The sequence below is a fragment of the Actinocrinis puniceicyclus genome, assembly GCF_018283645.1.
GTDB lineage: Bacteria > Actinomycetota > Actinomycetes > Streptomycetales > Catenulisporaceae > Actinocrinis > Actinocrinis puniceicyclus.
Genome location: NZ_JAGSXH010000012.1, coordinates 1 through 88,684, shown reverse-complemented (window position 1 = coordinate 88,684; position 88,684 = coordinate 1). Strand labels below are relative to the sequence as shown.

The following is an 88,684-nucleotide window of genomic DNA, read 5'->3' as shown; positions in this document are numbered from 1 at the left end:
GGGCTGGGGCTTCGCCAACATCAACCTGCGGCCCTATTACGCCGAGGGATCCAAGACGCTGGCTTACGAGATCGCCGAGCAGCTCGGCTGGCGGCTGCCGGAGCAGATCGTGGTCCCGATCGCGTCGGGCTCCCAGCTCACCAAGATCGACAAGGGTTTCAAGGAACTTATCGAGCTCGGCCTCGTCGAGGAGCGGCCGTACCGGATCTTCGGCGCGCAGGCGCAGGGCTGCTCTCCGATCTCGGCCGCGTTCAAGGCCGGCCAGGATGTGGTGCGGCCGGTGCGGCCCGACACCATCGCCAAGTCGCTGGCGATCGGCAACCCGGCGGACGGTCCGTACGTACTGGATGCGGTGCGGCGTACCGGAGGCGCGGTCGATGACGTCGATGACGTGCAGATCCTGGACGCCATCAAGTTGCTCGCCCGCACCGAGGGTGTCTTCACCGAGACCGCGGGCGGCGTCACCGTCGGCGTGCTGCGTAAGCTCGTCGAGAACGGCGTGCTCGACCCCGGCGCACAGACCGTGGTCATCAATTCCGGCGACGGGCTCAAGACCCTCGACGCGGTCGCCGGCGCCGGTGTCGGCGTCACGGCCACGATCAAGCCCTCGCTGGCCGCCTTCCGCGCCGCGGGCCTGTGATGCCGACCGGCCCCGCCGACCAGTCCGAGCAGTCCGAGCAGTCCGAGATCCGCACCGGCCCGACTCAGAAGGAGCCCGCCGCCATGGCCGTCACCGTCCGCATCCCGACCATTCTGCGCACCTACACCGGAGGCGCGGCCGAGGTGGCCGTCGAGGGCGCGAACCTCGCAGCGGTCATCGACGCGCTGGAGGCCGCCTATCCCGGTATCCGGGCGCGTGTTCTCGACGAGTCCGGCAGACTGCGCCGCTTCGTGAACGTATACGTGAACGACGACGATGTCCGTTTCACCGAGGGATTGGCCACGGAGACCAAGGACGGCGCGACGCTCTCGATCATTCCGGCCGTGGCCGGCGGCTGAACCCGATCGGCTCGCCGGCCGCGTGGGACGCCGCCCGGGAAACGGTGCCGTTGCGCAACCACCCCCGGTTCCGGAACGGCGCCGCGCGGCTGTTACGCTGACATCGTTGTCGCCCGCGTCCGGATCCATCCGGCGCGCTGTCGCAGGGTCCGAGTGCCCGTTGCCGCTGATCCCCACTCAGCCCCGGCGCTCCTTACGGGAGCGTCCGTGAACTGAGATGATCAGTAACCGTCCGATTACGGTTTCTTGATCGCGCGCCCACTTCGCCGGGATTCGACATGGTTTGTCATGGCGCGAATTTGCATCAGTGCTGCGAGTTGCAGTTCCGATGACCTGTTGCGCCCGGGGTGGTTGAGGATACTCTCAGCGCCGGTCGCACAGTTCAGCGAGGCCGTGCCGAAAGTGGTCGAAGGCTGCTATCGGCGCGGTGCGAGTAGAACACAGCAGTCATCACCGGCCCTGGCTCGATTCGCGAGACGGAGGGGACGGGGGGACGAACGACCCGAATCCCGCGCCCGCGGGATAGATGGAAAGGGCCGGCAGCAAGGAGTAGGGAATGGCTCAAGGCACCGTCAAGTGGTTCAACGCGGAGAAGGGCTACGGCTTCATCGCGGTCGACGGTGGCGCGGACGTGTTCGTCCACTACAGCGCGATCCAGATGGACGGGTACCGCACCCTGGAAGAAGGACAGCGGGTCGAGTTCGAGATCTCGCAGGGCCAGAAGGGTCCGCAGGCCGACATGGTCCGCGCGCTGTAGTAAACCAGACCTGTCGTCACAGGCAAAGCGCTACGCAACGAAGGAATCCGGCAGGCGCCGGCCCTTGAGGGCTGCCGCCTGCCGGATTCATGTGCGTACGGCGACTTGTGAGCGGGGTGGCGGGGTCGAGTCCGTGTCGCGACACCGGCGTACCGGCCTGCCGTCGCACCGGCGTACCGGCTGGTGAGGCCGTTCGGCTTGCACTCAACTGCGCCGAGTGCTAATCATGGGAGCTGGCACTCCCTGTGGGAGAGTGCTACCGAAGAGCTTCCACTGGTGAGGTGCGCCTACCGCACCGGCCGTCGCGGGCGCCCGTGGGGCACGTGATACGTCCCTTCTGTGGGAGGACAGTACCTATGGCTAAGATCATCGCGTTCGATGAGGAGGCCCGTCGGGGTCTTGAGCGCGGGATGAACCAGCTCGCGGACGCCGTGAAGGTGACGCTCGGCCCGCGCGGTCGCAATGTCGTGCTGGAGAAGAAGTGGGGCGCGCCCACGATCACCAATGACGGTGTGTCCATCGCCAAGGAGATCGAGCTCGACGACCCGTACGAGAAGATCGGCGCGGAGCTGGTCAAGGAAGTCGCCAAGAAGACCGACGACGTAGCGGGCGACGGCACCACCACCGCCACCGTGCTGGCCCAGGCGCTGGTGCGCGAGGGCCTTCGCAACGTGGCCGCCGGCGCCAACCCGATCGCGCTCAAGCGCGGCATCGAGGCGGCCGTCGAGCGGGTCAGCGAGGAGCTTTCCGCGCTGGCCAAGGACGTCGAGACCCGCGAGCAGATCGCCTCGACCGCCTCCATCTCGGCCGCCGACCCCGCCATCGGCGAGCTGATCGCCGAGGCGATGGACAAGGCCGGCAAGGAAGGCGTCATCACCGTCGAGGAGAGCAACACCTTCGGCCTCGAGCTCGAGCTCACCGAGGGCATGCGCTTCGACAAGGGCTACATCAACTTCTACTTCGCCACCGACCCGGAGCGGCAGGAGGCGGTGCTCGAAGAGCCCTACATCCTGATCGCCAACCAGAAGATCGGCAACGTCAAGGACCTGCTGCCGATCCTGGAGAAGGTCATGCAGTCCGGCAAGCCGCTGCTGATCATCGCCGAGGACGTCGAGGGCGAGGCGCTGGCGACCCTGGTGGTCAACAAGATCCGCGGCACCTTCAAGTCCGTCGCGGTCAAGGCCCCGGGCTTCGGCGACCGGCGCAAGGCCATGCTGGGCGACATCGCGATCCTCACCGGCGGCCAGGTCGTCACCGAGGAGGTCGGCCTCAAGCTCGACTCGATCGGCCTGGACCTGCTCGGCCGCGCCCGCAAGATCGTCGTCACCAAGGACGAGACCACCATCGTGGACGGCGCCGGCGACGCGGACGCGATCGAGGGCCGCAAGGCGCAGATCCGCGCCGAGATCGACAAGTCGGACTCGGACTACGACCGCGAGAAGCTGCAGGAGCGGCTCGCGAAGCTGGCCGGCGGCGTGGCCGTCATCAAGGCCGGCGCGGCCACCGAGGTGGAGCTCAAGGAGCGCAAGCACCGCATCGAGGACGCGGTGCGCAACGCCAAGGCCGCGGTGGAGGAGGGCATCGTCGCCGGCGGCGGCGTGGCCCTGCTGCAGGCCGCGACGAAGGCCTTCGAGAAGCTGGACCTGGCCGGCGACGAGGCGGTCGGCGCGAACATCGTGCGCATCGCCGTCGAGGCGCCGCTCAAGCAGATCGCGGTCAACGCCGGCCTCGAAGGCGGCGTCGTGGTGGAGAAGGTGCGCAACCTGGAGCCGGGCTTCGGCCTGGACGCCTCCACCGGCGAGTACGTCGACCTGGTCAAGGCCGGCATCATCGACCCGGCGAAGGTCACCCGCTCCGCGCTGCAGAACGCGGCGTCGATCGCGGGCCTGTTCCTGACCACCGAGGTGGTCATCGCCGACAAGCCGGAGAAGGCCGCGGCCCCGGCCGGCGGCGGCATGCCCGGCGGGGACATGGACTTCTAAGTCCCCTGCGACGAAACGCCCCCGGGCCCCGCGCGGAGCCCGGGGGCGTTTTCATGCATTGATACGCCGGCCGCGCCCGCTCGGTGCGCGCAACCTCGTCTCAGAGGTCGTTTGAACCGGGTCAGCGCAGCGCGGCGCGGGCCAGCTCCCGGCACTGCCGCAGGGTGTGCTCGGCCAGCGCCGCACGCACCTCGGGGATCGCGGACGGGGCCATCGACAGCGAGGTGACGCCGAGCCCGACCAGGACCGGGGCCAGCCGCGGATCGGCCGCCGCCTCGCCGCACACGCCCACGGGTTTGCCGCAGGACCGGCCCGCGGTGCCGGTGAGTTCGATCAACCGCAGCACCGCCGGATGCCACGGGCTCTGCAACGCGCCGAGCGAGCCCATCATGCGGTCCGCCGCCAGCGTGTACTGCGTCAGATCATTCGTGCCCAGCGACACGAAGTCCACCTGCGACAGCAGCGGGCCGGCGCGCAGCGCGGCGGAAGGCACCTCGATCATCGCGCCGACCATCCGCAGGCCGTGCGCCCGCGCCTGCTCGGCGAACCAGGCCGCGTCGTTCTCGTCGGCGATCATCGGCGCCATCACCCACAGCTCGGCCGCGGCGCCCTCCGCGGCTTTCGCGAGCGCCGCCAGCTGCGTGTCGAGCAGTTCCCGGTACTCGCCCCGGAACGCGCGCAGCCCGCGTACGCCGAGCGCCGGGTTCGGCTCCGAGCCGAGCGGTAGGAACGGCAGCGGCTTGTCCGCGCCGGCATCGAGCGTGCGTGCCACGACGCGGCGGCCGGGGAAGCCGTCGAGCACCGCGCGGTAGGCGTCGACCTGGGTCTCAAGCGTAGGCGGAGTCGTGCAGCCCAGGTAGAGGAACTCGGTGCGGAACAGCCCCACGCCCTCGGCGCCCGCCGCGACCGCGGCCGCGACGTCCCCGGGGCCGCCGATGTTCGCCAGCAGGCTGATCGGCACGCCGTCGGCGGTGCGGCCGGGACCTGTCGCGGTGGCGGCGCGTTCCCGTGCGCGATTGCGCTCGGCCGCGGCGGCCAGCAGCCGCGGCGTCGGGTTCGCCGTCACGGTCCCCGCGGCCGCGTCCACGAGGACCGGGGTTCCGTCGGCCAGGTCCAGCGCCCCGGCGACGCCGACCACCGCCGGGATGCCGCGCGCCCGGGCCAGGATTGCGGTGTGGCTTGTCGGGCCGCCCTCCTGGGTGACCAGCGCGAGCACCTTGGCCAAGTCGAGCAGCGCGGTGTCGGCGGGGGCCAGGTCGAGAGCCACCAGCACGAAGGGCTCGGGCGGGTCCGGCACCCCGGGCATCGGGACGCCGGTGGCCGCGGCGACGGCTCGCGCAGCCAGGTCGTCCAGGTCGCCGACCCGGTCGGCGAGGTAGCCGCCGGACGCGGCGAGCATGTCGCGATAATGCCCGAAGGTCTCGAAGACGGCGCGCTCGGCGGTCAGGCCGGCGGCCGTGCGCTCGCCGATCCCGGCGAGCAGCGAAGGGTCCTCGGCCATCAGCGCCTGGGCGTCGAGGATGTCCGCGGCTTCCGGCCGGTCCAGTTCGTCGCGCGCGACGCCGGCGCGGCGGGACAGTTCCCGGGCGACCGCGCGCAGCGCCGCCTCGGCGCGAGCGGCCTCCTGCGCCGGGTCCGCGCCGGGCCGCGCGGTCGCGGACGGCTCGGGCGGGCGGGCGGCCATCCGAGCCACCGGCCCGGCGGCCGTCGCGCCGCCGACGCCGAGCCCGCGCAGCCGGCCCGCGTCCTGCGTGAGCGGCGCGGCGGGCGCGCCCTCTGCCTCGCCCTGCGGGCGACCGCCTGGGTTCATCCTCGGCCCTTGACCTTCTAACCTTCGAGATCGGCGCTCAGCAGCGCCGCGAGTTCGTCCAGTGTGTGCTCCGCGCCGGCGCCGTCGGCGGCGATGACGACCTGGTCGCCCTGGCGCACGTCCAGGCCGAGCACGGCCAGGATCGAGCGCGCGCTGACCGGGTCCTTGCCCTGCTTCGCGATGGTCACCGGGACCGCTGCCGCGCTCGCGGCCTTGACGAACACGGCCGCCGGGCGGGCGTGCAGTCCCACCCGGGACGCCACGGTGACGATTCGCTCTGGCATGTCGGCTCCTCGGCTGCTCATTCGACTGGGAACAGGGGCGATGCTACGCGTACTGAACCAACGTGCAGGAACCACGCGTTGAACGCGCCCGCCCCAGGCTGCGCAGCACCCGAGCTCATGCTCGTGCCACCCACTGGAAGAGCGTGCGCCCGGGTTCTATCGCCCCGGCCGCCACCGAACACACGGCCACGGCCGTGGCGTCCAGCGCGATCACGGGGCACACCGGGGAGAGCCCGCGTGCCTCGATCTCGGCGGGGTTCCACCGCACCACGGGGGTTCCGGCGCTCAGCCGCGCACCCTCGGCGGCCAGCAAGTCGAAGCCCGCGCCGTCCAGGTTCACGGTGTCGATCCCCAGGTGCACCAGCACCCCGCGGCCGTCCGTTCCGGCGACCACGAAGGCGTGCGGTTTGAGCTTGACCAGGGTGCCCGCGATCGGTGAGACCACGGTCAGGGGGCCGCGCTCGGGGTCGACCGCCGCTCCGGGGCCGACCATCGCCTGCGCGAAGACCGGGTCCGGCACGTCGGCCAGCGCGATCGCGATCCCGGCCAGCGGCGCGCCGACGAAGAGGACTGTGGTGGTGTCCATTCCGGTGTGTCTGCGGTCCGAGCCTCAGAGCAGGTCCTCGATGTCCATACAGAGCGTGTCCGCTTCCGGACCGACCACCACCTGTACCACCGTGCCCGCCTTCATCACCCCGTGCGCCCCGGCAGCTTTGAGCGCCGCGTCGCTGACTTTGGAGCCGTCGCGGACCACGGTGCGCAGCCGGGTGATGCACGGCTCGATCTCCACGATGTTGTCGGCTCCGCCGAGCCCGGCGATGATCGCCTCTGCCTTGTCCATCATTCGCTCCACTACGGGTCGGTTACGCTCGCCGCGCCGGGACGGCTGTTCGGCATCCGGGACCTTGACAGCTACTGGTCCTCGGTGGTCTAGTCCGGTCCAGACACTAGCGTGACCGACTTCACAGGAACAGGGCTGTCTCACCACAGCCATCGCGACAAAACGCGCAAAGCAGCACCAGCGGAACGCGAAACCATCGCAGCGACCATACTCACCGAGCCCGTCCAAGGGTCTCCCGAACGCACCACCGCCCGAACGCACCACCGCCCGAACCCAGCACCCACCGAAAGAACGGCCCCCGATGCAGATCAGTCCCCGCAGCCCGGTGCCCAAGCACCAGCAGTTGCGCGAGATCCTGATCAATCTCATCGACGCCGAGCTCGAACCGGACAGTCCCATCCCCTCCGAGCGCGACCTCGGCGAGCGGTACGAGCTGTCCAGGATGACCGTCCGTCAGGCGATCAACCAGCTGGTGGCGGACGGCCGGCTGTACCGGGTCCGCGGCCGCGGCACATTCGTGGCGAAGCCGAAGATGGACCTGCAGATCCGGCTGGCCTCCTTCACCGAGGACATGACCCGCCGCGGGATGGTCCCGGCCTCGCGCACGCTCGGCTTCGAGCGGATCGAGGCCACCCCGGTGCTGGCGCGCCAGCTCGAACTCAACCCGGGGGAGCCGGTGGTGCGGCTCGCCCGGCTCCGTTATGCCGATTCGATCCCTATGGCGGTGGAACGCACCCACCTGCCGGAGAAGCGTGTGCCCGGCCTGCTCAGCCGCGGGACTCCGCACTCTCTGTACCAGACCCTCGCCGACGAGTACGGCCTCAAGCTCACCTGGGGCGAACAAGTCATCGAGGCAGGCAATCCCGAACCGGAGGACGCCACGCTGCTGGAGATCCCGCCCGGCGGGGTCGTGCTCCGGATGTCCCGGCGCAGCTACGCCGGCGACGTGCTCATCGAGTACGCCGTCTCGGCGTACCGCGCCGACCGGTATCAGCTATGGGTACCGCTCGAAAGGCCCGCACAGCCGATCACCAATCCCCGCGCGGCGCGTCCGGCAGGCGACGTCGGCACTACGCGCGGATAACCCTCTCGGAGGACCGTCCATGACCGCGGCCACAGCCGACGGGCTGCCACCCCAAGCGCCCACGAGTAATCCCGTACTAGCCACCCTTCAGCGCATCGGCCGCTCACTGATGCTGCCGATCGCCGTCATGCCCGCCGCCGGTCTGCTCATCCGGCTCGGCTCCGACGACATCCTCGGCGAGCGCGCGGTGCCCGCCGATCCGACGCAGCACGGCCTGTACCTCGCCACCGCTACCGGCTGGCACTGGCTGGTCTACGTCGAGCAGGTCTTCGCTGCGGCAGGCAACGGCATCTTCAACTTCCTGCCGCTGCTGTTCGCCATCGGCGTCGCGATCGGTTTCGCGCGCCGCGCCGACGGCTCGACGGCCCTGGCCGCCGCGGTCGGGTACCTGGTCTACAACGAGGTCACCGCCGCCGTGTTCGCGATGCCGGCCGGCAGCGCGTGGCGCAAGGACTGGGCGGCGCCCTTCTACGGCAAGGACCCGAAAACCGGCGTGGTGGCGTATTCGGACGTCATCTCGCACAATCCGACCTACGTGCTCGGCGGCATCTTCGTCGGGCTCATGGCGGCGATGCTGTACCAGCGCTACTACCGGATCAAGCTGCCTGCGTACCTGGCGTTCTTCGGCGGCCGCCGCTTCGTGCCGATCGTGACGGCGTTCGCCGCCGTCGGGCTGGGCGTGGTGATGGGCCTGATCTGGGAGTTCGCCGCGGTGCCGATCAACAACCTGGGCGGGGTCGCGGCGCGTAACGGCACCGCGGGCGCCGGCCTGTTCGGGTTGATCAACCGGCTGCTGCTGCCCTTCGGGTTGCACCACATCCCGAACAACCTGGTGTGGACCTCGGCTGTCGGCGGCACCTGTCACGCGAACGGCGTCCCCTACAACGGCGACCTGACCTGCTTCTTCCACGGTGACAAGAGCGCGGGCATGTTCATGACCGGATTCTTCCCGATCATGATGTTCGCGCTGCCGGCCGCGGCGTACGCGATGACCCGCGCGGCGCGTCCGGACAAGCGCAAGCTGGTCGGCGGCATCATGCTCTCGGCGGCGCTGTGCTCCTTCCTGACCGGGGTGACCGAGCCGATCGAGTTCGCGTTCCTGTTCGCCGCGCCGCTGCTGTTCGGTGTGCACGCGGTGCTCACCGGCGTGTCGCTGGCGGTGTGTCAGGCGCTCGGCGTCCACGACGGCTTCTCGTTCTCGGCCGGTCTCTTCGACTACGTGTTCAACTACGACATCGCGACGAAGCCGCTGCTGCTGATCCCGATCGGCCTGGTCTTCGCGGCGCTGTACTACGTCCTGTTCACCTTCGCCATCAAACGGTTCAACATCCAGACCCCGGGACGAGAACCCGACGCCGACGAGGAGGCCGGTACTGCGGTGCTCGCCGAAGCGCCGGTCGCCTGACCACGGGTTGACCGCCGCGCCGTCGGCGAACGCAAGCACGTAGAGTACGTAACGGCGGCCGGCAAGAGCGCCGCTTGTCGAACGTAGCGCCAACCCACATCACGACCCCCGTCTTCGGCCCTCGCGACCAGGGCCGGAGACGGGTTGTTCTTGGCGGCCGTTCCGGAGCGAACAGCGGGGACAGCGGACCGAACGCACACGCCGCGCCGCGAGCGGGCGCCACCCGTGTCACAACAGCAGGCCCCTGGCACCTCCGCGACGGAGGAACCAGGGGCCTGAGCCGCACTGCGACCCTCTGGCGACCGGTTACTGGGCGGTCACTCCATGCAGCACCACCGGGCCGAGCGTCGGATCCAGCTCGGTGGCTTGGGAGACTCCGCTCGGTGTGATCGTGTCCATCACCTTGGGGACCGCACCCGGGTCCACCGAGCAGATCGATGCCGTGCCGCCGGGGGCGCACACGCCGAACGTGTACGGCTGCGGCGCCGCCGCGAAGGCTCGGGCCTGGTCCGCGCTGTAGCCGTCCTGACCGGTCAGCGCCAGGGCGAAGGTCCAGCCCGCGGTCGGCGTGCCGAACTGCGCCTCGGGCAGCGCGATCGTGATCGTGTTGGAGAGCGTGGAGGCGACCACCGCGGTCGGCGTGCCGACCTGGTCGGCACTCGGGTCCACCCACACCGGCGAAGCGAAGCCCTGGACCTCGATGCGCTGGCTCCACGCGTCCGCCGGCGCGATCGTGTAGTTGCGCTGCGGGTAGGCCGCGGCCGTGGACGTACTGGCCGCGCCGGGCGCGTGGACGTACACGTCGAGCAACTGCGCTCCCATGACGTTGCCGAACGTCGGGGTCAGCTTGTCCAAGGTCGTGCGCAGGTAGACGGTGCCGTTCGCGGTGATCACCTGGAAGCGGGTCAGGTCGAACGAGCCCGGGCTGAACGAGGATGAGGTCGGGTACTGATACGTGCCCGGTCCGTCGTCGTCGCCGGCCGGGTCGGTGACGTCGAGCACGCTCGTGCCGCCGACCACGTCGCCGACCACCGCCGTCTGCGCGTAGCCGGTCGCGCCGGACGTCGTCGTCGCCGCGACGGTGATCACGTTCGTGCCGAAGCCGACGGCCACCGGCGCCGAGAACGCCCCGGACGAATCAGCGGTCGTCGTCGCCGTGGTCGCCGCCGCGCCGGTGTCCGTGTCATCGGAGGCGATGACGACCGAGGCGCCGGGTGCCGTCGTGCCGGTGACCGTCGTGCCGCCGCCCTCGATCGTCGCGCCGGACGCCGGCGCGGTGATCGTCACGTTCGCCGCACCTGGCGCGCCGTGCGTGACGTAGCGCGCGGCCGTCAGACCGGGGCGGTCGACGATCCGGTTGGTCCCCAGGTCCACGATCAGCCGCAGCTCCTGCGCCTGAGCCCAGGTCAGCGGCGAAGCGGAGCCGGCCGGGCGGCCGTTGTCGAAGCCGATCGAGGCGGTGGCCGGGTCGCTGCCGAACGGCGCGGCCGGCAGGCTCGGGTCCTCCCACACCTGCTCGGGAACCAGCCCGATCCCGGAGGCCGACTTGATCATGAAGGAGAGCAGCGCCGAGGCGCCGGAGGGGTTGTTCTCGGCGAGGTCTGATTCGGCGCGTTCCCCGGAGAGCACCGGCCACAGGTGCCCGGTGCCGACGTCCGTGGTCGGCCACGGCTCTCCGCCGACCGTGCACGAGGTCTGGCTCTCGACCGTCGAGCAGTCTCCGTAGCCGTCCGCGCTGCCCGCGCTCGCCGCGTTGCCGTAGCGGTAGTAGCCGGTGCCGGTCGCCGTGGTGACCGAGATCTGCTTGTCCAGCACGGAAAGCGAGTTGCGGAACATCGGGTCGGTCGGCGCGAGCTCGCCGAGCCGCACCAGTTCCTGGAACCCGCCGTCGATCACCGAACGCTGATCCAGCGTCGGGCCGCCGTTGCCCAGGTTGTAGGTGGTCGCGGCGTTCGGGTCGCCGGACTTGGACAGCCGGATGAAGTACGGGTTCGAACTGTCCGGGCCGGTCGTGGTGACCGTCCAGTTCTCGATGCCGCGCTGGAAGTCGTCCGCGGCGGCCTGGTAAAGGGCCGCGTCGGCGGCGTCGCCGTGCCGCTTCGCGATCGCCGCGGCGGCGGTCAGGCCGGCGATCTCGGCCGCGATCGTCGAAACCGAGTACCCGGACTGCTCCTCCCAGCGCTCGACGCCGAACGAGGGGCCGTGCGAGACCAGGAAGTCCGCGGCCGGCTTGATGTGCCGGGACCACAGGGCCGCGTCGCCGCCGAGCCCGGAAAGGTACGCCATCAGGATCGGGTACGCGGTCTCGTCCAGTTGGTCGCCGCCGGTGTCCGGTGCGGCCCGGCCGTTGACCAGCGAGTTGCGCGGCAGCTCCCCGTCGGGCCGCTGCTGCTCGGTCAGCAGGAAGCGGGTCGCGGCGCGAGCGGTGGCCAGGTCGCCGTCCGCGAGCAGGCCGGTGAACGCCTCGTACAGGTCGCGCGCGAACACCTCGCGGTAGGAGCCGAAGTACACCGGCCTGCCGTTGACCGAGGCGCCCGCGTCGACCGCCTGGCCCCACGGCGAGGCGAGGGAGGCGACGAGCGCGCCCGGGAAGGTCTTGTCCTCGCTGGCCTTGAGCACGTTGGCGTCCAGCAGGTACGTCCGGCGGATCGTGCTTTCATCGAACCCTGTCACGGACTCGGGTGCGGGCTTGAGCGACCGGTCGTAGTCGCGCCAGGTGTCCGTGTACGCGGCGCGCACCGCCGCGAACGGCTCGCGCAGCGAATCCGAGGCCGTACTCACCGCGCCGGCCCGGGTGCGGCCGAAACCGAGGGAGAGGGTGAAGGCGCGCTCGCGGCCGGCTCGGGCGTGGCGCGGCGTCACCTCTTCGGTGGCCACGATGTGGCCGTTCGGAGCGGACGAGGCCGGGGTGAGGGCGTGGCGCGTGTCGAGTTGCGTCAGCCCGTCGCCGGCCGTGCCCGCGTAGCCCACGGACGCCGGGCCTGCTGAGCCGGCGGTCAGCGCCATGTACGTAGGCACCGCGTACGTGCGGTTCGCGGCCTCGCTGACCGTCGAAGCGTCGTAGACCACGGGCACACCGCTCGCCGCGTCCACGACACCGGTATCCGCGCCCGCGTTGGCGGTACCGCCGCCGCCGTTGCCGTTCACGTGCGCATCGAGGCGCGCGAAGATGCGCAGCTTCGTCACGTCGGTGCTGCTGCCCGGCGTCGGTGTGATCACAGTGTTCATCAGGACACTGTCGCGCCGGGGATCGGCGATGTAGGTGGTGGCCAGCCGGTAGCCGTGCTTGGCGTCGGTCGAGGTGATCGTGCAGACCATGCCGGTCTCGTCGGACCGCGCCGTGTACGTCGTGTCGCGGGTCTGCAGGTCTGTGAAGGAAGACCCGTCTGTCACGATGTATTGCAGGGTACTGACGTTGGTGTTGTCGATCGTCGGCTCGTAGACGTCGGACAGCACACCGTCCGCGACGGTGTACCAGACCTTGGACGTCGTGTCGCGCGCAGTACCGAGGCAGTCCTTGCGCGCTAGGTCGAAGTGGGAGGGCGCGCCCGGCGCCCCGGTGGCCGTGACCGCCGGATCCGGATCGCCCGGCGCCGTGCCCGCGTGGGCGGCGCCACCGGCCGCGAGAACGGCGAAGGCGGTGGCTGACGCGAGCGCGGCCGACCGCCTTCTGGAGGGTCTTGTCATCGTTGACCTCATGGTGACAGACGGAATGTTGCGCACTGTCGTCGACAGTGCGGTGAGCGCCCGGGTCAGGGCTCGCCGATCCGCCGCTGGACCGGTCCGCCGACCTGCGCGGGACCCGACACCGCCGGGGTCACGGCACCGCTGCGCCGTGACTCCAGCCCGCCTGTCGTGTCGCCGCCGCCGCGCAGTCCTCGCGCCGAGCGCATTCGCACCCTGCCCGCACCACGTCGCCCGTGTCAAGGCTCGCGGTTACTGACCAGCGCCGATGCGCAGAGGGGGTAACGGCGCCCGGGATCAGCGGGCGAAGACGCCCTCAGCCGACGCATAGTCGTACACGTAGATCTCACGGCCGTCGACGAACGCACGTTCCACCCGCTGCATCACGTCCAGCGGATCACCCGACCAGACGCACAGGTCCGCGTCCTTGCCCACGGTCAGCGAACCGAGCCGGTGGTCGATGCCGAGGATGCGCGCCGGGTTCACGGTCAGCGCCCGCAGCGCCGTCTCCCGGTCCAGCCCCTCCTTCACCGCGAGGGTGGCCTGGTGTACCAGGAAGTTGATCGGCACGACCGGATGGTCCGTGGTGATCGCGATGGTCACCCCGGCGCGGGCCAGCCGGCCCGGATTGGCCAGCGAGCGGTTGCGCAGTTCGACCTTGGAGCGCGAGGTGAACAACGGACCGATGATCACCGGCACGCCGCGCGCCGCCAGTTTGTCCGCGACCAGATGCGCCTCGGTGCCGTGGTCGATGACCAGTTCGTACCCGAACTCGTCGGCGATTCGCAGCGCGGTCGCGATGTCGTCGGCGCGGTGCACGTGCTGGCGCCACGGGATCTCCCGGCGCAGCACCCGGCCGAGCGCTTCCAGCTTCAGGTCGCGCTCCACGGGCTTGCGCTCCTCGGCCGGCTTGGCCGCCTCCGCCTCGATCCGCGCCAGATAGTTGTGCGCCTCGACGAACGCGCCGCGGATCACCGCCGCCGTGCCCAGCCGGGTCGACGGGGATTTCTTCTGGTCCCCGTAGACCCGTTTCGGATTCTCTCCGAGCGCTGATTTGATCCCGGCCGGCTCGCGCAGCACCCGGTCGTCGACCGTGCCGCCCCAGCACTTGAGAGCCACGCTCTGGCCGCCGATCGGGTTGCCGGAACCGGGGTTGACATTGACCGCCAGCACCCCGCCGATGATCGCGTCGCGCCACCCCTGCTCGTCCGGGTTGATCGCGTCCAGCGCCCTTACATGCGCGGTCACCGGGTCGGTCAGCTCGTTGGTGTCGTTGCCCGCCCAGCCCTCGCCCTCCTCGTACACGCCGAGGTGGCCGTGCGCCTCGATGAAACCTGGCAGTACCCATTTGCCGGCCGCGTCGACCACCTCGGCGTCCTCGGGCAGCGGCAGGTCCCGGTCGCCCAGCGCGCTGATCCGCCCGTCCTCGATCAGCACAGTTCCGCCTTCGATCGGCTCCCCGTCGACCGGCACGATCCGGCCGCCGACGATCGCGGTCACCGTCATGTGTTCCTCCCGTGGTCCGTCCGTCCGCGCGCTTGTGATGTGCGCCCACCGGCCACCCGGCGCGCGCCGTCCAGAGTAATGAGTCCCACTCGGCTGTGCCTGTGACGAAAACTCGGTTGCCCGTGACCGGGACGCTGGTGTAGTTTCCTCCCTTCCCAGCTCATGTACGGCGCGCGCCATCGCCGAGCCGAGACCTCTGCGCTCCGGTGAATGCACATTTTCCTCCCTTCTTGACCTGTGTGATTCTTGGAGCCGTCGTGCCTTCTCCCATGCCGCAGTCCGGCGATGACCCCGTGATCCGCGCCGAACGCGCACACCTGGCCGCCTCCCGCGCCGCGCTTCGCGCCATGCGCGACGAGACGCTGGCACTCAGGGCGCAGGGCGGCAACGCCGTGTCCACCGAGGTGCTGCACCAGGCGATCCAGGCCCGCGCCGCGGCACTGCTGGATCACCCGGACGTGCCACTCTTCTTCGGCCGGCTGGACTACTCACGCGAACTGCCGAGCCGGTATCAGGGCGAGCGCTACTACGTCGGCCGCCGGCACGTGCACGACGCGGCCGGCGACCCGATGGTCATCGACTGGCGCGCGCCGGTGTCCGTCGCTTTCTACCGGGCCAGCGGGAAGGACCCGCACGGCCTCGCGCTGCGCCGCCGCTTCGGTTTCTCCGGCGGTGAGTTGACCGCCTTCGAGGACGAGCCACTGGACGGCGCCGTGGCCGCCGGGCCGCCCGGAAGCAGGATCCTGACCGCGGAGATCGAGCGCCCGCGCGTCGGGCCGATGCGGGACATCGTCGCCACCATCCAGCCCGAGCAGGACGAGATCGTCCGCGCGGACCTGGCCGCTTCGGTGTGCGTACAGGGCGCCCCGGGCACCGGAAAGACCGCGGTCGGCCTGCACCGCGTCGCCTACCTCCTCTACACCCACCGCGAACGGCTCAGGCGCGGTGGTGCGCTTGTCGTCGGCCCCAACCGGCAGTTCCTCAAGTACATCGAGCAGGTGCTTCCCGCGCTCGGAGAGCTCGAAGTCGCGCAGGCGACCGTGCAAGAACTGGTGTCCAAGGACTTCACGCAGCGATTCACCGTGCGCGCCACCGACTCCGCCGAAGCCGCCCGGATCAAGGGCGACGCGCGGATGGCGCAGGTCCTGCACCGCGCGCTGTGGTCGAGCCTTTCCGCGCCGGACGAGGCCCTTATCGTGACTCGCGGCGTGCGCAAGTGGCGAATGCCCGCCTACGAGGTCCAGGAGCACATCGACGCCATCCGCGCGCGTGGCGTGCGGTACGCGGCCGGCCGGGCGATGCTCGCGCAGCGGATCGCGCACGCCGTGCTGACGAGGATGGAGGCGGCCGGGGAATCCCCGGACGACCGGGTGCAGGATGCGGTGGCGCGCTCCCGTCCGGTCAAGGCACTGGTCGACCGGCTGTGGCCGGCGGTCGACCCGGTCAAGCTGCTGTTCGGGCTGCTCTCGTCCGCGCAGCGGCTGGCCGCGGCGGCGGACGGCCTGCTTGACACTGAGGAACAGGCGCTGATCTGCTGGGAACGCTCCGGTGCGAAGGCGCCGCGCAGCCTTGCCGCGGCGCGCTGGAGCGCGGCCGACGCCGTGCTGCTCGATGAACTGGCCGACCAGCTCGACCGCGCCCACTCACTCGCTCACGTGGTGTTGGACGAGGCGCAGGACCTCTCCCCGATGCAGTGCCGCGCGGTGGGCCGGCGCTGCGCGACGGGCTCGGCGACCGTGCTCGGCGACGTGGCCCAGGCGACCACCGCGTGGGCGGCCGGGTCGTGGGAGGAGACGTTGCGGCACCTCGGCAAGCCCGAAGCCGTGCGCGAGGAACTGACCCAGGGCTTCCGCGTCCCGCGGCAGGTGATCGAGTACGCGGCAAGGCTGCTGCCCTTCGCCGCGCCGCAACTCGCCCCGCCGACGTCGGTGCGGCAAGCGGACGGCGCGCTCGACGTGCGCGAAGTGGCCGACGTCGGGTACGCGATCGGCGAAGCGGCCGCGAGTGTTCTGGGCGCCGAGGGCTCGATCGGGATCATCGCGGCGGACGCATCGATCGGCGTGCTGACGCGCGCCCTGACCGAGCGCGGTTTCGAGCACGCCGTGCTCGGCGCGGACCCGTCGGACCCGTCGGACCCGGCAGGCTCGTCGGAACCGTCGCAAGCGGACTCAGAGCCAGAGCCAGAGCCAGAGTCAGAACAGCAGCCGGAGCCGGCCGCGCCGCGCATCTCGCTCGTCCCGGCCAGCCTCGCGAAAGGGCTCGAGTACGACTTCGTGATCGTGGCCGAACCGGCCGACATCGTCGAGGGTGAATACGCCGAGGTGTTGGGCCTGCGCCGCCTGTACGTCGTGTTGACCCGGGCTGTCAGCGCACTGATCGTACTGCACTCGCGGCCGCTGCCCTCGCAACTCGGGGCGCGGTAGCCCGCGCGGGCCGGCGAGGGCCGCGCGCGCGGGCCGGGACGCGGCCGCGGGAGTGCTACGCCGCGGCCTCCCCGAGCGGCTCGTCGAGGGCGGCGCGCCAGGAAGCGACCAACTCCGCGTCGACCGGCCCGTTCCAGTCGCCGCCGAAGCGCGCGGCGGTTCCGATGTGGAACGCGGACAGGCCCGCGGTCCGCAGCGCGGGCACGTCCTCCAGCCGCAGTCCGCCGCCCACCAGCAGGGTCACGCCGTCCGGCCTGGCCGCCTCGCGGGCGGCCTCCTGCGCCAGTGTTCCGATGCCCTGCGCGGCCGGGAACGGACCTCCGGAGGTGAGCACCGTGTCCAGCCCGGGCAGCGTCCGGATCGCCGCGTAGACCGCCTCCCGGTCAGCCGCCTGGTCGATCGCTTTGTGGAAGGTCCACGGCGCGCCGCCGGCCGCCCCGAGCACCGTCTCCAGCGCGGCCATGTCCACCGCGCCCTCCGGATCCAGCCAGCCCATCACGAACTGGTCCGCGCCGGCCTCGCGCAGCTGCCGCGCCGAGGCCGCCAGCGTACTCGCCGCCCCGGGACCGCCGGCCAGGAATCCGTCGCGTGAACGGATCATGACCCTCAGTGGAACATTCACCGCCGCGCGAATGGAGGCGAACGCTTCGAGGGAAGGATTGAATCCGGAGCTCCGCATCGAGCTGACGAGTTCGAGCCGGTCCGCGCCGCCTTCGACGGCGAGCCGCGCGTCCGTGGCGTCCAGGGCGATGACTTCGAGCAGCGCTTTCGTCACCGGGTCAGCCTCCCATGGGGGCGTTCGCGGCGGCGAACGGGGGGCGCGGAACTTCCGGCGGAAGCGGTGGAGCGCCCCGGGGCGCGCTACACGCGCCGGTGCGCTGCCCGTCTAGGGTGGGAATACCAGGACTGAGAGCGTGAGGGGAGGCCGAATTGCGTGGGGAAGTGATGAAGAGCACGAAGATCCAGCCCGAACAGCGGTTGTTCGGGTATCTGAGCGAGGTTGCGGACGAGGCTTCCGGCAAGCTCTCCCCGGCCGCGCGCATCAGGCTCGTCGATTCCCTGCGCGACACCATCGAACGGGAGCGGGCCCGGCGCGGCCTCGACCTGGCGACCCTCGACGGCATTCTGCGCCGCCTCGGCGACCCGGTCACCGTGGTGGACAGCGAGGTGCAGCGCGATCCCGACTACCAGGCCCGGCTGACCGCACGCCTGGCGCGGGCCAGCGACGGTCCGCAGGTGCCGATCACCGACGACCTGGCCGCGCTGCTGGTCGGCGGCTCCCCGTCGGGCGGCCCGAACGTGCCGCTGAACCAGGCGGCCGTAGCCCCGCGCATTGCGGCGGACGGTCCCGAGCTGTGCCTCGACCCGGATCCCTTCGCTCCCGAGCACTCGGTCGAGACGGTCGGCGCGCTCGCCGCGCCGGCTCCGCCCGCGGCCGCCACCGAGACGACCATGACGATGATCCTGCCGGATCTGGGCGGGCTGGAGGAGCCGCAGCCGCTCGCCCCGGCGGTGGCGCGGATTCGCACCGCCTGGCTGTACGGTCCCAAGGCGCGCCCTTGGGAGGCGCTGGCGATCGCGGTGTTCCTGGTCGGCGCGGTGCTCGGGCAGTGGGTGGTCTTGCTGCTGGCCGCGCTGATCGCCTGCACCTCGCGCTACTTCACCCCGGTGGAGAAATGGGCGCTGGTGGTGGGCGTGCCGGTGGCCACCGGTCTGGTCTACGCCCTCGGGTTCTGGCTGCATCAGCGCGGTTTCTGGGGCGGGACCGCGGTGAACACCTCCGACCTGCTCTCCGGAGCGGCTTCGTTCTTCGGTACCCTCCCGCGGATCGCCGCGCTGCTGGCCGCGCTCTTCCTGAGCTGGCGGCTGGCCCGCGGCATCACCCGTCAGCTGTAATCCTCGGCCGCGCCGTGCGGCTCGGTGAACGCAGCCGTGAAGGACACTGAGCGACCGCCTCATGATGGATTGTTATGCAGGGGCGTCTTAGTGGAACTCGCTCCGTCTACAGTTGAGAGACGGGCCGCCTTGTTTCGAACCTGCGACTTCCGGGGCGGTAACGTGCCCGGGTAACACTGGTGACCGTCGGTAGATCGCCAGCTAGCCTTAACTCATCAGGGTGACGCGACGAGCGCGCTCTACCGCGCCCTCGGGCTCTGCAAGCACTCCAGCGACGACAAGACGGATGAGGTAGTCCCGTGCCAACCGGCAAGGTGAAGTGGTACAACGCCGAAAAGGGTTACGGATTCATCACGCGCGATGACGGCGGCGATGTCCACGTCCACTCCTCGGCCCTGCCCGCCGGGACGACGGCGCTCAAGCCCGGTCAGCGGGTGGAGTTCGGGGTGGCCGAGGGCCGCCGGGGCGAGAGCGCGCTGAACCTGCACCTGCTCGATACCCGGCCGTCCGTCGCCGCAGCGGCCCGCAAGCCCGCGGACGAGTTGGTGGTCATCGTCGAGGACGTCATCAAGGTGCTCGACCACGCATCGAACACGCTGCGCCGCGGCAAGTACCCGGATCGGGACACGGCCCAGAAGGTGGCCAAGCTGCTGCGAGCCGTCGCCGACCAGCTCGACGCCTGACAGCTCGCCCGGTCGGACCGCGCCTGATCGGCCGCTTGACCGGACCCGCGGCACCTGACCGGCCGCATGACCGGTCCGGCCGTGGGGTCACCTCGCCCGACGAGGCGCACCGTCAGGGGTGCGCCTCGTCCGGTTCGAGCCTCGCGCCCTCGGGCAGGGCGGGGCCGAGCAGCCTGCGCACGGCCGCGTAGCCCTCCGGCCCGAGGTCGCGGGTGAAGTCGTTCACATAGAGCGCGATATGCGCCTTCGCGACCTCAGGGTCGAGTTCCTGCGCCTGCTGCATGACGTAGTCGTGGGAGTCCTCGGGGTGCGCGAAGGCGTGATCCACCGACGCGCGCACGACCCGGGCGAGTTCGGCGATCCGCTCGCGGCCCAGCGAGCGGCGCGCGACGATCGCGCCGAGCGGGATCGGCGCCCCGGTCACCGCCTCCCACCAGTCGCCCAGATCGGCGAGGCAGCGCAGGCCGAACGCGGGGTAGGTGAATCGCGCCTCGTGGATCACCAGTCCCGCGTCCACCGCGCCGTCGCGCACCGCCGGCATGATCTCGTGGAACGGCAGCACCACCACCTCGCCGAGTCCGGCGACGCCGCCGGGCACCTGCTCCCGAACCCAGTGGCGGAAGAGCAGATACGCCGTGGACTTGAGGCTCGGCACCGCGACCGTCCGGCCTTCGAGCGTCCGGCCTTCGAGCGTCCGGCCTTCGAGCGTCCGGCCTTCGAGCGTCCGGCCTTCGAGCGTCCGGCCTTCGAGCGTCCGGCCGCCGGAAGCGGGTGGCGCGTCGCCCGGTCCGGTCAGCACCAGCGGTCCGCAGCCGCGCCCGAGCGCGCCACCGCACGGCAGCAGCGCATAATCCGGCAGCGCCTCCGGTAGCGCGGCATATGAGATCTTCATCACATCCAGGCCACCCTCGCGCACGAGGTTGTTGGTCACGTCGATGTCCGCGTGGGTGACCTCGATCCGTGGCGCGCCTTCGATCAGACCGTGCGACCACGCGTGGAACACGAACGTGTCGTTCGGACAGGGGGAGTAGGCGATGCTCAGCACGCCTTCCGTGTGCGCCGCGTCCCGGGGCGCAGTCGAGTCCGCACTCAACCCAGCAGTCCTTCCATGATCGGCACCGCGGCCCGCGCCAGCGTGTCCAGCGCCTCTCCGATCCGCCAGGCCGCGCGGTCACGCGGACCGACCAGGTTGGAGGCCGCGCGGATCTCGGCGACCGGCAGGCCGAACCGCGCGGCGGCCACAGCCACACCGTAACCCTCCATCGCCTCGCCGACCGCCGCCGGGTGGCGGGCACGCAGCCAGGCCGCGCGGTCAGCGGTGCCGGTGCCGGTGTTCACCGTCAGCAGGTCCCCGCGCACCACCTCACATCCGTTCACGGGCGTGAGCGGATGCGGCGCCAGCGCCTCGACCACCGTCACGCCGAATCCGAGTTCGGTCACGGACCGGAAGCCCTCCGGCCCGTCCGCGCCCAGATCGGCGGCGATGATCCGTTCGGCGACCAGCAGGTCCGCGAGCCCTCCGCGCTCCGGGAACACTCCGCCGATTCCCGCGCTGACGACCACGTCGTAGGGCTCACGGGCCAGAGTCGCCGCGGTCGCCGCCGCAGCCATCGCCGCGCCGACTCCGCCGGCCAGCAGCGTCACCGCGGCGCGCAGGTCGCGCGCCGATCCGGCGAGCCCGCGCTCGAACGCAGCACGCTCCGCCTCGACCGCCGTGACGACCAGGCAGCGCCTAGGGTTGGGATTCACGCTCAGGACGCTACCTGAGCCCCCGCCGACTGCCAGCGCAGGTCATACAGCGCCTTCATGGTCAGCAGAGCCATGATGCTCAGTCCGGCCGCTCCGAGGCTCAGCCCGAGAACACCGTTGGACGGCAGCGCCAGCCCCACCGCGCCGCCAAGCACCCAGCAGAGCTGGAGCAGCGTCTCAGAGCGCGCAAATGCCGATGTCCGCACCCGCTCCAGCGTGTCGCGCTGCAACAGCGCGTCGAGGGAGAGTTTGGACAGGGAGGGCGCCATGCCCGCCGCGGCGGCGAGCACCAGAACCATCGCCAGCCCGTAGAAGAACGCGGCGACGATCGCGATCACCGCGGCCAGCGCGACCGAAGCGGTGATGATGGCCTCCGGGTCGCGATCGCGCAACAACTTGCCGAGCAGCGAGCCCAGTGCGCTGCCGGCGAAGACCGCCGCCGCGAACACGCCGACCGCGGTCAGGCTCTTGAGCCCGCCGAGCGGGTGGCTGCGCACCAGGAAGGCGATGAACAGGCTCAGGAAGCCGGAGAACGCCCGCAGCGCGGCGTTGGCGCGCAGCGCCAGCAGCACCGAAGGGCCGACCGAGCGCAGCCTGCGATCCGGCATCGACTCGGCCAGCGTGGCGTCCGGACCGCGGTCCCGCTTGCGCAACTGCGCCTTCAGCTCACCCTCGTTCGAGTCGACGATCTTGGGCAGCCTGATCGCCAGCCAGGTGCCCACGAGGAAGACCAGCGCCGCGAAGCCGAGCGTCCACGCCGGCCCGATCGCGCCGAGGCCCAGGCCGATCGGCGTGGCCACCATCGTGGCCGCGAGCGCCGTCAACGAGATCCGTGAGTTCGCCCGGACCAGCGTCGTGCCCGGCGGCAGGACCCGCGGGATCACCGCGGCGCGGCTGACCCCGTACGCCTTGGCGGCGGCAAGGCAGCCGAAGGCGGCCGGGTACAGGGCCAGCCCGCCGCCGCTGATCGTCCTGGCCAGCACCAGGCACAGCAGCGCCCGCGCCAGTGCCGTGACCGCCATCGCGAAGCGCCGGCCGCCGCGCAGCCGGTCCAGCAGCGGGCCGATCAGCGGCGCCAGCAAGGTGAACGGGACCATGGTGATCAGCAGGTAGAGCGCGACCTTCGCGCGCGCCTCGTTCGGCTGCACCGAGAAGAACAGCGAATTGGCCAGCGCCAGCGTCACCAGGATGTCTCCGGCGCCGATCACCGCGCCCATCTCCAGCACGTTCGCCAGCCCTGACTCGCCCGCACCCTCGGCGTGGGTGACGCGCTGGATGCGTCCGTAGACGGCGTCCGCTGCGTCGATCCCGCGTCCCGCGGAGCGTTTGACCGCACGCATGCCGCGCTGTACCGCGTCGTCGGGATCGGGTGGCCCGACGCGCGTCGCGTCCAGGCCCGGGGCGGTGGCGATCGTCGGGTCTTCGGGCGCGGGCGAGCCGACCGGAGTGGCATCTGGCGATGCCTGTCCTTCCCGCGGTGTTGCCTGTCCGTCCCGGCCGCGTGTGGAAGATTCGTGCGTGGGACGTTGCCGCGTCCAGTGCTCATCCGGTCGGCGCGTTATCAGAGGCTTGGTGATTCTTAGGCCCACGGTCTCTGATGCAGTCGTCTGCATATTCGGGTCTGATCCGCCGGCACCCTGTTCCGGCAGCCTCATGCGCTCAGTCGGCGCATCAGCGTCGGACTGACCCTCCCCGTACCCGCGAGGGTTCCGCCTACCAGTAGTCACATGCCTATCCTCGCGCGGGAGCGCCTTAGTTGTCTCGTGTCCACCAGACGCAGCCGGGACCGACTAACATCGTCCCCGTGAGTGCGACGACCAAGACGAGGCCGAGCCGTACCCCTGCGCTGGACCAGGCATGCGCCGACGCGGTCGATCTCGCCTTTGCCGGGGCGGAGGATGTTGCCGGCATCGGGCGAGTCGGCGAGCATCTGGGCGTCGTCGCGGACGGCGAACGCACCGTCACCCACCATTTCGCGGCCCGGGAGCGCGGCTACGTCGGCTGGCGCTGGGCGGTCACGGTCACCAGGGCCTCGCGCTCCAAGCAGGTCACCGTCGACGAGACCGTCCTGCTTCCGGGCGAGGGCGCGATCCTGGCGCCGCGCTGGCTGCCGTGGAGCGAGCGCATCCAGCCCGGTGACATCGGCGTCGGAGATCTGCTGCCGACCGCGGCGGACGACCCGCGGCTGGAACCGGGCTACACCGGCGCCGACGAGACGGAACCGAAGCCCCTGCGGGACCGGGCCCCGATGCCGGCCGGCGACGCGGCACCGGACGAGCCGCAGCGCGACAGCCTTCCGCTGATCGCCTTCGAACTCGGTCTCGGCCGCGTTCGGGTGTTGTCGCTGACCGGTCGGGAAAGCGCCGCGCAGCGCTGGAGCGAATCCTTCGGCGGGGCCGCCCCGATCGCGCAGGCCGCTCCGGCCAGCTGCGCGAGCTGCGGCTTCCTCACCCCGCTGCGCGGGACGCTGAGCCAGGCGTTCGGCGTGTGCGCGAACGAGTACTCCCCGGCCGACGGCCACGTCGTCGGGCTCGACTTCGGGTGCGGTGGCCATTCCGAGGCGGCGGTCGTGCCCGACGCGGCCGAACTGGGCGAGCCGATCGTCGACGAGTACGCGGTCGATCAGGTCCAGCTGCACCCCTCCGGGTCGGTCCAGTTCAAGACCACGGCCGTCGGGCAGGACAAGGACGCCGCGCAGTTCGCGGCGGATGAAGAGGCCGTGCTCGGCCACTCCTGAGGCGGTGGGCCCGTGCGGCTTCGCCGGGTCTGATCCGCCTCGGGTCATCTACCGTGCGCCGGGTTGTACCACCCGGCGCCGTTGCAGACCGCGCACTCACGCAGAGCCACCGTCTCCAGTACGTGCGTCGACCGTGAGCCGACGCCGCGCAGCAACCCGAAGGTCACGATGGTGCGGCCCTGCCCGTCGCAGTCTGGGCACAGTGCCATCATGGCGCCCGTCCTAGGACTGCTCGCTGCGGAGCGTGGTGTTTCCACATCGCACAGTATATGGAGACAAGTGCGATGGAGCGACTACTGTGCGTTTACTTTGGGCAGTCTTTGCTGGCGACGGCGGCAGTACACCAAGCCGAAGAGTCCGAGAAGTACGCCTGAAAGCGCGATCCAAGGCCACCGCCCGTGCCCGGAACGCTCCAACGAGGTGTGTAGGGCGATCAGGACGACGAAAGCCACTGCGAACAGCGCGGTACCGATCGCGACGATGAGGACATCGTTCGTCTCCATCGGCTCGACCTCGATGCGTTCCGGCGTGGAGGGCTGCCCTACCGGTCCATCGGCGCCTGGGGGCTCGGAATGCCCGTTCCGAGGCGGATCCGATGCCATTTCTTGATCACGGGGAACAGTCACGGTAATCAGCCTATGGAACCCTGGCCCCTGCCGTACATCAACCCGTACGGGCGCATGCCGATCGCCCACACGGCTCATCGACTCAGCCAGCTGGGTGACACCCGAATCCGGACGATACAAAAGGGATTGCCGCCTGATGTCCAGCACGCCAACCGAGCTCGACGCTCCGCCTGGTTCTTCCCCGTCCCCCGCCAATCCGCTGGACCGCTTCTTCCGCCTGACCGAGCGCGGCACCACGGCGGGCCGCGAGGTGCGCGGCGGCGTCGCCACCTTCTTCGCCCTGGCCTACATCGTGGTGCTCAACCCGATCATCCTCGGCAGCGGCAAGGACCTCTACGGTCACACGCTGAACCTGGGCCAGCTCACCGCCGCCACGGCGATCGTCGCCGGCGTGATGACGCTGGTCATGGGCCTGGGCGGGAATCTGCCGCTGGCCATCGCCGCCGGCCTCGGGCTCAACGGCGTCGTGGCGTTCACCATCGCTCCGACGATGTCCTGGCAGGACGCGATGGGGCTGGTGGTGCTGGAGGGCCTGGGCATCTGCCTGCTCGTGGTCACCGGTCTGCGCCGGCTGATCATGGACGCCATCCCGGTGCCGATGAAAAAGGCCATCGGTGTCGGCATCGGCTTGTTCATCGCGCTGATCGGCCTGGTGGACGCCGGGTTCGTCACGCGGATCCCGGATGCGGCCCAGTCCACCGTGCCGGTGCAGCTGGGCAACAACGGCGAGCTGACCGGTTGGCCGATCCTGGTCTTCTGCGTCGGTGTGCTGGTCACCTTCGTCCTGTTGGTGCGCCGCGTGCCGGGGGCGATCCTGATCTCGATCGTGGGCACCACGATTCTGGCGATCGTCATCAACTACGCGGCGCACCTCAAGGCCGCCGACTGGGGCCTGATCCAGCCGAAGTGGCCGCACTCGGTGGTCTCCACCCCGGACTTCGGGCTGCTGGGCAAGGTCTCGCTGTTCGGCGGCTTCGTACACGCCGGCGTGGTCACCGCGATCGTGTTCATCTTCACGCTGATCCTTTCCGACTTCTTCGACGCGATGGGGACGATCGTCGGCGTCAGCTCCGAGGCCGGTCTGCTCGACGCGGACGGCAACGTGCCGAACATCGGCCGCGTGTTGTTCATCGACGGCTTGGCCGCGGCGGCCGGCGGCTTCGGTTCGGCGAGCTCGAACACGACCTTCGTGGAGTCGGCGGCCGGTGTCGGCGAGGGCGCCCGCACCGGTCTGGCCTCGGTGGTCACCGGCTTGCTGCTGGGCCTGACCTCGCTGCTGACCCCGCTGGCCACGGTCGTGCCGCAGCAGGCCGCCGCCCCGGCTCTGGTGGTGGTCGGTTTCTTGATGATGACGCAGATAAAGGACGTGCCCTGGGACGACTGGACCATCGCGGTCCCGGCGTTCCTGGCGATGACGCTGATGGCGTTCACCTACTCGATCACGGTCGGCATCGGCGCCAGCGTCATCGCCTTCGTGCTGGTCAAGGCCGCGGCGGGCAGGGTCCGCGAGGTAAGCCCGCTGCTGTGGATCGTGGCCGCGCTGTTCGCGGCCTACTTCGCGCTCAACCCGATCCAGCAGGTCCTCAACGTGAAGTGACGAAGCGGTAGCGGGGCCGGCCACTTTCGCTTGAACGACACGTGAGTGCTCCGGCTCCGCGAGCTGCGCCATCCGCCACTGAACTGGCCTGCCGACGGCGCGCCAGCGACTGCCGCGCAGTAATTTCAGCCGCGGTGGCCGGTGCCGCTTCCGAGATGCCAAGTTCCCCTACCATATATGGCATGAGTATGACGCGCACCACCGTTTACCTGTCACGGGACGCCAAGCAGCGCCTATCCCTGGCCGCACGGCGCCGCCACCGCAGCGAGGCCGAGCTGATCCGCGACGCGATCGATCGGTTGCTGGCCGAGGAACCTGAGCGGCCCAAACCCAATCCGCCGGCGCTTGATATGGCCCCTTCGGTCGCTGACGACGTTGACGCGCACTTGTCCGCCGGGTTCGGCGAGCACGGGCTGGAGGGCGACTGGTGGCGCGCCTGATCGTCGACACCTCCGGGTATCTGATCGGCACGATCCCTAAGCACCCGTTGTACGGCGATGTGCGCGAGGTGCTGACCGGCGCCGACCAGCCACCCGTCGTCTCCCCGCTGGTTGTGGCGGAGATTGACTACATGGTGCTGGACAAGGCCGGAGTCGAGCAGGAACTTGCGGTAATCGACGATCTGACCGGTGGCGCGTACGAGCTCCCGGACCTCGACTCGGACGACCTGCGCGCCGCACGCCACCTTGTCGCCAAGCACCGGGACTTGAGGATCGGGCTTACGGATGCGGTCAACGCAGTGCTCGCCGAGCGTTACGAGACGAACGAGATCTTGACCGCGGACCAGCGGCACTTTCGCACCGTCACTCCGCTGACCAGACGCTTCGACGCTTTCCGATTGCTTCCCTTCGACCGGTAGCCGCAGATCCCGCAGTAGGGCGCGAACAAGCATTGACCCAGATCAAGGCCGTGCCCTGGGACGACTGGACGATCGCGGTCCCGGCGTTCCTGGCGATGACGCTGATGGCGTTCACCTACTCGATCACGGTCGGCATCGGCGCCAGCGTCATCGCCTTCGTGCTGGTCAAGGCCGCGGCGGGCAAGATCCGCGAGGTAAGCCCGCTACTGTGGATCGTGGCCGCGCTGTTCGCGGCCTACTTCGCGCTCAACCCGATCCAGCAGGTCCTCAACGTGAAGTGACGAAGCGGTAGCGGGGCCGGCCACTTTCGCTTGAACGACACGTGAGTGCTCCGGCTCCGCGAGCTGCGCCATCCGCCAATACCGCCGATTCGCTGCGGGGCCACCTGCCGCTGGAATGGACCTTACGTCGCTCGTCGACGGTCGGACGCGGCGTACCGCTCGGTCAGCCAGGCCGGCGGATGGCGTAGATCGGCATCCAGCGCATCAACGCGTAGCTGACGGCCTTTCCGCGATGCGGGGCGACGATCACCTTGCCGTGGCCTGCGTAGATCCCCACGTGCGAGGCGTTGGCGTAGAAGATCACCAGATCGCCGGGCTGGATCCGGCTGAGCGGTACGGGAGTGCCGAAGCGCGCCTGCGCCTGCGTCGTGCGCGGAATCGACACCCCGGCGGCACGCCAGGCCCGCTGGGTGAGGCCGGAGCAGTCGTACGAGCCGGGGCCGGTGGCGCCCCAGCGATACGGTTTGCCCAGTTGCGCGACCGCGAAGCGCAGCGCCACCGCGCCGCGTGAGCCGTGTATGGCGGTCGCGTGCGGCGCGCTGGTGGTCTTTCGGTGAGCGGGGCGCTTGGACGCGTGGTGGCCTGAGGTGTGTGCCGCCGCGCGATGGTGCGTATGTCGGACCGTCGCGTCGGCGGTGGCGGGAGAAATCAGGAGGCTGGTCGTGGCGGCGAGCAGCGGGGCGAGCGCCGTGGCGACCGCGCGACGACGGGCGCGAGAGGCGAAGTGCTCCGTGGGTTCGCTGTGGTGCCGGGTCAATTTGTGCATGACACGTTCATAACTCGGTGCTGCGCACTCCACCTGTCGAGTGCGCTCAGGTGTAGGCCGTATTAGTGAGAGATGTCTGAACGGGTGACAGGGCGACAGACCCGTTTGTCTCAACCGGCACCGAGCTCGCGAAGCCTCCGCAGCAGAAACTCGCGCTCGGCGGTCCCTTCGGTGAGCTCGAGCGCCTGACGGTACGTCAACACCGCTTCCTCCGTGCGGCCCAGCCGGCGCAGGAGGTCGGCCTTCGCGGCCGCTAGATAACGGTATCCGGCCAGCGAGTCGGCCTTCGCGCGCGCGGCGTGCTGTTCGAGCTCGGCGATCTCGGCGAGAGCGGCCTGCGGGCCATAGACCATGGACCGGGCCGCCGCGCGGTTGAGCGCGACGACAGGGGACGGCCATACGCGCATGAGCACGTCGTAGAGCTCGACGATCTGCGGCCAGTCGGTGTCCTGATACGACACGGCCTCGTCGTGCAGAGCCGCGATCGCGGCCTGGAGCGCGTAGCGTCCGGGACGGCCGCCGCGCAGCGCTCGCGCGACGAGGCCCGTGCCCTCCTCGATGAAGCCGCGGTTCCAGCGATCGCGGTCCTGGTCTTCCAGCAGCACCAAGCGGCCCTGTGCGTCGATCCTCGCCGCGGCGCGCGCGTCGGTGAGCAGAAGCAGCGCGAGCAGGCCGCGCACCTCGCGTTCGTCGGGCATGAGAGCGAGCAGCATGCGCGCGAGATCGATCGCCCGGGCCGCCAGGTCCCGGTGCATCAGCTCGGCGCCGGTGGGATCGGTGTGAGCTGTCGTGTAGGCCAGATGAATCACTGACAGCACCCTGCCGAGCCGGTCGGGCAGTTCGTCGGCGTCCGGCGCACGGTAGGGGATGCGCGCCGCGGCGATCTTCTTCTTGGCCCGGGTCACGCGCGCGGCCATCGTCGCCTCCGAGACCAGGAACGCGTGCGCGATCTGGCGGGTCGTCAGGCCGCACACCAGACGGAGGGTGAGCGCGATCTGCGCCTCCCCGGCGAGCGCGGGATGGCAGCAGGTGAAGATCAGGCGCAGCCGGTCGTCGGGCACCGCGGCGCAGTCCGGCCCGTCACCGGCGTCGACACCTTCGAGCGCGGGCTCCGGCTCGACGAGCAGAGGCAGTTTGTCCCGCAGCGTCCGCCGGCGGCGGCAGACATCCAGGGCGCGCCGGCGGGCCGTCGTGGTCAACCACGCCCCGGGGCTGCTCGGCACGCCCTGTCTGGTCCACGCGTCGAGCGCCGCGAGATACGCGTCCTGCACGCACTCCTCGGCCAGGTCGAGATCACCGGCGACGCGCGCCGTGGCGGCGAGCACGAAGGCCCACTCGCGACGGTGCGCGTCCTCGATCGCGGACCGGACGTACGCGGCGTCGCCCACACCCCCGTGGAAGGCGTCGCCGCGGTCCGGCCGTGATCGCGGGTCCGGCGTCATCTGTCAGAAGACCATGATCGGCCGCACCTCGACGCCGCCCCTGAGCACCGGGACGAGCTTCGCGATGGCCAGTGCCTGGTCCAGGTCCTGAGCGTCGATCAGGTAGTAGCCGCCGAGAGCCTCCTTGGTCTCCGCGAACGGGCCGTCGGTGACCACGTCGCCGCGCACGCTGGTGGCGGTGCTCGTCGGCTGGAGCGCGCCGCTGCTGACGATACGGCCGCCCAGTTCGGCGCACTGCTCCTGGAAACGGCCGTGTGCCTTGAAGATCCGGTCGTACTCGTCCGGCGACGCCTCGGCCCACGCGGTCTCGTCGTCGAACAGCAGGATCATGTATTCCGCCATGACGGTGTCCTATCACTTCGGTTCGGTTCCGACACCAGTACGACGAACAGCAGCCCGCCGAATCGACAACCGGCCGCAGTGAATCTCTTCGTGCCACGGATCACGGATCACGGATCACGGATCCCTGAGCACGGATCACTGAGCACGGATCACGGGCCACGGGCCACGGTCGGCGGTCACAGCTTGCGGTAGATCGCCCGCGACCCTGCCCGGACGGTAAGGAGCGCTGCGCGGAATAACTCCTTGCTGCTTAGCGTAACTAATGATGTAGTCTCACCATCGGTGTGGGCCGTCCGCACGTCCCGATACCGCATGACCGCTCGATCCAGGGGGGCCGCCCTTGAGCGCGCGTAGCGCCGTCAACACCACCTTCCGATCTCTGCGTATCCGCAACTACCGGCTCTTTGCGGCCGGGCAACTCTTCTCGAACACCGGTACCTGGATGCAGCGCATCGCCCAGGACTGGCTGGTGTTGGCGCTGACCCACAGCGGCATCGCGCTCGGCGTGGTCGCGGCGCTCCAGTTCCTGCCGATCCTCTTGCTGTCGGTCTGGGGCGGGGCACTGGCCGACCGTTACCCGAAGCGCGCGATGCTCATGATCACGCAGACGACGATGGGTCTGCTGGCGGCCGCGCTCGGCGGGCTGACGCTCGGCGGCGCGGTCACCGTCTGGCAGATCTACCTCTTCGCGCTCGCGCTCGGAACCGTCACCGCGCTGGACACTCCGGCGCGCCAGTCCTTCGTGGTCGAGATGGTCGGACCGCGGCAACTGCAGAACGCGGTCTCGCTGAACTCCGCGAACTTCAACCTGGCCCGGATCGTCGGCCCGGCGGTCGCCGGTGTGATGATCGGCATGTTCAGCTCCGAGATCACCGGCAGCGGCTGGGTGTTCCTCATCAACGCCATCTCCTACACCGCCGTCGTCGCCAGCCTCGCCGCGATCCGCGGCCGCGACCTGCTGCCCGCGAGGACCCTCGAACGGCGCCGCGGTCAGCAGATCGAGGGCTTCCGCTATCTGCGCACCCGGCCCGACCTGATCGCGGTCCTGGCCACGGTGCTGATCTTCGGCACCTTCGGCCTGAACTTCCCGGTCCTGCTGCCGCTGTTCACCACGGGCATCTTCTACGCCGGGGCCTCGGCGTACGGGCTGCTGTCCGCGATCATGGCGGTCGGCTCGCTGATCGGGGCGCTGCTGGCGGCCCAGCGCGGCACCGCGCGGATCCGGATCGTGCTCGGCGGCGCGGTGGCCTTCGGGGTGCTGGAGGCGCTCTCCTCGACCATGCCCGATTTCGCGGCTTTCGCGCTGTTGCTGCTGCTTACCGGAACGGCCGGGCTGACCGTGGCGACGACCGCCAACGCGGTGATGCAGACCACCGTCGCGCCGCAGCTTCGCGGCCGGGTCATGGGCGTCTACCTGCTCGTCTTCATGGGCGGCACGCCGATCGGCGCGCCGGTGGTCGGCTGGCTGGCCACCGTGGTCGGCGTGCGGTGGACGCTCGCCTTCTGCGGCGTGACCACCGCGCTGTGCGCAGTGGCCGCGGCTTACCTGCTCGCCTGGCACACCGACCGGAGGATTCTGGCCCGCGTCACCAGACGTCCGCACCTCGCGGTGGTACCGCGCACCGCGTGAGACGGCAGGCTCCGCCGCCGCTCGATCCGCGCCGCCGCCACGAGCACGTTCGAAGGGGCATGATGGGTCGAGCGGCACTGTCGACGGTGGCGGAGCCATGGACCGGAGGTCTCGATGCGGCTGTTCGTCGCGGTGATCCCCCCGCGCCCCGTCGTGCTCGAACTGCGTGCCGCGTTGATGACCCTGCCGCACGACAACCCGCGCGTGCGCTGGTGCCGGCCCGAGACCTGGCACGTGACGCTCGCGTTCCTCGGCGACGTGCCGCAGGATGCGCTGGCGGACCTCACCGAGCGCCTGGGGCGTGCGGCGGCCCGAAACACCCCGATGGAACTGGCGCTGGCCGGCGGCGGCCACTTCAACGGCCGCACGCTGTGGACCGGGGTGCAGGGTGACCGCGACCGGCTCGGCCGGCTCGCCGAATCGGTCAACAGCGTCGCCCGCCGCTGCCACATCAAGGTGGACGAACGGCCGTTCCGCCCGCACCTGACCCTCGCCCGGGTGCGCGACCCGGGCTCGAGCGCCGGCTCGGGCCCGGACCAGGCCGACGGGGTGCGCGCGGCGCGCGAACTCGCCGGCGGCGCCGCGATCTGCCAGGAACGGCCCGCGGACCTTCAGCCCTACGTGGACCGGATGGCGGCGTTTCGCACACCGCGCTGGCTGGTCGGCGAGATAGACCTGTTCAACGTGATCGACGACCCGTCCAAGCGCTACGAGCGGATCGGGCGCTGGGCGCTGACCGGGCGCTGACCGGCGCCTTGAGCCCCGCACCGGGACACTAGACTGGCAGGGTGGATCCGCGCATCAGAACCCGAATCGTCACGGCGGCATTCCTCGTGCTGATCGCGCTGGTCGTCCTCGGAACGCTGCTGCGCCGCTGACCCTCCGGCCCGGCGGCGCGGCAGCACTTCCGCGCGCGGCCGGCTACAGCCGCTCGACCACGTAGTCGACGCAGGCGGTCAGCGCCTCGACGTCGGACGGTTCGATCGCGGCGAACATCGCGATGCGCAGCTGGTTGCGGCCCAGCTTGCGGTACGAATCGGTGTCCACGATCCCGTTCGCGCGCAGCGCCTTGGACACGGCCACCGCGTCGATCGAGTCGGCCAGGTCGATCGTGCCGACCACCTGGGAGCGCTGCGCCGGGTCCGCGACATACGGCGTGGCGTACTCGGACTTCTCCGCCCAGGAGTACAGCCGCGCGGCCGAGTCCGCGGTGCGCGCCGCCGCCCAGTCCAGACCGCCGTTGCCGTTGAGCCAGTCGAGCTGCTCGGCCAGCAGGAACAGCGTGGCGATCGCCGGGGTGTTGTAGGTCTGGTCCTTCGACGAGTTGTCGATCGCGGTCGGCAGATCGAAGAACGCGGGCACGTAGCGGTCGGAGCCGGAGATCTCCTCGACCCGGGCCAGCGCGGCCGGGGAGAACAGGCCGACCCACAGGCCGCCGTCCGAACCGAGGTTCTTCTGCGGGGCGAAGTAGTACACGTCGGTCTCGGTCACCTCGACCGGCAGGCCGCCGGCCGCCGAAGTGGCGTCGACCAGCACCAGCGCGTCATCGTTCGCCCCGGCCACGCGCTTGATCGGCATGGCCACGCCGGTGGAGGTCTCGTTGTGGGTGAACGCGTACACGTCCACGTCGGCCGCGGCGACCGGCAGCGGATGCGTGCCCGGCTCGGACTTGATGATCTGCGGTTCGGCGAGCCACGGCGCGGCCTTGGCGGCCGCGGCGAACTTCGAGGAGAACTCACCGAAGCTGAGGTGCTGGGACTTGTTCCGGATCAGCCCGAACGCGGCGATGTCCCAGAAGGCGGTCGAGCCGCCGTTGCCGAGGACCACCTGGTAGCCCTCCGGCCGGCCGAACAACTCGGCGACGCCCTCGCGCACCCGGCGCACCAGGTTCTTGACCGGGGCCTGGCGATGCGAGGTGCCCAGCAGCGCGGTGCCCTGGGCGGCCAGCGCGGCCACGGCCTCGGGGCGGATCTTGGACGGGCCGCAGCCGAAGCGGCCGTCGGCGGGCTTGAGTTCGGCGGGGATCTGGATTTCCGACACGGTGCGTGCCTCCGGCGATCTGGTTCGTTTCCGCCGACACGGCCGCGCCGGCGGGGACTGCTGGGTACAAAGTGAACCGCAGTATCCCGACCCGGGCGTCGTCGTCCGAGAACGTGAAGCAGAGGTTACCGGAAATGTACGGTGCCCGGTTAGACCCCGAGCGGGTCAACCGGGCACCGGTGTGGCGTGTCGCCGTGCGAATCAGTGCAGGATCATGGAGTCGAAACCCTCGATGTCCTGGACCTTGCGCTGCACCGGGCCGATGTAGCGGGCCGCCGGGCGCACGAGGCGGCTGGTGCGCTTCTGCTCCAGGATGTGCGCGGACCAACCGGCGGTGCGCGCGCAGGTGAACATCGAGGTGAACATGTTGGCCGGCACCTCGGCGAAGTCGAGCACGATCGCGGCCCAGAACTCGACGTTCGTCTCCAGGACGCGGTCCGGACGGCGGCTGCGCAGCTCTTCGAGCGCCGCCTCCTCCAGCGCGAGCGCGATCTCGTAGCGCGGAGCGCCGAGTTCCCGCGCGGTGCGCCGCAGCACCCGGGCCCGCGGATCCTCGGCCCGGTAGACCCGGTGGCCGAAGCCCATCAGCCGCTCCCCGCGGTCGAGCACGCCCTTGACGTACGCCTTGGCGTCGCCCTCGCGCTCGATCGCCTCGATCATGTGAAGCACCCGGGAGGGCGCGCCGCCGTGCAGCGGGCCGGACATCGCGCCGACCGCGCCGGACAGCGCGGCGGCCACGTCCGCCCCGGTGGACGCGACGACCCGGGCGGTGAACGTCGAGGCGTTCATGCCGTGCTCCGCCGCGGAGGTCCAGTAGGCGTCGATCGCCTGGATGTGCCGTGGATCCGGCTCGCCGCGCCAGCGGATCATGAAGCGCTCGACGATGGTCTGCGCCTTGTCGATCTCCCGCTGCGGCACCATCGGCTTGTCTATCCCGCGGGCCGACTGCGCCACGAAGGACAGGGCCATCACCGCGGCGCGGGCCAGGTCCTCGCGGGCCTGCGCGTCGGTGATGTCGTGCAGCGGCTTGAGGCCCCACACCGGGGCGAGCATCGCCAGCGCGGACTGCACGTCCACCCGGATGTCGCCGGAGTGGATCGGGATCGGGAACGGCTCGGCCGGCGGCAGGCCCGGGTTGAACTTCCCGTCGACCAGCAGACCCCAGACGTTGCCGAAGGTCACGTGCCCGACCAGGTCCTCGATGTCGACGCCGCGGTATCGGAGTGCGCCGCCGTCCTTGTCGGGTTCGGCGATCTCCGTCTCGAAGGCGACGACGCCCTCAAGACCGGGTACGAAGTCGGGCATCCTGCTGCTCCCTTGCTGTGGCAAATCGTCCTTCGTGGAGTGTCCGCCGCGCCGGTCGGCGTGGCGGGCCGCGCAAGGGCTCGGCGGTGAGCGCTCCCTTGCACTCTGTGACTATCACGCGCTGAACGGGTGGTTCTACCTTGGAGGTTCCCGCCAAGCGAGGCCGCCTACCTATATTGGACCGCTACAACTTCGGAACGGAAATCCGCGCGAGCGCGGCTTTCGTCGGCAAGGTCTAGACCATAGGCCCTATGAATGGGAGCGCTCGCACGCCCCGCCCCTTACCGCTGCCGGTATCGGGTCCTGATGCCCGCCATGACCGGGGACAATGGTGTTCGTGAACCTAGCCAATCTTCGCCGCGAGTACTCCGACCGCGGCATCGGGGTGACCGACCTCACAGCAGACCCGATCGAGCAGTTCGCCCGCTGGTTCGCTGAGCTCGACAAGGCCGTCCCAAAATCGGACACGTCGTGGTTCGAGCCGAACGCGATGGTGCTCTCGACCGCCGACGCCGAGGGCCGTCCCTGCGCGCGCACGGTGCTGTTGAAGCGATTCGGGCCGGACGGATTCGCGTTCTACACCAACTACCGGTCCCGCAAGGGGCGGCAGCTGGCGGCCAACCCGGCCGCCTGCCTTCTGTTCCCCTGGTATCCGCTGGAGCGTCAGGTGATCGTCACCGGGGAGATCAGGAAGCTGCCGGACGCCGAAAGCGACGCCTACTTCGCCACCAGGCCGCGCGGCGCGCAGCTCGGCGCCTGGGCGAGCGAGCAGTCCGAGGTGATCGCGGACCGGGCTCTGCTCGACGAGCGGTACACCCGGTTCGAGCGCGAGTTCCCCGAGACGGTGCCGAGGCCGCCGCACTGGGGCGGGCTGCTGCTGGAGCCGCAGGCCGTGGAGTTCTGGCAAGGCCGCAGCAGCCGACTGCACGACCGGCTGCGGTACGTGCGCGAGGCGCAGGCATGGCGCCTGGAGCGCCTCAGCCCGTGAACCGCCGCCGGCGAAGTGCTCGTGTTCCGGCGGCTGTCCGGGCGCGGTTCGTACGGCGCGGAGTTACCGTCCGATCCCTTCGGCGGTGCGTCACAATTGAAGGTGCTACCACCATTCTCAAACGCCGGAGCCGACGAGCGTGAGCGACCTGATCGACACCACGGAGATGTATCTGCGGACCATCTTCGAATTGGAGGAGGAGGGAATCGTGCCGCTGCGCGCGCGCATCGCGGAGCGGCTGGGGCAAAGCGGCCCGACGGTGAGCCAGACCGTGGCGCGGATGGCCCGCGACGGACTGCTGACCGTGGAGGGGGATCGGCACCTGCAACTGTCGGACGCGGGCCACGCGCTCGCCACCAGGGTCATGCGCAAGCACCGGCTCGCCGAGCGTCTGCTGGTGGACGTGATCGGCCTGGAGTGGGACGAGGTGCATGAGGAGGCGTGCCGCTGGGAGCACGTGATGAGCGAGGCGGTGGAGCGGCGGGTGCTCGCGCTGCTCAACAACCCGACCGTCTCGCCCTACGGCAACCCGATCCCCGGCCTGGCGGAGTTGGACGCCTCGCTCAGCGCCCCGGAGTTCCGGGCCGCGGGCCTGGTCTCGCTGCGCGAGGTGGTCGAGAAGCTGGCCGACGGGGAGCACGCTGTCGTCGTGGTGCGCCGCATCGGCGAGCCGGTGCAGACCGACAACGAGGTGATGCACCGGCTTCGCCGGGTCGGACTGCGACCGGGCGCCGCGCTCCAGGCTTGCGCGGTGGCCGGCGGCGTCCAACTCTCCTCGGGCGGAGAGGCCACGGAGGTGGAGCTCGATCTGGCCGCGCACGTCTTCGTTGAGGGGCGCACGCGGGACGAGACGTCGCCGTGAGGCGCGTGCTGACCGGCCGTCAGATCGTCACGTGGCGCGCTGCCGGACGCGGTCCAGCCGGCGGGCCGGTGCCGGCGTTCGATGTGTCGCCCCACTCCTGGCGAGGTATACCGGTTATGGGCGTTTAGGTGGCACTCGGCGTGGCCGGCGGCATCCTGGAATCGACGTGACGTCGCGAATCAGGACTGCCCAGTTACCCAGGGCTACCGCTGGCCTCGATTCGACGCTACTCTTCGCGACATATGCGCAGTTGGCTGCGATAAGAGACTGCCTGTGTGGTCGAGGGAAGGGGAGACCCCGATGGCTGTTCGCACCGCCGCCGCGCGGCAACCGAATCAGCGGCTCGCCGCATTGATCCACGAGGCAGCCTGCTCCAATGCCGGGCTTGCCCGCCGGGTCAACATGGTAGGCGCGGAACACGGTCTGGATCTGCGATACGACAAAACCTCCGTGGCCCGGTGGCTGCGCGGTCAGCAGCCGCGAGGCATGGCCCCGACGCTGATCGCCGAGGCACTCGGCCGCAAGCTGGGCCGCCCGGTCACCGTCGAGGAGATCGGCATGGCGGACGGCCGCAACGGCTCCTCCAGCGTCGGCCTGCACTTCGCGCCCACGGTCGCCGCGGCGATCGAGGAGGCCACCGAGCTGTGGCGGGCCGATGTGAGCCATCGTGAGTTTCTGCTCGGCTCCTCCTTCGCGGTGGCCGCGCTGATCGCGCCGAGCCGCGACTGGCTGATCACCCCGCCGGACGCGGAGGTCGCCAGGCCCCTGACGCTGGTGGGCCGCGGGCCGCGCGTCGGGCCCGGCGACGTGTACGCGGTGCGCGCCGCCACGAAGGCGTTCCGCGAGCTGGACCACCAGTTCGGGTCCGGATACGTGCGCTCGATCGTCGTGCACTACCTCGACGAGGTGGTCGGCGAGATGCTCAACGGGGCCTACCCGGAGCGCACCGGGCGCGCGCTCTTCGCGGCCGCGGCCCAGCTGACCGAGCTGGCCGGGTACATGGCCGTGGACACCGGCAGGCACGGGCTGGCGCAGCGGTACTACATCCAGGCTCTGCGACTTTCGCAGGCGGCCGGGGACCGGGCCTACGGCGGCTACGTGCTGGCCGCCGGGATGAGCCACCTGGCCGGGCAGCTCGGTTCGCCGCGGGAGATCACCCAGCTGGCGCGCGCGGCCCAGGAGGGCGCGCGGGAGCAGGCCACGGCCACCGCTCGGGCGATGTTCTACGCGGCCGAGGCGCGCGGGCACGCGGTGCTCGGCGACGTGCGGTCCTGCGAGGCGGCGCTGCACCAGGCCGCGGCGCAGATGGAGAAGTCGGAGCCGGAGAAGGACCCGGAGTGGATCGCGCACTTCACCCCGGCGTACCTGGCCGACGAGTTCGCCCACTGCTACCGGGACCTGGACCGGCCGCGACAGGCCAAGGAACACGCGGAGCGGGCGCTGGCCGCGCACGCCGAGCGGCACGTGCGCAGGCGCGCCGTGGACACGGTGATCATCGCCACCGCCTACGCGCAGGAGCGCGAGGTCGAGGCGGCCTGCGCGGCGGGGACCGCGGCCATCGACATGTTCGCTCAGCTGCGCTCGCACCGCGGTGTGGAGTACCTGCACGATCTCGACCGTCGGCTCGATCCGTACCAGGAGAGCAACGCGGTGCGCGGCTTCCGGGAGCGGCTCGGCCGCCTGGCGGTGCGGCAGACCGCGGCCGCGGCGGCCTGAGCTCAGCGGCCGGACGGACGGCGGGCGTATTCTGGGGCGTCCCGGTATCGGTTCCGTGTCAAAAGGGGCGTGCCGGGCGACTTGAGCTTGCCCGCGTGCGGCCGGTTTGGTTGGCTGAGGCGGTGTCGGCTCACTCCCGGCACGAGCCGGGGCGGTCCCGCGCCGTCGCGATCAGCGAGCCAGAGCCGTTGCCTTGTGAGGAAAGTGCGCTGTGTCCCAGTTGCCGGAGATGTCCGCCGGTTGGCCCGAGCAGGGTTACGACCCCTCGGCTTACGCCCGGCCGGAGGAAGCGCCGCCCGCGGCGGGTGGTGCGCCGCCGCACCACGCTGCGCAGCAGCAGTACGGGTCGCCGCAGGGCGATCACGCCGCGCAGGCGGGATACGCCGGCGCGCTGCCCGATCCGGACATGATGCTCCAGGACGGCGGTTCCGGTCTGCCGACAGAGTTCGACCACCTGTTCCGGGACTCGACTCCGGACAGCCGCCGCGCGATAGACCGTCAGAAACCGGTGGTCGGCGGCGCCGCTCCCGGCTACCTCAACGGCGTGCAGCCCGAGGCCGCGGTGCCGGAGCAGGCAGCGCCGCAGGGTTCGTCCTTCCCGCAGTTCCCGCAGCAGCAGCCCTTCTCGCAGGCGGCCGACCAGTACCAGAACGGCCAGTATCCGGGCCCTTATCAGAATGCGCAGTACCAGGACGCCCAGTACCAAGATCCCCAGTATCAGGACGTGCAGTACCAGGAACCGCAGTATCAGGGTTCCCAGTATCAGGGTTCCCAGTATCAGGGCGGGGCTCAGTATCAGGGCGGGGCTCAGTATCAGGGCGCTCAGTACGGCCGGCCGGGCTACCCGCAGGACGGCATGGGCTACGGCGCGCCCGGCGGCTACGACGGCGGCGGACCGGGCGGCGGCGCACCTCATAATCGCAAGGCGCTGATCATCGGTGCGGCGGTGGCCGTGGTCGCGGTGATCGGTGTCGCGTTCGCCCTTTCCTCCAACGGCTCGCCGGCCAGATCGCAGGGCGCCGTGGCCTCTCCCAGCACCACCGCTTCGAAGGCCGACCCGAAGGCGCAGGCAGACCAGATCTACCAGCTGATCCAGCAGTCCGGCCAGTTGCGCGCGGACGCCAACACCGGAGTCATCGACGTCAACGAGTGCAAGAACCTCGCCGACGCGCAGACGATCCTGTCCACGACGGCGCAGAAACGGCAGGCTCAGGCCGACAGCGTCGCGAAGCTCGAGGTGACCGGCATCCAGAACGGCGCCGATCTGGTCGACCAGCTCAAGGCCGCGTGGACCGCATCAGCCCTCTACGACTCGGCGTACGCGCAGATAGCCGGCGACCTGCAGACCGGCTGCAAGCCGAACGCGGCGCGTAAGGACCCGAACTACCAGACCGTCAACAAGCAGGCCGGCGCCGCGGACGACGCGAAGGCCCAGGCGGCGCAGCTGTGGAACGACAACGTGGCCACGCCGCTGGGCGAGTCGCAGGTGAGCGCGGGCAGGCTGTAGCCGCCCGGCGGTGTCAGACCCCCGCCAGCCGGCGGGGGCCGGGCCGCAGGTACACCGCCCAGGTCACCGCGAAACAGAGGCCGTAGAAGGCGATGAAGCCGATGTACGCGGCGTTACCGCTCTTGTAGGTCAGGAAGGACTCGCGGAAGGCGAAGTTCACCAGCGCCCCGCCGAACGCTCCGGTCGCGGCGGCGATGCCGATCAGCGCGCCGGCCAGCCGCCGCGCCTCGCGCTGAGCCTCGGCCGGGTCCGCGCCGGCCGCCACCGCTCGCTGCGACTTGGCCCGGAAGATCGCCGGGATCATCTTGTACGTCGAGCCGTTCCCGATGCCGCTGAACGCGAACAGCAGGACGAAGCCGGTGACGAACAGCGGCAGCGACTTGCCCTGCGACGCGGCGAGCACGAGCCCTGCGCAGGCGGCCATCGCGACGAAGTTCCAGAAGGTGACCTTCGCCCCGCCGACGCGGTCTGCCAGCGCCCCGCCGACCGGGCGGATCAGCGAGCCGAGCAGCGGGCCGAGCCACACCAGGTCGGCCGCGTGCCGCGGCGTCTGCGCGAACTGGACCTGAAGCACCTGGCCGAACGCGAAGCTGTACCCGATGAAGCTCCCGAACGTGCCGATGTAGAGCAATGACATGACCCAGGTGTGCGCGTCCTTCGTCGCGTCGCGCATGCCGCGCTTGTCGTTGCGCAACTGTGTCAGGTTATTCATGAACAGCGCCGCCAGCAGCGCGGCTACCACGACCAGCGGGATGTAGACGGCCAGCAGCAGGCGCGGGTGCGCGACCCCGGCGGTGGCCAGCACCAGCAGGCCGAGCAGTTGCACCACGGCCACCCCGACGTTGCCGCCCCCGGCGTTCAGGCCGAGCGCGGCGCCCTTGAGCCGCTCCGGGTAGAACGCGTTGATGTTGGCCATGGACGAGGCGAAGTTCCCGCCGCCGACCCCCGCCACCGCGGCGATGATCATCAGGGTGCTGTAGGACACGCCCGGTTTGAGCACGACCGCGGCGAGGATGGACGGCACCAGCAGCAGGCTCGCGCTGAACACCGTCCAGTTGCGGCCGCCGAACCTGGCCACCGCGAACGTGTACGGCAGCCGCAGCACCGAACCGACGATGGTCGGCACCATCGTGAGGAAGAACTTCCCGGCCGCGTCGATGTGGTAGGCCGGCCCGAGGAAGAGCACGAACACGGACCACAGGCTCCACACCGAGAATCCGAGGTGCTCGGCGAAGATGGAGAGCGTCAGGTTGCGCCGGGCGGTGCGCGCGCCCTCCCGCTCCCAGAACGCGGCGTCCTCGGGGCGCCAGTCGGTGATCGCGGCTCTGGACCCGGCCGGGGTGATGACCGCGGTGTTGCCCGCGCCTGTCGTTGTCTCGGCGCTCATCGTCGCCTCCTGCGGCGTATGGGGATGCGGTCGGTGAAACCGCCTTATGGGCCTGGACGGTACGGACGCGGCGTTTCGGCCGGCTGCAGGGCAGCGGCGCGTGCGGTCAACTCACCCGCACGCGCCGCTTTCGTGCTTGTGACATCCCGGCGCGACCCCGGTTCGCCGCGGCGTGGCGCCGACGGTCCGGCGCCCGCTCAGCGCTGAACCCACACCAGTCCGCGATAGCGACGCACCGGGTAGACCGGCAGCGCCACGGTCGGATCGTCAAGGCAGGTACCACTGCGCAGATCGAACACGTGCTTGTACATCGGGGAGGCGACGGTCGGGACGCCGTCTCGCGAGCCGGTGACGCCCCGCGAGATGACGAACGCGCCCGAGTAGGGGTCCCGGTTACCGATCGCGTACAGCTCTCCCGCGGTGGTTCGGAAGAGCGCGATCTGCACGCCGTCCACCAGGGCCGCGACGCCGCGTCCGGGCGTCAGCTCGCAGTACCGGCACACGGCGGTCCACACCCGCTGCTTGCTCGCGGTCACGCTCATGCTCCCACCTCGGCCGGAACCAGGCGCTCGTCCTCGCTGCCGGCGGGTCGATCCCCGCCGCGCGCGTGCGCGCCGCCCCGGTCCGCGCCGGATTCGCCCGCGCCGTCGCCCGCCTGCGGCGGCGGGCCGATGGTCAGCAGGGGTTTGATCTGTCCGCGTTCGACCTCGAACTTGATCTCCGGGTCCGGCGTGCCCGGGGCGTTGACGAAGGAGACGAAGCGCCGCAGCGTCTCCGGATCCTCGATCGCCGACCTCCACTCGTCGGCGTAGTTCGCCACGTGCTCCGCCATCACCCGGTCCAGCCCGGCGCACAGGCCCAGCGAGTCCTCCAGGATGACCGCCTTGAGGTGATCCAGGCCGCCTTCCATCCGCTCGATCCAGGCCGCGGTGCGTTCGAGCCGGTCCGCGGTGCGGATGTAGAACATCAGGAAGCGGTCGATGGTGCGGATCAGCTCCTCGCTGGAGAGGTCCTTGGCGAACAGGTCGGCGTGCCGCGGCCGGAAGCCGCCGTTGCCGCCGACGTACAGGTTCCAGCCCGCCTCGGTGGCGATGACCCCGAAGTCCTTGCTCTGCGCCTCCGCGCACTCGCGGGCACACCCGGAGACCGCGGCCTTGAGCTTGTGCGGCGATCGCAGGCCCCGATAACGCAGTTCGAGCTCGATGGCCATCTTCACCGACTCCTGCACGCCGTAACGGCACCATTCCGAGCCGACGCAGCTCTTCACCGTCCGCAGTGCCTTGCCGTAGGCGTGCCCTGATTCGAAGCCGGCGTCCACGAGCCGGCGCCAGATCAGCGGCAGCTGCTCGACCCGCGCGCCGAACAGATCGATGCGCTGTCCGCCGGTGATCTTCGTGTACAGCCCGAAGTCCCGGGCCACCTCGCCGATGACGATCAGCTTCTCCGGGGTGATCTCGCCGCCGGGGATGCGCGGCACCACCGAATAGCTGCCGTTGCGCTGGAGGTTGGCCAGGAAGTGGTCGTTGGTGTCCTGCAGCGCGGCCTGTTCCCCGGCCAGGATGTGCCGGCCGGAGCCCCGCTTTCCCGACCCGAGCGTCCCGCCGAGCGAGGCCAGGATCGAGGCGACCGCGGGCTTGCACACCTCGCAGCCGTCCGGCTCTCCGGTGCCGTGCTGCGCGAGCAGCCGGGCGAAGGTGTCGATGCCGGTCACCAGCACGACCTCGTACAGCTCGGCCCGGCTCTGCTCGAAGTGCCGGCACAGCGCCTTCGAGGTCTGCACCCCGGCCGCGGACAGCAACTGCCCGAGCAGCGGCACGCAGGAGCCGCAACCGGTGCCCGCCTTGGTGCACGTCTTGAGCGCGGCCACGTCGGCGCAGCCCTGCTCGTGGATCGCCGCGTTGATCGAGCCCTTGGTGACGTTGTGGCAGCTGCACACGGTCGCCGAGTCGGGCAGCGCGTCCGGGCCGAGCGACGGAGCGGACCCGAGGCTCGCGGGCAGCAGCAACTGCTCCGGGGTGGCCGGCAACGGTGAGTCGGTGCCGGCGAGCGGGCGCAGGGTCGCGTACGCGGAGGCGTCGCCGACCAGGATCCCGCCGAGCAGCCTTCCGTCCTCGCCGATCACCAGCTTCTTGTAGAGCCCCGCGGTCGAGTCGCTGTAGAGCGCCGTGAGCGCCCCGGGCGTGGCGCCGAAGGCGTCGCCGAAGGACGCCACCTCGACGCCGAGCAGCTTGAGCGTGGTGGAGAGGTCCGCGCCGTGGAACGGGGCCGGGTCCGAGCCGAGCAGGTGGTCCGCGACCGTCTCAGCCATCGCATACCCGGGCGCGACGAGACCGTACACGCGGCCGTCCACAGTCTGTGCGCACTCGCCGATCGCGTAGACCGCGGGATCGTCGGTCCGGCACAGCTCGTCCACGCGGATCCCGCCGCGCTCGCCGCAGGCCAGACCCGCGTCCCGGCCCAGCTGGTCGCGCGCCCGCACCCCGGCCGCGAACACCACCAGGTCCACCGGCAGAGCGCTCAGGTCCTCGCCCTTGGCGAGCACCAGGGCGTACACCGCGCCGTCCTCGCCGATCTCGACCGCCTCGGTGCGGGTCGAGGTGTGCACGCTCACCCCGAGGGCGTCGATCCGCGACAGCAGCGCCTGTCCGCCGCCCTCGTCGACCTGCACGCCCATCAGCCGCGGGCCGAATTCGATCACGTGCGTCTCCAGCCCCATGGCCTTGAGCGCCCCGGCCGCCTCCAGCCCGAGCAGCCCGCCGCCGACCACCGCGCCGACCTTCCGCCCGGCCGCGAACCGCTTGATCGCCTCGACGTCGTCGATCGTGCGGTACACGAACGCGCCCGTCGCGTTGTGGCCCGGAACCGGCGGAACGAACGGATACGAGCCGGTGGCCAGGACCAGCTCGTCGTACCCGAACTCGGCCCCCGACGCGGTGGTCACCGTCTTGCGCTGCCGGTCGATCGCGGTCGCCGGGTCGCCGAGTCGCAGCTCGACCCCCGGCGGCGCGGCGTAAGTCAGGTCCTCAGCGCTCTTACCGTCGAACAGGGCGCCGAGATGTACTCGGTCGTAGGCCTCGTGCGGCTCCTCGCCGAGCACCGTGATCCGCACCGGGGCGGTGGCCGGCGACGCGGCGGCGGCACGCTCGGCCAGCAGTTCGGCGCACCGGTGCCCGATCATGCCGTAGCCGACGACGACGATCCGCCGCGCGCCGTCCTGCGCGGCTGGGCCGGGCCGGGTCGCGTCGTGTTCCGGGTTCACACCGTTCGCGTTCATCGTGGATCAGTTCCTTTCCGCGGTGTCGAACAGCAGGTCGATCGGGTTCTCGGGAAGCGGACCCGGTCGGTCGACCAGCCTGGTGAGGCGGGCGGCGGCCGACACGTCGCCGATCAGCACGGAGCTGACCACGCGGCCGCCGTGCACGGTGACCGCGCGGTGCGTGCCGGCGATCGGGTCGGTCAGCCGCACGGTGCGTGCCACATGGTCGGGCCTCGATTCGGCGACCAGCGAGGGCGCGGCCGCGAGGATGGCGACGTCGACGCCGGTCGCGGTCAGCCGCGCGACCGTCGAGGACCCCTGATAGAGCGCGGGCCGCCCGAGCAGCCGCTCGGCCAGCACCTCGGCCTGTTCCAGTGCCGGGGCGGCCAGGCCCTGCGCCCCGCGCGCGCCGCCGCGCACCCGGGCGCAGTCGCCGATCGCGTGGATGCACGGGTCGGTCACGCTGGCCAGCCGCTCGTCCACCAGGACGCCCTGGTCCACGGCCAGGCCGGCGCGCGCCGCCAGCGCGGTCGCCGGGGCGCTGCCGCAGGCCAGCAGGACCAGGTCGGCGTCAAGCTGGAAGCCGTCCGCGAGCTGCACGCCGCCGAGCCGGCCGTCGCGCTCGTGCAGTACCGCACGCGCCCGGCACCCGACGTGCACCTCGATGCCGAGACCGCGCGCGGTACGGGACAGGATGGCCGCAGCCTCCGCGTCGAGCCGGTGGTCGAGCAGATGCGAGCCCTGATGGATCAGCACGACGTCGGCTCCGCGCAGCGTCAGACCCCTGGCGCACTGCACGCCGAGCAGCCCACCGCCGACGACCACCGCGCGCGGCTTGCGCTTCTCGGAACCGAGGCCGCGCGGCGCGGCGGCGAGCTGGTCCTGGATGCGCTCCAGGTCGGCGAGCGTGCGCAGCGTGTGCACGCCCGGCTTGAGCCCGTGCTCGTCGAGGATGCCGCCGAGCGGCGGAAGCACCGGGTTCGCCCCGGTGGCCAGTACCAGCGCGTCGTAGCGCAGTACCGAGCCGTCGTCGCCGGTCACCAGCCGCCGTTCCCGGTCGATGCCGGTGGCGCGCACCCCGGCGCGCACGGTGACCCTCGGATCGTCGGCCTCCGGCAGGTCGATGCGGTGCTGGTCGATCCGTCCGGCCAGCACCTCGGGCAGCAGCACCCTGTTGTACGGAGCGCCTGCCTCGGCGCCGAGCACGGTCAGCTCGAAGTCCCCGGCCGGTGTGGCACGCCCGGCGCGTATCAGTCCCGCCACCAGATGGTGTCCGGCCATGCCGTATCCGGCTACGACTATCCTTCGCACGGCGCCTCCCCGGACGTCTTCTCCAGCCGCACCGCGCAGGTCTTGAACTCGGGCATCTTCGACGTCGGATCAAGGGCCGGGTTGGTCAACGAGTTCGCCCGCCCCGCGCCCGGCCAGTGGAAGGGCATGAACACCGTGTCCGGCCGGATCGCCCGGCTCAGCCGCGCGGGGGCGCTCGCGGTGCCTCGTCTGCTGATCACGCTGAGCGTGGCTCCCTCCTCGACGCCGAGATCGCGGGCGAGGTCGGGGTGCAGCTCGACGAAGGCTTCGGGCGCCGCCTGGTTGAGCGAGTCCACCCGCCGGGTCTGCGCGCCGGACTGGTACTGGGAAAGCACCCGCCCGGTGGTGAGCCGGTAAGGGTACTGATCATCCGGCTCCTCGGCGGAGACCCGGAAGTCGACCGGCACGAAGCGGGCCCGGCCGTCCGGGGTCGGGAAGCAGTCCTCGAACAGCCTCGGCGTGCCGCCGGGGCTGTCCTCGCCGCACGGCCAGTACAGTTCCTCGCCGCGCGCCAGACGCTCGTGGCTGATCGCGCTGTAGTCGGCGACGCCGCCCGCGCTGGCCCGGCCCAGCTCCGCGAACACCTCGGCCGGGTCTGCGGACAGCTTCCCGCCGAGCCGCCCGGCCAACTGCGCCATGATCTCCAGATCGGTGCGCACCCCCGGGTGCGGCGCGATCGCGGCGGGGCGCAGCAGCACCCTGCCCTCCAGGTTCGTCATCGTCCCGGTCTCCTCGGCCCACTGCGCGGCGGGCAGGACGACGTCGGCGATCTCGGCTGTCTCCGAGAGCACCAGGTCGCAGACCACGAGGAAGCCCAGCGAGCGCAGCCTCTCCTCGGTCTGCACCGCGCCCGGCGCGCTCACCAGCAGGTTCGAGCCCATGACCAGCAGCGCGTCGATCGCGTCCGGACCTGCCTGCGCGCCGCCGCCACAGCGGGCCAGGAGTTCGGCGGCGCTCGGGCCCGGGCCGGGCAGTTCGTCCGGGTCCACCCCCCAGATCGCCGCGACGTGCTCGCGCGCCGCCGGGTCGTCCAGCCTGCGGTACCCGGGCAGCTGATCGGACTTCTGCCCGTGCTCCCGGCCGCCCTGGCCGTTGCCCTGGCCGGTCAGCGCGCCGTAGCCGCAGCCGGGCCGGCCGGGCAGGCCGAGCGCGAGAGCGAGATTGATCCACGCGTTGACCGTGTCGGTGCCCTTGCTGTGCTGCTCGGTGCCGCGCGCGCTCAGGATCATCGCCCCGCCGGGCGCGCCTGATCGCACAGCCCGGGCGGCATCGGCCAGCGTGTGGACCGTCTGGTGCATCGCGGCGACCGGCACCCCGGTCAGCCGCTCGACCCGCTCCGGCCAGTACCCCGTGGCGATCCGCCGCGCGTCGTCGAAGCCGCTGGTGCGCCGCGCCACATACTGCTCGTCCACCAAGCCCTCGGCGACCGCGAGGTGCAGCAGCCCCAGCGCCAGCGCCAGGTCCGTGCCCGGCACCGGCTGAAGGTGCCGGTCCGCCTGGTCCGCGGTCCTGGTGCGCCGCGGGTCGACGGTGATCAGTACGGCGCCGGCCTCGCGCGCGGCGGCGAAGTGCCGCATGATCGGCGGCATCGTCTCGGCCGGGTTCGCGCCGACCAGCAGGATCGCCCGCGCCGCGCGGATGTCGCGCACGGGGAAGGGCAGCCCCCGATCCATCCCGAAGGCCCGGTTCTGCGCGGCCGCCGCCGAGGACATGCAGAAGCGCCCGTTGTAGTCGATGTTCGGCGTCTTGAGGATCGTGCGGGCGAAGCGGCCGAGCTGGTAGGCCTTCTCGTTGGTCAGCGAGCCGCCGCCGAAGACCGCGACCGCCCGCGGATCCCGGGCGCTCAGCTCGCGCGCGACCCGGTCGAGTGCCTCGTCCCAGGTGGCGGGCCGCAGCGCGGCTGTGCGCCGGTCGCGCACGAGCGGCGAGGTCAACCGCAGCCGCGCGCTGAGCAGTTGCGCGGCGCTCGCGCCCTTCCCGCACAGCGCGCCCTCGTTGACCGGGAAATCCTCACGCCCGGCGACACGTACGGCCGGGGCGTCTTCCGGCGCCGCCGCGCCGCGGTCGTCCACCGGCGGAACCGCAATCAGGTCGATCCCGCACTGAAGCGCACAGTACGGGCAGTGGCTGTGGCCGCCGTCCGAGGTACCGCGCTTTCCCGTCATGTCTACGACGGTGCGGGGCGGCGATGACGCATCGGGGTCGGGCCTATTTCGTCGCGCGCACGAGTTCTTCACGCCCCTGACGGCCGGGTGTGCGCACCGCGGCCGTCGCCGCGCGCCCTTCGTGCCCTCTCCGACCCGGGCCGCCGGGTCGTGCGCACCGGCTCACGTCGGCTTGACCGGGCCATTCGGGCGCGTCCGGGCTCCCTTCGCCGCCAGCCGGTCGAGCGCGCGGCGGGCGCGTACGTAACCTGATCCGAGCCTCCCTTACCGGTGCGTAGCGGCTTGGCAACATATCCGTAACGGCATGCGGCCACTGTTTCGGACATGGCACTGGCAGAGGCGATCGAACCCACCCCCTCGGCCGCGGCCGGCCCACCCGCCGAACCCGGGACCGCGGCCGTCGCGAGCCTCGACGCGGCGGACCCGAGCGGCACCGTCTTCGAGGAGTACCCGCTCACCGGCTGCGTCGTGGCGGTCACCGCCGACCGGCGGCGCGACGACCTGGCCTCGCTGCTGCGGCGGCGCGGCGCGAAGGTCATCGAGACCCCTACGCTGCGGCTGGTCCCGCTCGACGACGACGCCGCGCTGCGCAAGGCCACCAACGACTGCCTCGTCTCCCAGCTGGACTACGCGGTGGCGACCACGGGCAGCGGCTGGCGCGGCTGGATGTCGGCGGCCGAGAGCTGGGGTCTGGGCGAGGAGCTGAACCGGGTGCTCGCGGACGCGATCGTGGTCTCGCGCGGGCCCAAGGCCACCGGGGCGGTCCGCGCCTCGGGGCTGCGCGAAAGTTACAGCGCGCCCTCCGAGTCCTCCGACGAGGTGCTCGCCTATCTGCTGCAACAGGGCGTGGTCGGCAAGCGTGTGGCGGTCCAGCAGTACGGTGTCGAGAACCCCGCGGAGGACACCCGCTTCGTGACCGCGTTGCGGGAGGCCGGCGCGATCGTCGTGGACATTCCGGTGTACCGGTGGGGTCCGCCGTCGGACCGGGCCGCTGTGCGCCGGCTCGTCGACTCGATCGTGCGCAGGGAAGTGCACGCGGTCACCTTCACCTCGGCGCCTGGCGTCACCGCGCTGCTGGAGGCCGCGGCGGTGACCGGTGCGCTCGATCAGCTTCTCGTGGCGCTGCGCACGGATGTCACCGCGGTGTGCGTCGGGCCGGTGTGCGCGAGGCCGCTGGACGCCCTCGACGTGCGCGCGGTTTGGCCGGATCGGGCGCGGTTGGGCGCGATGGTCGCCACGCTGTGTGCGGTGTTGCCGCCCAAGATCCGGCACGAGGTCCCGATCGACGAGCACCGCACGCTCACGCTTCAGGGCCTGGCCGCGGTGGTGACCGGTGGTGAGCCGGTGCTGTTGGCCCCGCTGCCCGCCGCCGTGCTCGCCGAACTCGGGCGCCGCCCCGGCTGGGTGGTTTCCCGCGCCGACCTGCTGCGCCGCGTCTGGGGGCCGCGCGGCACCGGATCGGGCGGCCGCGATGAGCACGCGGTCGAGGCGACCGTCGCCCGGCTGCGCTCCGCGCTCGGGCGCGACGCATCGCTCATCAAGACCGTGACCAAGCGCGGATACCGCCTCGCGATCGATCCGGTCGCCTGAAGCACCCGTCCGACCATCCGCTCGTCCGGCCGTCCAACGGCCTGACCGACCCGCAGACCAGCCGGCAGCCGACTGCCGTGCCGTCCGGCGGTCGGGTCGCCGGGTCGCCGGGTCGTTCCACTGTCTTTTCGTGCCGGCAATGCAAGGAGGAACCCTGAGATGTCCGCGCCGGTGCTCGGCCCGACGGCCTTCCGGGAGCAGCGACCCGGATGGCTGCTCGCGCCTCCCGGCGTGCTGCCGCCGCCGCGCTCGGACGTGCCGCTGCTCGCCGTCGCCCACGGTACCGCGGACCCGGCGGGCCTGGCCGCCCTCGACGCACTGCTCGAACGGGTCAGGTTCCTGCGACCCGGGGTGTTGACCGCGCTGTCCTTCGTCTCGGTGGCCCGGCCGCGCGTGGACGAGGAACTGGCCCGTCTGCTGGCGCAGGGGGTCACCGAACTGGTGGTGGTGCCGTTGCTGCTCGGCTCCGGCTACCACGTCCGGCACGACCTTCCAAGGGCGCTGCGACAGGCGTCCGGCCTGCCCGGGGGCCGCGCGGCGCGGATCTACCAGGCGCCCGCACTGGGACCGGACCCGATGCTGGCCGCGGTGATGCAGGAACGGCTTTCCGCGGCGCACGGCACCGTTTTCGGCACGCAGGTCGTGCTGGCCGCGGCCGGCTCCGCGGATCGCCGCGCGAACGCCGACGCGGTCGCGATGGCGGGGCTGCTCGCGGAGCGGCTGGGCATGCCGGTGCGCACGGGATACGTGACGACGGCCGAGCCGAGCGTCAGCGCCCTGTTGACCCGCCTGGCCCGGCGTGGCAGGCCGGTGGCGGTCGCCACCTACCTGTTGTCCCCGGGCGAGTTCAGCCGCCGCATCGACGACAGCGCCACGCTCGCTGCTCTCGCGGCGCTCGATGTGGACCGCGAGCGCCGGCGCCGCATCTGTGTGAGCGAGCCTCTGGGCGCGCACGACCAGGTCGCCCGCCTGGTGCTGCGCCGCTACGACGCCGCGCTCGCGGGGCCGCCGGCACGAATCGGCGGCCCCGCGTCCGAGGGCTGATCCGCGCCGGCGGTCGGGCTGTCACAGCGCGGTGTCACGCTCGCGGCGGCCTGCCCGGCGGCGTGCTGGGGGGCCTGCGCTCCAGCTCCCGCAGAGCCAGCCGGATCGCCGTCTCCAGTTGCGGATCGCGTCCGGCCGCCGCGTCGTGCGGCGGGATGGGCACCTCGACGTCCGGATCGACGCCGTAGTTCTCCACCCCCCAGCCGCTGCCCTCGAACCAGAACGCGTACTTCGGCTGGGTGACCCCGGTGCCGTCCACCAGCGTGTACTTGCCGTCGATGCCGATCACGCCGCCCCAGGTGCGCGTGCCGACCACCGGCGCGATGCCGTACAGCTTGAGCGCCTGCGTCGCGATGTCACCGTCGGAGCCCGCGAACTCGTCGGCCAGGGCGACGATCGGCCCGCGCGGCGCCTCGCCCGGATAGGCGACGGGTTCGGCGTACCGGGAGACCTGCCAGCCGATGATTTTGCGGGCCAGCTTCTCCACCACCAGCTGCGAGGTGTGTCCGCCGCCGTTCTCACGCAGGTCCAGCACCAGCCCGTCGGCCTCGAACGCGCCGCGCAGATCGCGGTGGAACTCGGCCCAGCCCCACGACGCCATGTCGGGCACGTGAAGGTAGCCGAGTCGTCCGCCCGACGCTTCGCGGACGGCCGCGCGGCGCTGCTGCACCAGGTCCTGATAGCGCAGCGCGCTTTCGCTGCCGAGCGGGACCACGGCCACGCGCCGTTCGACCCCGTCTCGGCGCAGCGTCAATTCGACCGGTTTTCCGGCCTTGCCGGCCAGCAGCGCGTTCGGCCCGCGCACCGGATCGACCGGCGATCCGTCCACCGCCGCGATCACGTCGCCCGCCCTGGCCGCCACTCCGGGCGAGGTCAGCGGCGAGCGCGCCGCGATCACCGAGGACTCGCCGCGCAGCAGCCGGACGATCCGCCAGGCCCCGCTCGCGTCCGGGGCGAGGTCCGCGCCGAGCAGGCCCTGTGCCAGCGCCTTGCGGCTTTCCGCCGACGGAGCCCGCACATAAGCGTGCGAGGCGCCGAGTTCACCCTGCAGCTCCCACAGCACATCGTGCAGGTCGTCCTGGGTGCCGATCCGGTCCAGCAGCGGCCGGTAGCGCTCGGCCATCGCCGGCCAGTCGACCCCGGCCATGTCCGCGCGCCAGAAGTTCTCGCGCATCAGCCGCCAGGCTTCGTCGTACATCTGCGCCCATTCGGCCGCGGGGACGACGGTCACCCGCACCCGATCAAGGTCCACGGTGACGGCGTCGTCATCGTCCCGCGCGTCCGAGGGCTTGATCTTGAGTTCGCCGTCGTCGAAGTACGCCAGTCGCGCTCCGTCGCCGGAGACCGCGAAACAGTCGAGTTGCTCCACCACGGTGGTGCGTTTGCGTTTGTCCAGGTCATACCTGACGAGACTGGCCTTGGGGTGCTCGTCGGAGGCGCCGATCACCGCCTCGTGCAGCTGTCCGGTACGCGGCGGGTCGAGCCACACCACGCCGCCCTTGACCGCCCGCAGCGAGCGGTAGCCGCCCGCCTCGACAGGGAACGGCACCACGCGTTCCGCGATGTTCTCCAGGTCCACCGCGACTTTCGGGGAACCGGAGACGGAACCGTCCTCGGAGCCGGTTCCGCGCGTGTCCGAGCCCCGGCGATCGACCCCGGCGGTCTCGCGGTCCTCGGGTGAGACCGGGCGCCCGTTCAGCTCGGGGGCGAACGGCGACGGGGTGGTCTCGGCCAGTGGCACCAGGTACGGCCGCACACCCGGGAGGAAGCTGAGGTCGAAGAAATGCTCGTCGTATACCGGGTCGAAGGCGCGGTTGGACAGGAACGCCAAGTGTTTGCCGTCGTGCGTGAACACCGGGCAGGTGTCGTCGAACCGCGGCGGCGTCAGGTCCGCGACCGTGCCGTCCGCGAGCCTTGCCAGACGAATGTGCGAGTGCTCCCATGGATTCCACGGCTGTGCCCAGGCCAGGTAGGCCGAGTCCGGTGAGAATGCCAGGCCACTGACCTCAGCGTTGCTGCTGCGCACCAGTTCGGTGACCGCCGCGCCCTCGCCGTCCTGCTCAGTGTCCGCGTTCAGCTCAGCGTTCGTGTTCTGTTCCGCGTCCGTCGCGTCCGTCGCGTCCGTCGCGTCCGTCGCGTCCGTCGCGTCCGTCGCGTCCGCGCCGGCCGGGTCACCCAGGGCCACGAGAAGCAGTCGCCCGTCGTGCGCCGCGACCGCCACCTGCTGCCCGTTCGGCGCGACCGCGATCTCGAGCACGTGCCCCAGCCGTCCGTGCGCCAGCCGGCGCGTGACCGAGCCGTCCGCCGCGACGACGTCGAGCCCGTCCGCGCCCCCGGAATCCGAGACGCACACGACGATCGAGGTGCCCGGAATCACTCGCGGAAGCCTGCCGCGCACGCCCGGGGTCGCGATCAGCGCGCGCGCCGGCCCGTCCTTCGACGGCAACCAGTGCACCGTCCCGCGTACCTCTGCCGCGACGATCCGGCCGGTCTTGCACAGCGAGAAGTCGCCGAGCCCCCGCCGCGTCGAGACCGGGAACCGGTCGCGCCCGCCGCGCACCCCAGCCAGCCGGATGTCGAGCCGCACCGGTTCCTCGTCGAGCGCACCGAGCAGCCAAAGGTCGCCGGCGCACTGATAGACCACGCGTGTGCCGTCCGTCGTGGCGTTGCGCGCGTAGTACGGCCCGTGGTCGCCGTGGCGGCGCAACCCGGAGCCGTCGGGCGCGGCCGAGTACAGCGCGCCGACGCCCTCGTGATCGGAAAGGAAGACCACCCGGCCGGCCACGAACATCGGGTTCACCAGGTGGTTGCCGACCTCGCCGAGGATCCGGCGGTACTCGGTCCCGTCCGGCGAGTACCAGATCTTGCCGCCGGTGCCGCCGCCGTACCGTTTCCACCGGGCGGGCTCGGCGTAGGCCGGTGAACCCAGCAGCACCGCCCCGTCCGGCGCGATCGACAGGTCGCCGACCGGTCCATAGGGCAATGGGCGGGCGGGCCCGTCGACCGGCACCGCGAACGCGCGGGTTCGCATCGTGTCGTGCTGTCCGGCGTTGCTGACGACCAGCACCTCGTCGTCGGAGAGCCAGCCGCGCACCGCGGCGCGCGCGTCGCCCCAGTACGTCAGGCGCTGGATCGGCCCGCCGTCCGCCGGCACCGTGTAGATCTCACGGGCCGCGCCCCGGGCCAGCGACGCGGAGCCGTCCCTGGTCGAGGTCCAGGCGATGCGGGTGCCCGACGGATTCAGCCGTGGGTTGAGCACCGGGACCTGATCCGCGGTAAGCCGCCAGGCGCGGCCGCCCGCGGCGGCACCGCCCGCGGCCTCGGAGAGCGGTGCGAGCCACACGTCGTCTTCGGCGACGAAGGTGACCAGATCTCCCGCCAGATGCGGGAAGCGAAGATAGGAAGAAGAGACCACGGCCCGACGATATCCGCGCCCTGCGCTCTGGGCGATGCATTCGGGATGGGCGAAGATGGGTGGCATGACCACGTCGTCCGCACCGCCTCGCGAGTACGTGCTGACCCTCTCCTGCCCCGACCAGCGTGGAATCGTGCACGCGGTCTCCAGCTTTCTGCTGGTCACCGGCTGCACCATCGTGGACAGCCAGCAGTACGGCGACCCGGACACGAAGCTGTTCTTCATGCGCGTGCACTTCGCCGCGCAGGTGGAGGGCGTCGACCTGATCTCGCTGAACGGGGGTTTCACCGCGACCGCGGCGGCTTTCCACATGGCCTGGCAGATCCACGACGTCACGGTCCGGATGCCGACGCTGATCCTGGTCTCCCGGTTCGGGCACTGTCTCAACGATCTGCTTTTCCGGAACAGCATCGGCGCGCTGCCGATCGAGATCCCGGCGGTGGTCTCGAACCACACCGACTTCAAGAGCCTGGTCGAGTCCTACCGCATCCCCTTCGTCCACCTGCCCGTGACCAGGGAGAACAAGCCTGAGCAGGAGGCGCGCCTGTTGCGGCTGGCCGAGGAGCACGCAGTCGAGCTCGTGGTGCTCGCCCGCTACATGCAGGTGCTCTCGGAGGCCGTGTGCAAGGAGCTGGAGGGCCGGATCATCAACATCCACCACTCCTTCCTACCGTCCTTCAAGGGAGCCAAGCCCTATCACCAGGCGCACGCCCGCGGGGTCAAGCTGATCGGCGCGACGGCGCACTATGTGACGCCCGATCTCGACGAGGGACCGATCATCGAACAGGACGTGGCCCGCGTCGGCCACGGCCTGACGCCCGATCAGCTGGTGGCCGTCGGCCGCGACGTGGAGTGCCGGGTGCTCTCTCGCGCCGTGGCGTGGCACTCGGAGCACCGTGTGCTGATCAACGGCCGCCGCACGGTCGTCTTTCCGTAGCCGCGACGCCTTCTCGACCCGAACGCATGGCGGCAGTGCTTTCATCACTCGCCGGATGACAACTGGGTGTCAATTGGCTGACGGCTGCCATTACGTGAGGACGGGTGTGCATGGCGCAGCGAGTTATCCACAGAATGTATCCACAGCTCGTGGACAACCCGATCTTGTTTATCCACAGCTCAGCGGGGGTATGAACGCATTCCTCGCAAGGTGAACCGGGGGCGTCGAGACAACGAACGGCGGACGGCCAGAAATCAATGGCCGTCCGCCGCATGCTTTTCGCCGCCCGGCCGCCGTCGTTTCACCCGGTATCTGAGCCCGGCGGCGGCCGCCGTTTCACCCGGTGTTGCGCAGCCCGGCGGCGACGCCGTTCACCGTCAGCAGCAGCGCGCGCGTCAACTGCGGCTCGACCTCCTGCCCGGTCGCGACCGCCTCCCGGTGCCGCTTGAGCAGCGCCACCTGCAGGTACGAGATCGGGTCAAGGTAGCGGTCCCTGATCCGCAGCGTGCGCGCGAGTACCGGATCATGCCCGAGCAGTTGCTTCTGGCCGGTGACCCGCAGCACCTGCTGAACCGTCAGCTCGTGCTCTTCCTTGATCGTGTCGAAGACGTGCCGAAGCTCCTCAGGCACCAACCGGTTGACGTACCGCTGCGCGATCTGCAGATCGGTCTTGGCCAGGGTCATCGATACGTTCGACAGGAAGTTGCTGAAGAAGTGCCACTGCTCGAACATCTCCGCCAGCACGTCCGCGTTGCCGGCCTCGTACGCGGCCGCCAGGCCCGTGCCGACCCCGAACCAGCCCGGCACGATCTGCCGGGACTGGGTCCAGCCGAACACCCACGGGATCGCCCGCAACCCCGCCAGACCCGCCCCCGAGTCCGGCCGGCGCGACGGCCGCGAGCCGAGGTGCAGGTCGCCGAGCTGGTCCACCGGGGTCGAGGCGAGGAAGTACTTCGGCAGATCCGGGTCCTCCACCAGCGCCCGGTACCGGGCGAACGCGGCGTCGGAGATGCCTGACATGGTCGCCGTCCAGCGGGCCAGCGCGTCCGCGCTCTGCCGCGGCCCCAGGTGCAGCACCGAGGCCTCCAGCGTCGCCGCGACCGTCAGCTCCAGGTTCTCCCGGGCCAGCGACGGCAGCGCGTACTTGTCCGAGATCACCTCGCCCTGCTCGGTGACCTTGATCTCGCCCTCCAGCGTGCCCCACGGCTGCGCCAGGATCGCGTCGTGGGTCGGGCCGCCGCCGCGCCCGACGGTACCGCCGCGGCCGTGGAACAGCCGCAGCCGGATGCCGTGCCGGTGCGCCACATCCCGCAGCTTGCGCTGGGCCAGGTGAATCTCCCACTGGCTGGTGGTGATCCCGGCCTCCTTGTTCGAGTCGCTGTAGCCGAGCATCACCTCCTGCACGTCCCCGCGAAGCCGCACCAGCTTGCGGTACGACGGGTCGCTGAGCAGATCGTTGAGGATGGTGTCCGACTGCCGCAACTCCTCCACGGTCTCCAGCAGCGGCACAAAGCCGATCTGCGCCTTCTCGCCGCGCAGGTCGATCAGACCGGCCTCGCGCGCCAGCAGCACGGCCGCGTACACGTCGTCCACGCCGCGGCACATCGAGATGATGTAGCTCTCGATCACCGCCGGGCCGAAACGGTCGATCGCCTCACGGATCGCGGTGAAGATGCCGAACGTGCGCGCCGCGGCCTCGTCCAGCAGCGGGGTCGCGGTGGCCGGATCGGCGGCCCGGTGGACCGCCGCGGGCAACAGCGCCAGCGGTCGGCGCGAGCGCAGCTCCTTGGCAAGCAGCCCGGCGCGGTAGTCGCGCGGCATGTCCTCGTACCGCCAGGACTCGCCGCCGAGCCGGTCGATCAGCTGGCCGATCGCGTGATGGTGCGCGTCGGCGTGCTCGCGCACGTCCAGCGTCGCCAGATGCAGGCCGAAGGCCGAAACCGTGCGGATCACCTGGTCCAGCGAACCGCGGGCGATCAGCTCGCCCCGGTCGGCCAGCAGCGACTCGCGCATCAGCACCAGGTCGGCGACCAGTTCCTCGCCGTTGAGGTAGTCCTGCCCCGGAACATGCGGGCGCTGCTGCGCGATCCGCCGCCGCGTGTTGATCAGCTTCTGGCGCACGCAGATCGCCTTGAGCCGGTACGGCTCCTCCTGGTTGAGCCGCTTGTAGCGCGGGGCGATGTCGCTCAGCGCCGCCAGGTCGGCCTCGACCGAGGACTCAAGGCGCGGGCTGACCTGCGCTATCCGCTTGGACGTGGACAGCGTGGCGCGCAGTTGCTCGACCACCTTGAGCGCGTCCTCGATCGCGCGTTCGTGCTGCAGGGCGAGGATCTCCAGGGTCAGCTGCGGAGTCACGTTCGGGTTGCCGTCGCGGTCCCCGCCGATCCACGAGCCGAACGAGAGCGGCCGGGCGTCCACGGGCAGCGTGACGTCGATCCGGTCCAGCTCCGCGGCCAGCTCGTCGAGGACGTCGGGCACCGCGCCGGAGTGCAGCTCGTCGAGGTAGTACAGCGCGTTGCGCGCCTCGTCGGTCGGCTCGGGGCGCGCCACCCGCAGTTCGTCGGTCTGCCACAGCGACTCGACCAGTTCCTCCAGGCGGCGCTCGGCCCGCCTTCGCGCGACCGGGTCGCTGGACTCGGTGAACGGGTTCGCGTCCAGCAGCAGCGCGATCTGCCGCAGCTTGGTCAGAATGGTGCGCCGGGCGGCCTCGGTGGGGTGCGCGGTGAAGACCGGCCGGATGGACAGATACGAGACCACCTGCTCGACCCAGTCCCGGGTGACCTTGGACTCGGGGTCGTCGATCGCGTCGGCGATCCGGTCGATCGCCTGAGTGAGCCAGGAGCCGACCGTGGCGCGCTGGGTGTGCAACTCCCGGCCGCGGTGCACCTGCTCGGTGACGTTGGCCAGGAAGAAGTAGGAGGAGAAGGCGCGCACCAGCCGGATGGCGGTGGCCAGATCGATCTCGGCGAGCCGGTTCACCGCCCGCTCCCCGTCCGCCGGATCATCCGACCGGGTCAGCGCGCGCACCTCCTCGACGAGGTCGAACAACTCCTGGCCCTCCTGGCGCACCAGGGTGCGGCCGAGCAGTTCGCCGAGCGACTTGATGTCGGCGCGCAGGGCGGCGTCGGGGGAGGGCGACGGTTCGGTGGGTCCGCTGGTCACAGGCTCGGGCATGGCTCATCCTCGGCAGGTCGGCGACACTCGGCAGCACTGCTGGCGGACCACGCTGTCCACACCTGAGCCATCTTATGCGGCGTTCGTCACACCTTCGTTATCAGTTCACTCGGTGAGACTTCGCCCGAACCGACGCCCGCCGACGCCCGCCGACGCCCGCCGGGGCGCGCGTGCCGCCGAACGGCCGAGTCGCCGAACGGCATGGTCGCCGCGCGCGGTCAGCGCGCCCGCAGGTGCACGGGAAGCGCCGAGCCGAGGTGCGGCGCGTCCTCGACCGGCCTGGCATGGCCGCCGCGCACCGCTGCCTCCGAGATCTCCACGATCTGCGCGGGCAGCGCCACCAGGTGCCGGGCGAAGTCGTCGAAGTCGTTGCCGACACGGTGCAGCAGTTCGGCGCACACCGAGGCGGCGTCGCGGCCGTCGTGGTCGCGCGGGTCGTCGTCGTCGAAGTACCAGACCGAGCCCAGATCGTTGCCGCGGATCTTCAGCGCGAGCATGCCGCCTTGCACGAAGCCGATGCCCAGGTACTCCTCGGTGAACCGGTCGTAGAGCGACTGGTTGGCGTAGACCAGGTCCTGATGCGGATCGGAGCGGCGCAGCCCGAACAGCCATCCGTCCGCGATGAAGCCGCAGTTGAGGTTGACCGCGGGAACCAGGGGCCGACCGCCGTCGGTACCGCCGAGGAACCGCCGGTAGGAGACCGGCAGCTGGAAACCGAGCTGTGACTCCAGTTGCTGCAGCGCGTCCTCCGGCACCGAGCCCGAGCGCTCGAACGCGACGGGCTCAAGCATCCCCTCGTGCCAGAGCCCGGACTTCGACGGGTCGCTCTGCAGCGTCGCGATGCCGCCGTGGTGCCGGAACGAAGCGTTCAGCTCCGCGGGCACCAGGTAAAGCTTGCGGCTGCGCGCCTCGTGAACCCAGGTCCATCCTTCCGGAGTCACCGTCGGCGGGCGGCCCTGCTGCCACAACGGGTCACCGCTGACGGAGCCGAGCAGGTTGGCCGCCACGACGTCGGTGACACGCACCTCGTCGACGGACAGGCCCGAGGGCGGTTCGGCGATCTCCACAGCCTGCCGCGCGTACACCGAGAAGTTCGGGTAGCCCTGCAGGTCCACGTAGACGCCGCGCGGATACTTGCGGTCCAGTTCCGGGTCGCTGAACTCGATCAGCCGGCCGGCGAACTGCCCGTTCGGTATCGCGGCGCGCGTCGGCGAACCCATGCCCGATCCTTGCGTCATGATCTCCAGCCCTTTTCCCGAACCGTCACGTCCACTCGACCGGACCGCGCCGGGGTGCCCGAGGCGATCGCCGAAGTCGGCATTAACGACAGTGGAACGGTACCCGTCCGAGTCCTCTGTGCGGTAGGCGGGAGAGCCTTCCTGGTGTATTTGGCGGGATTGCGCACGAGTGTGCACGCCCCCGGCAGGCGGTGGAAGCTACATTCCGACGGACCGTCAGGCGATCCGTGGAGCGCAATCGTCCCATATGCGTCGATCGTATGTTCGATACGTGTGAGCGGTTGTCGGCCCGAGTGCGTACGCTGGATGCATCACCCCACCCCCGTTCTCCCGCAGATCGGGGGTAGTCCGCGTGCCCGCCATGGACCGAGGAGTTTCCCATGCCACTGCCCGGACTGCTCGGTCCCGTCGCGCGGGACTCGGCGATCGCCGCCGCGGTGCGCGCCGCGGGCACCGGTGACCGGCCCCGGCTCGACCTGACCGCCCCGCCCGGCCTGCGTCCCTTCGCCCTGGCCGCCATCGCGAGGCAGGCGGGCCGCCCGCTGCTCGCGGTCACCGCCACCGGGCGTGAGTGCGACGACCTGGCCGCCGGCCTGCGAGCCCTGTTGGGTTCCTCGGCGGTGGCCGAGTTCCCGGCCTGGGAGACCCTGCCGCACGAACGGCTCTCGCCGCGCTCGGACACCGTCGGCCGGCGCCTGGCCGTGCTGCGGCGGCTGACCCATCCCGGGACCGAGGGAGACGAGGTCGCGCCGCGGATCGTCGTCGCGCCGGTCCGGGCCGTGCTCCAGCCGCAGGTGGCCGGCCTCGGCGACCTTGAGCCGGTGCGGGTGACCGCGGGAGAGGAGATCGAACTCGACGAGGTGGTGCGCCGTCTCGGCGACGCCGCTTACCTGCGCACCGACCTGGTGGAGAAGCGCGGCGACTTCGCGGTGCGCGGCGGCATTCTCGACATCTTCCCGCCCACGGAGGAGCACCCGCTGCGCCTGGAGTTCTGGGGCGACCAGATCGAGGAGATCCGTTACTTCAAAGTGGCCGACCAGCGCTCGCTGGAGGTGGCGCCCCACGGCCTGTGGGCGCCTCCGTGCCGCGAAATGCTGCTCACCGACACGGTACGCAAGCGCGCGCACGGTTACGCCTCCGAGTTCCCGGCGCTCGCCGACGTGTTCGGCAAGATCGCCGAAGGCATCGCCGTCGAGGGCATGGAATCGCTCGCCCCGGTGCTGGTCGACCGGATGGAACTGCTCATCGACCTACTGCCGCCGGACACGCACATCGTCTCCTGCGACCCGGAGCGGGTCAGGGCGCGGGCCGCCGACCTCGTGCGGACCTCCCAGGAATTCCTCGACGCCTCCTGGGCCGCCGCCGCCATGGGCGCCGCCGCGCCACTGGACCTCGACTCGGCGTCGCTCTGGTCGCTCACCGACGTGCGTGAGCACGCCCGCCGGCGCGGCCTGCCCTGGTGGTCCGTCAGCCCGTTCGTGACGGACGAGGAGCTTTCCCAGTTCTCCGAGCAGGCACTGGACACCGACGACTCCGTGCGGGCGGACGCCGTGGCAGCCCCCGAATACCGCGGCGACACCTCGGCCGCGCTCGCCGACGTGCGGGCCTGGCTGCGCGAAGGCTGGCGCGTCGTGCTGGTCACCGAGGGCCACGGCCCGGCCGAGCGCCTGGTCGAGGTGGCCAAGGGCGCGGACCTCGGCGCGCGCCTCGACATCGATCTGCCCGACGAGCCTGAGCCCGGCGTCCTGCACGTCGCCACCGGGTCGATCGAGCGCGGGTTCGTCCTCGAAAGCGCGCGCCTGGCAGTCCTCACCGAGACCGACATCGCCGGGCAGCGCTCGTCCACCAGGGACATGCGGCGGATGCCCTCGCGCCGCCGCAACATGGTCGACCCTCTGCAACTGCGCGCGGGCGACTTCGTCGTGCACGAGCAGCACGGCGTGGGCCGTTACGTCGAAATGGTGCAGCGCACGGTGGCCGGCGCGACCCGCGAGTACCTCGTCATCGAGTACGCCGCGTCCAAGCGCGGCCAGCCGGGCGACCGGCTGTTCGTGCCGACCGACCAGTTGGAGCAGGTCACCAAGTACGTCGGCGGCGAGTCCCCGAGCCTGCACCGGCTCGGCGGCGCCGACTGGCACAAGGCCAAGAGCCGCGCCCGCAAGGCGGTCAGGGAGATCGCGGGCGACCTGATCAAGCTCTACTCGGCGCGTATGGCAGCCCCCGGGTACGCCTTCGGCTCCGACACCCCGTGGCAGCGCGAGCTGGAGGACGCCTTCCCCTACGTCGAGACGCCCGACCAGCTCGCCTGCATCGACGAGGTCAAGGCGGACATGGAGAAGTCGGTGCCGATGGATCGCCTCATCTGCGGCGACGTCGGCTACGGCAAGACCGAGATCGCGGTGCGCGCCGCGTTCAAGGCGGTGCAGGACGGCAAGCAGGTGGCGGTGCTCGTGCCGACCACGCTGCTGGTGCAGCAGCACTTCTCCACCTTCGCCGAGCGGTACGCGCAGTTCCCGGTCAACATCAAGGCGCTCTCCCGCTTCCAGACCGACAAGGAGGCCACCGAGGTGCTGCGCGGCCTGACCGAGGGCACCGTCGACATCGTCATCGGCACCCACCGGCTGTTCTCGAAGGAGGCGAAGTTCAAGGACCTCGGCCTCGTGATCGTCGACGAGGAACAGCGCTTCGGTGTGGAGCACAAGGAGTACCTCAAGCAGATGCGGGCCAACGTGGACGTGTTGACCATGTCCGCGACCCCGATCCCGCGCACCCTGGAGATGGCGGTCACCGGCATCCGTGAGATGTCGACGATCCAGACCCCGCCCGAGGAACGGCACCCGGTGCTCACGTTCGTCGGCTCGTACGAGGAGAAGCAGATCGCCGCCGCGATCCGCCGCGAGCTGCTGCGCGAGGGCCAGGTCTTCTACATCCACAACAGGGTCGAGTCGATCAATCGCGCTGCCGCGCGGCTGCAGGAGCTGGTTCCCGAGGCGCGCATCGCGATCGCGCACGGGCAGATGAACGAGCACACGCTGGAGCGGCTGATCGTCGACTTCTGGAACCGCGAGTTCGACGTGCTGGTGTGCACCACGATCGTCGAATCCGGCATCGACATCTCCAACGCCAACACCCTGATCGTGGAGCGCGCCGACGTCTTCGGCCTCTCCCAGCTGCACCAGCTGCGCGGCCGGGTGGGCCGCGGCCGGGAGCGTGCGTACGCGTACTTCCTTTACCCGCCGGAGAAGCCGCTGACCGAGACGGCGCACGAGCGGCTCGCCACCATCGCCCAGCACACCGACCTCGGCGCCGGCATGTACGTGGCGATGAAGGACCTTGAGATCCGCGGCGCGGGAAACCTGCTGGGCGGCGAGCAGTCCGGGCACATCGAGGGCGTCGGCTTCGACCTCTACATGCGGATGGTGGGCGAAGCGGTGGCCGATTTCCGAGCCCTGGCCGAAGGCCGCACCGAGCCGGAGCAGGTGGACGTGCGGGTAGACCTGCCCATCGACGCACACATCCCGCACGACTGGGTTCCGGACGAGCGGCTGCGCCTGGAGGCATACAGGCGTATCGCGTCGATCACGGACTCGTCGGGCGTCACCGAGGTGCATGACGAGCTGGTCGACCGTTACGGGCAGCTGCCGGTGCCCGTGGGCAACCTGCTCGCGGTGGCACTGTTCCGCGCGCACGCGCGCTCCGCGGGGCTGACCGAGGTCGCGGCGCAGGGCAACTACGTCAAGTTCGCCCCCGTCGAGCTGCGGGAGTCGCAGCTCATGCGGCTCCAGCGGGTCTACCCGAAGTCGCTCAACAAGGCGGCGACGCACACGATCCTGGTGCCCAAGCCCATGACGCAGCGCATCGGTGGCCAGCCGGTCGTCGGCCTGGACCTGCTGGCCTGGTGCCGCGAGCTGATCGACAACGTCCTGCTGATGTAGCTTCTGCCGTTGCCCGGCGCTCGGCGTGACGTGACGTCAGGTGCGGCGCGGTGTCGTCAGGCGGGTGGCAGGTGCTGCAGATCCCTCATCCGGGCCACGTTTCTCTCGCCCCCGTGCAGCCGATCTTGTCCGGCCTACCCGACCGCGTACCGTGCGCCCGCATTCCGCGTCACCAGCCTTCTCAGCGCGCTGGAGCACGGGCGCGCTGCCGACGCTTTAGGGTTAGGGCATGCCCGGTCGGATCGTTCTCGTCCCGTTCTCCCCGCGCGTCGCCCCCGGGCTTGTCTCGGCCTCGGCCTGGCGACTCATGACCGGTTCCGGCGCCGTCGTCCACACCGGTTCGCCGGACCACCCGGTGCTGCCCTACCTCGACGACGTGGACGTACAGATCGTCGTGTTCGACCCGAAGGCGTCCGCGCATGAGATAGCCCGCGACCTGATCGATCAGGCCGAGGCGGGCGCGAGCGTGGTGTGGATCGCCGCCCAGGACGGCGACGAGGCGCTGGCCCAGGCGCTGGGCGAGCACTTGGCCCACGGCGGTGAGATCGAACTGGAGCTGCTGCCGGGCAGCTACGACCTGCCCGGGGCCAAGGTGCTGGACCTGGTCGCCGTCATGGACCGGCTGCGTTCCCCCGGCGGCTGCCCCTGGGACGGGGAGCAGACCCACCGCTCCCTGGTGAAGTACCTCCTCGAAGAGGCTTACGAGACCGTCGAGACGATCGAGGAGGGCGCCTGCGACGAGCCGGGCCCGGGCCGCGACGCGCTACGTGAAGAACTCGGCGACGTGCTGCTTCAGGTCGCGTTCCACGCACGCATCGCACAGGAGCACCCGACCGACCCGTTCGGTATCGACGACGTGGCGGACGGTATCGCGAAGAAGCTGGTCGGCAGGCATCCGCACGTCTTCGGCGGAGCGGTCGCGGACACCGCGGCCGATGTCGAGGCGAACTGGGACCGGATCAAGGCCGAGGAGAAGGGCCGCACCTCCGCGGTCGAAGGCGTGCCGTTGGCTCAGCCGGCGCTCTCGCTGGCCGACAAGCTGCTCAAGCGGTCCCGCAACGCCGGGATCCCGCTGGAACTACCCGCGCTGACGGCCGAAGCAGCCGCTCAGGCCCAGGATGCGGCCGGGGTCGGGCGGCTGCTGCTCGCCGCGGTGGCGCACGCCCGTTCGCTCGGCGTCGACCCGGAGGAGGCCCTGCGCGGCGCGGCCCGTGGCCTGCGCGATCAGATCGTGGCCCGCGAGACCTCCCGGGATGCCACGGTGTCGGGTTAGTCTGGGAGGCGTGTACCGGACGAAACGCTCCGGTCGGACGTTACGCCGTTGTAGGAGATCTGACCATGCTGCGTGGGCTTGAAGGCTGGCACATCGTCATCATCGTCGCGCTTGTCGTGCTGCTGTTCGGCTCGCGCAAGCTGCCGGACGCCGCGCGGTCGGTCGGCCAATCGCTGCGCATCTTCAAGTCGGAGATGAAGGCGGCGGCCAAGGACGGCGATGCGCCCGAAGGCAAGAAGGTCGACGGAATGCAGCAGGCCGTCGAGGGCAAGACCGTGACCCCGACCGTCAACGACTCCGTCCCGCACAACACCGGTGTTACGCAGCCCTGAGTCCGTCCGCTCCGCGCACGCCATCGGGATGGGACTGCGGGGTCGCACGGCGCACGCGCAGCACGTCTTCGCGCTCCCCAGCTCCCACGATCGTGTGAATATCGGAGTTCTGACTTCCTTGGCGGCCTGCGTTTTGCGATGGTTGGGGGCGTGGATTTCGAATACTCGTTGCCTCCCCGCCTCCAGCAGCGTTTGAGCGAGTACGCCCGCAGGACCGGACGCAACGAGTCTGAGATCCTTGCGACGGCGATCCTGTGGTACCTCAGACATGTGAACCAGGAACAACCGGTCTCCTGATCCGCAGGTCCCCGCCGAGGTCCGCTACTGCCCCTCGCTCGCGGCCGCAGCCATCCGCGCCGTCGTGCTGGCGCCGTCCAGTGCTTCGCGGATGATGTCGGCGTGGCCGCTGTGGTGCGTGATCTCCCGGAAGATGTGCAGCAGAATGTGGCGGACGGTCCAGACGGTCGGCCCCGCCGGCGACCACGGGTACCGCGGGAGAGTCACCTCGCGGTCCAGGTCCGGCTCTTCGCGCAGGGCCCGATCGAACGCGGCGCAGGTGCCGTGGAAGTCGTCGAGCAGCCCGGCCAGGGTCTCGGACGGCGTCATCCGGTAGTGGTCCGGGTCGAGATCGGACCAGCCGTACTCGGCGGGTGCCGTGCCGTCGACCACCGCGATCCATGAGCGCTGCATGCCGGCCAGGTGCTTGACCAGGCCACCGAGTGTCAGCTCACTGACCGTCGTTCGCGTCGCTGCCTGCTCGTCGGTGATGTCCGCGACGGTGAACAGGAAGTTCCTGCGTTGGTCGGCGACCATCGCGAGCAGATCTTCGCGCTCAGTGGTTATCTCCATGACACAAACAGTAACCGCGCGGGTCTCCGGAGTGGGGGGCACGGCGTACCGTCCGCCGCCCCGCGCGTGTGACCATGGGGCGGTGACCGCACCGCCACCGCTGTTCAGCCGCGAGTTCATCGACGATCCGTACCCGGCGTATGCGTGGCTGCGCGAGAACGCCCCGGTACGCCGCACGCGGTTGCCTAATGGCGTTGAGGCTTACCTGGTCACCCGGTACGAGGACGTGCGTGCGGTGCTGGCCGACCCGCGCCTTTCGAAGAACGCTCAGACCTCGTATCCCGGCTGGCGGCCCGGACGCACCGGGATCCCGGGTGAGCACCGCTCCGGGATCGCGGCGCACCTGCTGAACCTGGATCCGCCGGACCACACCAGGCTGCGCCGCCTGGTGTCGAAGGCGTTCACACCGCGCCGCGTCGCTGACTTCGAGCCGCGCATCGTGCAGATCGCCGATTCCCTGCTCGACCTCGCCTTCGCGGGCACCGCGGCCGACTCGGCCGCGGTGGATCTGATCCGCGGCTACGCCTTCCCCCTACCCGTCGTCGTGATCTGCGAAATGCTCGGCGTTCCACCCGAAGACCAACCGATCTTCCACGAATGGGCCAACGGGATGATCGACCGGACCGGACCGCGTGGCGGTGTCGGCCGCTCGGTCAAGCGGGTGCGCGGCTATCTCAGAGAGCTCATCCACAAGAAGCGGCTCACGCTGCCGGCCGATCCGGCCGACGACGACCTGCTCTCCGCCCTGATCCGCGCCTCCGACCACGGCGAGCACCTGACCGAGGACGAAGCCGCGGCAATGGGCTTCATTCTGCTCTTCGCCGGATTCGAGACCACCGTCAATCTCATCGGCAACGGGACTTTCGCCCTGCTCACCCACCCGCAGCAGAGTGCCAAGCTCCAGGCCGACCCCGCCGCCATGGACTGCGCCGTCGAGGAACTTCTTCGCTACGACGGGCCGGTGGAGTTCGCCACCTGGCGCTTCACCACGGAACCGATCACAGTCGCGGACGTTGCCATCCCGGCCGGCGAACCGGTCCTGGCAGTGCTCGCCGCAGCGGATCGCGACCCGGCGCGATTCACCGACCCGGACGCGCTCGACCTGGGCCGCAACGCCACCGGGCACCTCGCCCTCGGCCACGGCATCCACTTCTGCCTCGGTGCGCCCCTCGCCCGGCTGGAGGGCCGCATCGCCTTCGAGCGGCTGCTCACCCGCTTCCCGGATCTCACCCTCGCGGTCCCGCCGGCGCAACTGCGCTGGCACTCGGGGCTGATCATGCGTGGACTGCACGAGTTACCCGTCCGTACTTCGAGCCCGGTTCGCCCCGTTCACGCGGCGCACTAGGCTGTTTCCCGGCATCAAGAGACCGTGACGAGACCCGTCAGGAGCAGCGTTTCGGAACGCGGCGTCCGACGAGGAACCGAAGGAGTAACGCACGTGGCGTCCATCGAAGCAGTAGGCGCGCGGGAGATCCTCGACTCCCGCGGCAACCCCACCGTCGAGGTCGAGGTCGCGCTCGACGACGGCACCATCGCCCGCGCGGCCGTGCCGTCCGGCGCTTCTACCGGTGCGTTCGAAGCGGTGGAGCTGCGCGACGGCGACAAGGACCGTTACGGCGGCAAGGGCGTGACCAAGGCCGTGCTCGCGGTGCTCGACGAGATCGGCCCGGCGCTGATCGGCTTCGACGCGCACGAGCAGCGGCTGATCGACCAGGAACTGATCGACCTGGACGGCACGCCGAACAAGTCCCGGGTCGGCGCGAACGCGATCCTGGGAGTCTCGCTCGCGGTGGCGAAGGCCGCCGCCGAGTCCGCCGAACTGCCGCTGTTCCGCTACCTCGGCGGTCCGAACGCGCACGTCCTGCCGGTCCCGATGATGAACATCATCAACGGCGGCGCGCACGCTGATTCGAATGTCGACATCCAGGAGTTCATGATCGCGCCGATCGGCGCGGAGACCTACGGCGAGGCGCTGCGCTGGGGCGCGGAGACCTACCACGCGCTCAAGGCGGTGCTCAAGTCCCGCGGCCTGTCCACCGGCCTGGGCGACGAGGGCGGCTTCGCCCCCAACCTGGAGTCGAACCGGGCCGCGCTCGACCTGATCCTCGAAGCCATCGAGAAGGCCGGCTACACGCCCGGCCAGGAGATCGCGCTCGCCCTCGACGTGGCCGCCAACGAACTGTACAAGGACGGCGCGTACACCCTGGAGGGCAAGCAGTTCTCCGGCACCGAGCTGACCGCCTACTACGCCGACCTGGTCGCCAACTACCCGCTGGTGTCCATCGAGGACTCGCACGGCGAGGAGGACTGGGACGGCTGGAAGGCCGTGACCGACCAGCTCGGCGCGAAGGTGCAGCTGGTCGGCGACGATCTGTTCGTCACCAATCCCGAGCGGCTCCAGCGCGGCATCACCGGCGGCCAGGCCAACGCGCTGCTGGTGAAGGTCAACCAGATCGGCACGCTGACCGAGACCTTCGACGCGGTCGCGCTGGCGCACCGTTCCGGGTTCCGCTGCATGATGAGCCACCGCTCCGGCGAGACCGAGGACACCACGATCGCGGACCTCGCCGTCGCCACCGACGTCGGCCAGATCAAGTCCGGCGCCCCGGCCCGCACCGACCGCGTCGCCAAGTACAACCAGCTGCTGCGCATCGAGGAGGAGCTGGACGACGCGGCCCGCTACGCCGGTCGCTCCGCCTTCCCGCGCTTCAAGGGCTAGGCGTTCGAGTGCCTTGGCTGCCGAGGCACTAGGCTGGGTGGCGCGTCTTCCGGGCCGCGCGTCGTCTGCGACGGCGTGCGGCGCGGACCGGCGCGCCACGCCCGTTCTTCTGGGCTTGCGGTCGATCTCCGGGCGGCGTTGGACGGGAGGGGGTGCGGCGCGATGGCTGACAGCCGGTCGGCGAAGGCGGGTAAGGCCACTGAGAACGGTGGCGGTGTGAGCGGCCCGGCGGCCCGCATCGCCGCACTGCCGCGGCAACGGCCCGGTTCCGGCGGACCGCCGCGGAAGCCGTCGCGCAACCGGCTGACCGGCCGTGTCGGTATCCTCGCTCTCGCGCTGTGCGCCGTCATGGTCACGGTCGCCTATCCGTTGCGCCAGTACCTCGCGCAGCGCACGCAGATCGCCGGCTTGAGGCACCAGAACGACGTCACCGCGCAGCAGGTCGCCACGTTGCAGCGCGAGCTGGACAAGTGGTCAGACCCCGCATACGTCGCCATTCAGGCTCGCGAGCGGCTGCACTACGTGCGGCCCGGCGAGATCGGCTACATCGTGCCCAACCCGAGCGCCGCGGCCGAACCGCTCGGCATCCCGACGCCGACCGAAAAGGCTTGGTACGACCGGCTGTGGTCCACGGTCAAGACGCCTTCCCCGGTGCCGTCGCCGTCGCAGACGCGCTGACGAGCCACCGGGTAACGTGTCAGCGTGAGCGTGGCGGAAGCGGACTTCGAAGCGGTCAGGGCACAACTGGGCCGGGAACCACGCGGCCTGCGCGCAGTCGCGCACCGCTGCCCCTGCGGCAACCCGGACGTGGTCGAGACGGCACCCCGGCTACCGGACGGCAGCCCCTTCCCCACGCTGTACTACCTCACCTGCCCGAAGGCTGCGTCAGCGATCGGCACGCTGGAAGGCAGTGGCGTGATGGCCGAGATGACCGAACGGCTGCGTACCGATCCTGAATTGGCTGTGTCCTACCGTGCGGCGCACGAGGACTATCTCAAGCGCCGCGACGCGATCGACGTACTCGAAGGCTTCCCGAGCGCGGGCGGCATGCCTGACCGGGTCAAGTGCCTGCACGTGCTGGTCGGCCACGCGCTCGCGGCCGGTCCGGGAGTCAACCCGCTCGGGGACGAGGCCCTGGCGCTGCTGCCCGAGTGGTGGCGCAACGGCGCCTGCGTGACCGTTTCCGCGCCGACCGACCCAGGCTCGACCAACACGAGGGAGAGGGACCGATGACCATCCGCGTCGCGGCCATCGACTGCGGGACGAACTCCCTGCGCCTGCTCGTCACCGACCTGGACCCGGCGTCCGGGGGCGCGAACGAACTGACTCGCCGCATGGAGATCGTGCGGCTCGGCCAGGGCGTGGACGCCACCGGACGGCTCGCTCCCGAGGCCCTGCGCCGCACGTTCGCGGTCTGCGACGAGTACGCGGCCGCGATACGCGATCTGGGCGCCGAGCGCGTCCGCTTCGTAGCCACCAGCGCCACCCGGGACGCCGCCAACCGGGACGAGTTCGTCGAGGGCGTGCGCTCCCGCTTCGGCGTCGAACCCGAGGTGGTCAGCGGCGACCAGGAGGCCGCGCTCTCGTTCAACGGCGCGACCAAGGCCGTGGCGGCCGACGGGGCCGGGCACCCGACCCCGTACCTCGTGGTCGACATCGGCGGCGGCTCCACCGAGTTCGTGCTCGGCGACGCCGCGGTCGAGGCGGCCCGGTCCGTCGACATCGGCTGCGTCCGGCTCACGGAGCGTCACCTGACCCAGGACCCGCCGACCGGCGCGCAGATCTCCGCCGCGCTCCGGGACATCGACGCGGCGATCGACCTGGCCGCCGCGCACGTGCCGATCGAGCAGGCGAAGACTCTGGTCGGGGTGGCCGGTTCGATCACCACGGTCAGCGCGATCGCGCTCGGGCTGCCCGAGTACGACCGCGACCGCGTGCACCTTTCACGGATTTCAGCACGCACGGCGCGTCGCGTCGCCGAAGAACTGCTGAGCTCCACGCACGAGCAGCGCGCCGCGAATCCGGTGATCCACCCGGGCCGGGTCGACGTGATCGGGGCCGGGGCACTGATCCTGGCCCAGATCGTGGACCGGCTCGGGCTGGCCGAGGTCGTCGTGTCCGAACATGACATTCTCGACGGAATCGCGCTCTCGCAGCTGTGATCGGCCGGGCCGCCACTGTTATCGCGGCTCGCACACTGTCATTGAACCTGCACAGTCGCTTACGATGGGATAACGGCCGGGGTGGGGGTATGCTGCCCGCCTTGGCGGCCAGGCCGTCCGCACAGCGTCCGTCCATACAAGGTCTGTAGTCAGTTCAAGGAGCCGTTCCCAAAGTGCCTGCCCTCTTCGACAAGGTCCTGCGCGCGGGCGAAGGGAAGATCCTTCGCAAGCTGGCCAAGACGGCCGAGACCGTCAACATGCTTGAGGAAGACTACGTCGACGTCACCGACGCGGAGCTGCGCGCCGAGACCGACAAGTTCAAAGAGCGCTACCAGGACGGCGAGAGCCTCGATGACCTGCTCTGGGAGGCGTTCGCGGTCGTCCGGGAGGCGGCCAAGCGCACCATCGGGCAGCGCCACTACGACGTGCAGTTGATGGGCGGCGCCGCGCTGCACTGGGGCAACATCGCCGAGATGCGCACCGGTGAAGGAAAGACCCTGGTCGGTACGCTGCCGGCGTACCTGAACGCGCTGTCCGGAGACGGTGTCCACATCGTCACCACGAACGACTACCTCGCCGAGCGCGACGCGGAGTGGATGGGCCGCATCCACCGCTTCCTCGGTCTCGACGTCGGCGTGATCCTGGCCAGCATGACCCCGGCGCAGCGCAGGATCGCCTACGGCGCCGACATCACCTACGGCACCAACAACGAGTTCGGCTTCGACTACCTGCGCGATAACATGGCCTGGTCGAAGGACGAGCTGGTGCAGCGCGGCCACAACTTCGCCGTCGTCGACGAGGTGGACTCGATCCTGATCGACGAGGCGCGCACGCCGCTGATCATCTCCGGGCCCTCGGACCAGGCCACCAAGTGGTACACCGACTTCGCCAAGATCGTGAACCGGCTGGCCAAGGACACCGACTACGAGGTCGACGAGAAGAAGAAGACCATCGGCATCCTGGAGCGCGGCGTCGAGCGGGTCGAGGACCTGCTGGGCATCGACAACCTGTACGAGTCGGTCAACACCCCGCTGGTCGGCTTCCTCAACAACGCGATCAAGGCCAAGGAACTGTTCAAGAAGGACCGCGACTACGTGGTCATGAACGGCGAGATCCTGATCGTCGACGAGCACACCGGCCGCATGCTGGCCGGCCGGCGCTACAACGAGGGTATGCACCAGGCGATCGAGGCCAAGGAGGGGGTGGTCATCCAGAACGAGAACCAGACGCTGGCCACCATCACCCTGCAGAACTACTTCCGCCTCTACAAGAAGCTGTCCGGCATGACCGGTACCGCGCTGACCGAGGCTGCCGAGTTCCACCAGATCTACAAGCTCGGCGTGGTCCCGATCCCGACGAACCGGCCGATGGTCCGCAAGGACCACCAGGACCTGATCTACATCTCCGAGGAAGCCAAGTTCAGCGCCGTGGTCGAGGACATCGAGCACCGGCACTCGGAGGGCCAGCCGGTGCTGGTCGGCACGGTCTCGGTGGAGAAGTCCGAGTACCTCTCGCAGCAGTTGCGCAAGCGCGGCGTACCGCACGAGGTGCTGAACGCGAAGTACCACGAGCGTGAGGCGCAGATCGTCGCGCAGGCCGGGCGCAAGGGCGCCGTCACCGTGGCCACCAACATGGCCGGCCGCGGTACGGACATCATGCTCGGCGGCAACCCGGAGAACCTGGCGATGGGCGAGCTGGCGCAGCGCGGCCTGACCCCGAGCGAGACCCCCGAGGAGTACGAGGCGGCCTGGCCGGCGGCGCTGGAGAAGGCGAAGAAGGCGGTCACGACCGAGCACGAGGAAGTCCACTCGCTCGGCGGCCTGTACGTGCTGGGCACCGAGCGACACGAGTCGCGGCGCATCGACAACCAGCTGCGCGGTCGTGCCGGACGCCAGGGCGACCCGGGTGAGAGCCGGTTCTACCTCTCCCTCGGTGACGACCTGATGCGGCTGTTCAAGGCGCAGATCGTGGAGCGGGTGCTCTCGGTCGCCAACGTCGGCGACGACGTGCCGATCGAGTCGAAGATGGTCACCCGGGCGATCCAGTCCGCGCAGACCCAGCTGGAGCAGCAGAACTTCGAGATCCGTAAGAACGTCCTCAAGTACGACGACGTGATCAACAAGCAGCGTGAGGTCATCTACGCCGAGCGCCGCAGGGTGCTGGACGGCGAGGACCTGCGCGACCATGTCCGCCACATGATGGAGGACACGGTCCGCGCGTACATCGAGGCGGCGACCTCCGAGGGCTACGCGGAGGAGTGGGAGCTGGAGAACCTCTGGACCGCGCTCGCGACGCTGTACCCGATCTCGATCACCCTGGAGGAGGTCGAGGAGTCGGTCGGCGGGCGCACCGGGATCACCCGGGAGGTCCTCGTCGACGAGATCACCGCGGACGTCCTCGGCGCCTATGACAAGCGCGAGGCCAACCTGGGCGACTCGATCACCCGGGAACTGGAGCGCAGGGTCGTGCTCTCGGTGCTCGACCGCCGCTGGCGCGAGCACCTCTACGAGATGGACTACCTGCAGGAGGGCATCGGTCTGCGCGCCATGGCGCAGCGCGACCCGCTGGTCGAGTACCAGCGCGAGGGCTACCTCATGTTCAACGCCATGATGGAAGGCATCAAGGAGGAGTCCGTCGGGTACCTGTTCAACCTCGAAGTGCAGGTCGAGGCGAACAGCGACGACCCGGAGGCCCAGGCCCAGGCTCAGGCCGCCACCGCCCAGCTGAACGCGAAGGGCCTGGAGGCCCCCAAGCGCCCGGCCCGGCTGAACTACTCCGCACCCACCGTGGACGGAGAAGGCGGCGTGGTGGAACGGCAGGAGACCACCGCCGCCGCCGACGGACCGCAGGACGCGACCCCGAAGGCCAAGCCGAAGGGTCGTCCGCCGGCCCCCGGCGGTCGGCGGCGCAAGAAGTAGCCGCCGCCACCACCGCTCTCGCCCCGGCGCGGCCTGTGTCAGTCAAGTCGCAGAACTGAATACGTCGTATGATCGACAACCTCGGTGTCGAAGATCACTGCGCTGAACGGGTGATCTTCGGCGCCGAGGCGTCTTTCCGGGCAACTCGCGGGCATGCTCGATGATCTGAACCATCGTCAGAGTTCCGTTCGGAGCCACCGACGTCCGTGAGGAGCGCGCGACCGCTCCGGGATGCGGGGCCCCTGAGAATCGGGGTGCGTGATGCCGCGTAACTGCCGTGATGACGCCGATCCCTGCGATAGCGCGACGCCCGTCCAGGGGCTCGGCGAGAATCGCCGCCGCAGCCCGCTGCTGACCGTCGTGGGCACGCTGGAGCGCGCCGCGCCGCGAGAGGCGCCGCAACAGCCGGAGGACCTGGAGCTGGACGGCGCCGCCGGAGCGCTGCGCTCCTGGGTGGTCGGCTGGACGCACCGACTCGACCCGCTCGGCGCTCGCCGGCCTGCCGAGCAGCCGCCGGCCGGAGTGCGCCGCCTGGTTGAGGCCGTGGTCGACGTGCTGCTGGAGCGGCGCCCGGCCGAGCAGGTCAAGCGCTGGGTCTCCCGCGAGGTGTTCGGGTTGCTGAGCACCGTCGCGCAGCGCCGGGCGGTCACCCGTTTCGCCGCGCGCAGCATGGTCCGCTCGATCCGGCTCAACGCACCCGGACCGGACGCCGTGGAATCCACGGTGCTCGTGCAGGACGGCCCGCGGGTGCGCGCGGTCGCGTTGCGCTTCGAACGCTGTGCTCAGGACCGGCTGGAATGGCGCTGCACCGCGCTCCAGTTCGCCTGATCCGCGCCGGCCGACCCGGCCTCGGCGGGCGATCGGCCGGCCGCGCCCTCGGGCTGCGGCCGCGTGCGGTGCTTGAGTTCGGGCGCGGTGATCCGGCTGCGCCGCCGGTCGTACGGCAGGGCGAACTCCAGGCCGAACGCGGCGATTCCGAACAGCGGCAGATCCAGCCAGGACGCGACCAGGACCGCGCGCGGCAGCCAGCCCGGCCGGAATTTCGCGTTGAACCGGTAGAGCGACTCCAGTTGGATCAGCGGGTCCATCAGGTGGATGGCCCGGCGGGTCGCGCGCGATACCAGCCCGGGCCGGCCGGGGCCGTATCCCGGCCCCCCGTCGGCCGCCGCGCTCGACGTGCCGCCCAGCCGGTACGCCTCCAGCACGGTGCGGAACGCCGCGAAGTTGAGGGAGACCGTCGCGATCTCGTGCGCGGCGGCGTATTCGATCGCCGCCACGATCAGCCGCTCGTTCACCCCGTTCGGCGCGATCCGATGCCGCGGCATGACATCCAGCGAGAGCACGGTGCGCGGACCGGCCTGCGCCGCGACCAGGTAACGCTGGAAGGCGACCGCGTAACCGTCCGCCGCGAACGCGATCACCAGCAGTGAGTCCGGGTGCCTGCCCTCGGCCATCGCGTCCAGGTTCATCGCGAAGCCGTGCTCACGGCCCTGGGCCACCATGTCGGCGTCCGGACGGGGACGCCGCGGCGTCCCCCTGCCGAGCCACGCCCGGTGGATCCGGCGCAGTTGCGCGGCCAGTTCGGGGCTCAGTTCGCGCTCCGGCACCACCGCGACCCAGATGCCCGAATGCTCGGTGCGCCGCACCGCCTGCCGGACGTTGCGCATCGCCCGGCCCCGCAGCGAGAACGACGCGACGTCGATGATGACCTCGTCGCCGATCCCGAAGCCGCGCAGCCCCCGCGCCGCCCACAGTTCGCGCGAGCGCGGCCCGGCGCCCAGCACCGCGGGACGCCAGCCGCGCCGCTCGCTTAGTGTCAGGAACGCGTCGATCGCCGCGGGCCACGCTCGGCGGTCCCCGATCGGATCGCCCGCCGCCACCGCCATCCCGGCCAGGACCCGGTAAGCGATCGCCGCCCGTCCGCCGTCCTCGAAGACGTAGCTCTTGTCATAACGCAGCGCGAACGGAGCGAGGGTGTCCGAATCCCCGTGCGCCACCAGCGTGCGCATCGCCGCGCGCTGCTGCGGCTCCGCCGGGTCCGGCGGCGGCGCGGCCGCCGACAGGGTGGCGATCACGGCGATCAGCGCCAGGCCCGAGGCCACGGCCAGCCCGGGCAGCAACCAGGCCGGCCCGTCGAAATTCACCGGACCCGAGTTGGCCGCGACCGCGGCCACGAACTCGCGCCCCAGGCCCGTCGCGGACAGCGGGGCGGCGAAGCGACCGCGTTCCGCGAACAGTCCCCCACCCCCGACCAGCACCAGCGTCACGCCGGACGCGCCGGCCACGGCCGCCGCCTGGCGCAGCCGCTGCGGATCGGGCACGACCGTGAACCGGTCCCGCGCACGCACCAGCGAGACCAACGTCAGGCTGAGCGGGACGAGCCGCCACGGCTCGTCCGGCGCCCGGGTCGCCAGCGACTGCGCCTCGGCCAGGGTGCTCCATGCCACCAGTCCCAGCCCGAGCATCCAGTCCACTCGGCGGCGCCTGCCCAGTCCATGCGCGAGAGCGATCAACACCAAACCGAGCAGGAGCGCGTGGGAGCCGCTGGGTGCGGCTCCGCACACGGTCACCGCCGAGCGGCTCAGCCAGCCGGGCGGTTGTTCCTCGGCCGAGTACAAGACCAACACGAAACCGCCGCTCGCGAACAGCGCGGCGAACGGCCACACCGTCGACCGGCTACGGCCAGGCACAGCATCACCCCCGTACCATGGGAACTCTTACCCGATCGGCGGCATTCCACCCGAGCGGTCGGATGGCGAAAGGCGGCGATATGTCCACAGGCGCCAGGTTCGAAATGTCCGAGTACGCCGCGCCCGGCGGTGCCACATCCGGTGCCGGGTTCAAGGCGCTGATCGTGGACTGGGGTGGGGTACTGACCTCCCCGCTCGCGACCGCCCTCGACGGATGGTACGCCGCCGAGGGGATCGACGCCGCCGGATATGAGCGGGCGATCCGCGATTTTCACGACGAGGGCCTGGCCGCGCTCAACGTCTTCGACCCGATCGCGGCGCTTGAGCGCGGCGAGTTGCAGGTGGAGCACTTCGAGCAGGCGCTGGCCGAGCGGCTGACCCGCTTCTGCGGGGTGCCGGTGCCGGCCGAGGGGCTGATCGGCCGCATGTTCGCCGGATTCTCCCGCGCTCCGGCGATGGTCAACGCGGTGCGGCGGGCCAAGGAGTCCGGGCTGCGCACCGCGCTGCTGTCCAACTCGTGGGGCAACGATTACCTGCGGGACGAATGGGACCAGTTGTTCGACGCCGTGGTCATCAGCGGGGAGGTCGGGATGCGCAAGCCCGAACCGGAGATCTACCTGCACACCCTCGGCCTGCTCGACGTCGCGCCGGCGGAGGCGGTGTTCGTCGACGATCTGGAGCGTAATGTGCGAGCCGCCGCGGACCTGGGCATCACCGGAGTACACCACCGCTCCTACGCGGAAACAATCGGTGAACTCGAAGCGCTGTTCGGAGTGCGGTTCGCGGCGCGGCGGGCCGCGCGGCCGGCTCTCGAGAAACAGGGCGGCAGGTGAGGCCCGTTTCCGCCGCGGGCATCAGTACGGCAGCGAGCGCGTCGTAGGGACGGTGAGCAGGAGTGGGCGAAGCAGTACGCAGGGGCCTCGTGCTCGGCGGAGGCGGCACACTCGGCGCGGCCTGGACGATCGGAGCCCTGGCCACCGTGCACGAGGAGCTGGGATTCGACCCGCGCACCGCCGAACTGATCATCGGCACCTCGGCCGGCGCCATCATCGCCGCGCTGGTCGGCGCGGGCGCGAGCGCCCAGGACCTGTATCAGCACCAGCTCGCCGAGGCGGTCCTCGACGGCCCGCTGGCGGGGCAGGTGTTCGATTACGACAACGCGGCCGGCGGGGCGGTCCCGCTGCGGCCCCAGCGCGGCATCGGCTCGCCGAAGCTGATCGCGCGTTCCGTCCGGCACCCGCGCCGCTACCCGAAGACCGTGGTGCTCTCGGCCTTCCTGCCGCCCGGCCGCGGCTCGCTCGGCGACATCGGCCGCATGGTCGAGGAGGTCATCCCGTCCGGCGCCTGGTCGCCGCATCCGGGCGTGCGCATCGTCGCCATGGACTACGACACCGGCGAACGCGTCGTGTTCGGCGAGCCGGGGGCGCCGCACGTCGGCCTCGCCGAGGCGGTCGTGGCCTCGTGCTCCATCCCGGGCTGGTTCACCCCGGCGGTCATCGACGGCCGCCGCTTCGTGGACGGCGGCGCGTTCTCGAACACGAGCCTGGACCTGCTGGTCGCCGACGCGCTGCCCGGGGGCCGGCCGCTGGACGAGATCTACGTCGTCGCCCCGATGGCCGCCCGCGGCTACGACCGGCCCCGCACCGCCCTGGGCCGGCTGGAGCGCGGCTACCGGCACCGGGTCACCCGGCAGATGCTGCTCGAAGCCCGTGAGGTGCGGCGCGGCGGAAGCCGGGTCGTCATCCTGTGCCCGGGCCCGGAGGACCTGGCCGCGCTCGGTACGAACCTGATGGATCCCAGCCGGCGCGCCGAGGTGCTGGCGACGGCTCGGCAGACCACGGCGGCGTTCCTGGGCGGTTCGCGCGCAGTAGCGTAGAGCGCGGGCCCGCGGCCGGCCCGCACACCACCCACGGCGGAGGGGACCCGACACGATGCGCGTGTACATCCCGGCGACGTTGCCGGTTCTGTCCGAGCTGTCCAAGCGCGGCGAGCTCGGCCCCGGCCCGCTGACCGGCTACGCGGTCACCCCGGCGTTGCGCGAGTGGTACACCGAGGGCGACGAAGAAGAGCTCGAATACGCTGCGATGACGGAGGCCGCGCGCGGGGCACTGAGGCTGCTCGCGGCCGATCCCCTCGCGCCGCGCCGCCGGGTGGTGGTGGCCGCGGACCTGTTCGACGCGGTCGTCACCCCGGTCGGCACGCCGGTCTCCCGGGAGCAGGGCGTCGAGCCCGGTCAGGTACGCATCGACGGCCTCGTGCCGCTGCGGGACATCGCCTCGTTCCACGTGGACGACGCCATCGCGGAGCCGACCGTCGCCGAGGCGGCCCTGGTGGTGCGGGCTGCCGACGACGGCGACGAGGACGCCCAGTTCGCCGTGGACGGCGCCGAGGACTACGACCTACTCTGGTTCGCCACACAGGAACTGCCGGACCTGCTCTGACCGGCTCGGCTTCAGCCCCGTAGAACCGCACCTGTACGACCCCTGCGTCCGGTACCCGCACGGCGACTGGAACGCATCCGGAACACAAGGAGCGCACGTGTACCGCACCATGCTCAAGTCCAAGATCCACCGTGCCACCGTGACCCAGGCCGACCTGCACTACGTGGGATCGGTGACCGTCGACGCCGCGCTGATGGATGCCGCCGACCTGCTGCCCGGGGAACAGGTGGCGATCGTGGACGTCACCAACGGCGCGCGGCTGGAGACCTACGTGATCGAGGGCGAGCGCGACTCGGGCGTGCTCGGCATCAACGGCGCCGCCGCGCACCTGATCAAGCCCGGCGACCTGGTGATCCTGATCAGTTATCAGCAGATCGAGGACCGTGCGGCGCGCTCGGCGAAGCCGCGGATCGTCCATGTGGACACGCAGAACCGGATCATCGAGCTCGATCACGATCCGGCGCGGCCCGTCCCGGGCACCGGCACGGTCCGTCCGCCGCTCGCGGTCGGCGCCGGTGTGAACACGATGTGAGCGCCGTCTCACTCTGTAGGATCTCGCAACCCGGAAATGACAACATGATCGATCAATCCGCGTCCGGCGCTCCAGACTGCCGGGTAGCCTAAAGCTCGTAACCGGGATGAGCCGCGCAACGGCGCGCGGCCGTAGGAGCGAGCACATGGTGACGCAGCTGGACGAGGCCAAGGCCGCACTGCTGGAGGAGGCCGCGCTACTCGCGCGGAAGGCCGAAGGCGGCAGCGGCGCGGGGCAGGGGGCGGGCGGACAGGCGGAAACCGGATCGGCGCCTCTTGATCCAGCGCAGGCGGAAACGGTCCTGCGCCGCTACTACCGGCACGTCCCGTTCGACGATCTCGCTGACCGCACCTGCGCCGACTTGCTCGGCGCGGTGCGGTCTTCGGCCGACCTGGCGGCCAACCGGCCGCAGGGCACCGCGAAGATCCGCGTGTACACGCCCACACCCGAACGTTCCGGCTGGACCACCGGTGCCACCACGCACACCGTGGTGGAGATCGTCACCGACGACATGCCCTTTCTGGTCGATTCCGTCACCGCCGAACTGAGCCGGCTCGGGCACGGCATCCATGTGGTCTTCCACCCGGTGTTCGCGGTGGAGCGGGATCTGGTCGGCCGGCTGCGTTCGCTGCCGGACGCCGACCCGCCGCAGCAGACGCCGGCCGGGGCGCTTACCGAGTCCTGGATGCACATCGAGATCGATCGCCAGCCCGAGGACCCGGACCGGCTCGCCTCGATCGAGGCCGACCTGCGCCGGGTGCTGCGCGATGTGCGGGAGGCCGTCGAGGACTGGCCCAAGATGCGCGCCACCGCGCTCGCCATAGCCGAGGGCCTGGACGCCGAGCAGGGCCGCGCCGCGCAGCGCGCCGGCGTCTCCTACGACGAGGTGACCGCCGGCCAGGAACTGCTGCGGTGGCTCGCCGACGACCACTTCACCTTCGTCGGGTACCGCGAGTACACCCTGGAACAGGTCGACGGTGAGGACTCGCTGCGCCCGGTCACGGGCACCGGCCTGGGGATCCTGCGCTCCGACCAGCCGCACGGCTCCTCCCGGTCCTTCGCCAAGCTGCCGCAGGAGGTCCGGGCCAAGGCGCGCGAGCCGAGGCTGCTGGTGCTGACCAAGGCCAACTCGCGCGCGACCGTGCACCGGCGCGGCTACCTGGACTACATCGGCGTCAAACGGTTCGACGCCGAGGGGCGGGTCGTCGGCGAACAGCGCATCCTCGGTCTGTTCTCGGCGGCGGCCTATTCCGAGTCGGTGCAGCGCGTTCCGGTCATCCGGCAGAAGGTGCGCCAGGTCCTCGACGTCCACGGATACGCCCTGACCTCGCACTCGGGCAAGGACCTGCTACAGATCCTGGAGTCGTACCCGCGCGACGACCTGTTCCAGATCCCGGTGGACGAGCTGGCTGAGATCACCGGCTCCGTGCTTCACCTCCAGGAACGCCGGCGTCTGCGCCTGTTCCTGCGTCAGGACGAGTACGGCCGGTACTTCTCCGCGCTCGTATATCTGCCGCGGGACCGGTACACCACCGACGCGCGGCTCAGGCTCCAGCGCATCCTGCTGGACGAGCTGGACGGCGCCGTCGTGGACTACACCGTCCGGTCCACCGAGTCGGTGCTCACCCGGCTGCACTTCGTGGTGCGGGTGGCCCCGGGCAACCGGCTGCCCGTCGTCGACGCGGAGCTGATCGAACGCCGGCTGACCGCCGCGATCCGCACCTGGGAGGACGACTTCGCCGCGCGACTGGGCGATACGGTCGGCCCGGAACGCGCCGCCGAACTGCTGCGCGACTACGCCGGCGCCTTCCCGGAGGGTTACAAGGCGGACTTCCCGCCGGAGAACGCCGTCAAGGACCTGTTCCGGATCGAGGCGATCCACTCCGACGACACCACCGACTCCTCGCTGGCGGTCTACCGCAGGCCCGGCGCCCCGCCCGAGCAGTACAGCCTGAAGATCTTCCGGGTCGGCCGGATGATCCCGCTCGGCGAGGTGCTCCCGATCCTCCAGCGCTTCGGGGTCGAAGTCCTCGACGAGCACCCGTACGAACTGAGCCGGCGGTGCGGCGACGCGGCGTGGATCTACGACTTCGGGCTGCGCGTGGCCGACCCCGAGTCCCTGCGCGACGAGGCCGCCCGGGAGCGGTTCACCGCCGCCTTCGCCGCCGCCTGGTCCGGGCTGACCGAGAACGACGGTTTCAACGCGCTGGTGGTGCGCGCCGGGCTGGCCTGGCGCCAGGTGACCGTGCTGCGCGCCTACGCCAAGTACCTGCGGCAGGGCGGCACCCCGTTCAGCCAGGAGTACATCGAACTGGTGCTCAGCCGCAATCCCGGCCTGGCCCGGTTGCTGGTCAAGCTGTTCGAGGCTTCTTTCGACCCGGCGCACGCCGCGGCCGGCCGCGAGCTGATCGACGGGCTGGTCGAGGAGGCGGAGGGCGCGCTGGACGCGGTCGCCTCGCTCGACGAGGACCGCATCCTGCGCTCGCTGCGCGCGGTGATCGAGGCGACGCTGCGCACGAACTTCTACCAGAAGGCCGCAGGCGGCGGGCCGAAGCCCTACATCTCGTTCAAGATCAACGCGGCGGCCGTGCCCGACCTGCCGCAGCCCCGGCCCAAGTACGAGATCTGGGTCTACTCGGCCCGCGTCGAGGGCGTCCACCTGCGCTTCGGCGCGGTCGCCCGCGGCGGACTGCGCTGGTCCGACCGGCGCGAGGACTTCCGCACCGAGATCCTCGGCCTGGTCAAGGCGCAGATGGTGAAGAACGCCGTGATCGTCCCGGTCGGCGCCAAGGGCGGTTTCGTGGTCAAGAGCCCGGTCGACTCGGCGGACCGCGACGCGTTCCTCGCCGAGGGCGTCGAGTGTTACAAGACGTTCATCAAGGGCCTGCTGGATATCACCGACAACCTGGTGGACGGCAAGGCCGTGCCGCCCGTCGACGTGGTCCGCTTCGACGGCGACGACACGTACCTGGTGGTCGCGGCCGACAAGGGCACCGCCTCGTTCTCCGACACCGCCAACGCGGTTGCGGCCGAGTGTGACGTGTGGGGTCCCGGCGGCAAGGGTTTCTGGCTCGGCGACGCCTTCGCCTCCGGAGGTTCGGTCGGCTACGACCACAAGGCGATGGGCATCACCGCGCGCGGCGCCTGGGAGTCGGTCAAGCGCCATTTCCGCGAACTGGGCATCGACACGCAGCGACAGGACTTCACCGTCGTCGGCATCGGCGACATGTCAGGGGACGTGTTCGGCAACGGCATGCTTCTGTCCGAACACATCAAGCTGGTCGCAGCGTTCGACCACAGGCACATCTTCCTCGATCCCGCGCCGGATCCCGCGCTCTCCTACGCCGAACGCCGCAGACTGTTCGAACTGCCCCGTTCCTCCTGGGCCGACTACGACAAGCGCCTGATCTCCGCGGGCGGCGGCGTCTTCCCGCGCACCGCCAAGTCGATCCCGCTGACCGCGCAGGTACGCGCCGCTCTCGGCATCGACGGCTCGCCGTCGCGCACGACCCCGGCCGAACTGATGCGGGCGATCCTGCTCGCGCCGGTGGACCTGTTCTGGAACGGGGGCATCGGCACTTACGTCAAGTCCGGCGCCGAGTCGAACGCCGACGTCGGCGACAAGGCCAACGACGCGATCCGGATCAACGGCGCGGACCTGCGGGTCAAGGTGGTGGGCGAGGGAGGCAACCTCGGCTGCACCCAGCTCGGGCGGATCGAGTTCGCGCTGCACGGCGCCGGCGGCACCGGCGGGAAGATCTGCACGGACGCGATCGACAACTCCGCCGGCGTGGACACCTCCGACCACGAGGTCAACATCAAGGTCCTGCTGGACCAGGCGGCGGCCGCCGGGCAGTTGGACCCGTCCGAGCGCGGCGCGCTGCTGGCCGCGATGACCGACGAGGTGGGCGGGCTGGTACTGGCCGACAACTACGGCCAGAACGTCGCGCTCGCCTCGGCGATGGCGCAGGCGTCCTCGCTGCTCAACGTGCACGCCCGCTACCTGCGCAAGCTGGTGGCGGACGGGCACCTGAACCGCGAACTGGAGTTCCTGCCGAGCGAGCGCGCCGTCAGCGAGCGGCGCCAGGCGGGTCTCGGGCTCACCCAGCCGGAGCTGTGCGTCCTGCTGGCCTACACCAAGATCACCCTGGAAGACGAGCTGCTGGGCTCGGAGCTGCCGGACGACCCGTTCCTCATGGGCGACCTGATCCACTACTTCCCCACCGCGCTGCGCGAGCGCTTCCGGGACCGGATCGAGGCGCACCCGCTGCGCCGGGAGATCATCACCACTCAGGTCGTCAACAACATGGTGAACAACACCGGAACCACCTTCGTGTTCCGGATGCGCGAGGAGACCGGGGCGTCGGCCGAGGAGATCGCCCGCGCGCACATCGTGGCCCGCGCCGTGTTCGACATGCCCGCGTACTGGTCCGCCGTGGACGCGCTGGACAACCGGGTCGCGGCCCAGACACAGGTGCGCATGCGGCTGGCCGCGCGGCGGCTGACCGAGCGCGCGTCCCGCTGGTTCCTGCTCAACCGCCGGCATCCGCTGGACATCGCGCTCCAGGCCGAGTCGTTCCACACCGGCGTCGCCGAAGTGGTCGCGCAGCTGCCCAAGCTGCTCAAGGGCGCGGACTTCGACCAGTTGGCTGCGGCCAAGCAGGAGTTGCTCGACGCCGGGGTGCCCGAGGACCTGGCCGCCCGGGGCGCCACCCTCTCGACCGCCTACTCGGCCCTCGACATCGTCGAGGTCGCCTGGGACAGCGGCCGCGCTCCGATCGAGGTGGCCGAGTGCTACTTCGACATCCTGGACCGCTTGCGTATCGGCGTGCTTCGGGACCGTATCAATGCCCTGCCGCGCACGGACCGCTGGCAGGCGATGGCCCGCGCCGCCGTGCGCGAGGAGCTGTACAGCGCTCAGGCCGCGCTGACCTTCGAGGTACTGGCCGCGGCGCCCGGCGAGACCGAACCGGACGCCCGCTTCGCCACCTGGGTGGCGAAGAACAAGGCGGCGGTGGACCGGGCGCAGGCGGTCCTTGAGGAGATCGGCAGCGCGGACAGCTTCGATCTGTCGATCCTGTCGGTGGCGCTGCGCGTCCTGCGCACGATGCTGCGGACCGGCTCGCTGACGTAATGCACGGTGGCTGTACCTAGGCCTGGCCTGGTGTCCCGCGCCGGAAATCCGCCGTGAAAATCGGCCCCCGCATCCCGCCTGGCCGCGTTGCCGAAACGCCCACAGACGACCCACTGCGTTGATTGAGCACCGCGAGGGTGTTCCGGCGCCTTGCCAGCCGGGCGCGGATGACCGGACGTGCGCAGCCAGGTCGAGCAGAGTCATGCGACGGATTTCCGGCGCACTAGCGGGAGGCGGCCCGGCGCACCGTCTCGGCGAGCAGCGCGAGGTCGGTCGGGCCGCCCGGCGCGGCGCCCGGCGAAGCGTCGCCCGGGCGGCGCGCAAGCGGGTTGCCCAGTTCGGTCCACTCCAGCCGGATCGCGCTCGCCCGGCTGGATGCGGTGGACGGCATACGGCCACTGATCAGCGCGGCCTGCATCGGCAGCACCCGGCCGTCCGGGAGCGCGAGGTGCGCGCGGCCGGGCATTTCGGCGCGGATCGAGGCGGCCGCGGACAGCGAGACCAGTCTGCGGGACTCATCCACGCCGTGGGTGCGCAGCGCGATGCGGATCTGCGCCTCGTCACACAACTCGCCGTCGAGCAGGCGTACCGCCTGCGGGTCTTCGAGGGTGAGGCCGATCGCGAGATGCACGTCGTGGTCCCGGCCGTCGCGTGCCACCGCGGCCAGGCCCTTGGCGAACCACGGATGAGCGGCGGCCAGCGCGTCGAAACCGTCCACGACGATGAGCAGTCGCGGGTGTGGCGGGTGTGGCGGGTGTGGCGGGTGCGGTAGGTCCGACGGGTCCTCGACGGCCCGGCGCCGCGCCGCCTGAACTCGCTGTTCGACTTCGGCCTCAAGGCGGTCCAACAGCGCGCGCAGGTCGTCCGGCGGCGCCTGCGCGGGCAGATGCGCGCTCGTGTGCGCCAGCGCGGCGCAGTCGGCGAGCGAGGGGCCGTCGCCGCCGGAGACCAGCGTGACGCGCAGGTGCTGCGGCCGGTTGACCGCCGCCAGCGCGCACGTGATCGAGCGCAGCGTCTCGGACACCCCGGAGCCCGCCGCGCCCGCGACCAGGATGTGTTGCCCCGTCAGATCGGCGCGCACCGGACCGTGGTCGTCGGCGCCGAAGGTCAGCTCCGCGCTGGCCGGCCGCAGCGCCCAGCGCGCTCCCAGTTTGGCCGGAGTCAGCAGATCCAGATCCAGCAGCGCCAGCAGCCGCGCCTCTTCCGGCAGTTGCGGCGCGCCGAAGTCGTCCGATTCGCGCAGCGGGGCGAGCGCGCGGCCGAGGCGTTCCGCCCACTGCGCGGACGCGAGGTCGGCGATGATGTTCTCCAAAGCCGCGGCGTCCGGCCGCTCCAGCCGCACCCGCGTGTGCACGTCGCCGCCAAGCGTCGCCATCGCTCCGGTGGCGTCCGGCAGTTCCGCGGGACGTGAGGCGAGCACGATCGCGTGAATGCCGAACTGAGGTCCGTCGTTCAGGAGCCGCTGCAGGCCCGGCAGTCCGGACAGCGCCGAGGCCGGATCGAGCACGAGGACGGTGCGCCTTGCGCGCCACGGTTGCCCGAACGCGCTCGAAGACCCAGTGGTGTGCGGGCCGGCGCCCGATTCCGCCTCGCGGGCTTCGAGCCTGCCCAGCAGTTCGGCGACCCGGGCCTGGGCCTGGGCCGTGTCCAGGCCGACCAGCGCCCGGCAGTCCTGGCCGTCCTGCGGGATCAGGTGCGGCAGCCAGCGCGCCCACCGCCAGCGCTGTGGCTCCTGGCCGCAGAGGATCACGAGTTCCAGGTCGCGCGGCGCGCAACCGGCGGCCAGTTGGGCCACGAGCGAGCGGGCGAGCCGGGTCAGCTGCGGGCGCGGGCCGACCAGGCCGAGCACCCCGGCCGACTCCAGGTCGACGGTGACCGGCGCGGCGGGAACGCGCGGGCGGAAGGATTTCGGCCCGGAGCGCACGGTGACCCGCGACGCGATCCGCGCCGTCCCGAGCCGCAGCTCCAGCAGGCCGGCGCCGTCCGGATCGCGGGACCACAGTCCCGGTTCGGGCCGGATCGCCGCGGTCAGCAGCGCGGCGAGGTCAGGATGCCGCCGGCGGCGCAGCGCGGCCTCGGCCGCCAGTGCGTCCGCGATCTGCTTCTCCGTGGCGGCTTTGGTCTGCTCGAACGCGGCCGCGGCGCGGCGGCGGCGCGCGGGCAGTCCGCGGTTCGCCGGCAGCGGCGGCAGGTCGATGCGCGGCGCGGGCAGGCCGGCCGGCACATGCCGCTCGGTACGCACCCGCACGCGCCCGAGCCGGTCCGGTTCCGCTTCGGCCGGGTCGTTCGCGGATCGCAGCATGAGGGTGGTCTCGCCGAGACGCACGACGGCGTCGGGCAGGAGCAGCACCGGCTCGTCGCCGACCGGGGTGCCGTCCAGGGTGGTCCCGTTGGTGGATCCGGCGTCGCGAAGCCGCACCCAGTCGGCGGTGACGAGCAGCTCGGCGTGCAGCCGGGACAGGTCCGGGTCCTCGACGCGCACCTGCGCGGCCGGACCGCGGCCGATCGCGATCCGCACCGGTTCCGCTCCCGGCTCGGGCGGTGCGATCAGGTGCACGCCTCCAGCGTCCGGGCCGCCGACGACGTGCAGTTCCAGGCCGCCCGGGAGCGTCGTGGGCGCGCCCGGAACACCGACCGTGAGCACGGCGCCGTCCAGCAGCGGAGGCAGCCCGAGCGGCGTGTCGTCGCGCACCGGCTCCGTGCCGGCGTAGAACCGGCCGTCCGTCAACCCTGCCTGTGCCCGCAGCGCCCCGGCGGCGGCGCTGAACGGCGTGCCGGCCGCCACTTTGACGACTGCGTCTACGCAGTCAAGTCCGGCCTCCTCGCGTGCCTCGTCACGGTTCGAGGCCACGGAGAGTCGGATCTGCATGCGCGCTGCCTTATCAGGATGGGGAGAACCCAGGCTGTCGATGTCGGCTCTTCGAACGCTGCCGGGGTGGCACGGTTCGATGTCCGGTCAATTCTCGCCGGTAGTCACGGTATCCGAGAGCATATGCGCCGAGGGCTGAAGACAGAGCCGGACACCACCGTCCTGAGCGCATGAGCCGCCAAGGTGCACCAACCGCCGACGTACGCGCTCGGCGCGTCGCCGGGCTCCTGTAGCAGGTTGGGTACGAAACCATGGGGCGATCCCACCGGAAGCGGTGGCGGCACTAGTGTGACCTTGCGTTGTCCGCTGCGCCGCGGCGGCGCCAGCCCGAGTCGACAACTGGGGGAGAGGTTTCGTGGGTCAGCCGATCGGCAGCCGATACGAGCTGGATGAGCAGTTGGGGCGCGGGGCCTTCGGGTCGGTGTGGCGGGGGCATGTTCGGGACACCGGCGAGGCGGTTGCCGTCAAGGTGCTGTTGGAGGAACTCGCCGCGGACCCGGACGTGGTCACCAGGTTCCTGCGCGAGCGTACCGCGCTGGTCGGCCTGAGACACCGCTCGCTGGTGTCAGTACGCGACCTCGTGGTCGAGGGGGATGTGCTGGCGCTGGTGATGCAGCTGGTCGACGGCCCGGACCTGCGAGCCTACCTGCGCGCGCGTGGCACGCTCGGGTCGGAGGAGGCCGCGCTGCTGGTCGCCGATGTGGCGGAGGCGCTCGCCGTCGCCCACGCGGCGAAGATCATTCACCGGGACGTGAAGCCCGCGAACGTGCTGCTCAAGCCGGATGTCGGCGGTTTCCGGCCGCTGCTGACCGACTTCGGGATCGCGCGGTTGGCCGACGCGCCGTCGGTCACCCGCACGAGCCAGGTCGTCGGCACGCCGTACTACCTCTCGCCGGAAGTGATCTCGGGTCGCAAGGCCACCGCCGCAGTGGACATCTACGCCTCGGGCATCATGCTTTACGAACTGCTCACCGGGCATCCGCCGTTCCGCGGCCGCGACGCCATGGAGGTCTTCCGCGCGCATCAGACCGCCACGCCACAGCGCCCGCCGGGCGTTTCGGACCGGCTGTGGGCCGTGGCGACCGCGGCGTTGGCGAAGGATCCGCAGTTGCGGCCGCTGGCCGGCGAGCTGGCGTCCCGGTTGCGCGCGGCGGTGCGTGTCAAGCAGGACGGCACGACCGTGCGGCTGCCGGTGAACCCGAGTGAGGGCACGGTGGTGCTGCCCGCGCTGTCCGCCGAGGAGAATATCGCGGCCGGGGCAGGGGCAGGCGCGCACGCCGCACCTCATGCCGTGTGGCCGAGCCGTCCGCCGCAGCAGGGCAATGTCGCCGTCGCGAACGGCGCCGCGTCGCCCCAGGGCGCCGAGCGGGCGAAGCCGGCGCCGGTCGGACCCGCTGCCGCCGGTGCCGGTGCCGGTGCGGCAGCGGGTGTCGCCGGGGGCGCTGGCGCGCAGGCCGCCGCCGCCCGGTCTCGCGCCGCGCAGCAGCCGCCGAGCGGCGCTCAGGTCATCCC

The 88,684-nt window shown here is 70.9% G+C and carries 67 protein-coding genes; 40 read left to right on the top strand and 27 right to left on the bottom strand.

Going from position 1 to position 88,684, the window contains the following annotated elements; genetic code table 11:
- The 4 genes from KGA66_RS05800 to groL all read left to right on the top strand — a co-directional run.
- Positions 1-640: pyridoxal-phosphate dependent enzyme (locus KGA66_RS05800; RefSeq protein WP_211465331.1), on the top strand; the 640-nt coding region annotated here is incomplete at its 5' end.
- 83 nt (positions 641-723) lie between these two features.
- Positions 724-999 carry a ubiquitin-like small modifier protein 1 gene (locus KGA66_RS05795; RefSeq protein ID WP_211465341.1) on the top strand — a complete coding sequence of 92 codons (276 nt, stop codon included), beginning with the start codon at positions 724-726 and terminating at the stop codon, positions 997-999.
- Between the two features lie 556 nt (positions 1,000-1,555).
- The gene (locus KGA66_RS05790; RefSeq protein WP_211465330.1) at positions 1,556-1,756 is read left to right on the top strand and encodes a cold-shock protein; all 201 of its coding nucleotides are present in this window, start codon (positions 1,556-1,558) and stop codon (positions 1,754-1,756) included.
- A 356-nt stretch (positions 1,757-2,112) separates the two neighbouring features.
- Positions 2,113-3,738 carry a chaperonin GroEL gene (gene groL, locus KGA66_RS05785; protein ID WP_211465329.1) on the top strand — a complete coding sequence of 542 codons (1,626 nt, stop codon included), beginning with the start codon at positions 2,113-2,115 and terminating at the stop codon, positions 3,736-3,738.
- 121 nt (positions 3,739-3,859) lie between these two features.
- Here groL and ptsP read toward each other — a convergent pair whose 3' ends face one another.
- From ptsP to KGA66_RS05765, 4 genes are all read right to left on the bottom strand, one after another.
- Entirely contained in the window at positions 3,860-5,548 is a 1,689-nt protein-coding gene (ptsP, locus tag KGA66_RS05780) for a phosphoenolpyruvate--protein phosphotransferase (protein WP_211465328.1), read from the bottom strand.
- A 17-nt stretch (positions 5,549-5,565) separates the two neighbouring features.
- A complete protein-coding gene (locus KGA66_RS05775) occupies positions 5,566-5,832 on the bottom strand; it encodes an HPr family phosphocarrier protein (protein ID WP_211465327.1) in 267 nt (88 codons plus the stop codon).
- A 115-nt stretch (positions 5,833-5,947) separates the two neighbouring features.
- Positions 5,948-6,418: a PTS sugar transporter subunit IIA gene (locus KGA66_RS05770; RefSeq protein WP_211465324.1), complete on the bottom strand. Its 471-nt coding sequence runs from the start codon at positions 6,416-6,418 to the stop codon at positions 5,948-5,950.
- 24 nt (positions 6,419-6,442) lie between these two features.
- A complete protein-coding gene (locus KGA66_RS05765; RefSeq protein ID WP_211465340.1) occupies positions 6,443-6,826 on the bottom strand; it encodes a PTS sugar transporter subunit IIB in 384 nt (127 codons plus the stop codon).
- A 148-nt stretch (positions 6,827-6,974) separates the two neighbouring features.
- On the opposite strand from KGA66_RS05765, the gene KGA66_RS05760 reads away from it, so the two are divergent.
- Together KGA66_RS05760 and KGA66_RS05755 are read left to right on the top strand one after the other, a co-directional pair.
- Entirely contained in the window at positions 6,975-7,757 is a 783-nt protein-coding gene (locus KGA66_RS05760; protein ID WP_211465322.1) for a GntR family transcriptional regulator, read from the top strand.
- Between the two features lie 19 nt (positions 7,758-7,776).
- Positions 7,777-9,162, top strand: a complete 1,386-nt coding sequence (locus KGA66_RS05755) for a PTS transporter subunit EIIC (RefSeq protein ID WP_211465320.1) — start codon at positions 7,777-7,779, stop codon at positions 9,160-9,162.
- 306 nt (positions 9,163-9,468) lie between these two features.
- Here KGA66_RS05755 and KGA66_RS05750 read toward each other — a convergent pair whose 3' ends face one another.
- Together KGA66_RS05750 and KGA66_RS05745 are read right to left on the bottom strand one after the other, a co-directional pair.
- Positions 9,469-12,849: a glucodextranase DOMON-like domain-containing protein gene (locus tag KGA66_RS05750; protein WP_211465318.1), complete on the bottom strand. Its 3,381-nt coding sequence runs from the start codon at positions 12,847-12,849 to the stop codon at positions 9,469-9,471.
- A gap of 294 nt (positions 12,850-13,143) precedes the next feature.
- Positions 13,144-14,352, bottom strand: coding sequence for an amidohydrolase (locus KGA66_RS05745; RefSeq protein ID WP_211465316.1), 1,209 nt, complete (start codon positions 14,350-14,352; stop codon positions 13,144-13,146).
- A 269-nt stretch (positions 14,353-14,621) separates the two neighbouring features.
- On the opposite strand from KGA66_RS05745, the gene KGA66_RS05740 reads away from it, so the two are divergent.
- Positions 14,622-16,775: a HelD family protein gene (locus KGA66_RS05740; RefSeq protein ID WP_211465339.1), complete on the top strand. Its 2,154-nt coding sequence runs from the start codon at positions 14,622-14,624 to the stop codon at positions 16,773-16,775.
- Positions 16,776-16,830: 55 nt separating this feature from the next.
- Here the strand turns inward: KGA66_RS05740 and KGA66_RS05735 are convergent, their stop codons facing one another.
- Complete coding sequence (locus tag KGA66_RS05735) at positions 16,831-17,550, bottom strand: copper homeostasis protein CutC (protein WP_211465313.1); 720 nt, start codon at positions 17,548-17,550, stop codon at positions 16,831-16,833.
- 170 nt (positions 17,551-17,720) lie between these two features.
- Between KGA66_RS05735 and KGA66_RS05730 the strand changes: the two genes are divergently transcribed.
- Together KGA66_RS05730 and KGA66_RS31990 are read left to right on the top strand one after the other, a co-directional pair.
- Positions 17,721-18,671: a PIN domain-containing protein gene (locus tag KGA66_RS05730; protein WP_211465311.1), complete on the top strand. Its 951-nt coding sequence runs from the start codon at positions 17,721-17,723 to the stop codon at positions 18,669-18,671.
- 299 nt (positions 18,672-18,970) lie between these two features.
- Positions 18,971-19,354 carry a cold-shock protein gene (locus KGA66_RS31990; protein ID WP_211465310.1) on the top strand — a complete coding sequence of 128 codons (384 nt, stop codon included), beginning with the start codon at positions 18,971-18,973 and terminating at the stop codon, positions 19,352-19,354.
- Between the two features lie 112 nt (positions 19,355-19,466).
- Here KGA66_RS31990 and KGA66_RS05720 read toward each other — a convergent pair whose 3' ends face one another.
- Genes KGA66_RS05720 through KGA66_RS05710 form a run of 3 tightly spaced genes read right to left on the bottom strand, consistent with a single transcriptional unit; the run spans position 19,467 to position 22,443 of the window.
- Positions 19,467-20,396 carry a 1,4-dihydroxy-6-naphtoate synthase gene (locus KGA66_RS05720; RefSeq protein ID WP_369015820.1) on the bottom strand — a complete coding sequence of 310 codons (930 nt, stop codon included), beginning with the start codon at positions 20,394-20,396 and terminating at the stop codon, positions 19,467-19,469.
- 47 nt (positions 20,397-20,443) lie between these two features.
- The gene (locus KGA66_RS05715) at positions 20,444-21,103 is read right to left on the bottom strand and encodes a futalosine hydrolase (RefSeq protein WP_312886771.1); all 660 of its coding nucleotides are present in this window, start codon (positions 21,101-21,103) and stop codon (positions 20,444-20,446) included.
- Between the two features lie 2 nt (positions 21,104-21,105).
- The gene (locus KGA66_RS05710) at positions 21,106-22,443 is read right to left on the bottom strand and encodes an MFS transporter (protein ID WP_211465309.1); all 1,338 of its coding nucleotides are present in this window, start codon (positions 22,441-22,443) and stop codon (positions 21,106-21,108) included.
- Between the two features lie 464 nt (positions 22,444-22,907).
- Here KGA66_RS05710 and KGA66_RS05705 point away from each other — a divergent pair, with 464 nt between their 5' ends.
- Together KGA66_RS05705 and KGA66_RS31985 are read left to right on the top strand one after the other, a co-directional pair.
- Positions 22,908-23,840, top strand: coding sequence for a DUF3027 domain-containing protein (locus KGA66_RS05705; protein ID WP_312886770.1), 933 nt, complete (start codon positions 22,908-22,910; stop codon positions 23,838-23,840).
- Entirely contained in the window at positions 23,837-23,977 is a 141-nt protein-coding gene (locus KGA66_RS31985) for a hypothetical protein (protein ID WP_369015819.1), read from the top strand. Before KGA66_RS05705 ends, KGA66_RS31985 begins: the two co-directional genes overlap by 4 nt.
- A gap of 156 nt (positions 23,978-24,133) precedes the next feature.
- On the opposite strand, the gene KGA66_RS32430 is transcribed toward KGA66_RS31985, so the two are convergent.
- The gene (locus KGA66_RS32430) at positions 24,134-24,343 is read right to left on the bottom strand and encodes a DUF2530 domain-containing protein (RefSeq protein WP_211465307.1); all 210 of its coding nucleotides are present in this window, start codon (positions 24,341-24,343) and stop codon (positions 24,134-24,136) included.
- Positions 24,344-24,602: 259 nt separating this feature from the next.
- Here KGA66_RS32430 and KGA66_RS05690 point away from each other — a divergent pair, with 259 nt between their 5' ends.
- The 4 genes from KGA66_RS05690 to KGA66_RS05675 all read left to right on the top strand — a co-directional run bounded on the left by KGA66_RS05690 (position 24,603) and on the right by KGA66_RS05675 (position 27,203).
- Positions 24,603-26,063 (top strand): NCS2 family permease, encoded by a 1,461-nt coding sequence (locus KGA66_RS05690; RefSeq protein WP_211465306.1) that lies wholly within the window; start codon positions 24,603-24,605, stop codon positions 26,061-26,063.
- A gap of 182 nt (positions 26,064-26,245) precedes the next feature.
- Positions 26,246-26,503 (top strand): ribbon-helix-helix domain-containing protein, encoded by a 258-nt coding sequence (locus tag KGA66_RS05685; protein WP_211465304.1) that lies wholly within the window; start codon positions 26,246-26,248, stop codon positions 26,501-26,503.
- On the top strand, positions 26,491-26,922 hold the full coding sequence (locus tag KGA66_RS05680; protein WP_211465301.1) for a PIN domain-containing protein: 432 nt from the start codon (positions 26,491-26,493) through the stop codon (positions 26,920-26,922). Before KGA66_RS05685 ends, KGA66_RS05680 begins: the two co-directional genes overlap by 13 nt.
- Before the next feature lie 32 nt (positions 26,923-26,954).
- A complete protein-coding gene (locus KGA66_RS05675; RefSeq protein WP_211465299.1) occupies positions 26,955-27,203 on the top strand; it encodes a hypothetical protein in 249 nt (82 codons plus the stop codon).
- Between the two features lie 163 nt (positions 27,204-27,366).
- Here the strand turns inward: KGA66_RS05675 and KGA66_RS32425 are convergent, their stop codons facing one another.
- The 3 genes from KGA66_RS32425 to KGA66_RS05660 form a co-directional block, all read right to left on the bottom strand.
- A complete protein-coding gene (locus tag KGA66_RS32425; RefSeq protein WP_211465297.1) occupies positions 27,367-27,969 on the bottom strand; it encodes a C40 family peptidase in 603 nt (200 codons plus the stop codon).
- A gap of 110 nt (positions 27,970-28,079) precedes the next feature.
- A complete protein-coding gene (locus KGA66_RS05665) occupies positions 28,080-29,294 on the bottom strand; it encodes an RNA polymerase sigma factor (protein ID WP_369015818.1) in 1,215 nt (404 codons plus the stop codon).
- Between the two features lie 120 nt (positions 29,295-29,414).
- Positions 29,415-29,753: a YciI family protein gene (locus tag KGA66_RS05660; protein ID WP_211465292.1), complete on the bottom strand. Its 339-nt coding sequence runs from the start codon at positions 29,751-29,753 to the stop codon at positions 29,415-29,417.
- Positions 29,754-30,093: 340 nt separating this feature from the next.
- Between KGA66_RS05660 and KGA66_RS05655 the strand changes: the two genes are divergently transcribed.
- Together KGA66_RS05655 and thpR are read left to right on the top strand one after the other, a co-directional pair.
- Positions 30,094-31,383 (top strand): MFS transporter, encoded by a 1,290-nt coding sequence (locus KGA66_RS05655; protein ID WP_211465290.1) that lies wholly within the window; start codon positions 30,094-30,096, stop codon positions 31,381-31,383.
- Between the two features lie 114 nt (positions 31,384-31,497).
- Positions 31,498-32,130: an RNA 2',3'-cyclic phosphodiesterase gene (thpR, locus tag KGA66_RS05650; RefSeq protein WP_211465288.1), complete on the top strand. Its 633-nt coding sequence runs from the start codon at positions 31,498-31,500 to the stop codon at positions 32,128-32,130.
- Positions 32,131-32,304: 174 nt separating this feature from the next.
- On the opposite strand, the gene serC is transcribed toward thpR, so the two are convergent.
- Together serC and KGA66_RS05640 are read right to left on the bottom strand one after the other, a co-directional pair.
- The gene (gene serC / locus KGA66_RS05645) at positions 32,305-33,423 is read right to left on the bottom strand and encodes a phosphoserine transaminase (RefSeq protein ID WP_211465285.1); all 1,119 of its coding nucleotides are present in this window, start codon (positions 33,421-33,423) and stop codon (positions 32,305-32,307) included.
- A 201-nt stretch (positions 33,424-33,624) separates the two neighbouring features.
- Positions 33,625-34,728, bottom strand: coding sequence for a citrate synthase 2 (locus KGA66_RS05640; protein WP_211465283.1), 1,104 nt, complete (start codon positions 34,726-34,728; stop codon positions 33,625-33,627).
- 337 nt (positions 34,729-35,065) lie between these two features.
- On the opposite strand from KGA66_RS05640, the gene pdxH reads away from it, so the two are divergent.
- The 4 genes from pdxH to KGA66_RS05620 all read left to right on the top strand — a co-directional run bounded on the left by pdxH (position 35,066) and on the right by KGA66_RS05620 (position 39,801).
- Positions 35,066-35,716 (top strand): pyridoxamine 5'-phosphate oxidase, encoded by a 651-nt coding sequence (pdxH, locus tag KGA66_RS05635; protein ID WP_312886769.1) that lies wholly within the window; start codon positions 35,066-35,068, stop codon positions 35,714-35,716.
- Between the two features lie 139 nt (positions 35,717-35,855).
- Positions 35,856-36,578, top strand: coding sequence for an iron-dependent transcriptional repressor DtxR (locus tag KGA66_RS05630; protein WP_211465279.1), 723 nt, complete (start codon positions 35,856-35,858; stop codon positions 36,576-36,578).
- Positions 36,579-36,878: 300 nt separating this feature from the next.
- Entirely contained in the window at positions 36,879-38,294 is a 1,416-nt protein-coding gene (locus KGA66_RS05625) for an NsdA family TPR-like regulatory protein (protein ID WP_211465276.1), read from the top strand.
- Between the two features lie 211 nt (positions 38,295-38,505).
- The gene (locus tag KGA66_RS05620) at positions 38,506-39,801 is read left to right on the top strand and encodes a hypothetical protein (protein WP_211465274.1); all 1,296 of its coding nucleotides are present in this window, start codon (positions 38,506-38,508) and stop codon (positions 39,799-39,801) included.
- Between the two features lie 13 nt (positions 39,802-39,814).
- On the opposite strand, the gene KGA66_RS05615 is transcribed toward KGA66_RS05620, so the two are convergent.
- From KGA66_RS05615 to KGA66_RS05595, 5 genes are all read right to left on the bottom strand, one after another.
- Complete coding sequence (locus KGA66_RS05615; RefSeq protein WP_211465271.1) at positions 39,815-41,188, bottom strand: MFS transporter; 1,374 nt, start codon at positions 41,186-41,188, stop codon at positions 39,815-39,817.
- Positions 41,189-41,385: 197 nt separating this feature from the next.
- Positions 41,386-41,730 (bottom strand): nitrite reductase small subunit NirD, encoded by a 345-nt coding sequence (nirD, locus tag KGA66_RS05610; protein WP_211465269.1) that lies wholly within the window; start codon positions 41,728-41,730, stop codon positions 41,386-41,388.
- Complete coding sequence (gene nirB, locus KGA66_RS05605; protein WP_211465267.1) at positions 41,727-44,462, bottom strand: nitrite reductase large subunit NirB; 2,736 nt, start codon at positions 44,460-44,462, stop codon at positions 41,727-41,729. The genes nirD and nirB overlap by 4 nt, the downstream gene beginning before the upstream one ends.
- A 6-nt stretch (positions 44,463-44,468) precedes the next feature.
- Entirely contained in the window at positions 44,469-45,755 is a 1,287-nt protein-coding gene (locus tag KGA66_RS05600) for an NAD(P)/FAD-dependent oxidoreductase (RefSeq protein ID WP_211465264.1), read from the bottom strand.
- Positions 45,743-47,920, bottom strand: coding sequence for a molybdopterin oxidoreductase family protein (locus KGA66_RS05595; protein WP_211465256.1), 2,178 nt, complete (start codon positions 47,918-47,920; stop codon positions 45,743-45,745). The genes KGA66_RS05600 and KGA66_RS05595 overlap by 13 nt, the downstream gene beginning before the upstream one ends.
- A 324-nt stretch (positions 47,921-48,244) precedes the next feature.
- Between KGA66_RS05595 and KGA66_RS05590 the strand changes: the two genes are divergently transcribed.
- On the top strand, positions 48,245-49,510 hold the full coding sequence (locus tag KGA66_RS05590) for a uroporphyrinogen-III synthase (protein WP_211465253.1): 1,266 nt from the start codon (positions 48,245-48,247) through the stop codon (positions 49,508-49,510).
- A gap of 159 nt (positions 49,511-49,669) precedes the next feature.
- On the top strand, positions 49,670-50,554 hold the full coding sequence (locus tag KGA66_RS05585) for a sirohydrochlorin chelatase (RefSeq protein WP_211465251.1): 885 nt from the start codon (positions 49,670-49,672) through the stop codon (positions 50,552-50,554).
- Between the two features lie 34 nt (positions 50,555-50,588).
- Here the strand turns inward: KGA66_RS05585 and KGA66_RS30830 are convergent, their stop codons facing one another.
- The gene (locus KGA66_RS30830) at positions 50,589-53,969 is read right to left on the bottom strand and encodes a S41 family peptidase (RefSeq protein ID WP_211465249.1); all 3,381 of its coding nucleotides are present in this window, start codon (positions 53,967-53,969) and stop codon (positions 50,589-50,591) included.
- A gap of 64 nt (positions 53,970-54,033) precedes the next feature.
- Here KGA66_RS30830 and purU point away from each other — a divergent pair, with 64 nt between their 5' ends.
- Positions 54,034-54,906, top strand: coding sequence for a formyltetrahydrofolate deformylase (gene purU, locus KGA66_RS05575; RefSeq protein ID WP_211465247.1), 873 nt, complete (start codon positions 54,034-54,036; stop codon positions 54,904-54,906).
- Between the two features lie 336 nt (positions 54,907-55,242).
- Here purU and ppc read toward each other — a convergent pair whose 3' ends face one another.
- Both ppc and KGA66_RS05565 read right to left on the bottom strand, forming a co-directional pair.
- Positions 55,243-58,080, bottom strand: a complete 2,838-nt coding sequence (gene ppc / locus KGA66_RS05570; RefSeq protein WP_211465245.1) for a phosphoenolpyruvate carboxylase — start codon at positions 58,078-58,080, stop codon at positions 55,243-55,245.
- Between the two features lie 218 nt (positions 58,081-58,298).
- On the bottom strand, positions 58,299-59,300 hold the full coding sequence (locus KGA66_RS05565; protein WP_211465243.1) for an SMI1/KNR4 family protein: 1,002 nt from the start codon (positions 59,298-59,300) through the stop codon (positions 58,299-58,301).
- Positions 59,301-59,698: 398 nt separating this feature from the next.
- Between KGA66_RS05565 and mfd the strand changes: the two genes are divergently transcribed.
- From mfd to tatA, 3 genes are all read left to right on the top strand, one after another.
- Entirely contained in the window at positions 59,699-63,253 is a 3,555-nt protein-coding gene (gene mfd, locus KGA66_RS05560; RefSeq protein ID WP_211465235.1) for a transcription-repair coupling factor, read from the top strand.
- Positions 63,254-63,482: 229 nt separating this feature from the next.
- The gene (locus KGA66_RS05555) at positions 63,483-64,526 is read left to right on the top strand and encodes a nucleoside triphosphate pyrophosphohydrolase (RefSeq protein ID WP_211465233.1); all 1,044 of its coding nucleotides are present in this window, start codon (positions 63,483-63,485) and stop codon (positions 64,524-64,526) included.
- 65 nt (positions 64,527-64,591) lie between these two features.
- The gene (tatA, locus tag KGA66_RS05550) at positions 64,592-64,858 is read left to right on the top strand and encodes a Sec-independent protein translocase subunit TatA (protein WP_211465231.1); all 267 of its coding nucleotides are present in this window, start codon (positions 64,592-64,594) and stop codon (positions 64,856-64,858) included.
- A 321-nt stretch (positions 64,859-65,179) separates the two neighbouring features.
- Here tatA and KGA66_RS05545 read toward each other — a convergent pair whose 3' ends face one another.
- Entirely contained in the window at positions 65,180-65,707 is a 528-nt protein-coding gene (locus KGA66_RS05545; protein ID WP_211465222.1) for a DinB family protein, read from the bottom strand.
- Between the two features lie 82 nt (positions 65,708-65,789).
- Between KGA66_RS05545 and KGA66_RS31445 the strand changes: the two genes are divergently transcribed.
- From KGA66_RS31445 to KGA66_RS05510, 7 genes are all read left to right on the top strand, one after another.
- Complete coding sequence (locus KGA66_RS31445; protein ID WP_211465220.1) at positions 65,790-67,052, top strand: cytochrome P450 family protein; 1,263 nt, start codon at positions 65,790-65,792, stop codon at positions 67,050-67,052.
- 93 nt (positions 67,053-67,145) lie between these two features.
- Complete coding sequence (gene eno, locus KGA66_RS05535; protein WP_211465218.1) at positions 67,146-68,426, top strand: phosphopyruvate hydratase; 1,281 nt, start codon at positions 67,146-67,148, stop codon at positions 68,424-68,426.
- Between the two features lie 162 nt (positions 68,427-68,588).
- On the top strand, positions 68,589-69,104 hold the full coding sequence (locus KGA66_RS05530; protein ID WP_211465216.1) for an FtsB family cell division protein: 516 nt from the start codon (positions 68,589-68,591) through the stop codon (positions 69,102-69,104).
- A 24-nt stretch (positions 69,105-69,128) separates the two neighbouring features.
- The gene (locus tag KGA66_RS05525; protein WP_211465214.1) at positions 69,129-69,659 is read left to right on the top strand and encodes a DUF501 domain-containing protein; all 531 of its coding nucleotides are present in this window, start codon (positions 69,129-69,131) and stop codon (positions 69,657-69,659) included.
- The gene (locus tag KGA66_RS05520; protein WP_211465212.1) at positions 69,656-70,588 is read left to right on the top strand and encodes a Ppx/GppA phosphatase family protein; all 933 of its coding nucleotides are present in this window, start codon (positions 69,656-69,658) and stop codon (positions 70,586-70,588) included. Before KGA66_RS05525 ends, KGA66_RS05520 begins: the two co-directional genes overlap by 4 nt.
- A gap of 173 nt (positions 70,589-70,761) precedes the next feature.
- Entirely contained in the window at positions 70,762-73,506 is a 2,745-nt protein-coding gene (gene secA / locus KGA66_RS05515; protein ID WP_211465210.1) for a preprotein translocase subunit SecA, read from the top strand.
- A 261-nt stretch (positions 73,507-73,767) separates the two neighbouring features.
- Positions 73,768-74,334 carry an Rv3235 family protein gene (locus KGA66_RS05510; RefSeq protein ID WP_246507082.1) on the top strand — a complete coding sequence of 189 codons (567 nt, stop codon included), beginning with the start codon at positions 73,768-73,770 and terminating at the stop codon, positions 74,332-74,334.
- On the opposite strand, the gene KGA66_RS31440 is transcribed toward KGA66_RS05510, so the two are convergent.
- Positions 74,289-76,196 carry a phosphatidylglycerol lysyltransferase domain-containing protein gene (locus tag KGA66_RS31440; protein WP_211465208.1) on the bottom strand — a complete coding sequence of 636 codons (1,908 nt, stop codon included), beginning with the start codon at positions 76,194-76,196 and terminating at the stop codon, positions 74,289-74,291. The two genes, KGA66_RS05510 and KGA66_RS31440, sit on opposite strands and share 46 nt — an antisense overlap.
- 80 nt (positions 76,197-76,276) lie before the next feature.
- Between KGA66_RS31440 and KGA66_RS05500 the strand changes: the two genes are divergently transcribed.
- The 5 genes from KGA66_RS05500 (at position 76,277) to KGA66_RS05480 (ending at position 84,303) form a co-directional block, all read left to right on the top strand.
- Positions 76,277-77,029, top strand: a complete 753-nt coding sequence (locus KGA66_RS05500) for an HAD family hydrolase (protein ID WP_211465207.1) — start codon at positions 76,277-76,279, stop codon at positions 77,027-77,029.
- Between the two features lie 62 nt (positions 77,030-77,091).
- Positions 77,092-78,072, top strand: coding sequence for a patatin-like phospholipase family protein (locus KGA66_RS05495; RefSeq protein WP_211465206.1), 981 nt, complete (start codon positions 77,092-77,094; stop codon positions 78,070-78,072).
- Between the two features lie 55 nt (positions 78,073-78,127).
- Positions 78,128-78,637 carry a DUF6912 family protein gene (locus KGA66_RS05490; RefSeq protein ID WP_211465205.1) on the top strand — a complete coding sequence of 170 codons (510 nt, stop codon included), beginning with the start codon at positions 78,128-78,130 and terminating at the stop codon, positions 78,635-78,637.
- Positions 78,638-78,734: 97 nt separating this feature from the next.
- Entirely contained in the window at positions 78,735-79,169 is a 435-nt protein-coding gene (panD, locus tag KGA66_RS05485) for an aspartate 1-decarboxylase (protein ID WP_211465203.1), read from the top strand.
- A 145-nt stretch (positions 79,170-79,314) separates the two neighbouring features.
- Positions 79,315-84,303 carry an NAD-glutamate dehydrogenase gene (locus KGA66_RS05480; RefSeq protein WP_211465201.1) on the top strand — a complete coding sequence of 1,663 codons (4,989 nt, stop codon included), beginning with the start codon at positions 79,315-79,317 and terminating at the stop codon, positions 84,301-84,303.
- Between the two features lie 223 nt (positions 84,304-84,526).
- Here KGA66_RS05480 and KGA66_RS05475 read toward each other — a convergent pair whose 3' ends face one another.
- Positions 84,527-87,172 carry an FHA domain-containing protein gene (locus tag KGA66_RS05475; protein ID WP_211465199.1) on the bottom strand — a complete coding sequence of 882 codons (2,646 nt, stop codon included), beginning with the start codon at positions 87,170-87,172 and terminating at the stop codon, positions 84,527-84,529.
- Positions 87,173-87,527: 355 nt separating this feature from the next.
- On the opposite strand from KGA66_RS05475, the gene KGA66_RS05470 reads away from it, so the two are divergent.
- On the top strand, positions 87,528-88,684 hold a 1,157-nt coding region (locus KGA66_RS05470; RefSeq protein ID WP_211465197.1), incomplete at its 3' end, for a serine/threonine-protein kinase.

Excerpts from the sequence above, each read along its gene's own strand:
- KGA66_RS05520 (WP_211465212.1), top strand. The coding sequence starts at position 69,656 with ATGACCATCCGCGTCGCGGCCATCGACTGCGGGACGAACTCCCTGCGC.
- nirB (WP_211465267.1), bottom strand. The coding sequence starts at position 44,462 with ATGAACGCGAACGGTGTGAACCCGGAACACGACGCGACCCGGCCCGGC.
- KGA66_RS05760 (WP_211465322.1), top strand. The coding sequence starts at position 6,975 with ATGCAGATCAGTCCCCGCAGCCCGGTGCCCAAGCACCAGCAGTTGCGC.
- KGA66_RS05590 (WP_211465253.1), top strand. The coding sequence starts at position 48,245 with ATGGCACTGGCAGAGGCGATCGAACCCACCCCCTCGGCCGCGGCCGGC.
- KGA66_RS05730 (WP_211465311.1), top strand. The coding sequence starts at position 17,721 with ATGAAGAGCACGAAGATCCAGCCCGAACAGCGGTTGTTCGGGTATCTG.
- nirD (WP_211465269.1), bottom strand. The coding sequence starts at position 41,730 with ATGAGCGTGACCGCGAGCAAGCAGCGGGTGTGGACCGCCGTGTGCCGG.
- KGA66_RS05615 (WP_211465271.1), bottom strand. The coding sequence starts at position 41,188 with ATGAGCGCCGAGACAACGACAGGCGCGGGCAACACCGCGGTCATCACC.
- KGA66_RS05585 (WP_211465251.1), top strand. The coding sequence starts at position 49,670 with ATGTCCGCGCCGGTGCTCGGCCCGACGGCCTTCCGGGAGCAGCGACCC.
- KGA66_RS05555 (WP_211465233.1), top strand. The coding sequence starts at position 63,483 with ATGCCCGGTCGGATCGTTCTCGTCCCGTTCTCCCCGCGCGTCGCCCCC.
- KGA66_RS05640 (WP_211465283.1), bottom strand. The coding sequence starts at position 34,728 with ATGCCCGACTTCGTACCCGGTCTTGAGGGCGTCGTCGCCTTCGAGACG.
- KGA66_RS05740 (WP_211465339.1), top strand. The coding sequence starts at position 14,622 with ATGCCGCAGTCCGGCGATGACCCCGTGATCCGCGCCGAACGCGCACAC.
- KGA66_RS05775 (WP_211465327.1), bottom strand. The coding sequence starts at position 5,832 with ATGCCAGAGCGAATCGTCACCGTGGCGTCCCGGGTGGGACTGCACGCC.
- KGA66_RS05475 (WP_211465199.1), bottom strand. The coding sequence starts at position 87,172 with ATGCAGATCCGACTCTCCGTGGCCTCGAACCGTGACGAGGCACGCGAG.
- ppc (WP_211465245.1), bottom strand. The coding sequence starts at position 58,080 with ATGCCCGAGCCTGTGACCAGCGGACCCACCGAACCGTCGCCCTCCCCC.
- KGA66_RS05710 (WP_211465309.1), bottom strand. The coding sequence starts at position 22,443 with ATGCGTGCGGTCAAACGCTCCGCGGGACGCGGGATCGACGCAGCGGAC.
- KGA66_RS05765 (WP_211465340.1), bottom strand. The coding sequence starts at position 6,826 with ATGGCTGTGGTGAGACAGCCCTGTTCCTGTGAAGTCGGTCACGCTAGT.
- groL (WP_211465329.1), top strand. The coding sequence starts at position 2,113 with ATGGCTAAGATCATCGCGTTCGATGAGGAGGCCCGTCGGGGTCTTGAG.
- KGA66_RS05530 (WP_211465216.1), top strand. The coding sequence starts at position 68,589 with ATGGCTGACAGCCGGTCGGCGAAGGCGGGTAAGGCCACTGAGAACGGT.
- KGA66_RS05795 (WP_211465341.1), top strand. The coding sequence starts at position 724 with ATGGCCGTCACCGTCCGCATCCCGACCATTCTGCGCACCTACACCGGA.
- KGA66_RS32425 (WP_211465297.1), bottom strand. The coding sequence starts at position 27,969 with ATGCACAAATTGACCCGGCACCACAGCGAACCCACGGAGCACTTCGCC.
- KGA66_RS05510 (WP_246507082.1), top strand. The coding sequence starts at position 73,768 with ATGCCGCGTAACTGCCGTGATGACGCCGATCCCTGCGATAGCGCGACG.
- KGA66_RS05745 (WP_211465316.1), bottom strand. The coding sequence starts at position 14,352 with ATGACGGTGACCGCGATCGTCGGCGGCCGGATCGTGCCGGTCGACGGG.
- KGA66_RS32430 (WP_211465307.1), bottom strand. The coding sequence starts at position 24,343 with ATGGAGACGAACGATGTCCTCATCGTCGCGATCGGTACCGCGCTGTTC.
- KGA66_RS05595 (WP_211465256.1), bottom strand. The coding sequence starts at position 47,920 with ATGACGGGAAAGCGCGGTACCTCGGACGGCGGCCACAGCCACTGCCCG.
- KGA66_RS05770 (WP_211465324.1), bottom strand. The coding sequence starts at position 6,418 with ATGGACACCACCACAGTCCTCTTCGTCGGCGCGCCGCTGGCCGGGATC.
- KGA66_RS05545 (WP_211465222.1), bottom strand. The coding sequence starts at position 65,707 with ATGGAGATAACCACTGAGCGCGAAGATCTGCTCGCGATGGTCGCCGAC.
- ptsP (WP_211465328.1), bottom strand. The coding sequence starts at position 5,548 with ATGAACCCAGGCGGTCGCCCGCAGGGCGAGGCAGAGGGCGCGCCCGCC.
- KGA66_RS05790 (WP_211465330.1), top strand. The coding sequence starts at position 1,556 with ATGGCTCAAGGCACCGTCAAGTGGTTCAACGCGGAGAAGGGCTACGGC.
- KGA66_RS05755 (WP_211465320.1), top strand. The coding sequence starts at position 7,777 with ATGACCGCGGCCACAGCCGACGGGCTGCCACCCCAAGCGCCCACGAGT.
- KGA66_RS05690 (WP_211465306.1), top strand. The coding sequence starts at position 24,603 with ATGTCCAGCACGCCAACCGAGCTCGACGCTCCGCCTGGTTCTTCCCCG.
- tatA (WP_211465231.1), top strand. The coding sequence starts at position 64,592 with ATGCTGCGTGGGCTTGAAGGCTGGCACATCGTCATCATCGTCGCGCTT.
- KGA66_RS05500 (WP_211465207.1), top strand. The coding sequence starts at position 76,277 with ATGTCCACAGGCGCCAGGTTCGAAATGTCCGAGTACGCCGCGCCCGGC.
- KGA66_RS05685 (WP_211465304.1), top strand. The coding sequence starts at position 26,246 with ATGAGTATGACGCGCACCACCGTTTACCTGTCACGGGACGCCAAGCAG.
- KGA66_RS05750 (WP_211465318.1), bottom strand. The coding sequence starts at position 12,849 with ATGACAAGACCCTCCAGAAGGCGGTCGGCCGCGCTCGCGTCAGCCACC.
- KGA66_RS05660 (WP_211465292.1), bottom strand. The coding sequence starts at position 29,753 with ATGGCGGAATACATGATCCTGCTGTTCGACGACGAGACCGCGTGGGCC.
- purU (WP_211465247.1), top strand. The coding sequence starts at position 54,034 with ATGACCACGTCGTCCGCACCGCCTCGCGAGTACGTGCTGACCCTCTCC.
- KGA66_RS05565 (WP_211465243.1), bottom strand. The coding sequence starts at position 59,300 with ATGGGTTCGCCGACGCGCGCCGCGATACCGAACGGGCAGTTCGCCGGC.
- mfd (WP_211465235.1), top strand. The coding sequence starts at position 59,699 with ATGCCACTGCCCGGACTGCTCGGTCCCGTCGCGCGGGACTCGGCGATC.
- KGA66_RS05480 (WP_211465201.1), top strand. The coding sequence starts at position 79,315 with ATGGTGACGCAGCTGGACGAGGCCAAGGCCGCACTGCTGGAGGAGGCC.
- KGA66_RS05625 (WP_211465276.1), top strand. The coding sequence starts at position 36,879 with ATGGCTGTTCGCACCGCCGCCGCGCGGCAACCGAATCAGCGGCTCGCC.
- KGA66_RS05490 (WP_211465205.1), top strand. The coding sequence starts at position 78,128 with ATGCGCGTGTACATCCCGGCGACGTTGCCGGTTCTGTCCGAGCTGTCC.
- thpR (WP_211465288.1), top strand. The coding sequence starts at position 31,498 with ATGCGGCTGTTCGTCGCGGTGATCCCCCCGCGCCCCGTCGTGCTCGAA.